Genomic DNA, 115343 nt, shown 5'->3' with positions numbered 1-115343 from the left:
TCGGCGTGGAGCGAGACGCGGATGCCGTGTTTCGCGACGATCTCGAAGCCTTCCAGCATTGCTCCGGTGGAGGGTGAGGGCAGGTTGCCGAAGGTGTTGCCCATGTAGCATTTGAACGCGGCGACGCCGCCGTCGATCAGCGCCTCGATCTGATCGAGGTTTTCGTCGCCGAGGAGACCGTAGAGGCCGAAATCCACCATCGCCTTTTCGGCGGCCTGCTGCTTGATGCGCAGGCCCTCGGGGGTCGAGGTCGGGGGAATGACGTTCGGCATCTCGAAGACGGTGGTGACGCCCCCCATCGCCGCGGCGGCGGTTCCCGTTCCGAAGTCTTCCTTGTGGGTGTAGCCGGGATCGCGGAAATGCACGTGCACGTCGATCGCGCCGGGCAGGATGTGCAGGCCTTCCGCCCGCAGCGTCTGGCGCGTCGGCGGCATGGCCGCCTCGTCGCCGACGGCCAGGATCTTGCCGTCGAGGATGGCGATCGATGCCGGGACGGTGGCATCCTCGCGCACCAGCGTTCCGCCGGCGATGACGAGGTCGGCGACGAGGGCGCCGCCTGCATGGATGTCTGTGGTTGTCATAGCTGGGCCCATCCTCCGTCGACCGGCAGATCGGTGCCGGTGATCTGGCGCGAGACGTCGCTGGCGAGGAAGAGACAGGCACACGCCACGTCTTCGCCGGTCGAAACCCGGCGCATGGCGTAGTCCTCGGCGTGGCGCTCGGCGGCCTCCGCCTCGGAGATGCCGAGGCGTCGGGCCATTTCCGGCACCACCTTGCCACGAAACCGCCCGCCGTCGACCATGCCGGGCGCGACGTAATTCACGTTGACGTTGTACGGCCCGGCCTCCAGCGCGAAGCTCTTGGTGATGCCGCGCAGGCCCCACTTCGAGGCCGAATAGGCCATTCGTCCCGCCCGGCCGCGCATGCCGAAGGTGCCGCCGACATTGACGATCTTGCCGTAGCGCTGTTCGATCATCACCGGCATCACCGCCCGCATGGTGTTGAAGCAGCCGGCCATGTTGACCTCGATGATGTCGTCGAACTCCTCGCGTGTCGTCTCCCAGCCGGTCTTGCCGATCGGCCCGGAGCCGCCGGCGACGTTGACGAGGATGTCGACGCGGCCGAAGCGGGCCTTCGCCTGTGCCACCAGATCGTCGCACCGGCCGTCGTCGGAAACGTCGCAAGCGACGACCTCGACCGCACGTCCGGCCTGCCGGACTTCTTCGGCGACCGCTTCGATTGCCGCGACGTCCCGCCCCGCGAGAACGAGGTTGCAACCCTCGGAGGCGAAGGCGCGGGTGACGGCCGCGCCCATTCCCTTGGCCGGACCGGTGATGATCGCCGTCCGGCCTTGCATGTTCAGTTCCATCGGTCGTGCTCTCAGTCGACGATCTTGGTCGGGCGCTCGCTGAGCGGCGGCAGGAAGCGATCGGTGAAGATCTCGGAGACCTCCGGCGCCCGCGGCAGGTCGCGCGCCTTGACCAGGATGTCGATCGCGCGCTTCAGCCGCGCCTCGTCGACGGCACCGAGGCCGATCGTCTCCGCTTCCGGGTTGCTCATCTCCATCTTCAGCGTCGCCACGGTCCGCTCGGCCTCGACATCGGCGTTGAGCAGCGGCTCGCGGTCCATGACGTACTTCACCGAGCCGTTCGGGTCGGCGATCATGTCCTTGACGCCGCGGTTGATGGCGCGCAGCAGTCCCTCGACGGCTTCCGGATGGTCCTTCGCCAAGGCCTTGGAGACGACGACGGCGTTGGAATAGAGGTCCATGCCGTAGTTGCCGTAATTGATGAAACGGAAGTCCTCGTCCGGATTCATCCCGGCGCTCTTGGCGCTGAAGGCGATGGTATTGACGTAGCCGAACACGCCGTCGACCTGGCCGCGCGCCAGCATCTGCTCGCGCAGGTTCGCCTGCATGTTAGTGATCTCGACCTTCGATGGGTCGATGCCGGTGATCTCGGCGAAGGCCGGGAAGAGCTGCAGCGCGCCGTCGCTGGCCGGCCCGCCGATGGTCTTGCCTTCGAGGTCCTTCGGCTCGCGGATGTCGCTGTCGGCCTTCACGGCGATGGTGAAGGGCGGATTGTTGAACATGACATAGACGGCGATCGGCGCTTCGTCGGGTTTGTCGGCGGCAAGCGCGATCAGCGCGTTGATGTCGCCGAAGCCGGCGTCGTAGGCCCCGCTCGCCACCTTGGTGATCGCCGCGGCCGAGCCTTCGCCCTGGTCGATGGTGACGTCGAGGCCTTCCTCGGCGAAGTAGCCCTTGTCCTTGGCCATGAAGAACGCCGACTGCGGTCCCTGGTATTTCCAGTTCAGGACGAAGTCGATGTGGGTTTCCTCGGCAAGGGCCGGCGTGGCCGACAGGCCGGCGGTCAGCATCGCGGCCGAGAGCCAGGAGAGCGTCGCGTGTCGCATGGAGCGTCCTTCTAAGTATGGAGGGATGGGAATGGCTGAGACTTCAGGGGAAGGGCGTCAGGGCTTCGACGATGTGATCCCGGCGGATCACGAACCCATGCAGTTCCTCGATGAGCCAGGTGATCGCCCGGCTGATCTCGGGCGGCGAGACGGTGGTGCAGGCATCCTCCACGAGCAGGCAGTCGTAGCCGCGCGCGCCGGCATCGGTGAGGGTCTCGAAGACGCAGCGATCGATGTTGATGCCGGCGAACAGCAGCGTCGTGACGCCGAGATTGCGCAGGACACTGTCGAGCCGGGTCTCGTGGAAGCCGGAAAAGCGCTGCTTCGGCACCACGAGGTCGGTTGCCTCCGGCGCCAGTTCATCGGCGACGGCGGCACCCCAGCTGCCTTCGCGCAGAGCTCCCGGCTCGCCGTAGCCGGTGGCATCGGCTTTTCGCTTGCCCCGGAAGAGCACGTTGGCCGGCAGCCCGTCGGCGCCATGGCCGACGCCCCAGTTCACCCAGACCACGGGAATGCTCGCGGCGCGGCAGCTGGCGGACAGATCGCGGATGGCCGGGACGACGGTCGAGAGTGGGGAGATGTCGACGCCCCGCCCGGCGAACCAGCCGTCCGGGTGCAGGAAGTCGTTCTGCATGTCGACGACGAGGAGCGCCGTCCGCGCCAAGTCGATCTCGACGTCCAGCGGGCGGGCCGGGATGCGGACGGGCCGGCTTGCGGGCTGCGGCCGAACGGTGCCTACCATGTCGGTGCCGATCGTCCAGCGCTGACCGGGCAGGTGCCCGAGCGTGTAGCCGCCGATGTCGTCCTTGCCGCTCATGAATTGCCTCCGACGCAATGATCGACCGGAGGCTAGCAGGGGGAGGTGATGCGCTGAAATGCCGTCTTGGAACTACGGCGTTGCCGAAAAGTATGTCACCCCAGAAGGCGCGTCAGCGAGGCCGATCCCATGGACGTGCCGATGCGCGGCGAGGAACCACCGGGGCCATCACCGAGAAAGACGACTTCATGGGGAAAGGGAGCAGGGGCCTGAGCTGACCCGGCCCGTCGCCGGGCTGCCCACGCAGGGCGGCGATCTCCGCGAATTCTTGCTCGCGGCTTTAATCTCGACCCGGCCGAGTACGGTCGGGCATCCGAGGCAGGGGACGAAGGCCCCAATTTTTCAAGCCATGGCGCCGGCATCTTGTGGATGCGGCCGGCCCCGTCGTCAGTACAGCGTCACCTTGTAGCGCTCCGCGAGATTGCGGTCGATGTCGGCGGCCGGCTCGTCCAGCGCGATCTGGTCCTTCAGCATCGCGCCAAAGGACGGGAAGCTGCTGCGGTCGATGAAGGTCGAGGGATCCCAAAGGCCGGACCGCATGAAGGCTTTGGCGCAGTGCAGATAGACCTCCTCGACATGAACGACGAGGACGCTGATCGGCAGCTTGCCCTGGTATTCGAACATCGCCAGCAGATCGGCATCGATGCGCAGCTCGGCCCGCCCGTTGATGCGCAGCGTCTCGTTCATGCCGGGAACGAGGAAGATGAGGCCGACCTGCGGGTTGCCGAGGATGTTCTCGAAGGTGTCGAGCCGGTTGTTACCCGGCCGATCGGGAATCGCGATCGTCTTGTCGTCGAGGGCATGGACGAAGCCGGGCTGGTCGCCCTTCGGGCTGACGTCGGCGCGCCCGCCGGGCGCGCTGGAGCCGATCAGCAGGAAGGGGCTGATCGCCAGGAATGCCTTGGCGTGCTTGTCGAGAGCCTTCATTTCCTTCTGGATGGAGCGCTCGAGCGCCGGCTTGTAGACCGAACGCAGTTCCTCGACGGTGCGGATGGTGCTCATGATCTCGATCCTTCAACATTGCCCCGAGTGGTGACCGTCCGAGGTTCGGCGGTGCCGTGCCGAAATCCCGTCGGCGCCGGTGTCACGACTTTTGTTCGGTGCCGCACCATTCGGCGATGAACAGCGCCATCGCGCCGCTGATCCGCTTCACCGAGGAAAGGCTGACGCATTCGTCGAAACCGTGGACGTTGCGCGAGACCGGGCCGTAGCAGAGCGCCGGGATCCGGTCGTAGAGCGCGTAGACGCGGGTATCGAGGTACCCCGGCGTGGTGAAGCTCTTCAGCGGTTCGCCGACGGCGGCGACGTGGGCGCGTTCGAGAACCGCCTCGGCGTCCGAGCCGGGCTCGAGCGCATAGCCTTCAGCATGGAACCCGTTGAAGGTCACCTGCGGCGGGTGGTTCGAGAGATACGGATCGCCGTGGGCGAAGGCCGCGATCCAGCCACGGATGTCCTCGGCCGCGGAAGCGGCGCTGGTCCCCGGATAGATCGCGATGCGGCAGTCGATACGGCACCAGCAGGGTACCGAGGAGGCCCAGTCGCCGCCTTCGATCTTGCCGATGTTCAGATTGATCGGGTGAGCCAGATCGTCGAAATAGGGATGCTCGTGCCGGCGCGCATTCCACGCCTCCTCGAGCTCCCGCAGCGCCGCGATCAGCCGGTAGGTCGCGTCGATCGCGTTCGTGCCGGTCTCCATCTCGCGGACATGGACCGGAAGGCCGCTGACCTCGACCTGGAACCACAGGACACCGGTGTTGGCGCGCACCAGCATCTCGTCTTCCGGCTCGGGAATGAGCACGGCGTCGGCCTGATAGCCGCGAAGATGGGCCATCAGTGCGCCATTGCCGGTGGACTCCTCCTCGACGACCGACTGGATGGTGACGGTGGCAGCTGGCTGCAGGCCGATCCGTGTGAGCGCGTCCATGGCGAAGACGTTGGCCGCCGCGCCCGCCTTCATGTCGGCGGCGCCGCGTCCGAACATCCAATCGCCCGCAATCCGCGGCTCGAAAGGCGGGCTTTCCCACATGCCGGCAGGCCCGGCCGGGACCACGTCGAGATGCGACTGCAGGATCAGCGAGCGGCCTTTCTCCTCGCGCGGACGATGGATCCCGACGACGATGGGCGCGTCGGAGTGCTCATCGGACCAGGGCGAGCCGCCCGGATGGCGAAGGATCGCGTCGCGGTCCATGGCGAACCGGTCGAGCGCATAGCCGCGCTTTTTGTATTCGCGGAAGACGAAATCCTGGATGGCGTGTTCGCCGCCGCGCGTCGATGGGAAGGACACGAGCTTCTGGGTGAAAGCAATCTGCTCTTCGAAGCCCGCTTCGACCGAATCGAGGATATCCTGGCGAAGTTTGGGATCGAGAGACATGGGCCTGGAACTCGCAACAAGAGGCAAGGGGAAAGCAAGGTCGAAACCCTCACCCCCTTGAATAGGCAGGCGATCCGCCACCCGTCAACGATCGGTCAGGCGATCGAGGGCAAAAAATCGCCAGCCAACTTTATTGATCAAGGACTGTGCGTTTTGTGGCTCGCCAGACTTGCTTACGATCCATCCGCCGACTAGCCTTTCCGTAATGTTGGGGGGCGGGGACGATGGATGGCGGCTGATTTTCTGCATGTCGAGCAACTGACTGTCGCCTTCGGCGGCATCTTCGCCCTGAAGGACGTTTCGCTGTCGATCGACGAAGGGCGGACGACCGCAATCCTCGGCCCGAACGGGGCCGGCAAGACGACGCTCTTCAACGCGATCTCGGGGGCCGTGCGGCCGACGGCCGGGAAGATCCGGTTCCTCGGCGACGATATCAGCACTCAGTCGCCGAGCAGCCGCTGCCATTCGGGCATCGCCCGCACCTTCCAGATCACTCAGCCCTTCGGCAGCCTGTCGGTCATCGAGAACGTCATGGTCGCCCTCGCCACCAAGGGCGCCTCGATGGCGGAGGCGCGCCGCGAGGCGGCGAGCTATGTCGACTTCGTCGGACTGACGGCCAAGGCGGAGGATCCCGCCAGGGTGCTCAGCACCGGCCAGCGCAAGCGCCTCGAACTCGCCCGCGCGCTGGCGACGCATCCGCGTCTCCTCCTCCTCGACGAGGTGACGGGCGGCGTCGATCGCCCGAGCATTCCCGAATTGCTGTCGCTGATCCGCCGGCTGCGGGAAGAACGGCGGATCACCATCGTCGTCGTCGAGCACAACATGGAAGTGCTGCTCGACCTTGCCGACGATGCGATCTTCCTCAATCGCGGCGAGGTGGTGGTCACCGGCGGCATGGAGGAGGTCGCCGGGCACGAGGCAGTCCGCAGCATCTATCTGGGCGATATCGATGCTGCAGCTTGAGCGGGTGAACGTTCATTATGGTGCGACCCGCGTGCTCTGGGACGTCTCGATGAGCGTCGGCGCCGGCGAGATGGTCGCCGTCATGGGGCCGAACGGCTCCGGCAAGAGCACCGTCCTGAAAGCCGCCATGGGGCTGAAGAAGCCCTCGTCGGGCGTCGTCTCCCTCAATGGCGAGGAATTGCAGGCCAAGCCCGCCACCGTGCGGCCGCAGCGCGGCATGAGCATCGTGCTGGAGCGCCGGCGGCTGTTTCCGCGCATGAGCGTCGAAGAGAACATCATGCTCGGCGCCTATGTGCGGAAAGCTGCCGAAGCGCGCGAGACCTACGACTGGGTGCTGGAGATCCTGCCGGAGATCAAGCCGCATCTGCAGGCGACGGCGGGCCGGCTCAGCGGCGGCCAGCAGCAGATGGTGGCGATCGCCCGGGGGCTGATGGCCGATCCGAAGATCCTGTTGATGGACGAGCCGTTTCTCGGCCTGTCTCCCGCCATGGTGAAGACCGTCCTTGCGATCATGAAGACCATCAACGAACGGGGCGTCGCGATCCTTTTCAACGAGCAGAACGCCAAGCTCTCCTTCGCCGTCAGCCATCGCGGCTATCTCCTGGAGAGCGGCCGGGTGGTGCTTAGCGGATCGGGCGAGGAGATGCTCGAACATCCCGAGGTCAAGCGCGTCTATCTCGGCGTTCGGGAGGCGGCGGCTTGAGCGGCACACACCTCATCGAAACGGTGATCAACGGACTGATCAGCGGGTCGATCTATGCGCTGATCGGCTCGGGACTGGCGCTCATCTACGGCACCACGCGCGTCCTGAACTTCGCCCATGGCGAGCTTCTGATGCTGGCGGGCTATTTCATCCTGCTGTTCGCCGTGACGCTCGGCTGGCCGCTGATCCTTGCCGCCGCCGCGACCATCGTCCTCATCATGGTGCTCGGCGCGTTGCTCCAGCGGGTGACGATCGCCCCGCTGATGAAGCGGGAGGACTGGGCCTTCAGCGTCATCGCCGCGACGATCGGCCTGTCGATCTTCCTGCAGAGCGGCGCCCAGCTCATCTGGGGCGAGCAGTATCAGGGCGTCCCGTATTTCTTCCACGGCGTCGCAGTGATCGGCGAGGTGCGCATGCCCTGGCAGCGCATCGCCATCCTCGTCGTCGCGCTGCTGGTCATGGGGATCTGCGGCCTGATCCTCTACCGCACGAAGCTCGGTCGCATCGTCCGAGCGACGGCGCAGGATGCGGAGGCGGCGCTCGCCGTGGGCATTCCGGCAGGGCGCGTCCATACCATCGTCTTCGCCATCTCCGCGGGCCTCGCCGGCACCGGCGCCATCCTCCTGTCGCCGCTGATCACCGTCAATCCATGGATGGGTGTGTCCTATCTCCTGAAGGGCTTTGCGGTTGTCATTCTTGGCGGCCTCGGCAGCTTCGGCGGTGCCGTCGCGGCGGGCTTCCTGCTCGGCCTGATCGAATCCGTCAGCGTCGCCTTCGTCCCGTCCGAATGGAGCAACGTCATCGCCTTCGCCTTTCTGATCGCCGTGATCACGGCACGGCCCGAGGGTCTTTTCGCCGGGCGCGGCGCGTGAGGGGGACGGGCGATGCTTGAAGTCTTCGGACGGCACCCATTTCGCGCCATCCTGATCTGGGCGCTGCTGCTCGTCGTTGTGCCGTTCCTGCCGCTCGACGACTACGTCCTCCACATCCTGACCCTGTTTTTGATCTTCGCGGTCTTCGCGACGGGCTGGAACCTCACCCTGGGCATATTGGGGCTGAAGACCCTCGGCCATCATGCCTTCTTCGCCATCGGCGCCTATGCCTCGGCGCTGGTGTCGCATTATTTCGGCGTCAGTCCCTGGCTCACCATCTGGCTGGGGGCGATCATCGCCGCGATCGCCGGCATCGTCATCGGCTTTCCGATCCTCCGGATACGCTCGATGCCGCATGTGGCGATCGTGACGCTCGCCTTCGCCGAGATCGTTCGCCTCGTCCTCAGCAATCTGAAGGAGATCACGAGGGGCGAACTCGGCTTCTGGGGCATTCCGCCCTTCGATCCCATCACGATCGGCGGGACGACGGTCCAGTTCGGGCTCGGCAACGCCTTCGGCTCCTTCGCCGTCGCGGCGGTCATGTTCGTCGGCGTCCATCTCCTGCTGCTGATGTTGTTGAAGAGCCGGTCCGGCCTGACCTTCCTCGCCATCCGCGACGGCGAGGCGGCGGCCGAGAGCCTCGGCGTCAAGCTCGCCGCCTGGAAGCTCTTCGCCTTCGGCGTAAGCGCCGCGATCGTCGGGCTCAGTGGCGCCGTCTACGCCCATTACGTCCTGATCCTGACGCCGACCTCCGTCGCGGGGCCGGACATGCTGATCAGCCTCTTGGCGATGATCATCGTCGGCGGCGTCGGCCGCTTCTTCGGCCCGATCTACGGCGCGCTGCTTCTGACCGTCAGCTCCGAGCTGCTACGCGACTTCGGCGACTATCGGATGCTGCTCTACGGCGCGCTGATCGTGGTTTTCGTCTTCATCGCGCCGACCGGCCTCGCCGGCCTGAAGCCGACCTCGTGGCGCAAGCGCCAGGAGGCCGCATCGAAGCCGGCGGAGGCGACCTGAGAATCCGACGGGACACGAAAGACGGCGCCGCCCGGCGTCCGACATCGCAACATGGAGACGGTACAGCATGTCCAATCTCACAGTCCGGAGCCTGCTCGCGGCAGGCATATTCGGGGCAGGCCTCCTCGCCGGTGCCGCCACGGCACAGGACTTCAATGTCACGATCGGCGCTGTCGGTCCCTTGACCGGTCCCGCCGCCAACACCGGCAAGGACCACCGCCAGGGCCTGGAACTGGCGGTCAAGGAGTGGAACGAGGGCAAGGGCGACTACGTCACCAAGAACCCGCCCAAGGTGACCTTCATGATGGAAGACACCTCGGGCAAGCCCGAGGTCGCCATCAGCGCCGCCCAGCGGCTGATCACCCGCGACAAGATCAACATGCTGATCGGCGACACGCTGCACAGCCACGTGACGCTGGCGCTGATGGAGCTGGCGCCGCAGTACAACCTGCCGATCCTCAGCGCCGAGCCGGTCAGCTCGGCGATCGCCGACAAGGTCAAGGCCGATCCGGACCGCTACCAGCTGTACTGGAAGGGCAACTGGAACAGCGATGGCTACGGCACCGCCGTCCACGACTTCTACACCTGGGCTTTCGCCAACGGCACCGTCGACCCTGGTGACAAGAAGATCGCCTTCGTCGTCGAGGACACCGACTACGGCATCGCCAACGCTGAGAAGATCGGCGACCTGTTCAAGGCGGACGGCTGGACCGTCGCTGCGACCGAGACCGTGCCACCGGCAACGACCGACTTCTACCCGCAGCTTTCCAAGCTTCGCGATGCGGGACCCGACGTGATCGTCTCGGTCTTCACCGTACCGAATTCCGGCGTCGCCTTCGTGCGGCAGATGAAGGAGCAGGCGCTGGAGGGCTCGCATCTGGCGATCTACTATCCGACCAAGCCTGAGTTCATGGATCAGGCTGCCGACATCGCCGAGGGCATGTACTGGGCGGCCCTGACCTTCAGCTCCGAGCTCAATCCCGAGCACAAGGCGTTCAGCGACAAGGTCGAAGCCGAATACGGCAATCCCGGCACCTACAGCACCGCCCACGCCTATTGCACCATGGAGATCGCGCTCCGAGCCATCGACGCGGCGGGCAGCACCGATCCGAAGGCGATCGCCGAGAAGCTGAGCGAGACCGACTACGACTGCGTCGTCGGCCGCGCCAAGTTCGGCGAGGACCATGCGGTGCAGTCGGGCCCGGATTTCATCCCCGTTCCGGTCGCGCAGATCCAGGACGGCAAGAACCAGATCATCTGGCCGGAAAACGTCGCGACCGCCAAGCCGCAATGACGTGACGATGCGGCCGCGGGTGTTTCCGCGGTCGCATCTTCGGAGTGCAACGTCAGTCCGGCCAGCGCAGCGCCTTTGCTGTCGTGTGGCGGGGCAGGGCCATGGCGTCGTCCGGTCGCGGGGCGTTCATCACGCGGGTCAGCGCGTCGGCGACCACCTCCGCCTCGCCGGGATGAAGATTGCACGGATCGAGGAAGAAGAAGCCGAGTTCGGCTTCGTGGTCCCGCACGACGATCGGCGGCTCGCCCGCCGCGAGGGCCTTCGCAAGTCCCGTCGCGGTGAAGCCGCTGTCCGGCGAGACGACGACTTCCAGCCGGTCGAGCGGGTTGTGCGTCGGGTCCGGCAGGATCGTGGCGTGAAGGCCCGGAAGGGCGTTCACGGTCTTCTGCCACAGGTCGAGCGCCGCCGTCTCACGGGCTCTGATGCCGTCGTGATCGCGCTTCTCCCAGGCTTCCAGCGCCGCCATCACGCCGGCGATCGATTCCTTGCCGACCTTCATGCCTCGGCCGATCCCCTTGTTCTGGAGATAGGCGGCGCGCACGAGATCCTTGCGGCCGGCGACGATGCCGCTGGTCGGGCCGGAGAGGAATTTGTGGCCGGAATAGATGACGATGTCGGCGCCGCGGTCGAGAAAGCCGCGGAGGTCGTATTCGGAGGCCGCATCGACGATCACCGGCACGCCGCGCGGCCGGCAAATCTCGGCCACTTGTTCGAGACTCACCTGGCCGAACTGCACGGTGTGATGGCTGACGACGAAGAGCAGGGCGGCGGTGTTTTCGTTGATCGCGCTCTCGATGTGGTAGGGCATGACCTGCGTCGCCGTGCCGGCGAGCACGACCTTGCCGCCGGCGAGGCGGATCGACTGGTCGACCGGCGCGCCGTAGTTCACCGCGTGGCCGAGCTGCAGGATCACCTCGTTCTTCAGGCTGCAGGTCCGGTCCGGCAGCTTCTCGATGGCGAGGAAATCGGTGCCGGTCATCGCCCCGGCGATGCTCATCGAGATGCCCGCGGCGCAGCAGGCGGTGACGAAGCCGGCTTCGCCGCCGGTGAGCCGCGAGATGACGGCGCTCGCGCGGCGCTGCAGGTCGTCCATCTCGACCCATTGCGGGGCGATTTCGGCCATCGCGGCGATCGCGTCCTCATGCATGATCGAGGCGCCGAGGGAGGTCATGGTCCCGGAGACGTTGATTACCGAACGCAGGCCGTGACGGGCCCGGTAGTCGCTGTTGTGGTGGAGTGAAGCGCTCATCGCGAAAAATCCCAACTGTCAGAAGTGTGAAGCCCTGAAGCGGGCGAGGAAGGAAAACAGGCGGGGATTGGCCTCGGCGGAGGCGATCAGCTCCACCGGCGGACCTTCGGCGGCGATCGTGCCGTCGGCCATGAAGACGATGCGGGAGGAGGCGTCGCGGGCAAAGGCGATCTCGTGCGTGACCATCAGCATGGTCATGCCCTCGGCGGCCAGCCCGCGGACCACCTCCAGCACCTCGCCCACGAGTTCGGGATCGAGGGCCGAGGTGATCTCGTCGAGAAGCAGGATCTTCGGCTCCATCGCGACGGCTCGGGCGATGCCGACGCGCTGCTGCTGGCCGCCGGACAGTTCGGACGGCAGTGCCTCGGCCTTGTGGCCGAGCCCGACGCGCCCCAGCCAGTGGCCGGCGATCTCGCGGGCTTCCGCCTTTGTCTTGCGCCGCACCTTGGTCAGCCCGAGCATGACGTTCTGGGCGGCGGTGAGATGGGGAAAGAGATTGAAGCTCTGGAACACCATGCCGGTCTCGGCCCGCATGCGCGCGAGTGCCCGCTCGCCCCGCCGCTTGCGGCCCTCGGTATAGCCGACCTCCGCGCCGTCGATGCGGACCGAGCCGCCGTCGTAGGTTTCCAAAAAGTTGATGCAGCGCAGAAGCGTGGTCTTGCCGCTTCCCGACGGGCCGATCACCGCCACCACCTCGCCGCGCCCGACATCGAGGTCGATCGACTTCAGCACCTCGGTCCGACCGAAGGATTTCTTCAGATCGCGGATCGTCAGAAGCGGTTCATGCATCGCTCAGGCCTGGACATGGGAAAGGCGGCGTTCCAGCCGGCGCGACAGCGTCGACAGCGAGAAATTGATGACGAAATAGATGAAGGCGCCGAGCACGTAGAGCGGCATCGCCTCGTAGGTGCGGCCGATGACCTGGTTGATCGCATGCATCAGGTCGGTGACGCCGAGCAGCGAGACCAGCGCCGAGCCCTTCACCGCATCGGTAACGCCGTTGATCCAAGGCGGCAGGAAGCGGCGCAGCGCCTGGGGAAAGATCACGCTGGTGAGCCGCTCGGAGAAGGTCAGGCCGATTGCCATTCCCGCTTCGCTCTGGCCGCGCGGGATCGATTCCACCGCCCCGCGGACATATTCGATGACCTGCGCGGTCTTGAACAGCGTCAGGGCCGTCACGGCGGCCCAGAAGGAATCGAAGTCGACGCCGATCGCCGGGAAGCCGTAATAGACGAAGAAGATCAGCACCAGGATCGGGATGCCGCGGATGGTGTCGGAGAACAAGCGGGTGAAGAGCCGCAAGGGCAGGGGCCCGTAGATCAGCGCGCATCCGAGGACGAGGCCGGCGACGAGCGAGATCGAAACCGTCAGGAGCGAGACCAGGACGGTGATCCAAAGCCCCTCCATCAGGAAGGGCAGCGCATAGATCATCGCGTCAAGCATTGCGCGCCACCTGGAAACGACGCTCCACGAGCCGCAGGCCGAAAAGCATGACGTAGCCTGTCACGAGATACATGGCCGTCGCGACGAGATAGGCCTCGACGATCCGGAAGGTGTTGAGGTTGATCCACTGGGCGCCCCAGGTCAGTTCCGGCACGGCGATGACGGAGGCGATGGAGGTGTCCTTGAATAGCGAGATGAAGGTGTTCGACAGCGCCGGCAGGGAAATCCGGACCATCGCCGGGAGACGCACATAAGCGAGCCTTTGCAGCGGCGTCAGGCCGATGGCGCGCCCGGCATCGATCTGGCCCTGCGGAATGGCTTCGAGACCCGAACGGAAGACCTCGACGAGATAGGCGCCCGCGTAGATCGACAGTGTCGCGACGAAGGAGGTGGTGGCGTCGTAGCGGATATCGACGATCTGCGGCAGGCCGTAGAAGACGAGATAGACGAGCAGGATCAGCGGCGTGTTGCGGAACGCCTCGACATAGACGGCGATCGCCATCCGCGTGAAGCGGCCGCCGGAGACGTAGATCACCGCCAGCACGAGACCGATCGCGATGCCGATGGCCAGCGAGATGACGGCGAGTTCGAGGCTCAGGGCGAGCCCGCCCCACAGCTTGTCGAAGTTTCGCCAGACGACCGAGAAATTGAGACTGTAGCCCATCCGCGCCTTCCACATGGCGTCGAGGCGGCCGCTGCCGCCCCGACGCCACTTGGCCTTAGATCTTCGGGAAGCCCGGCACGCGCTCGGGCGGCTTCTCGCCGAAATACTCCTCGAACGCAGCGTCGTAGAGCGCCGTCTCGTGACCGAACATGGCGATGGTGAAGGCCGTGTTGACGAAGTGCAGCCAGTCGAGATCGCCCTGCTTCATCGCCGCGCCGTAGAGCTGGCTGTGCCAGGACTTGCCGGAATCGAAATAGCGGTCGGGATTGCGCTTCACCAGCCAGCGAACCGTCGAAAGATCCACCACGGCGGCATCGGCCCGTTTGGCATCGACCGCCTGCAAGACGTTCGCCTGGGTGTCGAGCTGCATCACCGTGGCTTCCGGAAGCACCTCGTGCACCGTTCCCTCGGCGTCGACATTCTGCAGGATCGCGATCCGTGCACCGGAGCCGGCAGCCTTCAGCTTGTCGAAATCGTTGTTCTCGGTGCCTGGCGTCGAGATCAGCGCCACGCCCTCGACGTAATAGGGGCGGGAGAAGTTGACGAGTTGCGCCCGTTGGCCGCTCATCGTCATGAACTGGACGACGATGTCGACCTTGCCGGTGTTGACGTTGGGAATGCGCTGCGCCGGATCCTGGAGGACGAATTCGACGGCGTTCTCGTCGTCGAACAGGGCCTTGGCGAGAATGTGCCCCATCGTGACGTCCATGCCGACCAGCTTGCCGGCCTCGTCCTCGAAGTGCCAGGGCGCATTGGTGGAGCCAGTGCCGACCAGAACCTTGCCGCGATCGATCACCGTGCGAAGCAGGCTGTCCGGCGCCGACTGGGCGGCGGCCTGCTTTGCCGAGAGCACCTGCGCTCCCGCCACCAATCCGGCCGAGGCGGCGCCCAGCGCGCCCAATTTCAGAAAGTCCCTGCGCATCGTCGCCATCGTGGCGCTCTCCTGTCCGAGTTGATCGATCGACTGCCTGTTCACTTATCTCTTATAATGGAATATCTCCCTTTATAAGAGCATAGGCTATCCCAGAGGCGAACAAATGCAAGGCAAAAAATCTGCGTGACGCCGCGATGGGCAGTACGTCCGAACGATGGCCAGGAGCCGCTGAGTTCATCCGAGCTTGTGTCATGACGAGGCGTGCAACTTCAGCTTGACCCAGGTGCCACGTCCCTTATTCCGCAATGAAATTGAAACGAGGATGCGATGAACGAGATGCCCCGGAGCCGGACCAGCGGGATAGACCGGGCGCTGCAGGTCATGGACATGCTGGTCGAACGGCGCGCGCCGATGTCCGCCTACGACCTCGCCAAGAGCGTCGGCGCGCCGATCTCGACGATCTACCGGCTGGTCGACGAACTCGTCGAGCGGGAGATGCTGTCGCGCGGGCCGGACAACTCGGTCTGGCTCGGCGCCCGGCTGATGCGCTACGGGCTGGTCTATCGCCAGAAGATGGACGCCTTCGACCGGGCCGAGGAGGAGATGCAGCGGCTCGTCGCCGCGGCTGGCGAGACCGTGCAGATCTGCACCCGCGACGGCGGCATGATGCTGGTGGTGGCGATGGAGGAGGGGCCGGGACATTTTCAGGTCGCGTCCAAAGTCGGCACCCGGGTCCCGCTGAACTGGACGGCCTCCGGCCGGCTGCTGCTCGGCCATCTCGGCGACGAGGAGCGGTTCGCCGCCTTCGCCGCCTCGGCCCGCCCTTCGGCGACGGGGATCGCCGAAACCGATCCGGCCAGGCTCTCGGCTCAGGCGAGGCTCGACTTCGAAAGCCGGCTGGCGGTGCAGTTCAACGCCAGCGAATATTCCGTCGCCTGCATCGCCGCGCCGATCCGTGACGAGACCGGCGCCTGCGTCGCGACGATCTCGATCGTCCTGCCGGACCGCAAGGCCGAGGAGCGCCAGGCCGAGCTTGCGGATGCCGTGAGGGAGGCAGCCGCGGCGGTCGAGCGCTCGCTCGGCCGCTGAGCCGGCCCGGCCGCTTCCGCCGGGCCCCGTCAGGCCGGAGCGCGGCGACCTCGACGCCTCACGCACGTTCGAAGATTGCCTCGACCTCGACGGTGATGCCGTTCGGCAGCGACGAGACGCCGAAAGACGACCGGGCGTGGACGCCGCTTGCACCGAAGACGGCGGCAAGAAGGTCCGACGCTCCGTCAATGACGAAGGAATGGCGCTCGAAGTCCGGCGCCGCATTGACGAGGCCGAGCAGCTTGACGACGCCGCGGACGGCGTCGAGGCTGCCGCAATGGCCGCGCAGCGCCGAGAGGATGTTGATGGCGACGATCTCTGCATGGCCCCGGGCAGCCTCCGCATCGACGGTGTCGCCGACTTTGCCGCGCATCAGGCTGCCGTCCTGAAGAACCGGCCCCTGGCCGGAGACGTAAAGCAGCGAGCCGCACTCGCGGACGTTGGTGAAGGAGCCGATCGGGACCGGTGGGGCCGGCGGCAGCGCGATCCGCGCGGCCGTCAGCCTGGCTTCGGGTGTGTCTGCGCCATCGGGCGTGGGGGATGCCATCGTCGTCATGAAACCTCAAAGTTGGATGCAATGGGCGAAGCGCCCCTGGCCGACGGTCCCGGGAAAGCCTCCTGCAGATCGATCATCTCGCCGATCTGGTCACAGATGGAGGACGACGGACCGAGGGAGGATATCGGCCCCTGAGAGATCATCGCGATCTCGCGAACGCGCATCCGCCGGGGGAATCGATTCATCCTTCTATTACTCTATTAGGTAATATCATCCATAATAGAGGATGGTGATCGCGTCAGGCCGTGCTGTCAAGTCGCGTCGGGCTTTCGACCCTGTTCCCTTGCAGATCATCTCGGATAGAATCCGCCGCGGTCATCCTGCCGCGGCTCGGATAAGGAACTGGCCGAGCCCGTGGCGGACGACGCCATGCCATGCGGGATCTCCCGAAACCTCACGAGGATCGTCGAAAGCTATGTTCCTGAACTCTGCGCGCATATACGCCTTCGAAAGCGGCGGGATCCGCCCCGTCATCCTTCGCCTCGAAACGGACGAGGGCATCGTCGGCCTCGGCGAAGCCGCCGTCGCCTATGGGGTCGGCGCGAGCGCTGCGACCGCGATGCTGAAGGAACTCGCCGCACGCTTCCTGACCGGCCGGATCGATCCATTTCGCATCGAGGCGATCACCGCCTCGATCCGCGACTTCTCCTTCTGGGCCAAGGGCGGCGGGCCGATCCTCAACGCGGCTCTGAGCGCGATCGAGCAGGCGCTCGTCGACATCAAGGCCCGCAGCCTGAACGTCCCCGCCTACGACCTCCTCGGCGGCCGGCTGCGGGACGATCTGCGAGCCTATGCCAATGGCTGGTACTTCGGCTGCGCCTCCGATGCCGAGTTGCCGGCCGCTGCAGAAAAGGCCGTCGCGGACGGCTATGACGGTCTGAAATTCTACCCCTTCGCGACGATCCTGCCCGATGGCCGCCTGCGCCATCCGGCGCTGCGCGGCGCCGCCGACCGGGATCTCGTACGGCGCGGCATTGCCCGCGTCGCCGCCGTGCGTGATGCCGTGGGCCCGGATGTCGAACTGATGCTGGATCTGTCCGCCGGCCTCACCCCGTCGGACACGATCCGGTTCTGCCGTGCGATCGAGCCTTACGAGATCGCTTTCGTCGAGGAGCCGACCGAGCCGGACGATCTCGGCGCGCTGCAACTGATCTCCCGCTCCATCTCGCAGCCGATCGCCGTCGGCGAACGCCTCTATGGCCGGCAGGGCTTCCGCGATCTTCTGGAAAGCCGCAGCGTTGCGATCATCCAGCCCGATCTCGGCAATACCGGCGGTATCTGGGAAGGCCGCAAGATCGCCGCCATGGCCGAGGCCTACGGGCTGAAGGTGCAGCCGCATATCTGCGCGAGTTCGCTCTCGACCGCGATCGGAGCGCATTTCAGCGCCGCAATCCCGAACTTCTACGTCCAGGAGCATTTTCCCTATTGGGACCGCACGCTCGGCCATGTCGAAGTCCTGAAGAATCCGCTGGAGACGCGGGTCGCGAACGGGCGCATCCCCATCGACGATGCGCCGGGCTACGGCGTCTTGCTCGACGAGGAGCGGCTTTCGGACTTCGTCTTCGCCGAGATCGGTCTTCGCTGATGGGGCGCGGCCGGTGAACATCCAGCATTTCGCCGCCTTTCGCGCGGTCATGATGACGGGCACGGTCAGCGGGGCGGCCGAAATCCTGGGGCGAAGCCAGCCGGCCGTCAGCCGGCTGCTCGACCGGCTGGAGGCCGAGCTCGGACTGGCGCTGTTCGAGCGCAGAAAGGGCCTGATCCGGCCGACGGCCCAGGCGCACCGGCTGCTCGACGAGGTCGAGCGCGCCTATGTCTCGCTCGATTCCCTGCAAAATCTCGCCACGCGCCTTGCCAAGGGGCAGGGCAATCAGGTCAGCCTCGCCATCCTGCCGGCCCTCGGCATGGGCTTCATGCCGCGCGTCATTGCCAGGTTTCGGCAGGACTGGCCGGAGACCCGGGTCAGCCTCAACATCCGCATGTCGACCACCGTTGAGGAATGGGCCGCCGGCCAGCAGGTGGATTTCGGCTTTGCCGAGATGCCGGTGCGCCGCTCCGGTTTCGAGACGGATATCTTCTCGAACGCGCCCTATGTCGCGGCCGTTCCGAGCGGCCACGAACTCGCCGATCGCTCCTGCCTGACGCCCGAGGACCTCCGCAAGGGGCCGATGATCAACTGGACGCCCTTCGTCTCGGCCCGCCACCTCATCGATCAGGTGATGGTCACCGCCGGCGTGCGGATCGAGGCGCTTTGCGAGACGAGCCTCTCGGGCGCCGCCTACGAGATGGTCAAGCAGGGGCTCGGGATCGCCATCGTCGATCCCTATACGGCGGTCCTGCAGGCCGACGAGAGGATCCGACTGATCCCGTTCCGGCCGGCGATCCCCTTCAACCTCGCCTTGCTGCGCCCGGAATCGCGCGGCGCGACGCCGGCGGTCGAGCACATGCTCTTCCTGGCAAGAAACCTGCGGGACGAGATCCTCGCTCAGGTCCCGACCTGACCGGCAACGGCGCGGAGATATCCGCGGGCCACGATATAACATTTACGCATAACCATCGCCATATTTTCAATTTTGAACATTTCAAACCGTTCTGCATAGTCGGCTCCGGAACCGCTCGATCGGGGATGAAATGGGGCAGGCGCTGGCCGAAATCGCGGGATCGCAATGGGACGTCGCCGTCATCGGGGCGGGGATCAACGGCGCCGCCACCGCGCGCGAACTGACCCTGGCCGGATACACGGTGCTACTCTGCGAGAAGGGCGATTTCGCCGGAGGGGCCTCGGGCCGCTCGTCCCGCATGCTCCATTGTGGCCTGCGCTATTTCGAGGCGGAAGCACCCGTTCGGACCTTCGGCCTCCATCCGCGACGCCTTGTCGACGCCATGACGATGGCGCGGGCGGGCATGAAGGCCCGACACGAGATCGCGGCGACCGCGCCGGAGGCCGTGAAGCCTTTCACCATGTGCTTTCCTGTCTATCCTGAAAGCCCCGTCAGGCCGTGGCACCTCGATGTCGGTCTGAGGCTTTTGCAGCAGCTCGGCCCGAGTGAGCCGCCGCTCGACTACCAAAAGATCACCACCGATTTCGACGCACGGCTCCCATTCGCGAAGGACCTGCGGAACCGCGATCGCCTGGAATCGATCGCGACCTATCGCGAATACGTCTTCGACTGGCCGGAGCGGTTCTGCGTCGATGCCGCACTCGAGGCCGAGGCGCATGGTGCGACGGTGCTGAACTTCTGCAGGGCGCGGCTCGTCGAGCGCGACCCGGCTGGCCGCTGGGAGATTGCGCTGGAGGCGCAGGACGGATCGGCAGCCAGGGTCTCTGCGCGCCTTGTCCTCAACATGGCCGGCACCTGGATCGACGGTGTGAATGCGGGAGCGGGCGAAAAGCCCAGTCGCTCCCGTCGCCTCATCCGCGGCACCAAGGGAAGTCACGTCATGGTGCGGCTGCCCGAGGCCTATCGCGGCTACGGCATCGCCACCATGCACCGACAGGGCATGCCGTTCTATTGCCTGCCCTCCCATGACGACTTCTTCTATTTCGGGCCGACGGAAACGCCGTTCGAAGGGGATGCGGGAGACGTCGCCGCGACCGGGGCGGAAATCGACTTCCTTCTCGGCGAGGCGAATTTCCTCCTGCCGGGCCTCCGCCTGAGGCGCGAGGACGTCGTCTTCACCTGGGCCGGGGTGCGGCCGCTCACCTTCGACGCGGATCAGCCGATGGGGCGGCGGTCGCGTGAAATCCACGATCTCTCCGCCGACGGACTGCCGGGCGTCCTCGCCATGACGGCGGGACCGGTGATGTCGCATCGCGGCGCTGCGAGGACGATGCGCGAACGGGCGGAGGCCGTGCTCGGCAAGCCTGACAAGGCAATGGGCGGCGAACCGACACCGTGGCGGATCGCCAAGGACGCCCCGCGCCTCTCCGAACCCGAACCCGCCGGAAACCTTCGCCGGGCGGCGCTGCGCCGGGCCGTCAGCGAAGAACACGCCCGGGATTTGAAGGGCATTCTCTACACGCGTACGGCGCTGGCCTGGCGGCGGCATCTGGCGCGTCATGAGGTCGAGGAGGCAGCCGCCTCGGTCGCGGACCTCCTCGCCTGGACACCCGAGCGCGCGGCCGAAGAGGTCGACCACTTCCTCGCCTACCAACGAACCGTGTTTCGAGCCGGAATCCCCGATCGATCTTATGCAATGCCAACCTCAACAGGAGACATGCAGCCATGAATTCGATTGCCACAATCACGCGCCTTCCCGTCCTTGCCGCCGTCATGGGAGCGACGTTTCTCGCTGCGGCTGCTCCTGCAAAGGCGGATGGTGGGAAGCTGGAGGAGATCCTCGATCGCGGCACGCTGCGTGTCGGCGTGCTGGGAGCCTTCAAGCCCTGGTCGTTTCCCTCGCCCGACGGTTCCCAGCAGGGCATCGAGGTCGATCTCGCCCAGAGCGTCGCCGACACCCTCGGTGTGAAGCTCGAGCCGGTCGTCGTCACCTCGGCGAACCGCATGCAGTTCCTGCAGCAGGGCAAGATCGACGCGATCATCGGCGGCATGTACGACACTGCCGAGCGTCGCCAGGTCATCGGCATCATCGAACCGGCCTACTGGACTTCCGGCCCGACCCTGATGGCCAAGGAAGGCGCGGTGGCGAGCTGGGACGACATCAAGGGCAAGCCGGTCTGCGCCAAGCAGGGCGCCAACTACAACAAGCAGGTCCAGCAGGATTACGGGCCGCGCCTCGTCGCCTTCGCCGGCAACACCGAAGGCAAGGCCGCGCTTCGGGCCGGAAAGTGCGTCGCCTGGCTCTATGACGATGCGAGCATCATGGCCGATCTCGCCTCCGGCGAGTGGGACGGCTACACGATGCCGGTCTCCGTGCTTTACAACAATCCCTGGGCCTCGGCCGTTCCGATCGAGGAGCTCGACAAGCCCTGGGGCGTCTTCATGACCGGCATGGCCTACAAGTGGCAGGCCGACGGGAAGCTCGTCGAGCTCGAGAAGAAGTGGGAGGTCAAGCCCTCCGACTGGATCGCCGAGCAGCACAAGCGGCTCGAATGGGACGAGAGCTATCTCCAGGGCCAATGACATCGGCCGAAGGAAGATGCCCCTGAGACCATCGCGCACAGGACCGTAGCTTGTTCGAGCTGATTGCCCCGATCTTCCAGCGTCTCGCCGACGAGACGGGATGGAACTTCATCATATTCTACGACCGCTACGAATATGATCGGTTCGTGACGGGCATTTCGATCTCGCTGCAGCTCATCCTGTGGTCGATCCTTCTTTCTCTCGTCATCGGAGTGCTGGGCGCGTGGGTGCAGACCGCGCGCTCGGCGCTGCTGCGGGGGATCGTCGACGGCTACATCCAGCTGTTCCGCAACACGCCGCCGCTGATCCAGCTGTTGTTCTTCTATTTCGGCCTCGGTGCCTTCACGCCGCAGGTCGACATGGGCGGCTATTACGAGCCGATGATCTCGTCCTTCACCTGGGCGGTCCTCTCCCTTGGGATCTTCGGCGGCGCCTTCAACGTCGAGATCTTCCGCTCCGGTATCGAGGCCGTGCCCAAGGCCACCGCCGAGGCGGCCGAGAGCCTGTGCTTCTCGTCCTGGCAGACCTACGCCTACGTCACCCTGCCGCTGGCCTTCCGCATCAGCCTGCCGGCGCTGACCAACAACCTCGTCTCCTTGGCGAAGACCACCTCGCTCGCCTACGTCATCTCGGTCCCGGAAATGACCTACACGCTGAACCAGGTCTGGTCGGACAACATCAACGTGCCGGAGATGATGGTCGTCCTCTTCCTGTTCTACGTCGTCGTCGTCAGCCTGATCGCGGCGGGGCTGCACGTGCTCGAAAAGCGCCTCGCACTGCCGGGATACGGCCGATGAAGGCGCCGGTGAAAGCCTTTCGGATCGACGTCGAGGCGGTCTCGTCCTTCCTGCCGAGCCGAGCGCTGCGCGGCTGGCACGGAATCCTGCTTCTGGCGCTGCTCCTCACCAGTCTCGCCATCGCTACGGCCCATGCCCAGAGCGGTGGCGGAACCGGGCCGCAATCGCCGCTCGCTACGCTCATCGAGTGGATCCCGTTCATCCTCAGGGGCTTCCTCCTCAATCTCGGCATGAGCTTCCTCGCCATGGCGATCGCCACCGTGCTTGGCATCGGGCTCGGCCTCTTGCAGCTCAGCCGGACGCGCTTCCTCAGCGTCCCGGCCTGGCTGGTGACGCATCTCTTCCGCAATTCGCCCTGGCTGGTGATCCTCTTCGTCGTCATGCTCCTCGTGCCGTTCGAGCTTCAACTGCCCGGCGGCGGGACCTTCGTCATGTCGGACTGGCTGAAGGCCACCTTCGCCTTCTCGCTGCCGGTCATGGCGAATTTGAGCGAGATCGTCCGCGGTGCGATCGTCTCGATCCCGAAGGGCCAGTGGGAATCGGCCGAGAGCCTCGCCTTCACCCACGGCCAGACGCTGCGTTGGATCATCCTGCCGCAATGCGTCAAGCGGGCGATCCCGCCCTGGATGAACTGGTACGCGCTGCTCGCCATGGCGACGCCGATGGCCTCGATCCTCGGGGTGCGCGAGGCGGTCGGGAACGCTCAGGCCGCCATGGAGGCGGCGGGGGCGCGACCGGAACTCCTCGTCCCGTTCTACCTGTTCCTGCTGCTTCTGTTCTTCGCCTACATCTACCCGATTTCCATCTGGACCCGAATGATCGAGCGCAAATATGCCGTCGAATCCTGAGATTTCCCCGCATCGGGCGGCGCCGGCAAACTGGACCCCGGACATGCCGCTGGTGTCGATCAAGGACGTCCACAAGTCCTTCGGCAAGCTGGAGGTGCTGCGCGGGGTCAGCCTGGACGTCAAGAAGGGCGAGGTGGTGTGCATCATCGGCCCGTCCGGTTCCGGAAAGTCGACGCTGATCCGCTGCATCAACGGCCTCAACGACATCCAGAAGGGCTCGATCCTGGTCGAGGGCCAGGAGGTCAACGACCCCAAGCTCGACAAGTTGGCCCTGCGCAAGAAGGTCGGCATCGTCTTCCAGCAGTACAACCTCTTTCCCCACAAGACGGCGCTCGAAAACGTCATGATGGCACCGGTGAAGGTGCTGAAGGAGCCGAGGCGCGAAGTCGAGGAGCGGGCGCGGGCGCTGATCGCCAAGGTGCGGCTTTCCGGCAAGGAAGACGTCTATCCCGGCCATCTCTCCGGCGGTCAGCAGCAGCGCGTGGCGATCGCCCGCAGCCTCGCCATGCGGCCCGACGTGATGCTGTTCGACGAGGTCACCGCGGCCCTCGATCCCGAGACGGTCAAGGAGGTGCTCCTGACGATCAAGGAACTCGCCGCCGAGGGCATGACCTGCATTCTCGTGACGCACGAAATGGGCTTTGCCCGGGAGGTCGCCGACCACGTGTATTTCACCGACAGGGGCGTGATCGTCGAGCACGGGCCGCCCGAGGAGCTTTTCACCAAGGCGAAGGACGAGCGCACCCAGCGTTTTCTGAGCCAGATCTTCTAAGCGCTCGCCCGAAACGGGCAGCGGACGCCACGGTCGGACGGACAGCCGTTCAGCCGGCGCTACCACTTTGACGAAAGTTACGAGAACGCCATGCTGGATAATCCAGAGACTTCGAATTCCCCCCAAGGGGACCCGCCGGGAACGTCCTCGAAGGATCCCTTGCTGCAGCCTTTGACGATCAAGCATCTGACCCTGCGCAACCGCATCATGAGCACCAGCCACGCCTGCGGCCTGGAGGTCGGCGGCATGCCGCAGGAGGCCTATCAGCGCTACCATCTGGAAAAGGCCAAGGGCGGGCTCGCTTTGTCCATGTTCGGCGGTTCGTCCAACGTCGACAGGGATTCGCCGAACATCTTCCGCCAGCTCAACGTCGGCTCCGACGCGATCATCCCGCATCTCCAGCAGTTCTCGGAGCGGATGCATGAGGCGGGCGCTGCGCTGATGTGCCAGATCAGCCATCTTGGCCGGCGCGGCGATCCCTATGCCGGCGACTGGCTGACCACCATCGCGCCGTCCCCTTTGCGCGAGACGCTTCATCGCAGCATCCCGAAGGAGATGGACGAGCACGACATCGACCGGGTGGTGAAGGCCTATGGCGCGGCGGCGCGGCGCTGCAAGGAAGGCGGGCTCGACGGCATCGAGACGCTGTCTGCCGGCCATCTCATCGGCCAGTTCCTGTCGCCGGTGACGAACCGGCGCACCGACCGCTTCGGCGGCTCCCTGGAAAACCGCTGCCGCTTCGCGCTGATGGTCCACGAAGCGATCCGCGAGGCAACCGACGACGACTTCCTCGTCGGCATCCGCTTCGTCGTCGACGAGGCGACGCCGGGCGGCATGAATTTCGACGAATGCGTGAAGGCCGCGCAGATCCTGACGCGGGCAGGGGCGGTCGACTTCTTCAACGCCATCTACGGCACGATGGACACGACCCGGGCGCTCGCCGAGGAGAACATGCCGGGCATGGGCTCGCCGCTGGCTCCCTGGGTCGAGCCGGTCGGCGCCTTCCGCCGCGAGGTCGGGCTGCCGGTCTTCCATGCCGCGCGGATTTCCGATCTCGCTTCGGCGCGTTTTGCCGTCGCCGAAGGCAAGGTCGACATGGCGGGCATGACCAGGGCCCAGATCGCCGATCCCCACATGGTGGAAAAGCTCGCCGCCGGCCGCGAGGACCAGGTGCGCCCCTGCATCGGCGCGACCCATTGCCAGTCGCCCTACCGCCCCTCCTGCCTCCACAATCCGGTGACCGGTCGGGAGACTGTGCTCAGCCACGTCACCGCGCGGGCGACAGGGCCGAAGCGCAAGGTCGTCGTCGTCGGCGGCGGTCCGGCCGGGCTCGAGGCTGCCCGGATCAGTTCCGAACGCGGCCACGACGTCTCGCTCTACGAGGCGGCCGCCGACGTCGGCGGGCAGATCCTCCTCGGCGCGACCGGCTCCTGGCGCCGCGACCTCATCGGCATCGTCGAATGGCGCGTCGCCGAGCTGGAACGCCGCGGCGTTCCCATTCACACCAACAGCTACATGGAGGCGGGCGACATCACCGCGCTCGGCCCCGACGTGGTGATCCTCGCCACCGGTGGCCTGCCGCAGGTCGATCTGTCGGAAGGCAGCGAGCTTTGCGTCAGCACCTGGGACATCGTCTCCGGCCAGACACCGGTCGGTCGCGACGTCCTCGTCTATGACGGCACCGGGCGCCATCCGGCGCCGCTCGCGGCCGAGCGGGCGAAGGAAGCGGGCGCCAACGTCACCTACGCGACGATCGACGCCAATCTCGCCGAAGAGCTGACCTATGCCGAGCGGCTGCGCTGGAAGAAACGCTTCCTGTCGCTCGGGCTCCAGCCGATATCGGACACGCGGCTTCTCGCCGTCCGCCGCCGCGACAATCAGCTCGAGGCCGTGTTGCTGAACGAAGTCTCCCGCGAGGAGAAGGCCGTGCCGGTCGATCAGGTGATCGTCGAGCAGGGCAGCATCCCGATGAACGAGCTTTTCGAGGAGCTGCGGACGGCCTCGTCGAACGAGGGCGTCACCGCCATCGAGAGCTTCGTGCGGGCCGCACCCCAACCGAAAGCGGCACGGGACGGATTCGAACTCCACCGTATCGGCGACGCGGTGTCCAGCCGCAACATCCATGCCGCCATGCTGGACGCGGTCCGCATCTGCAGCCCGCTCTGACGATCGGCGCTCCGACGGGTCGGCCGATCGACTCGGACATCAACTCAAGACTTAGGAAAAAGGACACCTGCCTCATGCAATTCGATCGCTTCAAAGTGCTCACCTTCGACGTCGTGGGAACCCTCATCGATTTCGAGAAGGGCCTGCTCGACGGTTTTCGTGCCTTCGGCGGACCTGCAGCCCGCGACCTCAGCGACGACGACATCTTCGGTCCCTATGTCGAGGCCCGCGACATCCATCCCGGCCGTGCCAGCCAGGTCATGGGGGAGGTCTATCAGCATGTCGCCGGCAAGCTCGGGCTCGACTCCAGCGAGGCTGCGGCCGTCGCGTTCCAGGCACACGTGCTCAAATGGCCGGCCTTCCCGGACTCGGTCGCCGCGCTGAAGCGCCTGCGCAAGCGCTTCCGCCTCGTTGCGATGACGAATGCCGACCGGGTGATCTTTTCCAGCTACTCCCACACGCTCGACAACCCTTTCCATGAGGGTGTCACCCTGGACGACGTCGGGATCCCGAAGCCGAATCCCCGCTTCTTCGACTACAACCGGGGCCGCCAGTCGGCCTTCGGCTACAAGCAGGACGAGATCCTGCACGTCGCGCAGAGCCAGTATCACGACATCGGCGTGGCGCGGGAACTCGGCTATTCCGTGTGCTGGATCGAGCGGCGGCAGGGGCAGAAAGGCTTTGGCGGAACGCCGGTACCGAAGGAGGTGACGAAGCCGGACTTCCATTTCGCGACCCTCGCCCAGCTGGCCGACGCGATCGACGCCGACATGGCCGGCGAATGGTGACCACCGCGGCACCCGGCAGGGACGGGGCGAGGGGGGCCTCCGCGGCTGGATGGCCGGCCTCGCTCTGGATGGAAACGGCGCGTCCGCGCCCGGCCCTTGGCGGGACGGGCGGGCAGGACGGCGTCGACGTCGTGATCGTCGGCGGCGGTTATACCGGACTGTCTGCGGCCCAACGTTTCGTCGAGCGGGGCCTTCGGCCGCTGATCGTCGAGGCGAACGGCATCGGTTGGGGGGCGAGCGGGCGAAACGGCGGGGTGGTGTCGCCGAAGTTTCGGTTCGCAATTCCCGCCATCGCCCGCCGCCACGGTCTCGATGTGGCGCGGCGCATGGCCGAACTCGGCCACGAGGCGGTCGCTGCCGTCGAGGAGGCGGTGCGGCGCGACGGGATCGACGACGCCGACCTCACCATGACCGGCAATCTGCGCTGCGCCCACTCCCAGAGCGCCTTCGACGCCTTGAAGGCCGAGGCGCGGACCATGCGGGAGGATTTCGGCGACGAGACGAGCCGCATCCTCGACCGCGACGAAGTGGCCGAGGAGACCGGCTCGGCCGATTTCATCGGCGGCGTGCTGGTCTCCCACGCCGGTCTCATCCATCCCCTGAATTATGCCCTCGGTCTTGCCGAGGGTTTGCGGGGACGCGGCGTCGGCATTTGGGAGGGTGCTCCGGCGACGTCCGTCCGTCAGGATGGCTCCGGGGTGGTGGTCGAGACGCCTGTGGGGACGATCCGGGCGAATCGGGTGCTCCTGGCGACGAACGGCTATTCCGACATCGCGCCGGGAACGGCCGCGATTCGTCGTTCCGTCATACCCTTCCGCAGCGCCATGGTCGCCACCGGGCCGCTCTCCGAAGAGCTTCGCGCCCGGCTCCTACGCCACGGCCGCAGCTATTCGGAGACGCGTCGGATGATGCGCTGGTTCCGGCCTTATCGGGACCGGCTGATCTTCGGCGGCCGCGGCGCCTTCGGCAAAAACGACAGCCAGGCGGCGTTCGGCGCGCTGGAGCGGGCGATGCACCGCGTCTTTCCGGACCTGCGGGACGTTCCGGTCACCCATCGTTGGTCCGGCCTTGTCGCCATGACCCTCGACGCCGTGCCGCAGGTCGGCCGGCTGGACGACAGGATCTCGTTCGCGCTGGGTTATAATGGCGCAGGCATCGCCATGGCCTCGCTGATGGGCCGATACGCCGCCGACGTCACCCTCGGCGACCGGCCGGATCTTGCTCTTCTCGGCCCGCGAAAACTGAGCAACGTGCCGTTCTATCCGTTGCGGGAACCAGCCGTGCGGCTCACCGCCGGCTGGTACCAGTTCCTCGACACGATCGGTCGATAGAGATCTTCCGTCACCGCATCACGTCGTCGCCAAGAGCCTCTCGGATGGCAGATCCGAGAGGCTCTTGGCCGATGTCGCCGGGGCTCAGAGCCCGAGCTTGCCCTTCACCGCGGCAAGACCCGGCTCGCCCTCGAAGGTGGTCACGCCTGCCAGCCATTCGTCGAGCAGCTCGGGATGCTTGCCGATCGCCTCCTTGGCCGCCTCGTCCGCCGAGATGCCGTCCGTGAGGATCCGCGACATCATGGCGTTCTCCAGGTCGACGGAGAAGGTCATGTTCTCCAAAAGCTTGGTGAGGTTCGGACAGTCTTCCGCAAAACCCGGACGGGCAACGGTGCGCACCTCGGCCGATCCCATGTTGGGTCCGAAATACTCGTCGCCGCCCTTCAGATAGGTCAGCTTGTATTCGGTGTTCATAGGATGTGGCTCCCAGGCCGGGAAGACCACCCACTTGTCCGAGCGCTCGGCCCGCTGCACCTGCGAGAGCATGCCCTGCTCGGAGGATTCGACCAGCTTCCAGTCGCCGAGCCCAAAGGCGTCGTCGTCGATCATCCGCAGCATGTTCTGGTTGACCGAGGCACCGGCCTCGATGCCGTAGATCTTGTGATCGAACTTGTCGGCATTCTTCGCCAGATCGTCGAAGGAGGTGACGCCCGCCTCGGCGACGTAGTCCGGCACGGCGAGGGTGAAGCGGTTGCCCGAGAGGTTGACCTTCAAGACGTCCAGCTCGCCCTTCTCCACCATCGGATCGACGATCTTGGTCTGGGTCGGCATCCAGTTGCCGAGGAAGATGTCGAGCTCGTCGCCCGCGAGGCCGCGGAAGGTGATCGCAACCGACAGGGTCTTGATGTCGGCCTGATAGCCGAGCGGTCCGAGCACGCTTTTCAGGAGGGCGTTGGTGGAGGAGATGTCGGTCCAGCCCGGGTCCGAATAGCGCACGGTCTGGCAGGATGCCGGCTCCTTGGCCATGGCGGTGCCGGCGAGGACGAGCGAGAGGGCGGCGGTCGTCTGCAAGAGCTTGATCATTCCGTTTCCTTTCTTCCGGTTGCGTGGGGTGCGGCGTCTCAGCCGCGGTGGGATCGGGTCGCCGTCGGAGTGGCGGGTGTGGCGCATTCTGCGGGCGGCGTGGCGGGGCGGATGGCGCGGCCGGTGTCGCCTTTGCCGATCTCCGGCGCCTGCGCTGCCGCCAGGGCCGCGATGCGCCGCAGGATCGTGGCGGGGGCGGGCGCCGTCCTGCCGCTCGCCCGGTCGACATGCAGGAGCATGTGTTCGCCGGTCGCAATCGTCGCGCCGTCCGCCTCCCGGGTGAGGCGATGGAAGAGATGCAGGCGCTTGCCGTCGAAGGACAGGACGCGGCTTTCCGCGGTGATCGTGTCGCCGAGCCTCGCCTCGCCGAGATGGCGCAGGTGGCTCTCGACGGTGTAATAGCTCGCGCCCGCCTCGACATAGGCGAGGTCGACGCCGATCGACCGCAGCACATGGTCCGTCGCGTCGCCGAGAACCTGCAGATAGCGGTGCTCGGTCATGTGGCCGTTATAGTCGATCCAGCTCGGCGATACGCGCACGGACAACGGCTGCGGCGCGTTCGAATCATCGGTCCCGGCCGAGGCGGCCGCCTGCCGCCAGAGCCCTTGTTCGAAGTCGGCGAGCAGCTTGCCGGCGCCCCAGCCGCGGCCGTCGTCGCCGCCCTTCAGCGCCTGGAGGATACCGACGAGGTTCTGGTCACGGATCTGTTCCAGCCGGCGGATCGACAGGCCCACGTTCTGGGCGTCGGACTGGGCAGCGATCCGGTCGACCAGTGCTTCGTCGAGATCGACGACGTCGGTCAGCTTGGTCCATGGCCATTTGAGCGCCGGGCCGAACTGGCCGAGGAAATGCCGCATGCCGGCTTCGCCGCCGGCGATCCGATAGGTCTGGAACAGGCCCATCTGTGCCCAGCGCAGGCCGAAGGAATAGCGGATCACGTCGTCGAGGGTCTCGACGTCGCAGATTTCGTCCTTGATCAGCCAGAGCGCCTCGCGCCACAGCGCTTCGAGCAGCCGGTCGCCGACGAAGGCCTCGATCTCCTTGTCGATCGCAACGCCCTTCATGCCCGTCGGTTCGAGCAGCCGGATGGCGTCGCGGATCGTCTCCGGCGCCGTCGCCCTGCCGCCGACGATCTCGACCAGCGGCAGGAGATAGACGGGATTGTAAGGATGGGCGACGAAGAAACGCTCGGGGTGCTGCAACTCGGCCTGGAGCTCGCTCGGCAGCAGGCCGGAGGTGGAGGAGCCGATCAGCGCGCCGGGATGGGCGACGGCGTCGATCTCGGCAAGGACGCTGCGCTTGAGGTCGAGGCGCTCCGGCACGCTCTCCTGGATCCAGTCGGCGCCGGCGACCGTCTCGGCGATGCTACCGTGGAAGGTGAGGGCGCCGCGCTTCGGCAGCGGCGCCTGCGTCAGCGCCGCATAGGCGGCCTCGGCATTGGCGACCACCTCGCCGACGATGCGCTCCGCGTCCGGATGCGGATCGAAGACGGCGACGTCGATGCCGGCGAGGAGAAATCTAGCCACCCAGCCGCCGCCGATCACGCCGCCACCGACACAGGCGGCCTTGGTGATCCGGGCGCGGGCGGGCGCGGCGGTCGAAGCGGGCGTCTTGTTTTCCATCCCGCTCACCACCGACGCTCGAGCTTCAGTTTGGCGCGGACCTCGGCCGGCTTCATGATGCGGCTGCCCATGCCTTCGGCAATCTGCACCGCGCGCTCGACGAGGTCGCCGTTCGTCGCCAGAACGCCCTTCTTCAGCCAGATGTTGTCCTCCAGCCCGACGCGGATGTTGCCGCCGGCGGCCAGCGCCAGCGCCGCATAAGGCAGCTGGTTGCGGCCGATCGAGAAGGCCGAGAAGGTCCAATCGTTCGGCAGGTTCTGCATGATGGCCGAAAGCGTCGGGATGTCGTCGGGCGCCCCCCAGGGGATGCCCATGCACAGCTGCACCATCACCGGGTCCTCGATCAGGCCCTGGTCCTTCAGCCATTTGGCAAGGACGAGATGGCCGGTGTCGAAGATCTCGATCTCCGGCCGAACGCCGAGCGCCTTGATCCGCGCGGCCATCGCTTTCAGCATCGCCGGCGTGTTGGTCATGACGTAGTCGCCCTCGCCGAAATTCATCGTGCCGCAGTCGAGGGTGCAGATTTCGGGACGAAGCTCGGCGACATGGGCGAGGCGTTCCTCGGCGCCGGCCATGTCGGTGCCGGCCGGATCCGGCGGCAGCGGGGCTTCGGGCGAGCCGAGGACGAGGTCGCCGCCGGCGCCGGCGGTCAGGTTGAGGATCACGTCGACGCCCGAGCCGGCAATCAGCCTCACGACCTCGCGATAGAGCCCGAGATCGCGCGAGGGCTTGCCGGTCGCGGGATCGCGGACGTGGATGTGGGCGATCGCGGCGCCGGCCTTCGCCGCCTCGACGGCGGCCGCGGCGATCTCTTCCGGTGTCACCGGCACCTTGTCGGAACGGCCTGTCGTGTCGCCCGCGCCGGTCACGGCACAGGTGATGAAGACGTCACGGCTCGGATGAAGTGGCATCGTGGTCTGCCTCCTGGTTGGTAACGGGGCGCCGGGGTTTCGGCCGGTGCGGGGCGAACCGCTGCGGGCCGAAGGATGTCGATGCTCCCGCCGTCTCGCCGCCATTTCGGCGGGGCGGTGCATGGGGCGGCTGCCCGTTCATGTCCTTTGGCGAGAGAGATTGACGGAGCGGCAAGGACTGCGCTTAACCTGTTGCGTCATCCATTTGACGATTTGCGCAGAGCGATGTTCGGAAAATCGAACCAACCCCTCGACGTCACGCTGGTGGTCCTGCCGGAGACGTCGCTGATGTCGCTCGCAGCGACCCTCGATCCGATGCGCGGGGCGAACCGGATTTCCGGCCGCCAATGCTATCGCTGGCGCGTCGTTTCGCCCGACGGCCGCGATCCGCGCACCAGCTGCGGCCTCGTCGTCAAAGTGGACGGAGCGCTCGATCCGGCGGCGCGCTGCGACGTCCTGATTGTTCTTGCCGCCTTCAACGTGCATCGCCATGCCGACGCCGCCTTCCGGCATGCGCTCCTATCCGCCGCCCGCAATGCCGGCCATCTCGGCGGGATCGAGGCGGGGCCGTGGGTGCTGGCCCTGTGCGGGCTCCTCGACGGCCGCGCGGCGACGACCCATTGGGAGGATCTGGAGAATTTCGCCGCCGCCTTCCCGAATGTGCGCACCGTTTCCGACCGCTGGGTGATGGATGGGCGGGTCTTCACCACCGGTGCCGCCGCGCCGGCCCTCGATTTCCTCCTGAACCTCATCCGGCTGCGGCAGGGCCAGGTGCTGTCGCTGGAGGTGGCCGGCCTCTACGTCTATGACGGCCTCGAGGCCGGCAGCCGGAACCAGTCGCCCGTCGCTCTCGGCCGCATCGCCGCGCGCGATCCCCGGCTTGCCGCCGCGGTGCGGATCATGGAGGGGCATGTCGACGAGCCCCTGAGGGTGAGCGAGATCGCCCGGCGCGTCGGCGTCTCGCGGCGGAGCCTGGAAGTATCGTTCGAGCGGCTGACCGGCAGCGCGCCGGGCGCGTTCTACCTGTCGCTTCGCCTCGCCGCCGCCCGGCGGCTGATCGTCGATACCGACATTTCCATCGCCGAAATCGCCGTGAGAACCGGCTTTTCGTCGGTCTCCGCGCTGTCTCGCAGCTTCAGGCGACAATTCGGCCAGCCGCCGACGGCAACGCGCCGCGACAGCGTCGAGGCTTCCGCCCGGCCGACTTGAAGGGGTGGCCGGAGGCTCGGACGACGGTCCCGCGCCGGCTATTCGCCTCGCAGGAAGGTCGTGAACCGATTCCGGATGTCCGGATCGTCCCAGTCCACGGGCCCGGAAAGCCGCTCGGCCAGCGTGCCATCCGGCCTCATCAGCAGCGTCGCCGGGTAGCCGAACAGCCGAAAAGCCGAACCGGCGTTGCCCTCGGCGATCTGCCAGTCCGTCAGGTGCGTCGCGCCGACTTCGTCGAGAAACGCCGTGATCCGCTGATGCGGCTTGGTGTCCACCGAGATGACGACCAGCCGGCCCCCGAGGCCGCCGCTTTCGAGACCCGACGCGAAGGCATCCAGCCGCGGCAGTTCCTCGCGGCAGGGGGCACACCAGGTAGCCCAGAAATGCAGGATGGTCGGTTGGCCGGAAATGAGATCGGCGACGGTCTTCTGCTCTCCCCTGGCATCGGAGACCGTCACGCTCTCGGCGCTCACCGTCCCGGCCGGCTGCGTGGCGACTGCGGCCGTTGCCGGCAAGGCCGACAGTCCGGCGACGAGGCAGAGAAGGAGAACCCGATTCGCCATTCGCTTCTCCGCATGGTGACGCAGGTCAGTCCCGCATTTCGACCGTAGACTAATTCGACGCTCCACCGGCGTCCGCGGTCTCGCCGAGCGCCTTATCGATGACCGGCTTCATCCGTGCGACGATCGCCGCGACACCTTCGGCGTTCGGATGCATGCCGTCGGCCTGGTTGAGCCCCGGCTCGGCCGCGACGCCTTCGAGGAAGAACGGATAGAAGATCACCGGATACTGCTTCGCCAGAGCGGGATAGATGGCGTTGAAGGCCTTGGCGTAGTCCTCGCCCATGTTCGGAGGAGCGAGCATGCCGGCAAAGATCACCTTCTGGCCCCGCTCGGTCAGCCGCTTGAGGATCTCGTCGAGATTCTTGCGGGTGATGTCGGGGGACACGCCCCGCAGCGCGTCGTTGGCGCCGAGTTCGACGATGACGAGATCGGCCGACTGCGGCACCGACCAGTCGAGGCGCGACAGCCCGCCGGTCGTCGTGTCGCCCGATACGCCGGCATTGTCCACCGTCGCGTTCAGCCCATCCTTGCGCAGGGCGGCCTGCAACTGCTCGGGAAACGCCTTGCCGGGATCGACGCCATAGCCCTGGGTCAGGCTGTCGCCGAAAGCGACGATCTCGATCGACTTGCCACCGGCCTCAGGCGTGGAGGATTGCGCCGCCGTCGGCGACGCCGCGACGACGGCGAGCCATGACAAGGCCGTGAGGACGATGGCCAGACGGCCGGCGAGCGGTTGGAAGCATTGCATGAGGCACCCATATGGTCAGCCGAGCCGGCCGAACCGCCGTGCGGGCCGGACGAGAGGCCCGCAGAATTCAACGATCCTGACATAGGAAGTGACGACCTTGGCGGAAACGGCAATCCGATTACGAAACGTTCAACTGACCCTCGGCAGCGGCCGCTCGACGGTGCACGTGCTGAAGGGCGTGGACCTTTCGGTCCAGCGCGGCGAATCCGTCGGCATCGTCGGCCCGTCCGGCTCGGGCAAATCGACGCTGCTGATGGTTCTGGCGGGGCTGGAGCGCGCCGACGAAGGGCTCGTCGAGATCGCCAGCACGCCGCTCGTCGGCATGAGCGAGGATCAACTCGCGGCGTTCCGCGGCCGCAACGTCGGTATCGTGTTCCAGTCCTTCCACCTGATCCCGAACATGACGGCCCTTGAAAACGTCGCCGTGCCGCTCGAACTCGCCGGCGCATCCGACGCTTTCGCCCGGGCCGAGCGCGAACTCTCCAATGTCGGCCTGAAGGATCGTGCAACCCATTATCCGGGCGAACTCTCCGGCGGCGAGCAGCAGCGCGTCGCCATGGCGCGGGCGCTGGCGCCGGAGCCGGCCATCCTCATCGCCGACGAGCCGACCGGCAATCTCGACCAGGAGACCGGCCGGCAGGTCGCCGATCTCCTCTTTGCCGAGCAGGCGCGCCGGCAGATGACCCTCGTCCTCGTCACCCACGACCCGGCGCTCGCCGCGCGCTGCCAGCGGACGATCGCCGTGCGGTCCGGCATCATTCACGACGACGGCACCGGTGCGCTCGGGGCAGGACCTGGGGCGGCACCGAAACAGCCGCCGAAGACACTTGCGGCTGAAAGCCCGGCGCAGGCCGCGCGATGACGGCGACCACCGAGGAATTTTCGCGGGCGCGTCACGGCGACCTCGCGGACACACCGGGCTTCGGCGCCCGCTTCGCACTTGCGCTGCGGTTTGCCCTGCGCGAAATGCGCGGCGGCTTGTCCGGTTTTTACATCTTCCTTGCCTGCATCACCCTCGGCGTCGGCGCCATCGCGGCGGTCAATTCCGTCGCCGGGATGATGTCCGAGGGCATCGAGCGGGAAGGGCGGGCGATCCTCGGCGGCGACTTGCGCTTCGCGCTGATCCAGCGCGAAGCGACGCCGGACGAGATGAAATACATGAGCGACCTCGGCAAGGTGTCCCAGACCGCGACCCTGCGCTCCATGGTCAGGCGGCCCGACGGCAGCGACCAGTCGCTCGCCGAGGTCAAGGTCGTCGACGGCGCCTATCCGCTCTACGGGACGGTTGAGACGACACCGGAGCGTCCGCTCGCCGATCTCCTCGCCAAGACGGGCAGCGGCTACGGCGCCGTGGCGGAGGGGAGCCTCTTCGACCGCCTGGGCATCGAGCCCGGCGCCGAGGTGAAGCTCGGTAACCTCACCCTCACCCTCACGGGCGTCCTCGACCGCGAGCCCGATCTCCTGGCGGAAGGCATCAACTTCGCGCCGCGGCTGATGATCTCGAAGGCCGCGCTGGCGGCGACCGGCCTCGTCCAGCCGGGCAGCCTCATCGAATACGCCTACAAGATCGAGCTGCCGCCCGGCGTCGATCCCGAGGTGGCGGTCAAAACCGCGAACGACCATTTTCCTGAATCCGGATTTCGCGTCCGCACGGCGAAGAACGCCTCGCCCTCGCTGCAGCGGAACATCGAGCGGTTCTCGCAATTCCTGACGCTGGTGGGGCTCACCGCTCTCATCGTCGGCGGCGTCGGCGTCGCGAATGCGGTTCGCGCCTACATCGATTCCAAGCGCCAGGTCATCGCCACCTTCAAGAGCCTGGGAGCGAGCGGGCGCTTCGTCGTCGTCGTCTATCTCATGCAGATCATGGCGCTGGCGGGGGTCGGCATCCTTCTCGGCCTCGTCCTCGGCATCATCGCGCCGTTCGTGACTGCCCGCTTTCTCGAGAGCATCATCCCCGTCGCGGCCAATGCGACCGTCTATCCGGGGGCGCTTCTCATCGCCACGATCTTCGGGCTTCTGACGGCGCTGGCATTCGCGCTGATCCCGCTGGGGCGGACCCGCGACGTGCCGGCGACGGCACTCTTCCGCGATGCGGGGGGCGCCGGCACGGCGCCGATGCGCTGGAGCTATCTCGGCGCGGCGATCGCCCTCGCGATCATGATCGCCGGGCTCGCCGTGTTCATGGCGAGCGACAAGAAGGTGGCGCTGATCTTCCTCGGCGGCACGGCCGCGGCCTTCGTCATCCTGCGCGTCGTGGCGATGGGGATATCCTGGGCGGCCCGGCGGGCCCCGAGGGTCCAGTCGACGCCGCTCCGGCTGGCGATCGGCAACATCCATCGTCCCGGCGCGCTGACGTCCTCCGTCGTCCTGTCGCTCGGCCTCGGCCTGACGCTGCTCGTGACGCTGGCGATCATCGACTTCGACCTTCGCCGCGAGATCGGCACGGGGCTCGCCAGCCGGGCGCCGGACTTCTTCTTCATCGACATCCAGAGCGGCGAGATCGATCCGTTCCGCGCCAAGGTGGAGGAGCTTGCACCGGGCTCGACCCTCGACGCGGCGCCGATGCTGCGCGGGCGCATCACCCGCCTCAACGGCGAGGACGTCGCGACGATGAAGATTCCGGCCGAGGGCGGCTGGGTGCTGCGCGGCGATCGCGGCATCACCTATTCGCCGACCGTGCCGGAAAATTCGAGCCTTTCGGAAGGGGAATGGTGGCCAGAGGATTATTCCGGCGAGCCATTGGTATCCTTCGCCGCCGAAGAGGGGGGCGAACTCGGCCTGAAGGTCGGCGACACGTTGACCGTCAACGTGCTGGGTCGCAACATCACGGCGAAGATCGCCAACTTCCGGCAGATCGAATGGGAGAATCTCGGCATCAATTTCGTCATGGTGTTCTCGCCCAACGCTTTTGCCGGGGCGCCGCATGCCTGGCTCGCGACGCTGTCGATCCCCAATGACGGCGAGGCGGCCGAGAGGAGCGTCGTGAACGCGATCACCAACGCCTTCCCTGCGGTGACGACCGTGCGCGTCAAGGAGGCGCTCGACGCAGTCAATTCCCTGATCGCCCAGCTGGCACTGGCCATTCGCGTCGCGGCGGCCGTCGCCCTCGTCTCCTCGGTGCTGGTGCTCGCCGGAGCGCTCGCCGCCGGCAATCGCGGGCGCATGCACGATGCGGTGGTCCTGAAGACCCTCGGCGCGACGCGGGTGACGCTCGTGCAGGCATTTGCGACCGAATACATGCTGCTCGGCCTCGCCACCGGTGTGTTCGCCGTGGCGGCGGGTGCGGCGGCCTCCTGGTTCGTCGTTGACACCATTATGGCGCTGCCCTGGGTGTTCGACTGGACCGTGGCGCTGACGACGCTGATCGTCTCGCTCGTCCTGACCGTCGGTTTCGGTCTCGCCGGCACGTGGCGCATCCTCGGCCAGAAGGCGGCGCCGGTGTTGCGGAACCTGTAACGCCGTGAAGGCTCGGCCGCCGAGGCGATGGCTTCGGCGGGGGGCGGGACCGACGGGTGCCGGTAGGGGAGCCTTCGCCGGGACTGGGCGCCTGCCGACTTAACTGAAATTTCAGTCCGAACCGCCAGCGTGGCGGGCGGCGGTCTCCGCGTCGTCCAGTTTCCAGGTCGGTCATGTCTCCTCGTGCCCTCGTTCCGCCCGTCGTCTTCTCGGCGGTCGTTCTCGGCGTCTTGCTGCTGCTCGCGCTGCCGCTTTCCGCCCCGGTCGGTCCGTTCTACTGGGATACGCTGATCTACTACGACGGCGCGGCCCGCATCGCCGACGGCCAGATCCCCAGCGTCGACTTCATGACCCCGGGCGGACCGCTGGGCTATTGGCTGTTCTACGCGGTGCTTCAGGTCTTTCCGCACGCCCAGGCGCTCTATGCCGCGTCCTGGATGCTGCTGCTCGTGAGCGGACCGCTGATGGCGGTGGTCGTCTATGACGTATCGCGCCGCAGTCGGTGGCTCGCCGTCGCCCTGGCGGCGCCATTTCTGCTCTTCTCGGTCCTGCCCTTCAATGTTGAGCAGTACTATCCCTATCCCGGCGCGGACGGATACGGCATCTACAACCGGCAGCCGGCGCAACTCCTCTATCTCCTGCTGGCGGCGCTGCTCTTCGTCGAGGCGCGTTGGGCGCGCATTCTGTGCGTCGCGGGCTGCCTCCTCGCCCTGTTCCTGATCAAGATCACCGGCCTGCTCGCGGCTGTGCCGTTCGTCGGGCTGGCGTTTCTGTCGGGCAGGCTTGCAACCCGACAACTCCTTGTGGCTCTGACCATGTCCGTGCTCGCCATCGCCGGCCTCGAGGCGTGGAGCGGCGTCGTCGGGGCTTATCTTCGCGACATCGTCAAGCTGGTGGAGATCAATGACGGCTCGATGATCTTCGCGCTGATGCGAGGCATCTCCATCCATCTCTCCCAGATCGTTCTGGCGCTTCTTCTTGCGCTGGCGTTGTGGGTCCTGGAGCGGAAGGCGCTCCTCAGCGGGCTGCGGGCCCTCGTGGTCCGCAGGGCGGGGCGCAGTGCGGCCCTGGCCGTCTTCGACACCCATTCGGCATGGATCCTCATCGCCATCGTCGCCGGGATCGTCTTCGAGAGCGAGAACTGGGGCAGCCAGGCCTTCATCTTCCTGTGGCCACCGGTCATCCGCTGCCTGATCGACGGGGAGCTTGCCAGCGGACGGCGGCAACTCGTTCTCGGCGCCCTCGCGGTCGCGGCGCTGATGCCCGCCATCGAGAACGTCGCCGGCCGGGCGATGCGGACCTACGCGGCACAGCTTCGCTACGAGCGCCTCGACGCGCCGGAGCTGGGGCCGATCGCTGCGGTGAGCCAGCATCCGGAGAGCTTCGAGCGGGCGGGCCTGATGCGCGAACTCGCCGTGGCGTTCCCGGGCTACTATGCCCTGGCAGCCGACCGCGGCCGCCTGCCGAGTTACATCATCTACAACGAGCCGGACTTCCAGATCGCCTGGCTGCAGGCGGCAGGCGAGGCGGTGTCCGTTATCAGGGCGTATGAGAAGGAGGCCGGCATGAGATTCGACACGATCCTCAGCCTGAACTTCGTCAACCCGTTTCCCTATCTCCTGGAGCGAAGCGCCCCGAAATACGTCTCGATCGGCGCCGACCCGTTCAGGACCGTTCCGCCGGTGGACGCAAGGACGGCGAAAGCACTCGAGGAAACGGATCTGGTGCTTTGGCCCCGCTGCCTGGAGACGGTGGCGAACCGCAGGATCAGGGACATCTATGCCGCGGGTCTCGGCGGCCGCAGAACGATCGCCCTGTCGCCCTGCTGGGACGGATTCGTCCGAGCCGATCCGCCGAACGGGCGCTCCGCTCCCCAGGTGGAAGGGCAAGTTTCCTCGGCGCTTGCTGCTGACGAAAAGCGTTAACGAAGCTCACGCCGAATTCAGCGCCGAAAGCCTCGAAATCCTGCGGAACCGGCGCCTGTCCTCTTGTGCCGGAAAACCGCAATCCGCATATTAGCCGCAGGACTGCTGGGCGTCCCGCCAGCGGCGCCTCCCCGCCCGTTTGAAAGATAAGGGCGCGGACACCGGACGGGACACGCAGAAAGGAATTCATCCATGGCTGATTATCGGAATGCCAGTATGCGGTCCGTACCCGCTGCCGGTACCCGGACTGACATCGACCAGGGCCTTCGCACCTATATGCTGAAGGTTTACAACCTGATGGCGGGCGGCCTCGCGCTGACCGGCATCGCGGCTTATGCGCTTTACTCGTTCTCCGTCGTCACCAACGGCGCGGGCGATGTGGTCGGCCTCACCCAGTTGGGTAACGTGGTCTTCAACTCGCCGCTCCGCTGGGTGCTGATGCTGGCGCCGCTGGCGATGGTGTTCTTCCTGTCGTTTCGCGTGCACAAGATGAGCGTTCAGGCTGCGCAGGCGACCTTCTGGACCTATGCGGCCATGGTGGGCCTGTCGCTGTCGACGATCTTCCTCGTCTACACGCAGGAATCGATCACCCAGGTGTTCTTCATCACGGCGGCCTCCTTCGGCGCTCTGTCGCTCTGGGGCTACACGACGAAGCGTGACATCTCGGGCTGGGGCTCGTTCCTGTTCATGGGCGTGATCGGCATCGTCATCGCGATGATCGTGAACATCTTCCTCGCCTCGCCGGCGCTGACCTTCGCGATCTCGGTGATCGGTGTTCTGGTCTTCGCGGGCCTGACGGCCTACGACACGCAGCAGATCAAGGAAATGTACTACGAGGGTGACGGCTCCGCCGTCATGGGCCGCAAGGCCGTGATGGGGGCGCTCCGCCTCTACCTCGACTTCCTCAACATGTTCCTCTTCCTGCTGCAGCTCTTCGGCAATCGTAACTGATCTGCCAGGCACACGACGGAATGAGAAAAGGGCGGCTTTCGGGCCGCCCTTTTTCGTATCTGAAAGTCAGTCGCGATGTCTTTGACCGATTGCCGCGGCGGCGAAAGCGCTCAGCTCTCGGCGTCGTCCTCGCCCTCGACCATCGCCTTGCGTTGCTCCTGGGCTTTCAGCTCGTCCAGGGCTGGCATCGACATGACGTTGTAGCCGGAATCGACATAGTGGATCTCGCCGGTGACGCCGTTGGCGAGCTCCGACATCAGGTAGAGGACGGCGCCGCCCACCTCCTCGATCGTCGTGTTGCGGCGCATCGGCGCGTTTCGGCGCTGATAGTTGAACATCAGCCGGGCGTCGGAGACGCCCGCACCGGCGAGGGTGCGGACCGGCCCGGCCGAGACGGCGTTGACGCGGATGTTGCGCGGGCCGAAATCGGCGGCGAGATAGCGGACGGATGCTTCCAGCGCGGCCTTGGCGACACCCATGACGTTGTAGTTCGGCATGACCCGGACGGAGCCGCCATAGGTCATGGTCACCATGGATCCGCCATTCCCCATGATCTCGGCGGCGCGGCGCGCCACCTCGGTGAAGGAGAAGCAGGAGATCACCATCGTGCGGGTGAAGTTCTCGCGCGTCGTGTTGGCGTAGAGACCCTTCAGCTCGCTCTTGTCGGAAAAGGCGATGGCGTGCAGCACGAAGTCGATCGAGCCCCATTCGTCCTTCAGCGTCTTGAAGACGGCGTCGAGCGATGCCGTGTCCTCGACGTCGCAAGGAATCACCAACTTCGAACCGATCTCCTCGGCCAAAGGCTTCACCCGCCGTCCGAAGGCGTCGCCCTGATAGGTGAGGGCTACCTCCGCCCCCTGGTCGGACAAGGCCTTGGCTGCGCCCCAGGCGATCGAGTTGTGGTTGGCGACGCCCATGACGAGGCCGCGCTTGCCTTGCATCAGATCGCCCATGGCGGTCTCTCTTTTCATTATTCGCTGACCCGCTGGAAGACGAGGCAGGCATTGGTGCCGCCGAAGCCGAAGGAATTGGAGAGCACCCGGTCGAGACGCCTGTCGTCGAGGCGCTCGCGGACGATGGGTACGTCCGCAAATTCCGGGTCGATTTCGTCGATATGGGCGCTCTTGGCGATGAAGCCGTCGCGCATCATGATCAGCGAGTAGATCGCTTCATGGACGCCGGTCGCGCCCTGGCTGTGCCCGGTCAGCGACTTGGTGCCGGAGATCGGCGGAATGTCCTCGCCGAAGACCTCGCGGATCGCCTGGATCTCGATCCTGTCGCCGACCGGCGTCGAGGTGGCATGGGGATTGATGTAGTCGACGGAGGCGTTGCTCTTGCCGTCGAAGCCCTGCAGCGCCTGACGCATGCAGCGCACCGCGCCTTCGCCGGAGGGCGCGACCATGTCGGCGCCGTCGGAGGTGGCGCTATAGCCGACGAGCTCTGCGTAGATCTTCGCGCCGCGCGCCTTCGCCAGTTCAAATTCCTCAAGAACCAGCACGCCGGCGCCGCCGGCGATGACGAAGCCGTCGCGATTCTTGTCATAGGCGCGCGAGGCGATGCCGGGGGTCTCGTTGAAGTCGGAGGAGAGCGCGCCCATGGCGTCGAAGAGGTTGGAGAGCGACCAGTTGAGGTCCTCGCAGCCGCCGGCGAACATCATGTCCTGCTTGCCCATCAGGATCTGCTCGGCGGCGTTGCCGATGCAGTGGCTGGAGGTGGAGCAGGCAGACGAGATCGAATAGTTGATGCCTTTGATCTTGAACCAGGTGGCGAGCGTCGCCGACGCGGTCGAGGACATTGCCTTGGGCACGACCGTCGGGCCGATTCGCTTCGGGCCTTTGTCGCGGGTGATGTCGGCCGCCTGGACGATCGAGATGGTCGACGAGCCGCCCGAGCCCATGACGATGCCGGTGCGCTCGTTGGAGATCTCCGCCTGGCTGAGGCCCGCATCGACGATCGCCTGGTCCATGGCGACGTGGTTCCAGGCCGTGCCGCCGCCGTGGAAGCGCATCGCCCGCCGGTCGAGAACCGTCGACGGGTCGAGGGTCGGCTTGCCGTGGACGTGGCTGCGGAAGCCGAGCTCCTGGTATTCCGGCGCGAATGAAATGCCCGAGCGTGCTTCCCGAAGGGAGAGGGCGACCTCCTCGACATCGTTCCCGATCGGGGACACGATCCCCATACCCGTGACGACGACCCGTCTCATCCCGTGCGTCCTCTCCTGATCTCCCCGAGGATGATCGCGCAAGGCTCTATCATCGTCTCGAGGAAGCGGTCGCCGCTCGCCAATGGAGGGGCCCGCTTCGTTCTTCGTTCATTCAGTCCGTTCGTCGCCGCCGGACGCCTCAGGCGCCAGCGGTGGCGTCGGCATCGGTGAACAAGCCGACCCGAAGGTCGCTCGCCCGATAGATGATCTCGCCGTCCGCCTTCATCCAGCCATTGGCGATGCCGAGCTTGAGCTTGGAGCGCATGACGCGGCGAAACTCGACGCCATATTCGACCAGCTTGACTTTCGGCGTCACCTGACCGGAGAACTTCACCTCGCCGACGCCGAGCGCCCGGCCGCGGCCGGCTTCGCCGAGCCAGCCGAGGAAGAAGCCGGTCATCTGCCAGAGCGCGTCGAGGCCGAGACAGCCCGGCATGACCGGATCGCCCTGGAAGTGGCACTGGAAGAACCAAAGATCCGGATTCACGTCGAATTCGGCGGTGATCAGGCCCTTGCCGTTCTCGCCGCCGGCCTCCTCGACTCGGGTGATCCGATCGAACATCAGCATCGGCGGCAGCGGCAATTGCGCATTGCCAGCGCCGAACAACTCGCCGCGACCACAGGCGAGGAGATCGTCGTAGTCGAAGAAGGATTTGCGCGCTGTCATCGGTGTCGATTTTCCGCCCTGAAGTGATGGCCGGCTGAAGCTTGGCCGTTGTCGTTCGCGCCCTTAGCATGTCGGATGCGCGCGTGAAAACCGCGAGCGCGTCAGATCCTTGCCTACCCGGCCTCGTTCCGGCTCTGACGAGCGCGAGACGGGGCCGGAACGAGGGCCCAATAAATGTGTCGAGGGTCAGTGACATTTAAACCCCCACGCCTGGAATCCTTCGCCAAAGATTTTCCAGTAAGTCTAGATAACGATCGATCGCGGCAGAAAATCCGCCCGTCGTCCCGAAGCGCCAGAAGGCCCCGATGCAGCCGAAAATGATGACCTCCCGCGCGCTCCGATTCGGCCTTTCGCTGTTCCTTCTCCCCAGCCTTTGTGCGGCGCCCAGCCCGGCGTACGCTGCCGGCTGGCGCTTCGCTGGCGGTGAGGCCGGGTTGTGGGCCGACGGCGGCTTCAACGGCCTCGCCGTCGGTTGCCAAGGCCGAGCTCTGTCGCTCAGCTTCTTCGGCTTTGCGGCTCGCCTTCAGCCCGCCATGACCTATTCGGTCGTCTTGACCGTCGACGATACGGCGCGGCGTTTCCGGGCCAGACCAGAGCGGCGGGCAGGGGCGCCGCGACAGGCGCTCGTCGCCTCGGTGTCGGGCGAGACCGCGGTGGATCTAGTCGAGGCACTGCGCAAGGGCCGCAAAGCGGAAGTCGCCACGCCGGCGGGGCGCTACGATTTGCCGCTGTCGGGCTCGGCGAAGGCGCTCGACGCCCTCGTCGCGTCTTCCGGATGTCCATGAAGACGCGAGCAGCTGCGCCATCTGTGGAAACATGATCGATTTATCAACTTTATCCGTGATTTTTGATGCACCCAACGTGCCAGTGTGCTATGTGCGGCCATTGAACAGGTTCCCACCTCCTCGGGTGGCGGGCGAACGAAATTCGGACCATGGCATTTTCGGGAATGGAAAAGCAGACGCGGACGCAGGGTTTTTGCGTGTTCGAACGGCTCCGTTCGGTGGGCCTGCGGCCGACCCGGCAGCGGGTGGCCTTGTGCAACCTCATGTTCGGCGCCGGCGATCGGCATCTCTCCGCCGAGGAACTCTACGAAGAGGCGCACAAGGCGGGCGAGACGGTATCGCTCGCGACCGTCTACAACACGCTGCACCAATTCACCGACGCCGGCCTCGTGCGTCCGCTTTCGGCCGAGGGCCAGCGCACCTATTTCGATACCAACACCTCCGATCATCATCACTTCTTCATCGAGGAAGAGAACGAGATGATCGACATTCCGCTCGGAATGCTGAAGCTCGACGAACTGCCCGAGCCGCCGGAAGGGATGGAGATCGTCAACGTCGACGTCGTCGTCCGCGTTCGTCGCAAGAAGGATGCAGCCCGCCAGGCCGGCGGTCACTGAGGAGCGCACGGCGCCTTCCCGGGTGCCGACTGCCCGTCCGATCAGCTGAAATGCAGAGCCCCGGCGCCATGATGGTTCCGGGGTTTTTGTTTTCGGGACGCAGACGGCGGCACCTTGAGATAAATAAGGCCGTCTCAATTGGCGCCCTCGCCATCGGCCGGCGGATCGATGGCAAATCGCTCGCCGCGATAGGCGAAACTCTCCGCATGTCCTCCGACGAACCGGGCCGAGACCCAGCCCTCGGCGCCGGGCCGGCTGACGGCGTACCACACCCCCTGATCGTCGGCCGTCACGCGGCACCCCGTCACGGCGACCTCGCTGCCGGCGGAAAGCGTCGTCACGACCTGTCCACTCCTGCCCGGCGCATCGCGCAGATAGACGTCGCGCTTGATCTTCGGACTGCTCTCGTCGTTGAAGGTGCCTGGCAAGACCGCGTCGTTTCGGCAGGAATAGGCTTCGGCGAGGAAGAAGTTGCTGACGGTGTCGACGCCGGTGGCGGGTGCCGCGCAGAACTCGCCCGGCTCCCTGACCGCAGCGTCCTCGCAGCCGGCATTTCCGCGCCAGATGGCGATGCCGATTTTTGCGGTGTCGTCGACGCGGACCTGGCATGAGAACCATCCGCCCGTGATGTCGAAGGAGTTTTTGCCGGAGCTGAGAAGCTGGGTCAGAAGCGGCAGGTCGGCGCTGCTCGCGCCTTCGGAAAGAAACGGCTGGAAGTTGGTGAACTCGTCCTCCGCGCCACTCATGCGAAACGGGCCGGCCCGCAGATGGAGGTTGCACAACAGCCCGATCGCGGCCGTATCGAGGCCGGACGGGCCGATCGGAGCCACCGTCTCCGGCAGGGCAACCGGGGTGAATCCCATCCGCCACGTTTCGAGATCACCGTTCAAGACATAAAAGGACGAGGCGGTGCGATGGCGCAGCATGCGCAGGAGCAACTCGGGCGGATTGGCGCTGTCCTGAAGCAGCGCGACCATCTCGGCGGCGACGTCGTAGCCGAGGCCGAGCATCTCCTGCGCCCCCGTTCCGCTCGTATCGGTTCCTTCCGGGATATAGGGCATGTGAAAGCCGAGCTTGCCGCCCCTCTCGACGAAGCGGGTGTCGGTTTCGGGATGAACGCGGTCGACGGAGGCCGCAAAGGCGATGGCGCAGGCCGACAGGCATTCGTCGCCGGCAAAGACGATCAGGCCGGCGATTCGTGGGTCCTGGCCTTCGATGTCGTAACGCAACGCCTCGGCGATGCGAAAGGCTTCGGCGAAGACGCCGCCGGGGCTGTCGAAGGAGACGATCAGCGGGTAGTGGCTCCAGTCTTCCAGCGCCTTCCGGACCTTTTCCGCGTCGCCCTTGACGATCTCGCCCTCGATGCGCAGGACGGCGGGACTGGTTTCCCCGAAACGTTCCGCCGAAACGGCATCGAGTGCGGTGAAGGCATTGCTGTCCTCCGCCTTGGCGCCGTCCGTTCCGGCCAGCGAGCGGGGCGGAAACAGCCGCTTCAGCTTCGCCGCCCGGTCGTAGAGCTCGGTCCGGATGGTGATCTGGGCGGCTGAGGCGGGGAGCGAAAACGCTATGAGCGTCGCGGCCGTCAGACCGGCAGCAACGGCATGGAGGGCGCGAGCGGTTACGCGCCGCCGGAGCATCGTGAACGAAGTCGGCATGGAACAAAACCTGATGATCGATCGATCGCTTCGGGCATGGGCACCCTCAGTCGAACAACCATCGCCCCAACTCGCCTATGATCGGCAGGTTGACGCTAAGTCAATCGTTTTGTTTCGAGCCGTTCCAGGCGGCTGCGCTGACGAAGGGCTTTAGACGGCGCAGTCGATCCTGCCGATCTACCAAGGGCACCGCCGAGCAGGACTGATCCTGCCCGGCGGTGCCCCATTTCCACGATCGCCCGAAGTCAATCGCCGCTCTTCAACACCACCGGGATGAGCAGGTCGCCCCAGTTGCCGTTGCCGCCGTGATGGCGGGCGGAGCGGACGAGTTCGACCGAGACGCCGGCTTCGACGGCCTTCATGACCGACTGATTGAGACGATGCAGGTCGTTGGCGAGCATGCGGATGGCGCTCTGCTGGGCTTCGTCCATGGAGGACGACTGCTCCTCTGCCCGCTCCTTGACGCGGGTGCGCGGGCGGTCTTCGTTGGCGACTGCACTCATGATCTTTCTCCCTGATGACCGGCGGCGGGCCAGAGGCCGCGACGCGCCGGTGTCGTTTGCCGCACATGGCGGCGATGTCTGCGAGGCTCTGTGCCGGTGGGGGACCGGGCGGCATCTCCCAAGGCCGCCCAGTCCCCGGAGCGGGGAGCCGTGGCTGGTGCTTTCCCGCTGGTTCAATTATCGGCCGAAGCTGTCCGGCGATGCCGTCGGCTCCGCCCGGCCGGGGTCATTCGGCTGCGACGTGCAGCGGTGCTTCCTTGCGGAACTGGGCGCTTTCGGTGGATTCGCCCATGGCCGTCGTCGAGGATAGGCCGCCGGTGATCGCCATCGACACGGCGTCGAAATAGCCGGTGCCGACCTCGCGCTGGTGCTTGGTGGCGGTGTAGCCGACGCTCTCTGCGTCGAACTCGGCCTGCTGCAGCTCCGAATAGGCCGCCATCTGGCGGTCCTTGTAGCCGCGGGCGAGCTCGAACATGCCGAAGTTCAGCTGGTGGAAGCCGGCCAGGGTGATGAACTGGAACTTGTAGCCCATCGCGCCGAGCTCGCGCTGGAACCTGGCGATCGTCGCGTCGTCGAGGTTCTTCTTCCAGTTGAAGGAGGGCGAGCAGTTGTAGGCCAGAAGCTGGTTCGGATGCTCCTTCTTCACCGCCTCGGCGAAGCGCCGCGCCTGATCGAGATCGGGCTTGGAAGTCTCGCACCAGATGAGATCGGAATAGGGAGCATAGGCGATCGCCCGGGCGATGCAGGGCTCGAGACCGTTCTTGACGCGGTAGAAGCCTTCCGGCGTGCGGCCGGCATCGTAGTCGACGAAGGGCTGGTCGCGCTCGTCGATGTCCGAGGTGAGCAGCTTGGCCGCCTCGGCATCGGTGCGGGCGACGACGAGGGAGGGCACGCCCATCACGTCCGCGGCGAGCCGCGCGGCGGTCAGGTTGCGGATGTGGGCCTGGGTCGGGATCAGCACCTTGCCGCCGAGATGGCCGCACTTCTTTTCGGACGCCAGCTGGTCCTCGAAGTGAACGCCGGCGGCGCCCGCCTCGATATAGGCCTTCATCAGCTCGAAGGCATTGAGCGGCCCGCCGAAGCCGGCTTCGGCGTCGGCGACGATCGGTGCGAACCAGGTGTCGACGGAGAGGCCATTGCCTTCCGAGGTCTCGATCTGATCGGCGCGCTGGAGGGTCCGGTTGATGCGCCGGCAGAGCTCCGGCCCGGCATTGGCCGGATAGAGTGACTGGTCCGGATACATCGCCGATGCGGTGTTGGAATCGGCGGCGACCTGCCAGCCGGACAGATAGATCGCCTTCAGCCCGGCGCGGACCTGCTGCATCGCCTGATTGCCGGTCATGGCGCCGAGCGAATTGACGAAGTCTTCAGAATGAATCAGCTGCCACAGGCGGTTGGCGCCGTTCTCGGCGAGGGTGTAGCGGATCTGCACCGAGCCGCGCAGGCGCATCACGTCTTCGACACTGTAGGGACGCGCGACCTCGTCGAAACGCCCTTCCGAAGCCGATGGAACCAGATTGTAAAAGTCAGTCATTGCAAAACCTCCATGCTGCGGTGCCTGCGGCAGTCGCTGTCGTCGCTTGCCTCGCCGCCTCGAGTGATAACTGCCACCGTTCTGGCCTCGAACGAAGTCCGACTGGTCGGTTCGGGCAGGAAAATCGCGTCGCAATGTGTTGTCTTTGACGAGCGGGATTTGTAATCTTGTCAAAAATGTAAAAGATGGGAAGAAGGTCGATCGCCCGCCGCGCGAGTGTCACCCGAAAGCCGCATCGCCGGGCAATTCGCCCGCAATGGCGCGCCCTGCCCAAAAACAGCCTGACAGATGGTTCCGATATGCACCTAAGCAGCTCTTTTCATTCGCTTTTCGTCAAGCTTCGGGAAGTAGTCTCGCGCTTCCATTGGGAGGTGGAGGAACGAAACCGTCGAGGGTGTCATGTCAGGCCCGCATATCATCGTGTCCATGATCAGGACCGTCATCGAATTCTTCCGGCCGACCTACCGGCCCGAGCGCTACTACATGCGCGGCCCGGGGCCGGCCTGCGCCCGCAAGACCGACCGGACGCTGGCTGCCTGAGCCTGCCAGGCCGCACGGGCCGTTTCGGGCATCGGGCCCCGTCTGGGCGCGACCGGAGCCTTGAATGCATGGCGGCCGATTGCTGATGGCCGAGAACAAGATCTTCGCCGGGCCGCGCATCCGCCGCATCCGCAACGGGCTGAACCTCACCCAGACGGCGATGGCCGAGCAGCTCGGCATCTCGCCCTCCTATCTCAATCTCATCGAGCGCAACCAGCGCCCGCTGACGGTGCAGCTTCTTCTGAAGCTCTCCGAAACCTTCGAGGTCGATCTGGCCGACCTGCGGGCCGGCCGTCAGCAGGGGGTGTTCGCGGAGCTGAAGGCGATCTTCTCCGATCCGCTACTCGCCGGCGAACTGCCCGGCGACCAGGAACTCGTCGAGCTCTCGGACGCAGCGCCCAATGCCGCCGCGGGCGTTGCCAAGCTCTACCGCGCCTATCGCGAACAGCAGACCCGCCTCAGCGACCTCTCGCAGCTTCTCGCCCGGGAGGGGCGCATGCTCGGCTCGGCCGGCACGCGCCTGCCGATCGACGAGGTGCACGAGGTCTTCGAGACGCGGCCGAACTTCTTTTCCGCCATCGAAACCGCTGCGGAGGCGCTGCATGCCCGGCTGGCGCCCGGCGACGACCTGTTCGGGGCGATGCGCGCCTGGCTGCGCAAGGAGCACGAAGTCTCGGTGCGCGTCCTGCCGCTGGCGACGATGCCGCTGTGGCGACGGCGCTTCGATCGGCATTCGCGCCGGCTGTTTCTGTCCGAGCGCCTGTCGACGGCCGACCGGACGCGCGAGACCGCGATGGAGGTGTGCCAGCTCGCCATCGGCGAGGTGATCGAGGCGGAAGGCCGGACCTTCACCTTCGAGACCGACGAAGCCCGCCGGCTCGCCCGGTTCGAGCTGCTGCGCTACGCCGCTCACGCATTGATGATGCCCTATGGCGCGTTTCAGAGCGCGGCAGAGCGGGCAGCCTACGACATCGACGTCCTCAAGGGCCGCTTCCAGGTCTCCTTCGAGCAGGCGGCCAATCGTCTCACCATGCTGCAGCGCCAGGGCGCGCCGGGCGTACCGTTCTTCATGCTGGAGGTCGACAATGCCGGCAACCGGTTCCGCCGGGCTGGCGCGCGCGGCTTTCCGCTGCAGCGCTTCGGCGGCGGCTGTCCGAAACTGCCGATTCATGCTGCCTTCGCGCAGGCCGGGCAGATCCTCGTCGAACGGGCGGAAATGCCGGACGGGGCGGAATTCCTGGTGATCGCCCGGACCCTGGAAGGCCTGTCGGGCGGTTTCGAGGAGCGGCCGCGCCGCACCGCCATCCTGATCGGCTGCGACATCGGCTTCAAGGACGAGACCGTCTATGGGCGCCATCTCGGTGACAAGGCGGCGATCCTCAAGATCGGCCCCGCCTGCCGGCTGTGCGAGCGCCAGGCCTGCCTCGCCCGCGCCGAACCACCGCTCACCCGGCCGCTCGGCCTCGACGAGATGGTCACCGGCCTGTCGGCGTTTGACTTCCAGTGAAGCGCAGTCCAAATCGGCGGAAAATCCTTTCGATCGAGGCAACCCCACCCGTCACCGAACCGTCATAAATTCCCGTTCGGGTACCGGTGCCCGTAGGCGCCGGAGTGATTCGGTCCCGGCGATCGGGCTGTGCGGAGCAGAGCGTAGAAGCATGGACAAGCCAGTCAGCCAGCAGAATCTGAAGACAAAGGGCCTCGAGGACACGATGACGCGCGACGGCCTCGTCGCCCGCACGGTCCAGAAGCTCGTCGATGGTGCCGAGGCGCTCAATCTGAAGCACTCCGCGGTCGGCAATCCGCCGGTGTTCGAGACCGATGCCTTCCCCTGGGCGCGGGAGGTCGAGAAGGAGTGGCACCTGATCCGCGCCGAACTCGACAAGATCCTGGTGCGCAAGGGCGATCTGCCGGCGTTCCACGAGATTTCCTCCGAAGTTCGCTCGATCTCGTCGGACAGCAACTGGAAGACCTTCTTCCTCTGCGGCTACGGGATCACCTCGGAGAACGCCATCGCCCAGTGCCCGGAGACCTGGCGCATCCTGCAGAAGATCCCGGGGCTGAAGTCGGCGATGTTCTCGATCTTCGAGCCGGGCAAGCACCTGCCGCCCCATCGCGGGCCCTATAACGGGGTGCTGCGCTTCCATCTCGGCCTGATCGTGCCGGACGAGCCCGACAAGATCGGCATTCGCGTCGACGACCAGACCTGTCACTGGGAAGAGGGCAAGGCGCTGATCTTCGACGACGCCTACGAGCACGAGGCGTGGAACCACTCCGACAAGGTCCGCGTCGTCCTCTTCGTCGACTTCGAGAAGCCGCTGAACTTCCCCGCCAAGATGACCAACAAGGCCATTCTCAACATGGCGGTGTTCACGCCCTTCATCCGCGAAGGCTACAAGGCGCACAAGAAGTGGGAAAAGCTGTTCTACGGCGAGGGCACCAAGCACCGGTGATGGTGATCGCGGCGGCGGCTTTCGCCGCTTCGATGCGCCTTCCGCATCCGCCGGCATGACGTCGATGCGCCGCCTGTCGCCGGTTTGGCGTCTCATGCGGGCCTGTGATCTTCCGGCGGTGATGCGACTTGCCGGCCGCATCCATCCGGGCTTGCCCGAAGACGAGACCGTCTTCGCCGAACGCCTGGACCTCTTCCCGGAAGGCTGCCGCGTTCTCGATACTGGCGAGAGTGTCGCCGGCTATGCGCTCGCCCACCCGATCCGCTATCCCCATCCGCCCTCGCTCGATACGCTGATCGGGGCGATCCCGCCCGAGGCGGACGCCTTCTACATCCACGACGTCGCGATCGGGCCGGAGGCCCGGGGCGGGGGGCATGCCGGCGCCATCGTCGAGGCCTTTCTCGACATCGCCGACGGCTTTCCCCGCGCCTGCCTGATCTCGGTCTATGGGACCGCGCCGTTCTGGCGCCGCTTCGGCTTCGTCGAGGCGGCCGATCAAGTCTCCCCGAAAAAGCTTGCCGCCTATGGCGAAGATGCCCGTTTCATGGTCCGCGTGATGCAGGATTGAGCAGCCGGCGCATTTGTACCATTTCTCGACTCGGCCGGGCTAGGAATCCCGTCGTTTTTGCCGCTATGGTCGCCGCCATGGTTCGCAGGCGCGTGATGGCATCTGGAAATGGGGGGTGGTTCCAATGATCAGGCAACTTCTGGCGGGGCTCGGTCTTGCGACGGCCGTGATGGCGGGCGGAGCTCAGGCCGAGGACAAGGTCGTCAACGTCTACAACTGGTCGGACTATATCGACGAGCAGATCCTCACCGACTTCACCAAGGAAACCGGTATCAAGGTCGTCTACGACGTGTTCGATTCCAACGAACTCGTCGAGACCAAGCTTCTGACCGGCGGCACCGGCTATGACATCGTCGTTCCGACCGGCAGCTTCCTCGCCCGCCAGATCAATGCGGGTGTGTTCCAGAAGCTCGACAAGTCGAAGCTGCCCAATCTGGAGAACATGGACCCGGAGATCATGAATCGCCTGGCGACCTACGATCCGGGCAACGAATATGCGATCAACTACATGTGGGGCACGACGGGGCTCGGCCTCAACGCCAGGGAGGTGACGAAGAGGCTCGGCGAGGATCAGCCGCTCGACACCTGGTCGCTGCTGTTCGATCCGAAACTCGCTGAAAAGCTCTCCGACTGCGGCATCTACGTGCTCGACACGGCCGACGAGGTGGTGCCGGCGGCGCTGATCTATCTCGGTCTTGATCCCAATTCCGACGATCCGGACGATCTTGCCAAGGTCAAGGACCTCCTGATGGCGATCCGGCCCTATGTCCGCAAGTTCCACTCATCGGAGAACATCCAGGCGCTCGCCAATGGCGACATCTGCATGGCCCATGGCTGGTCGGGCGACATGCTGCAGGCGCGCGACCGCGCCAAGGAGGCCGAGCAGGGCGTCGAGGTCAAATACGTCATCCCGCGCGAAGGCGCGGTGATCTGGCTTGACAACATGGCGACCCCGGCCGATGCGCCGCATCCGGAGGCCGCGCACGAATTTATGAACTACCTGATGCGGCCGGAGGTCATCGCCAAAGCGACGAATGTGGTGAATTATGCCAGCGGCAATCTCGCGGCGAAGAAGTTCGTCGACGAGGGCATTCTGAACGATCCCGGCGTCTATCCCCCCGAGGCAACGCAGAAGCGGCTTACTGCGATACTGCCGAAGGATCCGAAGGCGCAGCGGATGCAGACGAGATTGTGGACCAGCATCGTGACGGGGCAGTAGGGAGGCACATGCAAGTCGAGACTTCGGCCGCAGCGTGGCGTTCGCGGCCAATGGTGCATAGCGCGCCATGAAATCGCTCGGCAGCATCCGCCGCAACTTCGCGCCCTGGATCGACCCGGCTGCATCCCCCTTCCTGCGGTTCGAGGGCGTCACCAAGCGGTTCGGCGACTTCGAGGCGGTGGACGATCTCAGCCTGTCGATCTTCGAGAGCGAGTTCTTCGCGCTGCTCGGAGCCTCCGGCTGCGGCAAGTCCACCCTGCTTCGCATGCTCGCCGGCTTCGACATGCCGACCTCGGGGCGGATCATCCTCGACGGCGAAGACATGTCCGGCATTCCGCCCTATCGGCGGCCGGTTAACATGATGTTCCAGTCCTATGCGCTCTTTCCGCATATGAGCGTCGCGAAGAACATCGCCTTCGGCCTCAAGCAGGAGAAAATGGGCAAGGGCGAGATCGCCGACCGCGTCGAGCAGGTGCTGAAGCTGGTCAAGCTGGAGGACTATGCCAAGCGCAAGCCCGACCAGCTTTCCGGCGGTCAGCGCCAGCGCGTCGCGCTCGCTCGCTCTCTCGCCAAGCGGCCGAAGGTTCTGCTTCTCGATGAGCCGCTCGGCGCCCTCGACAAGAAGCTGCGCGAGGAGACCCAGTTCGAACTCGCCGATCTGCAGTACGAACTGCACACGACCTTCATCATGGTCACCCACGACCAGGAGGAGGCGATGACGCTGGCCGATCGCATCGCCGTCATGGACAAAGGGCGGATCCTGCAGGTGGCCCCACCGGCGGAGATCTACGAGGCGCCGAATTCCCGCTTCGTCGCCGATTTCGTCGGCAATGTGAACGTCTTCGACGGGACGGTGCGCGCAGCGACGGGCGACCGCGTGACGATCGAGACGACGGGCGGCTTCGACATCGTCGCCGAGCGCGACGTTCCGGTCGAGGCCGGCCAGAATGTGTCCTACGTGCTGCGGCCGGAAAAGCTGAAGATCGCCGCCGAGCCGATCTCCGGGCCGAACGTCATGGAAGGGGAAGTCTGGGACATCGCCTATTTCGGGCCGGTCACCTCCTTCCACATCCGCCTCGATACCGGCGCCATCGTCAAGGTGGCGATGGTCAACGCCACCCGGCAGTCGCCCCTGCAACTGACCTGGCACGACCGAGCCTTCGTCACCTTCGACGAGGATGCCGGCCTGGTGTTGACGCAGTAGGGCGGTGATGGGCGAGGGCGCGCAAACACGAACGGTCGATCGAAGCCAGGGGGGCGACGCCGGGGGGCGACGAGCGTGGGGGCTCGGATCGCGAGGTCTCTTCCGCCGCGTCGTCATCGGCGTGCCGTTCCTCTGGCTCGCCGGCCTGTTCCTCGTGCCGTTCCTGATCGTCGTCAAGATCTCGCTGTCGCAGACCGCCGTCGCGATGCCGCCCTATCTGCCGACCTTCGGCGATCCCTCGACGTGGTGGAGCGCGCTGACGCAGTTCTCCCTCGACAACTACGTCTGGATTTCGAGCGACGATCTCTACTTCAACGCCTACACGCTCAGCCTCGCCATCGCCGCGGCGTCGACGGTCCTGACGCTCCTCATCGCCTATCCGCTCGCCTACGGCATGGCCAAGGCGCCGCCGGCCTGGCGAACGACGCTGGTGATGCTGGTCATCCTGCCGTTCTGGACGAGCTTCCTTATCCGCGTCTATGCGTGGATCGCCATCCTGAAGCCAGAGGGACTGCTTAACCAACTGCTCATATCGATCGGCCTGATCAGCGAACCGCTGGTGATCCTCAACACACCGACGGCGATCTTCATCGGCATCGTCTATTCGTACCTGCCATTCATGACACTGCCGATCTATGCCAGCCTCGAGCGCATGGATCACAGCCTGACCGAGGCGGCGGCCGATCTCGGCTCGCCGCCGCTGAAGTCGTTCTGGACGATCACCTTTCCGCTGTCCCTGCCGGGCGTGATCGCCGGCTGCTTCCTGGTGTTCATTCCGGCTGCCGGCGAATTCGTCATCCCCGACCTCCTCGGCGGCTCGCGCACCCTGATGATCGGCAAGACGGTCTGGCTGGAATTCTTCACCAACCGCGACTGGCCGGTCGCCTCGGCCGTTGCCGTGGTGCTGGTCGCCATCCTCGTCGTGCCGATCGTGATCTTTCAGCGCCAGCAGGCGAGGATCGGCTGATGGGCTGGCGGCTGTCGAAGTTCAACGTCGTCTCGATGGTATTCGGCTTCTCGTTTCTCTATCTGCCGATCGTCCTGCTCGTCGTCTATTCCTTCAACGCCTCCCGCCTCGTGACGGTCTGGTCCGGCTTTTCGACGGTCTGGTATCGGGAGCTGTGGAACAATCGCGGCCTTCTCGACGCCGCCTGGGTCACTCTCCGGGTGGGGGTGCTGTCGGCCAGCGTCGCCACCATTCTCGGCACCATGGCGGCGATCGCCTTGGCGCGTTACAAGCGCTTCACCGGCCGGACGCTGATGACCGGCATGGTCTATGCGCCGCTGGTCATGCCGGAGGTGATCACCGGCCTGTCGCTCTTGTTGTTCTTCGTCGCCATCGACTTCGACCGCGGCTTCTGGACGGTGACGCTCGCCCATATCAGCTTCACCATGTGCTTCGTCACGGTGGTCGTGCAGTCGCGGCTCGTCAGCTTCGACCGCTCCCTGGAAGATGCCGCGATGGATCTCGGGGCGACGCCGACGGTGACCTTCTTCCAGATCACCCTGCCGTTGATCTGGCCGGCGGTCGCTGCCGGTTGGATGCTCGCCTTCACTCTGTCGCTCGACGATCTCGTCATCGCCTCTTTCACCACCGGGCCGGGGGCGACGACCCTGCCGATGAAGATCTATAGCCAGGTGCGGCTTGGCGTGACGCCGGAGATCAACGCCGTCTGCACGATTCTCATCGCCATCGTCTCCGTCGGCGTCATCATCACCACGCTGATCAACAAGCGCCGCCTGGTGCGCCAGGCGCGGAACGAGCGGCTGGCGGCCGACGGCTGAGTTTCCGCGCGTGGACCGACGTTTCAGTTTCCTGCGCAGTTGCAGCTTTGCGCATGGGCCTCGCTGATCGCATCGAGCGTTCGACCGATCGCGGCGGTGACGGAATCGTCGCTCTCCGCGGGCCGGTGGTGGAGATAGTCGAGGATCTCGATGGCCGAAAAGCTGTCGATCAGTCGCCGCCGGACGGCAACGTCTGCGATCGGCGAGTTCGAACCGTAGACGAGGGGCCTGAGCGCAGCGAGCCGGGCGAGCACGGGGCGCTTGGTTGCCTCACCCGAAGTTCCGGCATCAGCCGTCCTCGCGCCTGCATCGGATCCAACGGCCGCCGGCGCCGGCACTTGAACGGTTTCATCAAGGGCGCCGCTGTGCCTTGCAGCCTCTATCAAGCCATCGAGAGCAGCGAGACGAGCGGCGTCGGTCGACAGATCGACCGGCTGCGGCGCTTTCAGCGGCGGGAGGTCAGGATCGCCCTCGACTTCGGCAGTGGCCGTTGCAGTGCGCACGGTTCCTCCCGTCGAGGCCGGAAAGGTCTCGGTGCTACGGGCCGGCGTCTCGCCGGCCGGCGCGGCATTCGCCGGCGGAGCGCCATGCGGGGCGTCGCGCATCCCGACGGCCGGTCTGAGGTCGCTCCCGGCGAGCGGAGCTTCCGCATCGGTGGATGCCGCCTTGCCATTTGCGGGTGAGGGATCGGCGGGGGCTACGCCCGTGGCGGGAGCCGGCGTCGGCAGGGGCACCGGGCGTAGCGCGGCGCGCGTTGCGAGGATGCTGTCGGAGGCAATCTGCGCCTGCCCGGCTTCAAGGCTCTCCAGCGTCTTCTGGTCGCCGCCGAACCTCGCGAGATAGCCGCGAAGGGTCTTCAGATAGTCCGGAACGCCGCCGCACAGATATTCCGTCTCATCCTGGCCGAGATAGCGGCCGAGCTCGTTGGAAACCTCCTTCATCACCCAGCGGGAATCGGGGCTGGCCATCCATGCCGGCCGGTTGCCGGAGCGGGCGAGCTGATTGGCCGACATCAGCGCTTGGCGGCCAGCGGTGCTCTTCGGCGGAACGATGGGCGTGAAGATGAGACGTCCCGGCAGGTCCGGATCGGGCTCTGCGGCGGTCTCGCGGGCCGTCTTGACGGCCTGATACTGACCGTCCCTGATCGCCGCCAATGCCGCGTGGTATCTGCCGGCGCCGCAACTGACCGTGCCGGTCGTTCGATCCGACTTCGGGGCGGTCGTTTGGCCCAGCTTGATCACCGACTGCGCGGCGAGTGGTCCGGTCGCGGCGATCAGCACGAGGACCGCGAGCGACGCCGATGCTGCAGCGCGAATCGCGGCAAGGCGCCCGCCGATATTGCGGCAGGGGAGGGTGGCGGCAGGGGGCATGGGGCTTTCGGCGCGGCGCGGCATGGGCCAATTTCGCTTCGTGGTCATGATGATTGGAGAGGATTTCTCGGCGATCGGAAGGATTGTGCGCTCAGGAGCTTGAGCGAGCCAAGCCGGAGACGGCGGTCATGGCCGAAGCGCCCATGTCGCCGCGACGCGTGAGGGCGCCGATCATCGCGTCGGCGCGGGTTCGGTCGTCACGGAGGGGGTCGGCCATTTGCCCGTCATCATGAAGCTGACCGCTTTCGCCTCAGCCGATGGCGCGCCGGCCCGCGCACGCGCGGAGGCCGGGTCGGGGGCGAATTCACCGGCAACCTCGATCTCGTTCGACTTAGCGAAATATCGCCCTGCCGCCGTCAACGTCCCCGAACGGTTGTGGAGCTCGATCCGTTCGAGGTCGATCGTCATGCCATTGAGCCTCAGCGCCGCATCGAGTGCGATGAAGGGGATCGAGCCGTCCCGCGCTCCGGCTGTTAGCGGCCGCGCCCCGGGCTCGGCAAAAACGCCGGGATCGAAGCCGGAGATCGTGCCGTCGCGCGCATCGAGTTGCGCCGTCGCGGCGAGGCCTGACAGGACAGCGCGCCAATTGTCGGCGGGCGCCTCGAGCTTGGCACGTATCGCCGATCTGCCGCTGAGACCGATCGAATCGACGGAAAGTCTCGACATCAGGCTGGCCGTGTCGATGCCGCTGGCGCTGATCCAGCCATGGACCCGTTGAGGTCGGCCGGCGAGCCCGTCGATGGCGATCGCTGCCTGGCCCCGGCCGCCGAACAGTGTCGCGTCGCCGACGTCGAGCTTGGCCGTGCCGTCGCCGACGCTGACCACTGCTGCGACGTCCTCGAAGGGGATCGTTCCGAGCGCCAGTTCCGTCGCCGACAAGCGGATCTCCATTTGCAGCGCGTCGGCGAAGTCGACCTCCAGCGGCCGCTCGAAATCCAACGGGCTGCGCGGATAGGGGGCGATCGAGCGAACGATCGGCGTGAGGTTCAGCTCCTGAAAGGCGAGAGTGCCGCCGATCACCGGCATGTCGCCCTCCAGCCGGGCCTCCATGGCGCCGCGGCCTTGGGATCCGGCTATGCTCAGAGCGGCCTCCCGCAGTTCGGCGCTTTGGCCCTGGAAAACCAGGTCGCCTGCCAGATTGATCGCCCCGAGCTCGGGAATCCGCGTCGAGGGGGCGAACAGCCATTCGATGCCGCGGGTGAATGACGGTGTCGAGAGCGACAGACGACCCTCCGCGCGGCGAAAATCGGCGATCGCGGCCGTGCCGGAATAGGATGCGGTGAGAGCGGGCGAATCAAGGCTGAAATCGACGTTGCCCTGGCCGCCTTCGATCAGCGGTCGGTCGCTCGAAACTTCGAGATCGACCGTCGTCGGTTGGCCGTTCCAGACGAAGCTGCCGGCAACGCGCAGCGTGTCCCCGGAGCCCGACTGATCGATCCGGACATTGGCGTTGCTGACCCCCCGCGAGCCGGCAAAGCCGAGCCCGGCGGGGCGAAACAGACCTTCGCGGATCTCGACCTCGCCGATGCCGCCGAGGCGGCCGAGCAGCGAGTGGAGCCCGGCCAGAAGCCCGCTGCCGGTTCCCGCCGCGATGCCTTTGACGGCCGGCGGGGCGGAGTGCGTGTGCCATTCCGGCCGGACCAGCACGAGGCCCGAGATCTTGCCCTTGCCGGCGATGACGTCGAACAGGCTGAAATCGGCCACGAGCGTGTCGATGGTGAAGTCGTCGTCGCCGAGCCGCACGTGGTCGAGGCTGAGGCGGGCGCGCGGCAGGATCGAAAAATCGATGCGCCCGTCGATCGAGACGTTGCGGCCCGTCAAGGTTTCCAGTCGCTCGACGACCAGCGCCCGGGCGGCCTCCGATCCCAGCGCGAGGCCCGGCAGCACGGCGGCGAAGACGAGGACGAGCGTCATCGCCGCGGCAATCGCGGCCGTCTGCCAGCGCCAACGCCGCAGGGAGGGCCCTGAGCCCTCCGTCGCCCGTCGTCTCGATGCTGGCCATTTGGGTCGCACGCCGTCCGTTCTCCCTTCGAACTCTTGGTCCGCACCTGTAGCTGCGCGCCGGCATCAACGAAAGCTGGCCGCAGCGTCTTCGATGCGGATTTCCCCCTATGGACGGCTGGGGATCGACGGCTCGTTGCCTTTGTTACATGGGTATGGCACCAGCAAGGCGGTTGGAGGCAGGTTCAAAGATGAACGAGAAACCCTTGTGGATTCCCTCTGCGGCGCGGGTCGCGGGGCACCCGATGACGCACTTCATACAGGCGGCCCACGAGGCGACGGGCCGAACTTTCGACGATTACGAGGGGCTGCATGCCTGGTCGATCGAGGATCGCGGGGCCTTTTGGTCGCTTCTCTGGGACTTCAGCGGGATCGTCGGCGACAAAGGCGAGCGCACTCTCATCGAGGGAACCTCGATGCGCAAGGATCGATTCTTTCCCGACGCGCGTCTGAACTTTGCCGAAAATCTCCTCGCCGGAAACGGTACGGACGATGCCCTCGTGTTCCGTGGAGAGGACAGGGTTTCCTACCGATGGAATTGGGACGAGCTTCGCACCATCGTCTCACGGCTGCAGCAGGCGTTTCGCGCCGAGGGGATCGGTCGCGGCGACCGAATCGCGGCGATGATGCCGAACCTGCCCGAAACCGTCGCCGTCATGCTGGCCGCGTCGTCGCTGGGGGCGGTCTTCTCGTCCTGTTCGCCGGATTTCGGCGAGCGCGGGGTTCTCGACCGCTTCGGCCAGATCGAGCCGAAGCTGCTGGTTGCCTGCGACGGCTATTTCTACGCATCCAAAGAGATCGACATCGCTGACAAGCTCGGCGCCATCAGCGAAAAGCTGGCGCCGAGGAAGACGATCGTCGTGCCCTATGTCGGCGACGGTGCGAAGGCTGCCGCCGCCAGCCACAATGGCGTGTCGCTGGCCGAGTTTATGGCGCCCTATGAGCCGGCGCCGCTCACCTTCGAGCGGCTGCCCTTCGATCACCCGCTCTACATCATGTTTTCCTCCGGCACGACCGGCGTTCCCAAATGCATCGTGCACGGAGCCGGCGGTACGCTGATCCAGCACCGCAAGGAGCATCTCCTCCACAGCGGCAACCGCGAGGGCTCACGGGTGTTCTATTTCACCACCTGCGGCTGGATGATGTGGAACTGGCTGGTCTCGGCGCTCGCCGGTGGAAGCACGCTCCTGCTCTACGACGGCTCGCCCTTCCACCCGCACAAGTCGATCGTCTTCGACTACGTCGCCGAAGAGCGGGCGACCTTCTTCGGCACCAGCGCCAAATACATCGACTCGGCCCGCAAGTTCGGGCTGAAGCCCCTGGAGAGCCATGATCTTGCGAGCGTCGAGGTCATTGCCTCGACCGGCTCGCCGCTGTCGCCGGAAAGCTTCGACTACGTCTATGAGGCGGTGAAGACGGACGTCCATCTTGCCTCGATTTCCGGCGGTACCGACATCGTTTCGTGCTTCGTCCTTGGTGTCCCGACGCGACCCGTCTATGAGGGCGAGATCCAGGGGCCGGGCCTCGGCATGGCGGTGGACGTGTTCGATCCTGAGGGCAAACCGCTGCGGAGCGGCAAGGGCGACCTCGTCTGCGTGAAGGCGTTCCCTTGCATGCCGATCGAATTCTGGAACGATCCGGGTGGCGAGCGCTACACGGCCGCCTATTTCGAGAGCTTCCCCGGCGTCTGGGCCCATGGCGACTTCGCAGAATGGACGGGTCATGGCGGCATCGTCATCCACGGCCGCTCCGACGCGACGCTGAACCCGCAGGGCGTACGGATCGGAACCGCGGAGATCTACAACATCGTCGAGCAGTTCGCGGAAGTCGCCGAAGCCATCTGCATCGGCCAGAGCTGGGAGGGGGACGTGCGCGTCGTCCTTTTCGTCAAGCTCGCCGCCGGAGCCGACCTCACCGACGAACTCGTCAAGCGCCTCAAGGAGGCCATCCGCACCGGCGCCTCGCCCCGCCACGTTCCGGCGAAAGTGCTGGCCGTGAAGGACATCCCACGCACCAAGTCCGGCAAGATCACCGAACTCGCCGTGCGCGAGGTGGTGGAGGGACGGCCGGTGAAGAATAAAGAAGCGCTGGCCAATCCAGAAGCGCTGGGGGAATTCGAGGGGCGGGCGGAGCTGTCCGTCTGAAGACGTGCCGACCCAAAAAAATGCCCGTGCGGATCGTGCGCACGGGCAATGAATAGTCCTTCGGGGAGGCGGGTTCACTGGGCCGAATTTTGCCCGCCCTGCATTCCGCGGGCTTCCTCGACTGCCGCGAGGCAAGCTGCCTCGTCACCCGAGTCGAGAGCGCTCTGGGCGCGCTGGATCGCCTGGTCGTAGCCGCCGCCCGAGGCCGAAGCCATCTGCTGCGAGCCGCCCGCGTCGTTGCCGGTGCCCTGACCACTGCTGGCAGCAGCCGTCTGCTGGCCGGACTGCTGGGCGTCGGCGTCCTGGCCTGACATGGCGACGTTCGGCTCGCCGCCACCCTGGCCGCTCGCCATCGGCATCGTCTGGCCATCCTTGGAAACGCTGCCTGCACTCTCGGTGCCGGAGGTGCCCGCAGTCATACCCTGCGCAGACGCCGAGGACTGATCGTTCGACATGGTGCCGGTCTGCTGGCCTGTGCCGCTTGCCGAGGCGCTCTTTTCGGCGTCCCCAGCGTTTTCGAGGGGAGCGAGGCTGCCGTCCTTGGAAATCTGTCCGGCCTGCTCGCCGCCACTCGCGGCCGCGGCGCCGGTGGTCTGGCCGGTTTCGAAATTCGTCGTCGTGCCTGGCGTGGTCGCGGAGGCGTCCGCAGAGCCGGACATGCCGCTCTGTCCGGACGAAGCGACCGAGGCGGTGGTCGTGCCGTCCGCCTTCAGGCTCGCGAGTTCTTCACGACAATCCGCAAAGGCTGCCGTGGCCGGAAGGCTGCAGAGAGCCGCCCCGGCAAGAAGAATGGAAAGACGTTTCATATCCCTGATCTCTCTTGTTGCCGGTGCCCGAGAACAAACGCCGCAAGGCGTCGCCGGTTCCCCGGCAACGCCTTGACAACAAGAGCAAACTTTTTATCCGGCTACTCTGGGAGAGCGAAGGTGACCACCTGGTCGGACACCTTCGGCAGCAGGATCGTGTTGCCGCCGACGACGAAGGTGACGTATTGCCGGCCCTTGTAGGTGTAGACTGCCGGTAGCGACACCGCCGGCGCGTCGACCAGCCCCTTCCACAGCACCTCGCCGGTCTTCAGATCGAGCGCCCTGACGCGGGAGTCCATCGAAGCACCGATGAAGATCAGCCCCGACTTGGTGATCACCGGCCCGCCGATCGTCACCGAGCCCCAGGATTCGGGCATGTAGAAGCCGTATTTCTGCACCTGACCGAAGGGCTCGTTCCACAGCCGCTCGCCGGTCTTCAGGTCATAGGCCGCGATCGTGCCATAGGGCCCGTTCCAGCACGGCATGCCCGCCCAGTTGAGGAAGGTCTCGAGCTTGAAGCCATAGGCGACGTCGCCCTGCGCATAATAGCCCGAGGTCTCGCCGTCCTGGCTCTTCTGCTCGAACTCGTCGCGCGGGATCAGCGTGTAGATCTGCACCACGGAGTTCGAGTTGACGACGTAGATGCCGGTCGTCGGATCGACCGCTCCGCCACCCCATTGCGAACCGCCGGTCGTCGGCGGATAGGCGATGGTGCCTTCGAGGCTGGGCGGGGTGAACCGGCCCTCCCAGCGATAGCCTTCCGCCCGGCGCGAGCATTCGCCGAAGCTGACGGCATCCGCCAGCGGCGAAACCCCCGGCCAGTCGTCGCCGATCACCGGCGCCGGCTTGTCGACGAAGGGCTGCGTCGGCGACGCCTCCTCGCCCGGAACGTCCGAGGCCGGGACCGGCCGCTCCTCGATCGGGTAAATCGGTTCGCCGGTCTCGCGATTGAGGACGTAGATGAAGCCCTGTTTCGACGTCTGGACGAGGGCCGGGACCGTCTGTCCGTCCTTCTGGATGTCGACGAGCGTCGGCGGGGCGACGGTGTCGTAGTCCCAGATGTCGTGGTGGATCAGCTGGCGGCTCCACACCACCTCGCCCGTATCGGTGTCGAGAGCGGTGACCGACGTTGCCAGCGGCAGTTCCTCCTTGCGGTCGCCGCCGTAATAGTTCGGGCTCGGCGAGGAGATCGGAATGTAGAGAAGGCCGCGCTCGGGATCGAGGGACATCGACGCCCAGACATTGGCCGTGCCCGTGCGCGAGATCACCTCGTTCGGCAAGGCGTGGAACATCCACTTCAACTCGCCGCTCTTGGCGTCGAGGGCAAAGACGGTGCCGGGAGGGGCAGCGCTATCCGTCCAATCCTTGCCGGCCCAGCCGAGGAAGATCGTGTCGTGATAGATGGTGGGCGCCTGCAGGAGCGACAGCGGCCACTTGTCGTTGACCGTATTCCACTGGTTGACGTCGACCATGCCGTTCTGGCCGAAGGTCTCGCAAGGCTTGCCGGTGTCCGCGTCGACGCCGTAGAGCTTGGCGTCCATCGTTCCGATATAGACGATCTTCTGGCAGGCCTCGCCTTCCTGCGGGTTCTCCGCCTGCCAATAGGCGACGCCGCGGTTCTTCATCGCCGGCTGGGTGAGGGCCTCAAGCCGGGCATCCGGGTTGAAACTCCACTTCTCCTTACCGGTATCCGGTTCGAGCGCGATGATCCGGTAGAACGGCGTGCCGATGTAAAGCGTGTCGTTGACGAAGAGAGGCGTTGCCGACCAGACGGTTGTGGGAATGTCGCCGGAGCCGTCCGAGACGTCTCCGGTGTGATACTCCCAGACCTTTTCGAGATTTTCGACGTTGTCGGGCGTGATCTGGTCGACCGGCGAATATTTCTGCGCCATCAGATCGCCGTTGAACGTCGCCCAGCTATTGGGATCCTGCATCCATGCGTCGGGCTTCTGGGGTTGTCTCGCCTCGGCGGTGTTGGCCTCGTCGCCCTGGGTGGCAGCCGCGTCGGAGCCCACAGGCCGTTCGACGCTGCCGCCGCCCTGGGTCGGCTGGCTCGTGAGGCCCGGCGACTGCTGGTCCGATCCCGCTTCTTGGGAGGCCTCATCGTCCTGCCCGGCCTCGCTTCCCTGGCCGGCGGCATCCTGTTCTTCCCCTGTCTGAGAAGCTCCGGATTGGCTGCCAGAATCCTGGCTGCCAGGGGCCGCTTCGCTTCCCGTCGTGGAGGCGCCCTCCTCGGATACGTCGCCGGGCTCGTCGGTTACGCCATATTGTGGTGCCTGAGGGCTCTGCCCGCCGTTGCTGTCCTGTTGTGCCAGGGCCGGTGTGGCGAGGGTGAAGATCAGGGTAAGAGCCGCGGAAGTTGCGGCCGTTCTAGCGATTTTCATGGGTGTCGTGTCCCGTCAGCGAGAAATGCGTCGTCAATCGAGGGGCGATGGGTCGGCGGCGACATGGATCAGCCAGCCCACCAGCGCCACGCCCATGGCGACGAGAAGAATCCAGGCGGTGAGGAAATAGGCGGCGACCCCTGTGCCGACGATCCCGAGCAGCACCAGCACCGCCATCAGCCCGCGCAGCCCCTTCGACAGAACCAGATGGAGCGCGAGGAGGGCGCCTCCCAAGGCGACGAGCAGGCTGGAGCCGAGAACCAGCCAGGCGCCGAAGCTCCAGGCGATGCCGTTGCCGCTATTGACCAGATTGACGAAGGCGACGACTGCCGCGACGCCGGCCGCGGCGACCACCAGCCATGCGCCTCCCGCCGTGCGTGGTTCTGAGATTTCCGACATCGAATCCTATCCCCTTGAACGAATGCGGCCCTGCCGGTCGCTCACAGGACAGCGGGCGTCACACCTGCCCGACCTAGGGTGGCGGGACGTCTTTGGGAGGGGAGGGATGCGCGGCCAATCAACGAATAGCGCGACCGGCTCGCCGGGGACGCAAACCCGGCTCGCTTTTTTCACTCAGCCGCGGGCCGTCTCTGCGAGGATCGACCGATTGAGGATCGCCACCGGCAGGATCCCGACGAGGACGATCAGCAGCGCCGCCACGGCGCCGTCCTCGAAGGCAGACCGCGACGTCTGGGCATAGACGAAGGTCGCCAGCGTCTCGAAATCGAAGGGGCGCAGGAGGATCGTCGCGGAAAGCTCCTTGGAGGCCTCGACGAAGACGAGGAGGAATGCGGTCAACAGCGCCGGACGCATGAGGGGCAGGATCACCTCGAAGAGCGTCGCACCCGGTGACCGGCCGAGGGTGCGGGCGGCCATGTCGAGATGCGGCGAGAGCTTGGTGAAGCCGCTCTCCAGCGAGCCGTGGCCCATCGCCATGAAGCGCACGAAGCCGGCATAGACGATGGCAATGCCCGAGCCGGTCAGCAGCAGCCCGGTCGATACGTCGAAGCCCGCCCGCATCCGCGCGTCCACCCAATTGTCGAGACCGGCGAGCGGGATGAGGATGCCGATGGCGAGCACGGTGCCGGGAACCGCGTAGCCGAGGACGGCGAGACGGGTCATGAGAAGCAAGCGCTTCGACCCGGTCAGCCGCACGCCATAGGCCAGCATGAAGCCGACGAGGACGGTGACGAGGCCGGTCGTGCCGGCCAGCGTGACGGTGTGGAAGAGCGCCCGCCAGAGTTGCGGGTCGCCCAGTTGATCGAGCCGCCTGAGCGCAAAGTCGCCGAGAACCAGCAAGGGAATGGCGAAGCCGAGGAGAATCGGCAAGGCGCAGGCGGCCGAGGCGAGGAAGGCCCTGCCGCCCGAGAGCTTTTCCGAGCCGGGCTGCGGCCGGTCGGCCCGGCCGAGGGTGAAGCGCTGCTTGCGGCGAGCGAACCGCTCGACCATCACCAGAAGCACGATCACCGCCAGCATCAGAAGCGCGATTTGGGTCGCGCCGTAGAGGTCGCCGCGGTTGAGCCAGGTCGAATAGACGGCGAAGGTCAGCGTCCTCACCCCGAGAAATTCGACCGCGCCGATGTCGTTGACCGATTCCATCAAGGCCAGCGACACGCCGATGGCGATGGCGGGCCGGGCGAGGGGAAAGAGCACCTTCAGGAAGACCGTGGCCTGCGAGGCGCCGAGGGTGCGCGCCACGTCGGCCGCCTTGCGGCCCTGCATCAGGAACACCATCCTCACCGTCAGATAGACGTAGGGATAAAGCACCGAGGAGAGGATGAGGATCGCGCCCCAGAGCGAGCGCACGTCCGGAAACCAGTAGTCACGACTGGACTGAAAGCCGAAAACGGCGCGGATCGCCGATTGCACCGGCCCGGCGAAATGCAGGAATTCGACGAAGCAATAGGCGGCGATGTAGGTCGGAACCGCCAGAGGCAGGACCAGCGCCCAGGAAAACAGGCGCCGGCCGGGAAAGTCGAAACTCGCCACGAGCCAGGCGGTGACGACGCCGAAGGTGCCGGTGAGAACCGCGACGCCGAGCATGAGTTGGAGCGTGACCCGGCTCGCCTCCGGCAGGATCGTCGTTGCCAGATGCGACCAGTTCGACGAGGAGCCCGACGCGGCGAGCCAGACGAGCGCCGCGAAAGGCATGGCGACGAGAGCAGCCAGGACGAAGGCGACGGCGAGATAGCCGTCGTCGCCCCTGCCGCGGCGCTCGATGCGCCACGGCAGGAAGCGCCGGATATTGTCGGAGGGGATGACGGACATCGGCGAGCCGCAGGGTTTCTCAGCTCTGCGGGCCGCCGTCGTAGTTCACCTCGTCGACGATCTCGGAAGCCTTGGTCCGGTGTTCGGCGATCTCGTCGAGCGGCAGCGAATCGGGCTTGAGTTCGCCGAAGGACTTCACAAGATCGGAGGTCTCGATGCCGGGCTCGACCGGATACTCGTAGTTCAGCTCGGCGTAGATCTTCTGGGCTTCATCGCTCGACAGGAATTCCATCAGTTTGACCGCATTGTCCGCGTTCGGCGCGTTCTTGGCCAGAGATACGCCCGAGATGTTCACGTGGGTGAGGCCGTTGTCGAAGGTCGGCATGATCACCTTGATGGCGTTCGCCCACTCCTTCTGCTCCGGCTCCTTATCGTTCGTGGCCATCTTGCCGACATAGTAGGTGTTGCCGATCGCGATGTCGCATTCGCCGGCGAAAATCGCCTTGGCCTGGTCGCGGTCGCCGCCCTCGGGCCGCCGGGCGAGATTGTCGCGCAGGCCGGTCACCCATTGGCGCGCGGCGTCCTCGCCGTGGTGGGCGATGTAGGCGGCGATCAGTGCGATGTTGTACTGGTGCTGGCCGGAACGCGTGCACAGCCGGCCCTTCCACTTCGGATCGGCCAGTTCCTCATAGGTGATGGAGTCGGCATCGAAGCGGTCCTTCGAGGCGTAGACGACCCGGCCGCGGGCCGTCAGCGCGAACCATTCCTTTTCGCCGTCGCGGAATTGCTCTGGAATGTTCTCGGCAAGCACGGCGCTTTCGACCGGCTGGACGACGCCGGCCTGCTTGGCTGCGTCGAGACGGCCGATGTCGACGGTCATGATGAGATCGGCCGGCGAATTGGCGCCCTCGGCCTTGACCCGCTCCTCCAGCCCCTTGTCGATGAAGATCGTTGCGGTGGAAAGACCGGTTTCCTCGGTGAAGGCATCGAGGACCGGCTGGATCAACTCCGGCTGACGCGAGGTGTAGATGTTGACGTCCGCAGCCTGTGCGACCGGCGCCGCAAGGGTTGCCGAGACGAGGAGTGAGAGGCCAATGGGCAGGGCGGTGCGGGCGGAACGGGAACGTTTCATCTGACTCTGTCCTGTCGGGTCCGAACTGGAGGTGGGGCGGCTGTGCAACCCATTCGCCGGTGCGCTCCCTTTGCCTCGGCACCCAGCGGGTCGGCTCAGAACCGCACCGACTCTGCGATGCCGGGAGGGCATAACAGCAACGCTTTCGGCAGTAAAATCAAAGCCTTGGAAGAGTTCTAAAGTAAAAGCTTGCAGTACGGTCAGGCGCCACGGCCGCCTCAACCGTTTCAAGCCGTTACGGCGACTTTTGTCGCTATTCTAAATTGGATGATCTTGATCACGTTTTCGTTCCGCATTGGAAGCGGGTGTTCAGGCAGGGAGGCGCTCCAGGCCGGGAAAAAATCCATTGATGCCGCATGTCCTGCGCCTTCTGAGCGAAAGCGCCCATAAAGCGTTTCACGGGTAATCGTGAAATCTTCATAATATCAAAGGCAAACGAGAAAGTTCGCAAAAACATCGATGTCAAGACTCGATTTGTACGCTGCATTGCGTCATCTTATAAGCGTGGAAACTATCGCAATCAGACGAGAGGTCGAACTTTGTCGAATTCGGAAAACACCATCCATGCATCGCACGTGCTTGCGGGTGACACTGAAAAGCTCGAAAAATACTATGCGGACTGGGCCGAACGCTACGACAATGACGTCAAGAACGAAGAATACGGTGGGCCGAAGGCAATCGCCAGCATCGCGCTGATGGTGGCCGACACTTATCTTTGCCGCGAGTCGAAGACGGTTCGCGTGTTGGATGCCGGCTGCGGAACCGGGCTTGGCGGGATCGAGCTGAAGGCGAAGGGCTTCGAGGCCATCGACGGCTTCGATCTTTCCCAGGAGATGTGCGACATCGCGCGAGAGACCGGCGTCTACGACAAGCTGGCCGCCAATGTCGATCTCAATGTCGACAAGGCTCCGGTCTTCGACGAGAAATACGATCTGATCGTCTGTTGCGGCGTGTTCACGCTCGGTCATGTCGAGCCGGACGGTCTGAGACGACTGGCGTCCTATCTGTCGGATGACGGCTATCTCGTCACCTCGACCCGAAACAGCTATCTCGAAGGCACGGACTTCGCGGCCGCCAGCCAGAAAGTCGAGGCGGACGGCGACCTCCACCTCGTCACGTCGATGCCGGACGCCCGCTACATTGCCGAAGAGGGCGCCCACTACTGGGTTTACGGCAAAGGCCGCAGGCAGAACTGAATTTGGAAGACCGAGCCCGGACCGATCCGGGCTTGGTCCTTGCACCAACCCGACGGGCCGCCTCGCGCGGCCCGTCTTGCGTTTGTGGGTCCGGTTCTCGACCGGCCGCTTGGCACGGCGCGAAGCCAGACCGTGCTGCATCCCTGGTGCTCGCGGCGGTCCCGCGTCAGTCGAGCAGGACGCGCGACGGCGGAAAGCGCACTTCGACGAGAGTGCCTTCGCCGGGTGCCGATACGATGGAAAGCTCGGCCCGGTTGGCTTCGGCGAGCGCCTTGGTGAGCGGCAGGCCTAGGCGGCCGGTCTCGGCGCCGGCGGAGGCATAGCCGGTGCCAGGGCCGTGCAACGCACTGTCGATCTCGTCCTGCCGCATCCCGACGCCGCTGTCGCGAAATCGCAGCGAGACGCCCGTCTCGTCTTCGTATCGCAGCGAGACGATCAGTTGTCCGCCTGTCGGCGTCGAGCGGATCGAATTGGCCACGAGATTGGTTGCGATCTGGCGGATGGTGTCGCGATCGCCGACGACGGGCGGCACGGAAGATGGCAGGTGCGTGCGCATGATGACGCGCTGGCGGTTGGCCTGCGGCGCCATGACGGAGGTCACCTCGGTGACGATTTCTGCCAGCGACACCGCCTCGAAGGTCAGCTCCTGCCTGCCGCTTTCGACCTTGGCGAGATCGTGCAGGATGGTGACGAGATCGATCACCTGGTGGCCCGAGCGTTTGATGTCGTCGAGATATTCGAGATAGCGCTCATTGCCGACCGGCCCGAGGGTTTCAGTCCCGATCAGGTCGGCAAAGCCGATCATCGCGTCGATGGGGTCTTTGATCTCCTGTGCGACTTCCCCCAGGAAGGTGCTTTTTTGTAGATTCGAAGCCTCGGCATTGGCGCGCTCGCGGAGCGCCGTCTCCTCGGCCCGCTTCCACGGCGTGATGTCGTTGATGACCGCGCAAAACCCGCTCGTCCCGGGCACTTGCCCGAGCGAGACCGAAAGCGGCAGGAACTCGCCGCCGGCGACCCGGCCGATCACGTCGCGGCGCGCGATCCACTTGGCCCCACGCTCCGCCTGTCTTTCCGCTCCAGCGGGCTCGCCGTCCTGCTGCCCGCCGATCAGGCCCTTGATCGCCTTCTGGCTCTCATGGGCAAAGAGCGTGACGAAGGGCCGGCCGGAAACGTCGGCGGGCGGAATGTCGAACAATCGCTGTGCCGGCTCGCTCATCGCGGTGACGAGGCCGTCCTCGTCGACGAGGACGATGCCGTCGGCGGCAAGGCCGAGGAGGGGATCCTCGAGAACTCCGCGGGCGACGCCCGGCGCCGGCATGTCGGCCGCCTCGATCGTCTCGCGCGAGAGGAGCGACAGGCGCGGCGTCGCGAAGAAGGCGAAAAGCAGGCAGGACGTCCCGTCGACGCTGGTGCGCTGCATGCGCGCGCGAATGGCCATCGTCTGGCCGTTGCTGCGTCGCAGCCGAAGAAAATCGGCATCGCCCTCCTGCCGGTCGACGATCAGGCTGTCGAAGCCACCGGCGGACTTCAGCGCCAAGAGATCGGCGTAGCCGGCCAGATCGAGGAACTCGCGATTGGCATAGACGAGCTCCTGTGCGGCCTGCACCAGGATCGGCATGGGAATTGTGCCGTAGGCCCGCTCGAGGGCAGCAGTGAAATCAGGATCGCTCGATCCGGCCGCCGGCGCACCGTTCGGCTCGCCGCCCGAACCGGCCGTGTCGATGTCCGCTTGGCGGGCCTCCTCGATCGCGCCGATTCGCTTCGAGGCGGCAGTCACCGCCTCGGCGAGATCGCGCGGCTGCGAGCCTTCCTGCGTCAAGGTCTCGCCGATCGCCCGGAAGGCGGCCTCCTCCGACTGGCTGAGACTGGCGTTCGGCGCGCGGCGGCGTTCCTCCAGCCGGATGATCTTGTCGGCGGGGCGCTTCTGGGCTTCGTCCGGCGCGGCCGGCGGGTCGGCGGCCGGGGCGGGTGCCGACGGGCGGCTTTCCGGATCGCGGCGACCGAAGTTGATCGGGGGCGTCGACGCGCCGACGCTGCGCATGAAGAGCGGGAGAGAATCCTCCAGCGCCTTGTCGGCCGGCTCTCCCGCGGAAGGATCGGCGGGCGGAACGTCGCGCAGTGCCGCGGCCGGCGAAAGACCGATCGCGTCCGCGTCTTCCACGGCATCGGCGAGACGCACGACGCCGAAGCCACGAAACCCGTCGAAGCTGCGATCGCGCGCATAGATCGGCAGCGCGGCGAGATCGACAGGCACCTTCTTGGCCGTGCCTTCGAGTGGCCACATCACCGTCCGTCCGGACCATGTGTCGCGACGCGACAGGAGCCGCCGCAAGGCGCCGTCCTCGTCGAGCCGATAGGCCCGCGCCACTTCATCGACGCTGCGATCGAGAACGGCCGCCGAGGCCGGGCCGACGGCATCGGCGAATTCGGGCGACAGCGACCGGAACCGGCCTTCGCTGTCGACGCGCCAGACGAAGCGCACCGGATCGCCGCCGGTGCGGGCGTGAAACGCGTCGGCAGCTGCCGGCTCCGCACCGTCGCCAGGTGCCGCGAAGTCCGAGGCTCTCGCCGGGCGAACGTTTGCGGAATCGGCGGACGGCGCCGCGGCTTCGTCGTCGGCGACGCCGTGCTCGACCGAAGGCTGCGGCGGAAGTTCGGAAGGCCGTGTCGCGGCTTCGTCCTCCAAGGTGGGTTCCGTTTCGGCCGGTGCGGCGACGCCGGGATCGAGCACGTCGGATGCCGGCTTGGGGCAGTCGGCAGCGTCTTCGGTGCCGGAGAGTGTGTTCCCGGCCGGTGCAGGTTCGTCCTCGTCCTTGCGGATGTCGAGCCGAGGTTCGCTCGCCGACACAAGCTGCGACGAAGCGCCCGAATTCGGCTCTGTCGGCGCCGGTCGATCCGTCTGGCTGGCGTCCGGCGCGCCCTGCTGCGGCGCTTCGGCCGGGCTGGCGTCCGGAGCGGTTTCGCCGCTTGCCGGTGCGGCGACGGTCCAGACCGAGTGCCGGCGCAGCGGCCGCGGGTCGGCCGCCCGCTCCAAGGGCGATCCTGCCGCCGTTTCTGCCTCGCCAGACGCCACGCCTGCCAAGCGATCCTCGCCGGCCGCGGTCGTAACGTTCCGCGTCTCAGCGCTTTCGGCAATTGGCTCCCTCGGGGCCTCTCCGGACAAGACCTCGTCGAAGGCGGCTTCCGCCGATCCGTCGCTTTCCGAGCGATCGCCGTCGTCCGGCGATTGCGCGTCGACCCTCGGCGGCGGGACTGCAGTCGAAGCATTGCTTGCCCAGTTCGAGCGGAAATGCACCGATGTTCGCTGCGCCGGGGCGGCGGATTGCGACAGGGCCTGGGCAGTCGAGGGCGGCGCCGACTCGGCTTCGGAGAGGATCGGTGCGCCATTCTTGCCTGGCGCGACGAACAATCTGTCGTCGGCGACGCGCGCCAGCAGAAGAGACTCGCCCGACTTCGAGACGACGTCCGCAACGCCTTCGCCGCCTGCGAGGAAGGCGGCGATCGCCTGGACGGCGGGCAGATCGTCCGGCGGTGCGACGGTCGCCACGGCGTCAACCGGTACGAGGCGAGCCGCCCGATCCTCCGCAAGGCCGGCTTCGCGGATGAGCGCGCCGTCCCGATCCTGCGGACGATAGGCCGAACGAACGGTTCGCATCGTCAACAGCGCATGATCCTTACGTCCGTCGAAGCTGCCATCCTCGATGGTCAGAAGGCGCAGTTCGGCCGTAAGGCTGGTGGCGCGGACGCCCTGATGGGCACGCAGAAGGAGCGACGTTTGCCCTTTGCGAGCCAGAACCCCGGCCGATCCCGACAGCTGGGCGAGGATCCCTGGATGCCCGTCCGCGCCCTGTTGCGGGCCGGGAGAGGAAAGGCCGAAAGTCTGCGCGGCGGCCGCATTCGCCCAGACGAGGCGGGAAAGATCCGGGGAAAGAACCAGAACTGCGGTGTCTGCGGCGTTGGCCCCGCGTACGGCAGGGTTCGCCATGATGGCCAGCGTCTGTCGCATGAAGGTGGTCGCCATGGGTTCGTTGGTTGCTTCCGCCACACGCGCCGCCGGTGAGGCCCGTCAATTCGCTTTTCGTCTTAAGCTTTCATTCATAGTGACCTGGGCGGAGCGAATAAAGAACCTCGTGCCATCCCACACAGCGGACTTTCGAAAGGGTTAATGAGTGAGCAATTGCGGAAAATTTGATCGGCCTCATGTTGCAGTGCAATATAATCGATGTTATGTAAGGGCTCGAAAGGAAGGAATGGGCCTTCCAGACGACAAGAACACGATGTGAGGAGATAGCCATATGTCCGAGACCCGCGGAGACCCTTTCGCCATGCCGAACGCCCAGTCGATGCTCGGGATGGATCCGAGCCAGATGAACGAGACCTTCCGTTCGATGACCCAGAAGTCCATGGAGCAGTCCAAGGAGGCCTATGGTCGCATGAAGGCTGCCGCCGACGAGGCCACGAAGGCGCTCGAATCGACAATGGAGAATGCTCACCAGGGTTCGCTGCAGCTTTCCAAGCGCGCCATCGACGCGATGCGCACGAACGCCGAACTCGGCTTCCAGCATCTCGACTCGATGATGACCGCCAAGACCTTCGCCGAGATGATCGAAATGCAGACCGCCTATGTGCGCAAGCAGGTCGAGATGGCGACGGATCAGGTGAAGGAAATGCAGACGCTGACCCAGGCCGTCGCGCAGGACATGATGAAGCCGGGCCGCGATGCCTTCCAGAAGGCGTCCAAGGGCAACTGAGCCCATGATACGAGTTTCGGGCCGCCGCTCGTGTGCGGCCTGAGGAGATTTGAGGGGGTCGCGCCACACGCGGCCCTTATTTTTTAGCCCGGATCAGGCTGTTCTCGTCCGTCTGCGGGCTTGCATCGGCTGGCGAAAATCACTATCCGGTCTGTCAGGACGAAGGGGCGAGACAAGAGCTCGCGACGCTTCGTTCTCTCGTGCGGTTGTAGCTCAGTTGGTTAGAGCGTCGGATTGTGGCTCCGGAGGTCGGTGGTTCGAGACCACCCAACCGTACCATTTCTCATTCCAGTCATTTCCCGCTGTCGATGCGGAGATCATCGGTTCCTTCACTTGCTCCTCTGGTCGGAAGGCCGGGTGGTGGCGGGCCGTTGGTCGCCCAGGATCTCGTTCGGCCGATCGGTTTTTCGGCAAAAGAGAGGTGCTGCCCTCTCGATTCCTCCCGCATGTCGGCTAGATCTTGGCTGGTGGATGGGATTCGACGTTCCGGTGCCGGGTTTCGACTAGCGTCGTGTCCGATGTCCGATTCGGAAATTCCGCTTGAACGAGATCCACTCGGTCGTCAGACCACGAGCGGGAAGCAGCGCCGCCTCTCCGCAAGAATGGGCCGGGCGTCACGACTGACGCCTGTATATGCATTTGGGCCGGGCCGGTCTTCCGAGGCAAAATGGGGACGGCTTGCACCCATGATGGATCGCGGGCAATGCGGCCGGCGTCACCGCGGCCGATGGTCCCGTTGGCGAGAGGGCGCAGCAAGGCGCGGCCTTGACCCGGCGCCCCACTCTTCGACCGATCACCGCGACCGACGAGGGGCGCGGCTCGAAGCGACGAAACACTGATGAATAGCGAAAAAGGTTCGAACATGTCACTGGAAATTACCGGCAAGCATCTGATCGCGGGCGAATGGAAAGGCTCCGGCGCGAGCTTCAAATCCGAGCCGATGACCGGCGAGCCGCGGGAATTTTCCATCGGCACGCCGGAACTCGTCGATGCGGCGGCCAAGGCTGCCGAAGACGCCTTCTGGTCCTACGGCTATTCTAGCCGCGAGGACCGCGCCGCCTTCCTCGAGACGATCGCCGAGGAGATCGACAAGCGCGGCGACGAGATCACCGAGATCGGTACGCAGGAGAGCGGGCTTCCCGCCGGCCGCCTGCAGGGCGAGCGCGGTCGCACCACCGGCCAGCTGAAGCTCTTCGCCAGCCACATCCGCGACGGCGCCTATCTCGACCGGCGTCATGACGCCGCCATGCCCGACCGCCAGCCGGCGCCGCGGCCAGACCTTCGGATGATCCAGCGGCCGATCGGCCCGGTCGCGGTCTTCGGCGCCTCCAACTTCCCGCTCGCCTTTTCGACCGCCGGCGGCGATACCGCCGCGGCGCTTGCGGCCGGCTGCCCGGTGGTGGTCAAGGGCCATGGCGCACATCCCGGCACCGGCGAAGTCGTCGCCCAGGCGATCGACGCGGCCATCAAGAAGCACGGTCTCCATCCCGGCGTGTTTTCGCTCGTCCAAGGCGGCAAGCGTGACGTCGGCGAGGCGCTCGTCACCCATCCGCTGATCAAGGCGGTGGGCTTCACCGGCTCGCTCGGCGGTGGCCGGGCGCTGTTCAACCTGTGCGCCGCCCGGCCCGAGCCGATCCCGTTCTTCGGCGAATTGGGCTCGGTCAATCCGATGTTCCTGATGCCGGAGGCCGTGAAGGCGCGGGGCGAGGCGATCGGCAAGGGCTGGGCCGGCTCGCTCACCATGGGCGCGGGCCAGTTCTGCACCAATCCCGGCATCGCCATCGTCGTCGATGGCGAGGGCGCCGATGCCTTCGTCAAAGCGGCCGTCGCGGCGGCGAAGGAAGTCACCAAGCAGGCCATGCTGACCGAGGGCATCGCCGAAGCCTATCGCAAGGGCGCCGCCCGGATCGAAGCGACGCCCGGTGTCACCGCTTTGACAGGCGAGGCGAACGCCTCTCGCCATGCGTCGCCCTACATCTTCGAGACCACCGGCGAGGTCTTCGCCAAGGACGAGACCTTGACCGAGGAGGTGTTCGGGCCGCTCGGCATCGTCGTGCGTGTCAAGGACGTCGCCGAGATGGAGCGGCTCGCCAGGGGCGTCCATGGCCAGCTGACGATTACGCTGCACATGGATGCGGGCGACGCCGAGGCGGCCGCGAAGCTTCTGCCGATCCTCGAGCGCAAGGCCGGGCGCATCCTCGCCAACGGCTTTCCGACCGGTGTCGAGGTCGCCGATGCCATGGTCCATGGCGGCCCCTATCCGGCGTCGACCAATTTCGGCGCGACCTCGGTCGGCACGCTCTCCATCCGCCGCTTCCTGCGGCCCGTCTGCTACCAGGGCATCCCGGAAGCGATCCTTCCCGCCGACCTGAAGTGAGGCGCGTGGGCAGGGCGCTCCGACAAGTCGATGGCCGGGCGGTGAATCGCCGCCCGGGCCCATTGCCCTTTGCCCCTTCACCGGCTATCGGTGACCCATGGAAACAATGGTCGTCACGGCGATGAACTGGTGGTGGACGCTCTGAAAGAGCGGCCGCTCAGACACGTCCCGTGATCTCGAACGAAAAGGCCGCCTCGTGAACCGGGCGGCCTTTTTGCTTTCGTCGTCCGGGCCAGCGGGGCCGACACGGAGGATTAGGACATGGCGAGCCAAGAGCTTCGGGACGGCGCCGAGCGCTACGTGACGGCCGGCGGTGTGACAATCACCCGGCGCCGCGAGGCGATCGAATATACCGGCGCGATCGAGCCTTTCTTCGACCGGCTGGACACCCGGCGGGGGGCGATCCTCTTTTCCAACTACGAATATCCCGGCCGCTACACCCGCCAGGACGTCGCCTTCGTCGATCCGCCGCTGGCAATCGCCTCGCGGGGGCGTTCGCTGTGGATCGAGGCGCTGAACGCGCGCGGGCGGGTGCTCGCCGGTTTCATCGCCCGGGCGCTCGAAGGCTGCGAGGAGGTCGCCTCGATCTCGGTGGGCGAGACCCGCATCGACGTTGCCGTCGCCGAGCCGACCGTCGCGGTCACCGAGGAGGAGCGCTCGCGGATCCCGACGGTGTTTTCGATCCTGCGCCGGATCGTCTCCCTGTTCCGCTCGCCGGAGGACGACGCCGTCGGCCTCTACGGCGCCTTCGGCTACGATCTCGCCTTCCAGTTCGACCCGGTCGCCGAGGTCCAGGGCCGCGACCCGGACCGCCGCGACCTCGTCCTTTACCTGCCGGACGAACTCGTCGAGGTCGATCATTACTCCGCCTCGGCCTTCGTCACTCGCTACGATTTCGCCATGGACGGCGCTTCGACCGAAACGCTGGAGCGCGGTGGGGCGACCGCGCCCTTCGCGCCGGCCGACCGAATTCCGCCCCGCGGCGACCATGAACCCGGCGAATATTCCGAGCTGGTGCGCAAGGCCAAGGAAGAATTTCGCCGCGGGAATCTGTTCGAGGTCGTCCCCGGCCAGGTCTTCTACGAACGCGTCGAGCACCTGCCCTCCGAGATCTCCCGGCGGCTGAAGGCGGTCAACCCGTCGCCCTATTCCTTCTTCATCAATCTCGGCGACAACGAGTTCCTGATCGGCGCGAGCCCCGAGATGTTCGTCCGGGTCAACGGCCGGCGGGTCGAAACCTGCCCGATTTCCGGCACGATCAAGCGCGGCGAGGACGCGATTTCCGATTCCGAGCAGATCCTGAAGCTGCTCAACTCGAAGAAGGACGAGTCGGAGCTGACCATGTGTTCCGACGTCGACCGCAACGACAAGAGCCGGGTGTGCGAGCCGGGCTCTGTCAAGGTCATCGGCCGACGGCAGATCGAGATGTACTCCCGCCTGATCCACACGGTCGACCACATCGAAGGCCGGCTGCGCGACGGCATGGACGCCTTCGACGCGTTTCTGTCCCACGCCTGGGCGGTGACGGTGACGGGCGCGCCGAAGCTCTGGGCGATGCGCTTCATCGAGAAGAACGAGAAGAGCCCGCGCGCCTGGTATGGCGGCGCGGTCGGCATGGTGCATTTCAACGGCGACATGAACACCGGCCTGACGCTCCGCACGATTCGTCTCAAGGATGGGATCGCGGAAGTGCGCGCCGGAGCGACGCTGCTCTACGATTCGAACCCGGAGGAAGAGGAGGCCGAGACCGAGCTGAAGGCCTCTGCTCTCCTCGGCGCGATCCGCGAGGCCGGAGCCTCGAACGCTGCGGCCGGCGCCCGTGAGACCGCGAAGGTGGGCGAGGGGCTCAGGATCCTGCTCGTCGACCACGAGGACTCCTTCGTCCACACGCTGGCCAACTATTTCCGCCAGACCGGAGCGACGGTAGCGACCGTCCGCACCCCGGTGCCTGCCGAGATCTTCGAGCGCATCGACCCCGATCTCGTCGTCCTCTCGCCCGGCCCGGGCATGCCGTCCGACTTCGACTGCAAGGGCACCATCGCTGCGGCGCGGGCGCGGGGCGCGGCGATCTTCGGCGTCTGCCTTGGCCTGCAGGCCCTGGCCGAAGCCTATGGCGGTGCGCTGCGGACCCTGCACGTGCCGATGCACGGCAAGCCCTCGCGCATCCGCATCGACAAGCCGGGCATCATCTTCTCCGGCCTGCCGGCCGAGATCACCGTCGGGCGCTACCACTCGATCTTCGCCGATCCGGTGCGCCTGCCGCGCGACTTCGAGGTGACCGCGGAGACCGACGACGGCATCGTCATGGCTTTCGAGCACCGGACGGAACCGGTCGCCGCCGTGCAGTTCCACCCCGAAAGCATCATGACGCTCGGCGGCGACGCCGGCATGCGGATGATCGAGAACGTCGTCGCCCATCTGCCCCGACGTGCCAGGGAGAAAGCCGCCTGACGACGGCGGCGAGTTCGACGATGCCGGATACCAAAGCCCCGATCGCCAAGCGAATGGCGGCGGCGACCGTCGCCGTCGCGCTCGTCGTCCTCGCGATCAAATACTACGCCTATGTGCTGACCGGTTCGGTGGCGCTGTTTTCGGACGCGCTGGAATCGATCGTCAACGTCGTTGCCGGCCTCGTCGCGCTGTGGGCGGTCACGGTCAGCTACAAGCCGGCCGACAGCGACCACCACTTCGGCCACACCAAGGCCGAGTACTTTTCCGCGGTGGTCGAGGGCGTCCTCATCGTCGTCGCAGCCTTGCTCATCCTGAACGAGGCCTGGGGCGCCTATTGGAACCCGCGAGGGTTCGAGGCGCCGCTCGAAGGCCTCCTCCTCAATGGCGCCGCAACGGTGATCAACGCCGTCTGGGCGACCCTCCTCATCCGGCTCGGCCGGACCCACCGGTCGCCGGCGCTCTCCGCCGACGGGCGTCACATCCGCGCAGACGTCGTCACGTCGGTCGGTGTCATCGCCGGTCTCGCCGTTGCGACGGCGACCGGCTGGACCGTTCTCGATCCGATCCTCGCCGCCCTCGTCGCGCTCAACATCCTCTACGAAGGCACGCGGGTGGTCACCTCGTCGCTCTCAGGACTGATGGACCAGGCGATCGACGCCGAATCCGACGCCAAGGTGCGCGAGGCGATTTCCCTGAATGCCGACGGCGCCATCGAGGTGCACGACCTCAAGACCCGGCTGGCGGGCCGGGCGATGTTCATCGAGTTCCACCTGGTCGTGCCCGGCGAGATGACGGTGGCGAAATCCCACCTGATCTGCGACCGCATCGAGGACGCGTTGCAGGAGCTTTTCGCCGGCGCGACGGTGCTCATTCATGTCGAGCCGGAGGACGAGGCCAAGCAGACCGGCGTGCCGGTGCTGTGATTCAAAATATTGCAAAATCTACGGACTACTATGTTGTAAGAAGTTTCATAATTCCGCCTGTAATCCCTACTATTTGCGCGACGATGGGGAGCGCAGCGACCATCCGTGTCCATAGTGTTAAAAGGACATTCTGGCTTGGAGAATCTTTGCTCGCCTCCTCCCGAAATTCAATTGCTGCTTGAGAGGCAGTCGGATTATTCGATTGTTCACAATAAGCGATTAGGAGTGCTAAAGAATTTCGTATATCATTTTCATCTGATTGCGTTCTGACCTGATTTGCTGAATGACCTGATCCAATTTGTACAATTCCGGATACAGATCCGCCAATGGTCAACGTATTTACAATACTATCCGCGCGAGATTGTGCCTTAAACAATATTTCATTAGACTTTTCCATTGTGGACTCCCGGAATGAAACCATCGTCTTGTTCTCGTGAACCGTTTTTTCGTATTGTATTTTGAAGAAATCTCGAAGTAAATTGGAGATCCAAACTATAATGAAGAAATTTATAGCAACAAAAGTTATGTTAAGAAAGCCAAATATACCGCTCTGTGCCATCGCGATGAGTGATATAATTATTGATAATACAGAAAAAACCATAAAAATACTATATATAGTATAGAAAAAAGTGCTGAAAGATTCATAGTTTTTTGCGAGGCGTGGAAGATATGAATCATAGAAATATTTGTCGTGAGATGGATTGTACGCTTGTATATAGCTATCGGGCATCTTAATTCTCCGAAGTTATATTCATTTCCGCATATTTGATCGGAGCATCTGAGTCGTGCTCATATTCTATGTTATGCAAAGCTACCATTTCAATCAATCGTTGAAAAGCTCGATGGTGCCGACCACCGGCTGGGCGCCCGCCTCCGGATTGTCGGCCGGAACGACGTAGTAGCTGAGCGGGTCGGTGATGACGCCGGACTGGATCTTGTCGGTGATGTCGAAGACGAAACGCACCGGCTTTGCGGCGGTGTCGGCGCCGAAGGGCTGGGCATCGAAGAACTGCAGCGAGCCGACATAGTTCCGGCTGCCGCCCGTCGCCGGCTGGCTGCCGGGCTGGCCGGCGAAGACGTTGTAGATCGTGCCGGGCTGGATGTCGGTCTTGATGCCGCTGAGGACGAGATATTGCCGCTTCGGCGAGTTCTTCAGCTCGAGCGCGAAGCTCTGAACCGATGCGCCGGTTCGCGACGGCGTCAGCGTGATCGCCGTCGGCGCCGCGCCGAGCACCAGCGGCTGGTTGGTCGTTGCCATCATCTCGCTCTGCGCCGCCCGCGCCTGGTCGGGATCCTGCCCCGGATCGGCGGCCTGCAGATCCGGGGTCTGGCCGGCCTGGGCGGCCTGGGCGATCTGCGTGCCGCCGCCGAGGATGTCGTTCACCGCGGCCGCTCCGCTGAGGCCGATCGCCGGCCCGCTCTCGCGCGACGCGACGACCGCCTGCCGGCGCGGCAGGACGTCGTAGCTGTAGCCGAGCGGCTCGATCGCCGTGACCTGGCCGTTCGACACCTCGATCCGCCTGCCGCTCGCATCGGCGAAGACGTGAACCTGCTGGGTCGCCCAGTTCCGGCCGGTCGGGTTGCGGCCGCCATCAGCGTTCCAGCCTGCCCAGATTCGGTCGACGTTGCAATGGTGGATCCAGAAGATTGGATCTTGCGCGGCGAAGGGCACCGATCCCATGTTTTCGGTGCCGCCGGTATTGACGTGGATGAAGCCGTGCAGCTCGTTGTCGATGCGCTCGTTGAAGCCCTGCGGCACCCCCTGGGGCCCGGCGTAATATTGCCGCTCGCCCATGACGTCGAGGGACAGGAGCTGGCCCGGGAGGCCGCCCCGCACCTGGGTCAAGGGCGTGCCGGTGTTGATGCCGGGGTTGCGGTTCCCCTGGTAGAGAGAGGCGAAGAGCGGGTCGTTCGGCTGGCGGAATTCCACCGGAATCGAGGCATCCTCGGTGTAGTTCCAATAGGGCAGGGTGAAGCCGTCATCCTGTGCCACCCGGCGGATCGTATCCTCGAAGAACAGGATCAGCGCCCGGTGCCAGGGCAAAAAATTCGGCTGCCACGTGCCGCTGCCATGGGCCTGGCAGGTGCTCCAGACGAGATTGGCGAGATCGCGATCGGGGTTCGGCTGGCTGCCATAGATCCGGTTCAGTTCGGCGAGCTTCGAGGTCGAGCCGCTGACGGCGTGGGTGTACCACTGAAACGTCCAGGATGCGGGCGTGCCGGCGCCGGTCCGCTTCATGATGCCGACGGCGCGGGCGTAGGTCTTCAGCATCTCCTTGCCTTCGGCCGTGCGGGCATCGTAGCGGACCCGAACCGGCTGGGCGTTGGCCATCTGCTCGAAACTCAACGGCAGGACGCCCAGCATCGTCAGCGATGCGACGGCTTTGAGAACACCACGTCTGGACAACTGCATGGGAGCGGCCTTGACCTGAGGAAGTGACGAGCCCCGGACATCTTCATAAGACGAATGCAAGATCGATGCATCATGTCTTACCTAGCGTCACGAAAAGTTTTTACGCTCTCCCCCACCAGGACGCGGCTGGTCACCGTTCTTTGCCAGGCGCGCGCGACCGGTCTTGCAATTCGAACGCAATCGGCTACCTTCTCGTCATGATCTCGACGCCCGCCACCTCTTCGGCCATCGGTATGCGCGCATTCAGCGCCACGGCGTCGCTTGTCCTTCTTCCGCTTCTTCTCCTCCTTAGCGGCGGCCGTCGGACCCATTGATCGAAGGGGCGTCCGGCGGTCGAGCCGGCGCGGTCTGACCCACCTTCGCCTTGCCCCTTGCATCCCACAAATTCCGTGCAATCTCGGACGCGTTCCCGCATGAAGGCGGCGTAAGGGCCCCCGCGAGGGCGTACCGAGCGATCAAGGTCAAACCCGATGTCAGTCAGTCCCATCACACCTTTCGGCGCCGAGACGGCAAGCCCGGCGGAACGAGCCCACGAGCCGCCGCGCACCATGGCCGGCGCGCCGAAGAAATACCGGCCCTACGGCACCATCGATCTGCCCGATCGCACCTGGCCGGGAAAGACCATCACTGAGGCGCCGATCTGGTGCTCGGTCGATCTCCGGGACGGTAACCAGGCGCTGGTCGACCCGATGGGTCACGACCGCAAGGCCCGCTTCTTCGCGCTGCTCTTGGCGATGAACTTCAAGGAAATCGAAATCGGCTTTCCGTCGGCCTCGCAGACCGACTTCGATTTCGCCCGCTGGTGCATCGAACAGGGCGGCGCGCCTGAGGACGTTTCGCTGCAGGTGCTCGTCCAGTGCCGGCCGGAGCTGATCCAGAAGACCTTCGACTCGTTGGAAGGCTCGGTCCGGCCGATCGTCCATTTCTACAATTCCACCAGCGAGTTGCAGCGCCGGGTGGTGTTCGACAAGGATCGGGCGGGGATCAAGGGGATCGCCGTCGATGCGGCCAAGATGATCACCGACATGGCGGCAAAGGCCGGCGGCGGCTACCGCTTTCAGTATTCCCCCGAGAGCTTCACCGGCACCGAACTCGAATTTGCCGCCGAGATCTGCAACGCCGTTGCCGAGATCATTCGCCCGACGCCGGAGAACAAGCTGATCGTCAACCTCCCGGCCACCGTCGAGATGTCGACGCCGAACGTCCATGCCGACCAGATCGAATGGATGTGCCGTAACCTCGACAACCGCGACAAGCTGATCGTCTCGCTGCACCCCCACAACGACCGCGGCACGGCGATCGCCGCCACCGAGCTCGGCCTGATGGCCGGCGCCGACCGCGTCGAGGGCACCTTGTTCGGCAATGGCGAGCGCACCGGCAATGTCGATCTCGTGACTCTGGCACTGAACATGTACACCCAGGGGATCGATCCCGGCATCGACGTCTCGGACATCAACCAGATCAAGGACGTCTACGAATACTGCAACAAGCTGGCGATCCCTGAGCGGCATCCTTACGTCGGCGAACTCGTCTACACCGCCTTTTCCGGCTCGCATCAGGACGCGATCAACAAGGGCATGAAGGCCCGGCGCGCCGCCAACAGCGAGATCTGGGAGGTGCCGTACCTGCCGATCGACCCGAAGGACGTCGGCCGCAGCTACGAGGCGATCATCCGCATCAACTCGCAGTCGGGCAAGGGCGGCATCGCCTATGTCCTGCAGGCGGATTACGGGCTCAACCTGCCGCGCAACCTGCAGATCGAGTTCCGCGAGGACATCCAGCGGATCACCGACGAGACCGGTGTCGAGCTGCCGGTCAAGGCAATCTACAACCGTTTCATCGAGCGCTATGTCGAGCAGCCGGCAGGGCGGCTGAAATTCGTCGACCATTTCACCCGGCCGAACCAGAACGTGAAGGGCGAGCGGATCGTCGAGGCGACCATCGTCGATGGAGGCAAGGAAATTACCATCGAGGGCCACGGCACCGGGCCGATCGACGGCTTCGTCGACGCGCTCAAGCGCCATCTCGACATTGAGGTCTCGGTCTTCGACTATTCCGAGCACTCGCTCGGGGCGGGCTCCGATGCCCGGGCCATCTGCTACATGGAGATGGCCCATCCCGGCGGCCGGCTGTTCGGCGCGGCAATCAACAAGAACATCGTGACGGCCTCGCTGGAAGCCATCGTCTCGGCGGTCAATCGCATCCTCGCCGAGCGGGCCAGCACTGAGTGAGCCGGCATTGAACGGGGCGACATCGAACGATCCGACGCGTCTTCACGCGACCGAAGCGGGCGGCGGCGATCAGCCGCCGCTCGTGTTCCTGCATGGGTTCGACGGGCAGGCCGAGGTCTTTGGTCCGCTCGCCGCGGCCTTCGCCGCCGAGGGCCGTCACTGCCTGGCCTTCGATCTGCCGGGCCACGGCCGGTCGCGCGACTATCCCGGCTTCGGTCCGCCGAAGGTCGCGGCCCGGGCGGTCATCGCCGAGCTGCAGCGCCGCGGCATCGATGCGGTTCATGTCGTCGGCCATTCCATGGGCGGCGCGGTGGCCTGCCTGATGGCCCTGTTCGAACCGGCGCGGGTCCTTTCTTTGACGCTGCTGGCGCCGGGCGGCTTCGGTCCGGAGATTGGCGTCGCGCCGATCCGCAAGATGATGGATGCACGGACGGACGAGGACCAGATCGCCGCGCTGCAGGGTATGGTGGCGCAAGCATTTGCCGTTCATGCGCAGGCCCTGGAAGGCTTGAGCGACCGAGAGGGGCGTGAGGAGATCCGGCAGGTCTTCGATTTGCTGTTTTCGTCGGGCCGGCAGGGCGTGCTGCCGCTCGGTGCCATCGCCGATGCAGGCATCCCCATCGAGCTTCTCTGGGGCGAGGCGGATCCGGTCACGCCGGTCGCGCAGAGCGAAAACCTTCCCGCCGCCTTCACTGTCACCCGGCTTGCAGGTGTCGGGCACATGCTGACGCTGGAGGTGCCGGACGAGACGCTTGCCGCCATTCGCAGGGCGATGGCGAGGGCGGCCTCGACGGGAACCGAAGCTGCGTCGGCGCGGTGATGGTTTCCTTCGCTCGCAAAGCCCGTTACGGTTAATTTTGGGTTACTGGGTCGATTCGAGGCGGGAATGAGCGAGTCGAGAGACAACATCGCGCAGCTGATGGGAACGAAGCGTCTGGCAGACGCCGTTCGTCAGGCGAAGATTGCGGCGGCGCATCGCTCCGACGTCGTCGTCGACATTCGCGAGGCCGATCGGGCGCGTCTGGAGATCCTTGCCGAGGAGCTTCACCCGATCGTCCGCGAGCTCGATCCCGCCGACGACTTCTTCGACTTCACCATCTCCGGCGGCAGCCACCCCCGGCTGTGGATCGACGGCACCGCCAACGTCATGATGGCCCGCGACAGGCGCACCTACCGCTTCGTCCGCGAGACCCGCATCGGCCGGCTGACCATGGCCGAATCCACCGAGCCCCGGGCGATCGCCGACCGCGTGACCGATTATGTCGCCGCCCGCATGGTCGAGCGCGAAAAGGCCTATGCCGCCGACGACGCCATGGGCGCCGAAGAGGGCTATGCGAACGGCCGCAGCCTGCGCCAGGTGGAGGATCAGGACGAGCCGCTGCGTATCCCCGAGACGAAGAAAAAGTCGGAGGCAAAGCCGCAGCGCTCGAAGACCAGCGACTTCGCCATCGCGCTGGTCTGGCTGATGATCGGCGCGGTTCTCGGCGCCGCCATCCTGCTCGCCATCGCCTCCTATCGCGGCGTGACCATTCCAGGCTGACCGGCCGGCATTCTCTCTCGCCAGCCGGCCTGGCCCTGCCGGCAAACCCCGACGGCATTCCGGGCCCGGCGGTCAATGCCGCAGGTTCAGGGCGAGACCAGCCGGAAGAGATGGGCGAGATCCTTGAAGAAGATGCGTAAGTGCGCCGCCGGATCGCGGCGCGTCAGCTTCTTGTTCATGTAGGATTCCCAGGTCAGGCGCTGCACGTCCTTGTCGCGGCAGATCGAGACGAAGCGCTCGCGCTGCTTGTCGGACCGGTACCAGAAGGTCTGCATGATGCCGAGAATCCAGAACACCCGGCCATGTTCGCGCATGAAGGCTTTTCGCGCCGAGGCGAGGGCCTTGACGTTGCCCGTGGCCAGGAAGGCCTTAGCGGCGTCGGCGACCATTTCGGCGCTGACCATGGCGTAATAGATGCCTTCGCCCGAGGCCGGGGCGACGACGCCTGCCGCATCGCCGGCGAGGATCACGTCGCGGCCGTTGTCCCAGCGCTTCAGCGGTTTCAGGGGGATCGGCGCGCCTTCCCGGCGAAGGGTCTCGGCGTCGGCGAGGCCCGCCGTCTCCCGCAGCCGCTCCACTGCCGGCCTGAGGCCGTAGCCCTTGATGGCGCTGCCGGTTCCGATCGAGGCGGTCTCGCCATGGGGAAACACCCAGCCGTAGAAGTCCGGCGAGATGCGGCCCTGATAATAGACGTCGCAGCGCACCGGGTCGTAGTCGGCTTCGGGACTGGCCGGCTTGGCACGGACGATCTCGTGATAGGCGAAGACGCAGGGCACCTTGTCGGCGCCGGGGATCGCCTGCCGGCCGACGGCCGAGCGCGCGCCGTCGGCACCAACGACGAGGCGGGTGGAAATCAGCCGTTCGGGCGCCGCGGCGCCGTCTTCGCCCGTGCCGGACGGCTGGAAGCGGACCAAGGTGCGCTCGCCCTCCCGTTCGATCGCCTGGAAGCGGCCGGTGAAGCGCGTCGCCCCCGCCGCCGCCGCGCGCTCGCGCAGCCACTCGTCGAAATGTTCGCGATCCACCATGCCGACATAGCCGTTGTCGATCGGCATCGGCACGCGCTTGTCCGACGGCGAGACCATCTGGGCGCTGGCGATGCGGGCGACGAGCAGATCCGGCGCGATGTCGAAGTCGCGGACGAGGCGGGGCGGAATGGCGCCGCCACAGGGCTTGATGCGGCCCGCCCGATCGATGAGCGCGACGGAGTGGCCGGCCTCGGCGAGGGTCCGTGCCGCGGTGGCGCCGGCCGGGCCGCCGCCGACGACGACGACGTCGTAGAACGCGATGTCGCTTGTCTCGTCTTTCATGCCGGCACCACCTCGTTGGATGAAAGGGACTCTTCTTTCTCGGCCTGAACTAGTGGACGCGGCCGGACGATGCCGATCACCAGCTTCGCCGAGACGAGGAAGAGCAGCGCCTCGACGGCGAAGACCACGGCATAGGCCGCGCCACCGGCCCCGAGGACATGGCCGGCGAGATCGACGGCGAGGGTGCCGAGGAAGCCGCCGGCACCGAAGGCGATCGCCTGCGCCGCGCCCCAGACGCCCATGCGCACGCCCTCCCGCCCGCGTGCGCCCTCGCGGGCGAGCGCCATCATCTTGGCGATGGCGGCGACGGCGAAGACGCCGTTGCCGAGGCCGAGCGCGAAGACCAGGGCGCCGATCGGGAGATAGCCGGGAAAGAGGCCCGAACCGGCCAGCATGGCCAGCGCCAGGGCCGAGGCGAGGCAGCCGGCGACGGAGAGGCCCGTCAGGACTCCGGCCACGCGGCGGGCGAGCATCGGCGCGATCACCGCGACCAGCAGCATGCCGAGAAACGTCCCGCCATGCTGGGCGCTGGAAAGCGCGGTCGTCTCGCCGGGCGTCATCGAAAAGACGATGCCGGCGAAGGGCTCGAGGATGAGGTCCTGGCCGGCATAAGCGAGCATCGAGACGACGACGAAGATGGTGAAGCGGCGGGTTTCTGTTTCGCGCCAGACCTCCTTCAGGGCCTGACGGAAGGCCGGCTTGGGAGCCGACGGTGCGCGGCTTTCCGCCGGGCTCGGCGGCCTCTCGATGCCGGCAAGCCCGGCGAGGCTGACCAGGAAGGCGATGGCGCAGACGGCCGCCGTCACGGCGATCAGCCGCTCAGGCGAATAGGGGTCGAGGACCTGGCCGGCGACGCCGGTGGTGACGACGAAGCCGAAGATCATCATCATCCAGATCAAGGTGGCGGCGGGCCCGCGCCTCTCCGCGGCGACATGGGTCGCGACGAGGGTGAGGAGATTGGTTCCCGCCGCGCCGACGCCGACGCCGATCGCCGCGAAGGCGAGGATGGCCGCGACGATGCCGGCCGTCGGGTGGTGCTGCATCAAGGCCGTCGCGCCGGAGGCGGCGATGGCGCCGAGGCCGAGGACTGCAAGGCCCGCGACGATGAAGGGCGTGCGTCGTCGGCCGCCATCAGAGCCGTGGCCGAAGAGCGGGCGCATCAATTGCAGGGCATAGTGAATGCCGACGAGGGCTCCGGGGACGATGGCCGGGAAGGCGAGTTCGACGACCATCACCCGGTTCATCGTCGAGGTGGTCAGCACCACCATTGCGCCGAGCCCGGTCTGAACCAGCGCCAGCCGAAGAATCTGCAGCCAGGAGAGACCGCCCTGTGCCATCGTCTAGCTCCCGATGATGCCGCCGAGGGCGAAGGCGGCGACCATCATGCCGAGGACGTAGAGGCTGGTGCCCGTTGCGTTGTACCAGGGGGCTCGGCCGCGCGGGTCCTCGACGAACCGGCGCATCAGCATCGCCTGGCCGGCGACTAGCACGAGAATGGCGAGGCCGTAGAGCGGCGCACTCCAGGCAAAGAGGAGGGCGGCGACGAGGAGTTGCGGCAGCGCCATGACGAAGCAGGCGATCAGCGCCGCTGCCTTGGCGCCGTACTGGACCGGCAGGGAGCGGACGCCGAGCGCGACGTCGCCCTCGATGGCCTTGAAATCGTTGAGTGTCATGATGCCGTGGGCGCCGATGCTGTAGAGATAGGCGACGAAGATGATCTTGCCGTCGGGAAGGCCGCCGGCGACGACGGCGGCGCCTGTGAACCAGGCGAGGCCTTCATAGGCGAAGGCGACGGCGGCGTTCCCCCACCAGCCATTGCGTTTCAGCCGCAGCGGCGGAGCGCTGTAAGCGAAGGAGAGCAGGCAGCCGAGGGCGGAAGCAAGGCCGACCCAGGGGCCCAGAGCGAAGGCGACGGCCAGCGAAAGGGCGGTCCAGACGATCGCCAGATAGAACGCCGAGCGGCCCTGCATCCGCCCGGACGGGATCGGCCGGTTCGGCTCGTTGATCGCGTCGACATGGCGATCGAACCAGTCGTTCACCACCTGGCTCGCACCGCAAAGCAGCGGTCCCGCGAGAACGATTCCGGCCAGGACAATCCAGACGGTCTGGCGATCCGGCTCGGCCATGGACCGGGCGGAGATCGCTCCGCAGCCGAACGCCCACATGGGCGCGAACCAGGTGATCGGCTTCAACAATTCGATCCCGGCCGAAACCATCGGTCGCATGCGGGTCGGCGTGTCTGCGATCAATCGGCTCATGGAGGAAGGCTAGGCGGGGCGCGCAAGAGTGTCAACAAAATTTGACACTTCGCCGTCATGTCGACCGTGAATTGTCGACCGCCGGTGGCCCGATGCATTCCCTTCAGTGGGTTTCGTCGCTTTCGGAGAAATTGCCGGAGATGTTGTGACGCCGCAGCTTCGAGTAGAGGCTCTGACGGCTGAGGCCTAGCATCTCGGCCGCCGAAGCCCGGTTGTTGCGGGTCAGTTCGAGCGCAGCTTCGATGCAGAGCTGCTCGATGATGTCGGCGGTCTCGCGGATGATCTCCCGCAGCGGTACGCGGCCGACCAGCCCGGTCATGTCGTTGGCCGAGCGGAAGGGTTCGGAGTTTGCGGGCCTGACAGACGTGCGCGACGTCTCGCGGATTGAGAAGCCATAGAAACGTCGATCGCCCTTGGTAATTGCCGATCCACTCACCTCGACGTCGACCACTCCGCCATAGCGGGTGTTGAGGTGGGTGGCGAAATTGCGGACGAAACCTTCGCCGTCGATCGCCTTCATCAGGATTCCGAGCTCGACGCCCCGGCGGCCGAGGATCTCGTCAAGCGGCCGGCCGACGACCTGGCTGCGGCTGGCGATTTCGGTGAGATCGAGAAAGCTCTCGTTGACTTCCAGTACCGACCTGTCGGGCCCGACGACGGCGATGGCGTCCGGGGAGGCCTGACCGAGCCGGGCGACGAGATCGTCGTCGATCGCCCGCTTGCCGGCACCTTCGTCGCCCGCGAGGCGCAGGATGATGCGGCTGCTGCCGTGCTGGCGATAGAACCGCACGACGACGGCGACCGTTTCCTCGCCGGCCGACAGAACGAGCTCGTCGCTCTCCGATTCGCCCGATCGGCGAGCCGCCGCGATCAGCGCCTCGACGTCACCCTGGTTGGCTTGCCCGAAGATGCTCGAGAGCGGCGCCCCGACCAGGCGTTTGCCGTCTTTCTCGAGGCGTTGGCGGGCCGCGAGATTGGCATCGATGATCTGCCGCGCCGCAGCGTCGACGAGAAGGATGGGCTCGGCCGCCGTGTCGAAAAGGACGCGATATTGCGTCTCGGTGCTGCGCAGACGCGCATAGTCGGTTTCGAGTGCGAGCTGCGTCTCGACGAGATTTTGCTGCAGCGCCGCCATCGTTCGCAGATCGCGGCCGAGGGCGAGGCGCATGCCGCTCTTGGTCAAAGGCAGCAGGGAATAGCTGATCGGCAGGTCGGGCCCGTTCGGCATCGGGTGGTTGATTTCGCGCCGGGCCGGCGATTCCCGGTCGGGCTGCTCGGTGAGCATGCGCTCGACCTTCTGCCGGCTCTCGACCGTGACGACATCGCCGAAGCTCTTGCCGATCCATGTCTTTTCGACCGCGCCGAAGAGATCCGGTTCGCGCATGGCAACGTCGAGAATCGTTCCGGATCGATCGAGAAGCAATGCGACATCGGTCGCTGCCGTCACCATCGTCGCAACGAGGGCGGCTTCGAGATTCGCAAAGGAACGGCTCGGGTCGGAAAACTGCCGGCCAGTGCTCGGATGTTCCATCCTCAAGGCACCTATCTCTCGTCCGTCCCCCCGGTTCGATGCCGAAATCGTCTCCGCAGGTCTCAGCGATCGATCAGCAGCGTTTCCGCCCGTTCGACAGCGCTGCGCCCGTCTAGTGCGACGAGATCGGCTCCGTAGTCATCTAGCGACTGTGCGGCTGCGGTGAAAGCCCATCCCCCGAGAAAGATGCGACTCGTGTTCGATTGAGTGGCTTGCCGGAGCGTCGCCACCTGCTCGCGCACCGGCGGCAAGAACCGCTCGCTGCCGACGCTCATGCCGATCGCGTCGTAGCGGCGGGTCTCGGCGAGTTCGCACAACATGTCGAGGCGCGTATTCGCTTCGAGCGAAACGCTCCAGCCGGCGGCGAGAAAGAGTTCGGCCAGGACGAACAGGCCGAAGGTGTGCTGTTCCCCGGGCGCCGTTGCCAGCAACACGCTGGCGCGCCCGTCGGTCATCCGGAACGAATCGGGCCGGCCGAGCGAACGGATCATATGCTGCAGTCGCGCCGATTTCGTCGTCACCTCGACGAAGCTCATCCGGTCGTTCAGCCACATCTCGCCGAGCTCGCGAACGGCGGGCGCCATGATCTCCATCAACAGCGTTTCGAGGTCCATCCCGGCGGCCTGGAGATCGAGGAGATGGCGCCACTGCGCTTCCGGGCTATCAGATAGGACGAGTCCCAGGAAGCGATCGGCCTCCATTCGGCGATGAATTTCGACCGTGGCTTTCGCTTGCCGGTTGAGTGGGTCGACCCCGCCATGGGAGGCGTAGAGCGACGGAATCACCCTTGCCACGATCGCCTCGGAAAGGCGGTGCTTCCAGTCCCGCTCAGCGGGATTGTAAATGTCAATGGACACTTCCGTGCACTTGGAAGGTGCGCGTAAGTCGGGGTAGAGCCGTTCTGCCAACTGGGGGATGCCTGCCATTGATCTCCCCTCCCAGAGCGTCGCCTGCCTCCTAGGCATCCGCAAAGCGCTGAAAACGCGGCGTCTGCATGTGTCGGGCGATCATTATCCACGAAGCTTCTCCCAAAGTTGGAAATATTGCAATCCAGTCCCGTCGGATAAAAATGTAAAAAATAGCGAACGTCAATTTAACTTGACACATTGGGTGGTCAGCCGCAGACTTCGGACATGGCACCGTTTCACTCATCTCTCCCGGACCATCCCGCTGCCGCCGGTCAGTGGCGGTCGCTTTACACGCCCGCCGAGCGGGCGCGGCGAGATGCGACGGTGTGGACTCTCGTCCAGGGCATTCTCGCCCCGCTGCAGTTCCTGATCTGCCTAGTTTCCGTTGCCCTGGTGCTTCGCTATCTTCTGACGGGCGAGGGCTATCAGACCGCAGTCCTTTCGGTCGTCGCCAAGACGCTGGCACTGTACGCGATCATGATCACCGGCTCGATTTGGGAGAAGGTGGTCTTCGGCCGCTGGCTCTTCGCGCCCGCTTTCTTCTGGGAGGACGCCGTGTCGATGGGCGTCATCGCCCTCCACACCGCCTATCTCGTCATGCTGGTCGCCGGTATCGGCACGCCCGGCGAGCAGTTCGCCGTCGCGCTGGCCGGCTACGGCGCCTATGTCGTCAACGCTGCCCAGTTCGTCCTGAAGCTGCGGGCCGCACGGCTCCAGGGGCGTCTGCAGCCCGTGGCGCCGGCGGGGCAGGTGCCGGCATGAACGGAGCGGTCATTCCTCGGGGCACGCCGATCGGCAAAGGCGCGGCTGTCGCCGCAACCGCGATTTCCCCGTCGCGCGGCTGCTCGGACCTGCCGGTGCTGCGCGAGCGCGGCCAGCGCGAGGTGTTCTGCGGGCTCACCGGCATCGTCTGGCTGCATCGCAAGATCCAGGACGCCTTCTTCCTCGTCGTCGGCTCCAGGACCTGCGCCCATCTCATCCAGTCGGCCGCGGGCGTGATGATCTTCGCCGAGCCGCGCTTTGCGACGGCCGTCATGGAGGAACGCGATCTCGCGGGGCTCGCCGACGCCAACGAGGAGCTGGACAAGGCCGTGTCTCGGCTGATCGAGCGGCGGCCGGACATCAAGATGCTGTTTCTCGTCGGCTCCTGTCCGTCGGAAGTGATCAAGCTCGACCTGTCGCGCGCCGCGGCGAGGCTGTCGGAGCGCTATTCTCCGGACGTGCGGATCCTCAACTATTCCGGCTCGGGCATCGAGACGACCTTCACCCAAGGCGAGGACAACTGCCTCGCCGCCCTGGTGCCGCAGCTTCCCGTCAGCAAGGCCGAGACGCCGCAGCTGCTCGTCGTCGGGGCGCTCGCCGATGTCGTCGAGGACCAGTTCGCCCGGCTGTTCGCTGCGATGGGGATCGACGACGTCCGCTTCCTGCCGCCGCGCCGGGCCCGCGACCTGCCGCCGGTCGGCCCGTCGACGCGCTATCTCCTCGCCCAGCCCTTCCTCGGCGAGACCGCGAGGGTCCTCGACGAACGGGGCGCCCGCCGCATCGCCGCGCCGTTCCCGCTCGGCGCCGAGGGCACGACGCTGTGGCTGAAAGCGGCGGCAGAAGCCTTCGCCATCGACCCGATGCGGTTTCGGGCCGCGACGGCAGCGGCCGAGGCGCGGGCGAAGCGGGCGCTGGAACCGTTTCTCGCCGAACTCTCCGGCCGCTCGATCTTCTTCTTCCCGGATTCGCAGCTGGAAATCCCGCTCGCCCGCATGCTCTCGCGCGAGCTCGGCATGCAGCCGACCGAAGTCGGTACCCCTTATCTCCACCGCCAGCATCTCGCCGAGGAGCTGGCGCTGCTGCCCGAGGGCGCGCAGCTCTCCGAAGGCCAGGACGTCGACCGCCAGCTGGACCGGGCCCGCGCCGCACGGCCGGACATCTCGGTCTGCGGCCTCGGCCTCGCCAATCCGCTGGAGGCCGAGGGGCTGACGACCAAATGGTCGATCGAGCTGCTCTTCACTCCGATCCAGGGCTACGAACAGGCCGGCGACCTCGCCGCCCTCTTCGCCCGCCCGCTCGACCGCAAGACGCGGCTGAGAGTTTAGGGGAGGCGGCCATGCAGCTCACCGTCTGGACCTATGAGGGCCCCCCGCACATCGGCGCGATGCGCGTCGCCACCGCCATGGAGGGGGTCCACTACGTCCTCCACGCCCCCCAGGGCGACACCTATGCCGACCTCCTCTTCACCATGATCGAGCGCCGCGACAGGCGCCCGCCGGTCACCTACACCACCTTCGAGGCGAGAGACCTCGGCACCGACACGGCGGCGTTGTTCCAGAAGACTCTGAAGGACGCCTATGAGCGCTTCCGGCCCGAGGCGATGCTGGTCGGAGCCTCCTGCACCGCCGAGCTGATCCAGGACGATCCGGCCGGCCTTGCCAAGGCCTCGAACCTGCCGGTGCCGGTGATCCCGCTGGAGCTTCCCTCCTATCAGCGCAAGGAAAACTGGGGCGCGGCGGAGACGTTTTATCAGGTTGTCCGGACACTGGCCGCGCCGCAGGTCTCTGGGTCGGAAAAGCAGGGTAACGGCCGAGCCGCCGCAGGCCGCCCCACCTGCAACATCCTCGGCCCCACGGCCCTCGGCTTCCGCCATCGCGACGACGTCGCCGAAATCCGCAAGCTGCTCGGCGAGATCGGCATCGACGTCGCCGTCGTCGCCCCGCTCGGTGCGTCTCTCGCCGATATCGCCCGGCTCGGCGAAGCCGATTTCAACGTCGTCCTCTATCCCGAGATCGCCGGCGTCGCGGCAAAATGGCTGAAGCGGACCTTCGGCCAGAAATTCACCACCACCGTGCCGATAGGCCATGGCGCGACGCGGGACTTCGTCGCGGAGGTCCTCCAGCTCGCCGGGCTGCCGGAAGGAGAGGCGGCAGGTTCCACGCCCGCCTCGAACCTTCCCTGGTTCTCCCGCTCGGTCGATTCCAACTATCTGACCGGCAAGCGCGTCTTCGTCTTCGGCGATGCCCCCCACGCGCTCGCCGCTGCCCGCGTCGCCACAGAGGAATTCGGCTTCACCCTCTGCGGCCTCGGCACCTATTCCCGCGAGTTCGCCCGCGACATCCGCGCCGCCGCGGAGAGATACGGCGTCGAGCCGCTGATCTCGGACGACTATCTCGACGTCGAGCAGGCGATCGCGGCGGCCCAGCCGGAGCTCGTCCTCGGCACCCAGATGGAGCGGCACATCGCCAAGCGGCTCGGCGTCGCCTGCGCCGTCATCTCCGCCCCCGTGCACGTCCAGGACTACCCGGCGCGCTACTCGCCGCAGATGGGCTTCGAGGGCGCCAACGTGCTCTGGGATTCATGGGTCCATCCGCTGGTGATGGGGCTGGAAGAGCATCTCCTCGGCATGTTCCGCGACGACTTCGAGTTCCACGACGGGGCGAAACCCTCCCATCTCGGCGCCGGCGCGCGGGTCGCGGCCGAGCCATTAAGTGCCGCGACCACCTCCGCCATCCTGGCCCCCGGCGCCTCGCAGGGGCGCGAGCCGACCGCTCCGGACGGCGATCTGATCAGCCTCGACTGGCTCACCGAAGCCGAGGCGGAGCTGAAGAAGATCCCCTTCTTCGTGCGGGGGAAAGCCCGCCGGAACACAGAAAAATTCGCCCTCGAACGGGGTCTGTCTGAGATCACCGTGGAGACGCTCTATGATGCAAAGGCCCATTACAGCCGCTAGCGGCCCTGCCGGCGCCAGCGCATCGGCGCAGGTCAAGGTGGTGCTGATCAGCCTCGACGGCCACATGGCCGGTTCGGTCGCCGCCGCGAGGCGCCGGCTGGCGAGCGAGATCCCCGGCCTCCAGGTCGTGCTTCACGCCGCGACCGACTGGGACCGCGAGCCGTCGAGCCTTGCCGGCTGCATCCGCGACGTCGGGCAGGCGGACATCGTCTTTGCCAACATGCTGTTCATGGAGAACCACATCGAGGCGGTGATGCCCGCCCTGAAGGCGCGGCGTGATACTTGCGACGCCATGGTCGGCGCGATGTCGGCGGGCGAGGTCATCAAGCTGACCCGGCTCGGCAGCTTCGAGATGGCGACCGAGGCGAAGGGCGTCATGGCACTCCTGAAGCGCCTGCGCGGCGGCCCCAAGACCGGCGGCAAGCCTTCTTCATCGGGCTCCGGCGCCAAGCAGATGGCGATGCTCCGCCGGCTGCCGAAGATCCTGCGCTTCATCCCCGGCACGGCCCAGGATGTCCGCGCCTATTTCCTCACCCTGCAATACTGGCTGGCGGGCTCCGACGAGAACGTCACCAACATGATCCGCTTCCTCATCGAGCGATATGCCAAGGGCCCACGCGCCGAAGTGGCCGCGAGGCTGCGCCAGACCCGGGCGCCGGTCGTCTATCCCGATGTCGGGCTCTACCATCCCCGCCTGCCGGACCGGATCGCCACCCGCATCGACTCGTTGCCGAACCGCAAGGGCGGGGAGGCCGGCACTGTCGGCCTGCTCGTCATGCGCTCCTACGTCCTGTCCGGCGACACCGGCCACTATGACGGCGTGATTTCGGCGATGGAGGCGCGCGGGCTGAAGGTCGTGCCGGCCTTCGCCTCGGGCCTCGACTCGCGCCCCGCCATCGAAGCCTTCTTCAAGAAGGACGGAAGGCCGGCGATCGATGCGCTCGTCTCGCTCACCGGCTTCTCCCTGGTCGGCGGCCCCGCCTACAACGATTCCAACGCCGCCGAGGAGGTGCTTGCCTCCCTCGACGTGCCGTTCCTCTCGGCCCATTCGGTGGAGTTCCAGTCGCTGGAGGAATGGCGGCTGTCCTCGGCCGGGCTGACGCCGGTGGAAGCCACCATGATGGTGGCGATCCCGGAGATCGACGGCGCCACCGGGCCGATGCTGTTCGGCGGCCGCTCCACCCTTTCGCGGGCCGACGGCCATCGTGAGATGACTGCCGATCTCGGCCGCGCCGATCTCTTGGCCCGCCGGGTCGCCAAGCTGATCGCGCTCCGCCGCCGGCCGGTCGCCGAGCGCCGCATCGCCCTGACCATCTTCAACTTCCCGCCCAATGCCGGCAGCGTCGGCACGGCCGCGCATCTGTCCGTCTTCGCCTCGCTCCACAACACGCTGAAGGCCCTGAAAGCCGAAGGCTATGCCGTCGACCTGCCGAAGAACGTCGATGCGCTGCGTGATGCGATCCTCGTCGGCAATGCCGCCCGCTTCGGGGCGCAGGTCAACGTCTTCGCCCGGATCCCGGCCGCCGACCACGTCCGCCGCGAGCCGCATCTCGCCGAAATCGAGGCGCAATGGGGCGCGGCGCCGGGCCGCCAGCAATCGGACGGCTCGTCGATCTTCGTCCTCGGCCAGAGCTTCGGCAACGTCTTCGTCGGCATCCAGCCCGCCTTCGGCTACGAGGGCGATCCGATGCGGCTCCTGTTCGAGAAGGGCTTCGCCCCGACCCACGCCTTTTCGGCCTATTATCGCTGGCTGCGCGAGGACTTTCGCGCCGATGCCGTCCTCCACTTCGGCACCCACGGGGCGCTGGAGTTCATGCCCGGCAAGCAGGTGGGCCTCTCCGCCGAATGCTGGCCGGACCGGCTGATCGGCGACCTGCCCAACGTCTATCTCTACGCCGCCAACAACCCCTCCGAGGGCACCATCGCCAAGCGCCGGGCGGCCGCGACGCTGGTCTCCTATCTGACGCCGCCGGTCGCTCACGCCGGTCTTTATCGCGGCCTTGCGGACCTCAAGGCGACCATCGAGCGCTGGCGCATCACCGCCCCCGAGGCCGCGCACGAACGGCGGGATCTCGAAATGACCATCGTCGCCCAGGCGAGCGCCCTCGATCTCTGCGCCGAGCCGGGCGAGGGGCAGGCGGTCGCCATCGACGTCCCGGCGCTGCACCGGGCGGTGCTCGAAGTCGAGGAGACGCTGATCCCCCACGGGCTGCATGTCGTCGGCCAGGCGGTGAGCGACGCCGAGCGGGCGGATCTTCTCGCCGCCACCGCCGAGGTGACCCTCGGTGCCGCGCCCGCCCGCGCCGCTATCGACGCGCTGGCCGGCGGCGACCGGGGCGCCGCCCTGAAGGGCTGCCTCGGCGCGGATGACGAGAAGGATCCGGCCATCGAAGCCCTGGTGAAACTCGACGCCGACCTTCGCAGCGACACCGAACTCCCGGCGCTGATGCGCGCCCTCGACGGCCGGTTCATCCGGCCGGTGCCGGGCGGCGATCTCCTGCGCACGCCGCAGATCGTGCCCACGGGCCGCAACGTCCACGGCTTCGATCCCTTCCGCATCCCCAGCGCCTACGCCGTTTCCGACGGCAGCCGCCAGGCCGGGCGGATGCTCGCCCGCCATGCCGCCAGCGGTCACACGCTGCCGGAGACCGTCGCGATCGTCCTGTGGGGCACCGACAATCTCAAGAGCGAGGGCGGCCCGCTCGCCCAGGTCCTGGCGCTGATCGGCGCGTCGCCGCGCTTCGACAGCTTCGGAAGGCTCTGCGGCGCCGATCTCCTGCCGCTGGAAAGCCTCGGCCGGCCACGCATCGACGTCCTCGTCACGCTCTCCGGCATTTTTCGCGATCTTCTGCCGCTGCAGTCGAAACTTCTGGCGGAAGCCGCCTTCCTCGCCGCAACGGCCGACGAGCCGGAAGAGAGGAACTTCGTCCGCAAGCACGCGCTCGCCTATGCCGAGGAGAGCGGCTGCGACATGGAGACGGCATCGCTCCGGGTCTTCTCCAATGCCGATGGCGCCTATGGTTCCAACGTCAACATGCTGATCGACTCGGGCGCCTGGGAGGCCGAGGGCGAACTCGCGGAGGCCTATACGCGGCGAAAATGCTTCGCCGTCGACCGCAAGGGCCGCACCGCCGAGCAGGCGAAACTGCTCAAGGCGAGCTTTGCCAAGGTCGAGATGACCTACCAGAATCTCGAATCCGTCGAGCTCGGCGTCACCACCATCGACCACTACTTCGACACCCTCGGCGGCATCAGCCGGGCAGCGTCCGAGGCGAGGGGCGAAAAGGTGCTGGTCTATATCGGCGACCAGACGCGAGGCGAAGGCAAAGTCCGAACCCTGGAAGAGCAGGTGGCGCTGGAGACCCGCACCCGCATGCTCAATCCCAAATGGATCGAGGCGATGCTCGCCCATGGCTACGAGGGCGTCCGGCAGATCGAGAGCCACGTCACCAACACGCTCGGCTGGTCGGCGACGACCGGCCAGGTCAGCCCTTGGGTCTACAAACGCCTCGCCGAGACCTTCGTGCTCGACCCCGAAATGCGCGAGCGGCTCGCGAGCCTCAATCCCACCGCCTCCGCCCGCATGGCAGACCGGCTGATCGAGGCCGAGGAGCGGCAATACTGGAAACCGAACGCGGCCGACAGGGAGGCGCTGCGCGAAGCCGGCGCCGACCTCGAGGATCGGCTCGAAGGCATCACACACAAGGAGGTCGTCGCCGCATGACCGCGCTCAAGACCACTCTCCCGCTGCCGCGCACCGTCTACCGCAAGGAGGACGGCGAGGGCTCCGTCCAGGTGAAGATGAACACCGGGCCGAAGATCGACGGCGCCCTGGTCTTCGCCGTCTACGGCAAGGGCGGCATCGGCAAGTCGACGACCTCGTCTAACCTCTCCGTCGCCTTTTCCAAGCTCGGCAAGCGCGTCCTGCAGATCGGCTGCGATCCCAAGCACGACTCGACCTTCACGCTCACCAAGCGCCTGCAGCCCACCGTGATCGACATTCTCGAAACCGTCGACTTCCACGCCGAGGAACTGCAGCCTGAGGACTTCGTCTTCGAGGGCTACAACGGCGTCATGTGCGTCGAGGCGGGCGGGCCTCCTGCAGGAACCGGCTGCGGCGGCTATGTCGTCGGCCAGACGGTGAAGCTCCTCAAGGAGCATCATCTCCTCGAAGACACCGACGTCGTCATCTTCGACGTTCTCGGCGATGTCGTCTGCGGCGGCTTCGCAGCGCCGCTCCAGCATGCGGACCGGGCGCTGGTCGTCACCGCCAACGACTTCGATTCGATCTTCGCGATGAACCGCATCGTCGCGGCGATCCAGGCCAAGGCGAAGAACTACGACGTGCGCCTGGGAGGCGTCATCGCCAACCGCTCCGCCGGCACCGACGAGATCGACCGGTTCAATGCCGCCACCGGGCTCGAGCGGATTGCGCATTTCCCCGATCTCGACGCCATCCGCAAGAGCCGGCTGAAGAAGGCGACCCTCTTCGAGATGGGCGATTCCCCGGAGGTGAAGTCTGTTCAGGACGAGTATCTGCGGCTGGCGGCCAAGCTCTACGCCGGCGTCGCGCCGATGGACGGCAAGTCCATGAAGGACCGCGACATCTTCGACTTCCTCGGCTTCGAGTGAGGCGGTAGATGAGCGACGTCGCAACCTACGAGACCCGGCGCGGCGAGATCGAGTCCTATTTCGATCGCACCGCCGCCGACGCCTGGAAGAAGCTCACCTCCGACGCCCCGCTCGGCCGCATCAGGTCGAGCGTCAGGGCCGGGCGCGAGGAGATGCGGGCGTTTCTCCTGTCGCTCATGCCGGCCGATCTCACCGGCGCAAGGGTCCTCGACGCTGGTTGCGGCACCGGGGCGCTGTCGATCGCGCTCGCGGCGCGCGGGGCGACCGTCGTCGGGATCGATCTCTCGCCGACATTGATTGCCCATGCAGCCGATCTCGCCGGGGCAGCCGGCTTTGGCCATGCCACTCGGTTCGAGGCCGGCGACATGCTGGCGTCCTCCCACGGCCGCTTCGACCATGTCGTCCTGATGGACTCGCTCATTCATTACGAGCCTGCCGATGCCGCTGCCGCTCTTGCGACGCTTGCCGCCCGGACCGACCGCTCGATCGCCTTCACCGTCGCGCCGAAGACCCCGATGCTCACCGTGATGCACCGGGCGGGCCGGCTGTTTCCGCGCGCCGACCGAGCGCCGGCGATCGTTCCGGTCGCGACCGACCGCTTCGGCGATCGCCTGGAGAGCCACCCGGGCCTGGCCGGCTGGCGCACTGAGCGCGAGTGCCGGGTGACGAGCGGCTTCTACAAGAGCCATGGCATGGAGCTGGTCAGGTCATGAGGCTCCTGCGGCGAAATCGGTCGGACATGGCTGTCGCGGGCAGGGCCCCGATGTCGGCACGCGAGGCGGCGGCACGGGCGCAGATGAGCCGCTTCATCATGTCGATCATGCCGTTCGCCGATGCCGCGTCGACCGACCTCCCGCTCGCCCGGCTGTTCCGGCTGTCGCTGTTCCAGGTCTCGGTCGGCATCACCATGGTGCTGCTCGGCGGCACGCTCAACCGGGTGATGGCGATCGAGCTCGGCATTCCCGTGTCGATCATCGCCGTCGCCATGGCGCTGCCACTGGTCGCGGCGCCCGCCCGCGCCCTGATCGGCCACAAGTCGGATACGCATCGCTCCTATCTCGGCTGGCGGCGGGTTCCCTACATCTGGTTCGGCGCGCTGATCCAGTTCGGCGGGCTGGCCGTGATGCCGTTCTCGCTGCTGCTGATCTCGGAAGGGCAGGCGGGAAAAGCCGTCTACGGGGAGGCAGGGATGACGCTGGCCTTCCTGATGGTCGGCTTCGGGCTCCACACGGTGCAGACGGCCGGTCTCGCGCTTGCTACCGACCTCGCGCCGCCGGAGAAGCGCCCGCGGGTCGTCGCCATGCTCTACACCATGCTGATCGTCGGCATGTTCGTCGGCGCGATCGTGATCGGGCGGCTTCTGGCGGACTTCTCGACCCTGCGTCTCATCCAGGTTCTGCAGGGCTCGGCGCTCGTCACCATCACGCTGACCTGCATCGCCATCTGGAAGCAGGAGCCGCGGCGCCGGGACATCCAGCCGGGAGGCCAGCCGAAGGAGCCGTTCCGCGCGGCGCTGAAGGCGCTCCGCCAGCAGAAGGGTCTCGACCGGCTGCTTGTGGCGCTTGCGGTCGGCACCGCCGCCTTCGGCATGCAGGACGTTCTGCTCGAACCCTATGGCGGCTCGGTGCTGCACATGGGGGTCGGTTCGACCACGCTCCTGACGGCGCTGTTCGCCACCGGAAGCCTCGTCGGCTACTTCATTTCGGCCCGGCTCATGAGCCGCGGCGGCAATCCCTACGTCGTCGCCGGGATCGGGCTGATGCTCGGCCTGCCGGGTTTTGCCGCGGTGATCATGGCCGCTCCCTTCGGCTCGGTCGGCGTCTTTTCGGCCGGCACCGTGATGATCGGGCTCGGCAGCGGCCTCTTTGCCGTCTCCATGCTGATCGCCGCCATGGCGATGGTCAGCGACGGCCGCGGGGGCCTGGCGCTCGGCGCCTGGAGCGCGGTCCAGGCGATGGCGCTCGGTGTCGCCGTCGCCGTCGGCGGCCTGGTGCGGGATGCCGTCACCGGTCTTGCCGATGCCGGCTGGCTCGGCTCGGCCTTTCAGAGCCCGGCCAGCGGCTACAGCATCGTCTATCTCGTCGAGATCCTTCTCGTTTTCGGGGCGCTCGCCTGCCTCGGGCCGCTCGTCAAACCGCGTCGTATCGAGCCGAGGGCTGCGCCGCCGGCGCGCTTCGGCCTTGCAGATCTGCCGAACTAGAAAATCCCAAGCGAAGGGAGTGCGTGTCTTGCCAGCCTATGCCCTCACGGAGCAGCTCGATATCCCCCTGCTGCTCGTCATTCTGTTCTTCCTCTTCTTTCTCGGCCTCGTCTACTATCTGCGCGGCGAGGACAAGCGGGAAGGTTATCCGCTGGAGAGCGACCGGACTGCCGGGACCGGCGGCCGGGTCCAGGTGGTCGGCTTTCCGCCCATGCCCTCGCCGAAGGTCTTCCGGCTGATGCATGGCGGCGAGACCCGTGTCCCGCGCGGCGAGGTCCCCCGCGAACTCAACGCCTTCCCTGCCTATGAATTCCCCGGCTCGCCGATCATGCCGGCCGGGGACCCGCTGGTCGACGGGATCGGCCCGGCATCCTACGCGTTGAAGGCCGACACGCCGGATCTGACCGTCGACGGCTCCTTGAAGCTGACGCCGATGCGCAACCATCCGCAATACCGGCTGGAGTCGACCGACGTCGATCCGGTCGGCATGACGGTGGTCAGTCGCGAGGGTCTGGAGGTCGGCAAGATCGTCGACGTCTGGATTAACGCCCACGAATATTTCCCGCGCTATCTGGAGATCGAGGCGAATGTCGAGAGCGGTGGACGGCGCCTGCTTGCCCCCTTCGCCTTCGCCGACATCAAGGCCGGCCGCGGCATCATCCGCTTCTCGTCGCTGACCCGGCCGCAATTCTCCCGCGTTCCGGCCCTCGCCAATCCCGACCAGATCACCATGCGCGAGGAGGATCGCCTGAACGGCTATTTCGCCGGCGGCGCCTTCTATGACGGCTCACCCCTGGAGGATGCCCTGTCATGAGCACCCACATGGAAGAGTTCGACGACATCAAGCCTGTCGTCACCGAGGAGGAACTTCCCAAGGGCGAGACGATCCTCTGGCAGGCGCGGCCCGACTGGTGGCGCCTCGCGCTCGGCGCCTACCGGCTGAAGCTGGTGGGCGCGTGGTTCCTCGCCTTCGCCGTCTGGAAGATCGGCGTGACCCATCACGACACCGGCTCCTGGGCGGCGGGCTTCGCGGATGCCGCGACGCTCCTGCCGGCGCTCGGAGTCGGCGTCGGACTGATCATGCTGCTGGCCTTTCTGACGGCCCGGGCAACACGCTTTACCCTGACCAGCCGGCGGCTGGTGATGCGTTTCGGCGTCGCCCTGCCGGCGCAGCTGAACATTCCGCTGGTTCACGTCGACCATGCGGCGGTCAAGCTCAATGCCGACGGGACGGGCGACATTCCGCTGACGATCCCGAAGAAGGGTCGGCCGTCCTACTTCCAGCTCTGGCCCTATGCCCGGCCGTGGAAGTTCGGCTCGGCCGAGCCGATGCTGCGGGCCGTGCCGAATGCGGCCGAAGCCGCGCGGCTCGTCGCCGACGCGCTCGCCGCTTCGCAAGGCGGCAAGCGCGGCGCCGTGCCGGCGGCGCGTCCGGCGAACGCGGAACCCGGTAGGCCAGGATTTGCTGGCGCCCAGCCGGCCGCGATGTAAGGGAGTTCGGAGGACATGCGCGCTCTTGCCGCCGCCATCCGCAACGGTTCGATCAAGATCAGCCCGGATCCGGAAAAGCCGATCCCCCGGCCGATTTTGATGTCGGCCGGGGCTCTCGCCCTCGTCGCTCTCGTCTCGATCGCGACCGGCCGGACCACCGGCGTTGGTCTCGCCGACACGCCGGAGATGCGGACGATAGCCCACCGCGCCCTGCAGCTCGCCGAGCACGAGGACGGCTCGGCCGCCGTTATCGACGCCGGAACCCGCGCGCCGCTGATCTCCGTCGGAGTGGGCGAGGGCGCCTTCGCGGTCGAGGCTCTGCGCAACCTGGCGCGGGATCGGGTCCGCAAGGGCGTTCCGGCCGGCGGGGCCTACGTCCTGGCCCTGAAGTCGGACGGGCGTCTGGTTCTCGAGGACCCCGAGACCAGCCAGCAGGTGGAACTGAGGGCCTTCGGCGAGAAGCAGGCGAGGGCTTTCGTCGGTCTGCTGCCGGCCGCAGGCGCCGAAATCACGGGAGGTGAGAAATGATCGACCGATTTTTGAAGAAGAAGGCCGAGGAGGTCTGCTGCACCGTCGAGGTCTCCAACACCTTCGAGAGCCTGCACGCCCATGTGCGCTTCGACGGCGGCGTGACCGTCGAGCCGGGCGACGAGGTGCTGGTGCACGGGGAGCCCGTCGAGGTGCCCTATGGCGAAACCGCCTATCTCAGGCGCCGCGCGACGATCCGCCGGGCCGGCTGGCTGGAGCGCCAGTGGACGCGGGCGACCGGCGACTTCGAATTCATGGAACTTTGCGAATTCTCCTTCTCGGAAAGGGCGACGCTATGAACGCGCACGCGAAAATCTCGGGCGCTGCGCCCGTCCGCGCCGAGGCGCCGAACGAGACCACCAAGATCGCGCAAGCTGACACGCTGCTGACGCCGCGCTTCTACACCACCGATTTCGACAAGCTCGACAAGGTCGACGTCTCGGGTGTCCGGCGCGAATGGGACGCGCTGATCGCCGAGATGAAGGCGGATCCCAATCGGGGTCATTTCAAGCGCGACGAGAACTGGGACAAGATCGAGCTGGAGGATCTGCCGGAGGGGCTGCGCAAGGAGTTCGTCGACTTCCTCGTCTCCTCGCTGACGGCGGAATTCTCCGGCTGCGTCCTCTACAAGGAGATGAAGCGGCGCGGGACGAACCCCGACATCTGCGAGCTCTTCTCCTATATGAGCCGCGACGAGGCCCGCCATGCCGGCTTCATCAACGACGCGCTGAAGGAATTCGGCATTGGCGTCAATCTCGGCTTCCTGACCAAGGAGAAGAAATACACCTTCTTCCAGCCGAAGTTCATCTACTACGCCACCTATCTCTCCGAGAAGATCGGCTACGCCCGCTACATCACCATCTTCCGGCATCTCGAGCATCACCCCGAGCGTCGCATCCATCCGATCTTCAAGTGGTTCGAGAAGTGGTGCAACGACGAGTTCCGCCATGGCGAGGCGTTTTCCTTGCTGATGCGGGCCGAGCGGCACACGCTGGAAGGCCGCAACAAGCTGTGGATCCGCTTCTTCCTGCTGGCGGTCTACGCGACGATGTATGTCCGCGACCACGCCCGTCCGGAGTTCCACAAGGCGCTGGGGCTCGACCCGTCGGAATACGGCTTCAAGGTCTTCCGGATCACCAACGAGATTTCCAAGCAGGTCTTCCCGCTGATGCTCGACATCGACAACCCGCGCTTCAAGGCGGGGCTCGAACGGCTCCTGAAGATCAGCCGCGACATCGACGCCGCGGCGCGTCAGGGCGGCGTTTCCGGCAAGCTCAAGGTCTGGCGCGGCAAGGCGGCGGCGACGCTCGCCTTCGCCCGGCTCTACACCCTGCCGGTGATCAAGAACGAGATCCCGAAGGAGAGCAAGCTCGTTCCTGCCTGGTGATGACGAACCGTCAAAGCCTCGTTGGCCACAGCCCCAGGCCAACGATCGCGTCAAAGAACAGGCGAAAGCATCGAACGTCGTCATCCCGGGCTTGACCCGGTACCCATTCCAAATCGGCAAAACTGCCGAGACGGGTCAGTGGGTCGATGGAGCTTCGACGTCGAGCGAGCCTTGGCGAGGCAGAGGAATGGATCCCGGGTCAAGCCCGGGATGACGACCGTTGCAACGCTGTGACCAGGCGTGAAGGTCAGCACCTGACATCAATCGCGTGCCCATAAGGACCCCGGCCATGACCGAATATCTGTACCCGGCACTGTTCGCCCTCGTGGTCTGGTGGGCCTCGACGGTGGCGATCATCTATCTCGACGGGCTGCCGCGCTGGACGTTCAAGTATTCGATGGTCGGGGCGACGGCGATCTTCGCCGTCTCGCTGATCGGCCTGCAGACCTCGGCGCAGGACGCCAGCATCACCGGCGCCTATCTGGCCTTCACCTTCGGCCTGCTCGCCTGGGGCTGGCAGGAGATGAGCTTCTACATGGGCTACGTCACCGGCCCACGGAAGCAGCCCTGTCCGGAGAACTGCAAGGGCTTTGCCCACTTCGTCCATGCCGTGCAGACCAGTCTCTATCACGAGCTGGCGATCATTGCGGCGGCCGGCCTCGTCGTCTGGCTCACCTGGGGCGCGCCGAACCAGATCGGCATGTGGACCTTCATGGTGCTGTGGTGGATGCATCAGAGCGCCAAGCTCAACGTCTTCTTCGGCGTCCGAAACCTCAACGAGGAGTTTTTGCCCGAGCATCTGGAGTTCCTGAAAGGCTTCCTCAACAAGCGCTCGATGAACCTCCTGTTCCCGTTCTCCGTCACCATCTCGACGGTGATCACTGCGCTTCTCGTCGTCGCCGCGATGGCGGAAGGGGCGTCCGCCTTCGAGAAGGCCGGCTACACCTTCCTCGCCGTCCTGATGGCCCTGGCGATCCTCGAACACTGGATGCTCGTCCTGCCGATGCCGACGGCGACGCTGTGGTCGCCCGGTCTGAAGTCGCGCGGCACCAGCCAGCCCTTCGAGGCCGAGATCGTCGTGGGCTTCCTCGGCGCCGGCAAGACGACGACCCTGCGCCACATGCTGTCTGAGGCCGATCCGAACGTGAAGACCGTGGTCCTCGTCAACGATTTCGGCGAGCTCGGCATCGACGGGTCGCTGCTCGAGGGGCAGGGCGCCGACGTCGTCGAACTTTCCAACGGCTGCATCTGCTGCTCGCTGCGCAAGGATCTGTCGGCGCAGTTGCGCGAGGTCGTCGCCAAGATCAAGCCGCAGCGGGTGATGATCGAGCCGTCGGGCGTTGCCGACGTCGCTTCGCTGCTGCGCGTCCTGCACGAGCCGGAAATCGCGAGCCTCACCAAGGCGCTCCGGCTCTACACTGTGATCGATGCCGGCGCGTTCCTGAGGGATTTCGCCCGCATGCCGGAATATTTCCGCATCCAGGCGAAGCTGGCCCCGGTCTTCATCCTCAACAAGACCGACCTGGTCTCGGCGGGCGAGATCGAGACCGTCCGCGAAACGCTGGTTGCGCTAAACCCTGCCGCGACGATCCTGACGGCCCGCTACGGCATCGTCGAAGGCGGTGTCGATCCGGCCATGGCTCTGTCGCACTGGCAGAGCGAGACCCGCGACCTTCTCGACGACGAGCTGGCGCAGGAACGCGCCCACCAGGCGCAGGCGGCAAAGGCGCGTGAGCCCCATGGAAAGGCGGACCACACGGCCGTGGCGCAGCCCGCCCACAGTCATCGGGCCGAGGTGCACCCCGCTGCAGCGGAGCGTCCTCACGATCACGAGCCACACACCCACGACCATGCCGGCCATCGCGGCGGCGACCGGCACGATCATGGGCTTGGTGCTCCGCGTGAGAGCGGCCAACACGCCCATGGCGCTGATGCCAGCCATGATCACGACCATCACACTCATATCAGCCACGCCAGCCACGACCATGCCAGCCATGGGCACCACGACCACCATGAGCACGCCCGTCATGACGGGCACGACCACCACGACCACGACCATCACCACCACGACGAGCCGGGCCTCGGCCTCTCGTCCTGGAGCCGGCGGCTCTCCGGCCGCGTCGATGCGGACGCGCTTCGCGCCGTCCTCGCCGAGGTCGTCGCCGGTGAGGCCGGCGGAGTGGACCGGATGAAGGGCATCGTCGAGACCGGGACCGGATGGCTGCGCTTCGACGTCGCCGGCGGCAGGGCTTCGATGGCCGCGCATGTGCCGAAGCCCGGCGAGACGGCGCGGGCGCTGGCAATCGGTTCCGCTCCGGATGCGGTCTGGCTCGACCGGGGCTTTGCCGGGCTGACGGGCGAAACGGCTTCGCCGGGCGGGGCGGCGGCGGCCACCGCCGAGACGCCGCTCTCCCTCCTGGCGCCGGCGGCGAACATATTGCCGGCGGAATAGGACCCGATCGCAAAGGGCGACGGCGGGAGAGGCGGGACGCTTCAGGCCCCCTTGCTACGACCGAATCCGGCGATCAGCTCGACATGGCCGTCCGTGCTTCGAGCCATGCGGTGCGAGACAGTCGATAGAAGCGATGACGCACGAGTTCGGGATGCGTCGCGGCCGGCACTTTCGGATGGTCGAAATCCGGCCCGCGGACGAAGCCGAGACGCAGCATCACCGCTTCCGACGCGTGGTTGCCGTCGACGCAGAAGCTGACGATCTCGTCGAGCGCATCCGGGTCGGCAAAGGCCCGATCGAGGCAAGCTGCCGATGCTTCGGTGACGTAGCCCTTGCCCCAATGTTCAGGCAGGAGGCGCCAGCCGATTTCGATGCCGGGCGCAGAGGGCATTTTCGGATCGAGCCTCACCATGCCGAGCATGCCGACTGCCTGTCGGGAGCCTTCCACGTCGAGGGCGAGAAAGGAGTAGCCGTCGTCCTTGAGCCGCCGGCTCAGCTCGTCGAGCAACGCGTCGGATTCCTCCCGGCTTCGGCGGAACGGGAAGAAGCGCATCACCGTCTCGTCGCTGTTGAGGCGGTGGATTGCCGGCCGATCGCGTTCCGCCCAAGGGCGGATGCGCGTCCGGGTTGTGACGATGGGCTCGCGCATGTCCATGATGGTCGCTCCGGCGTGAGGGTTGGAACGAGGCCCTTGCTATCATGGCCGGCCGGCAGCGAGGATACCCTGCGCCTTTGCGGATTTCAAAGCGGCCTCGTCGGGCTACACTTGGGGCCGCGGCCCCAATCGTGAGCCGATTGCGGAGGAACGGGATGTCGATCCGAACTCTTCTTCTTCGCCGCTGTGGCGTCGTCGTCTCGTGCCTGGCGGCCGGTCTCCTCCTCGTGTCTGCCCGAGGGGCTTTCGCCGCGCCCCCAAACGTCGACCCCGTCTGGTGGAACGGCGAGATCGCCAAGGCGCAGGCGGAGGCCGAGCGGCTGTGGGAGGTCATGCGCGCGAAGGGAACCTTCGCGCTCGGCACCGCGGTGAACGAGGTCGACGTCGACATCCATACCTGCCACATCCTGTCGATCATGCTCGGCAAGGACCATCTGACGCCGCTTCTCGTCGCGCCGAAGGACCCTGCGCAGCCGGAGGACGAGCCGGGTTTCGCCGAGGGCGTGGAAGGCAATTCCCGATCCAATTGGGCGGGCCTCGCCGAGGGCTTTCTGGCGGAATCACCGGTCGAGCGGGTTCGCGCCTGGAATCTCGATTGCGTCGGAAAGTTCGGCATTGCCGGGCGGGACTTCGTTCGCGAGGACGACGGGCGCGCGCTGGTGGAGGTGAACGGCGACGCGATCCGCATCCTCGGCAATGTCGAGGTGGGGTTCTTCGAAGAGCTGAAGGCCGCGGTCGAGGCGAATCCGAACGTGACGCGGATCGTCCTCGGCTCGGCCGGCGGCGGTGTCGGCGACGCCGTCGAGGCCGGCCGGTACATCCGCGCGCGCGGGCTCGACACGGAGCTCTACAACGATTGCCGTTCGGCCTGTTCGCTGGTGTTTCTCGGCGGCGTCGAGCGGCGGATCTGGTCGCCTTATCCGCAACTCGGTTTCCACCGGATCTCCAGCAACGGCTTGGGGATCCCCGACGACAGCGAGGTCTACGACCTCGTCCGCGACTATGCCGACGGCCTCGGCGCCGACGGAGCGGCGATCCTCGCCTTCATGAAGAAGGCCGGCGTCCGGCAGATGCATCATCCCGAGATGGACGAGCTCTGCGCCGCCAACGTCGCGACGGCGGTGCAGCGGGTGTGTTTCGGAACACCGCCACGGCCGGCTGCGCGCCAGGCGCCGCACGGATCAGGCGACGTCGGAGCGGCCGCCGCAACGGAGCATCCGCCGTCCGCCGGCGCGGCGAATGCGGCGGATCAAGCCGGCGGCGACCCGATCACCGATCGCCGGTCGGGAGTCGAGCCGGCTCGAGGCATTTGCGCCGACATCGCGGCCCAGCGCCGACGCATCATCGAGCGCGACGCGAGGATCGCCGGCGCGTTGCCGACGGCTGGCGACGGCAGCGGCGGCCTCGTAGAGATCTACGATCAGATGCTCGCCGACTACGACTGCTGACCCCGACCGGAAAAAATCTGCCGCAACGAAGGTCTCTCCGCCTGGCAGGCGCGGCGTCGCTCGGGCGAGGGGTTCAGCCGTTGACGAACTCGCCTTGCCGATAGCCCTGGATGTAGAGGAGCGCCGTCAGGTCGCCGTGGTCGACCCGGTGCGGCGCGCTGGCGGCGACCTTCGGCTTGGCATGCAGCGCGACGCCAGTGCCGGCGAGCTGCAGCATCGGCAGGTCGTTGGCGCCGTCGCCGACGGCAATGGTGTCGGCGGGGGCGAGGCCCCGTTCGGCGGCGATCTCTCGCAGCGCCGCGACCTTCGCCTCGGCACCGAGGATCGGCTCGCCGACCTCGCCCGTCAGCTTGCCGTTCTCGGCGATCAGACGGTTCGCCCGCGTCTCGTGAAAGCCGAGGGCCGCGCCGATCGGTCCGGTGAAGACGGTGAAGCCGCCGGAAACGAGGGCGGTGTGGGCGCCATGGGCGCGCATGGTGGCGATGAGGCGCCTGCCGCCCGCGGCATGGGTGATCCGCTCGGCAATGACTTTTTCGACGACGGCCTCGGCAAGCCCAGCGAGAAGGCTCACCCGCTCGCGCAGGGCCGGTTCGAAGGCGATTTCGCCATTCATCGCCCGCGCGGTGATGGCGGCGATGCGCTCTTTGATGCCGACCTCCGCGGCGAGTTCGTCGATGCACTCCTGCTCGATCATGGTGGAGTCCATGTCGGCGATGAGAAAGCGCTTGCGGCGGTTCGCCGCCTCCTGCACGACGAGATCGAGACCGAACTCGGCCGCCGCGTCCGCCGCAGCTTTGCGCGCCTCGGCCGCAGGCGGCGCGGCGAGCACCAGGTCGGCCGCAAAGCCCTCGGCCAGCCAGTCGGCGGCACCCGGCGAGGCGCCGAGACGGGCGCCGATCGCCGCGATCGCTTGCGCGGTGAAGGGCCGGCCGGCCGGATTGGCGATCAGGGTGGCGACATGCATGGGAAAACTGCCGATGAAGAAGAGGCGATGACAGGGAAAATCGAGGCCATCCTGATAGCCGGGCCGACCGCCAGCGGCAAGTCGCGCCTTGCCGTCGAACTCGCCGAAAGGCACGGGGGCGTCGTGGTCAACGCCGATTCCCTGCAGGTTTACGACGGCCTCGAGATCTTGACGGCGCGCCCGTCCGAGGCGGATCTGGGCCGCGTGCCGCATCGTCTCTACGGGCATGTCGACCCGCGGACCGACTATTCCGCCGGCGCCTTCCTTCGCGACGCCGAGAAGGTTCTGGAGGATCTGCGCCGGCAAGGACGACTGCCGATCTTCTGCGGCGGCACGGGGCTTTACTTCAAGGCGCTTCTCGGCCTTCTCGACCGGATGCCCGAGGTTCCGTCGGAGATCCGTGAAAAATGGCGGGCGCGGCTCGCCGAAGAGGGGCCCGAGCCCCTGCATGGCGAACTCGCCGCCATCGATCCCGAGACTGCGGCCAGGCTCTCGCCGCGCGACGGGCAGCGGATCGTCCGGGCGCTGGAGGTGAGTGAGGCGGGGGGCGCCTCCTTGTCGCGGCTCCAAGGCGGCGGGGGAGAAGCGCTGATCGATCCGGAGCAAGCGCGGATGATCGTTCTGACGCCGGACCGGGCCGAGTTGCGCCAGCGCATCGCCGAGCGTTTCGACGTCATGTTGGAGGCAGGCGCGCTCGACGAGGTCCGCGCCTTCGAGACGGCCTATCGGGGCGCCGTCGCCACCGCCGGCAAGGCGATCGGCCTCGCCGAGCTGTCGTCGTACCTCAAGGGAAACATGGGCTATGAGGAAGCCTGCGAACGCGCGGTCACCCGAACCCGGCAATATGCCAAGCGCCAGGAAACCTGGTTCCGCCATCAATTCGACCGACGATGGCTGCGCCTCTCGCCGGAGGCGGCGATTTCCAAGGTTGCGGAGCTTTAAATTAACACGTCGCTAGATGCTTGGCGCTATGAACTAGGACAGGGAGTTTACGGACGTCGGAGCATATGAAAGTCGCCAGGGCAGAGCTGTCGGTCGCATTCGTCATTTGCTCCCTCCTCGCGGCGGCGGCACTGATCTATGCGAGCTATCAGCTGACGGATTCACTTCAGGGCGGAATGGCCGACGAGGCGCTTCGCCAGCAATACGCTCGGATGACCTTCCTGGCCCTCGGCTTCGTCGGAGCGGCCGGCTTCGGCTCGCTCTTCGTCGTCCTGCCGCTCCTGCGCCACCACAACCGCGAGCAGGGCAAGCTCCGGTCGCTGACGGTCCTCCTGAAGGAGCGTTCCAAGAAACTCGAAGCGGCGGCGCTGACCGATCCATTGACCGGAACGCACAATCGCCGCTTCTTCGACGAGGCGCTGCTGCAGTACGTGCAGGAGTTCCAGCGGATCAAGCGGCCGCTCGGACTCATTTTAATCGACCTCGATCATTTCAAGGCGATCAACGATTCCCACGGCCACGACACCGGCGACGAGGTTTTGCGCGCCGTTGCCTTCTGCCTGTTCGAGGTGACGCGGTTCCACGACGTGGTGGCGCGGATCGGCGGCGAGGAATTCGCCATCATCGCGCCCAACCTCGGCTTCGACGAACTGCGCCGCTTTGCCGAAAAGCTCCGGCACGAGATCTCGCGTGTAACGCTCACGGTCGGCGAGGTTCGGCTCGGCGTGACCGCTTCGATCGGCATTGCCCTCGCCGGACCCGAAGACGGGCCGGGCAGCCTCACCAAGCGGGCCGACGTCAATCTCTATCAGGCCAAGCAGGGCGGACGGAACCGGGTTATCATCTGACGGTCGTGGGGGCAGTTTGTGCGCCCTTCAAGGAACCAGCGCCGCCGCCTGTGCGTCTTCCCGCAAAGGAAAGGCATCCGATGACGAGCACGATCGACAGGATTACCCCCCAGGACGGCAAGGGATGGCTCAAATCCGCGGCCCGTGCCGGCTATGCCGCCAGAGGATTCGTCTTCCTGATCGTCGGCTACTTTTCGTTCCGCGCGGCGTTTGCAAGCGGCGAGGCGATGGACTCCAAGGACGCCCTCGAGGTCATCGCCGGCTCGGGCTTCGGGGTCGCCTTGCTCGCGGTCATGGTGTTGGCTTTGGCAGCCTTCGCGATCTGGCGGCTCATCCAGGTGTTCATGGATGTCGATCACCATGGCAAGGATGCCAAGGGATTGTTCGTGCGAGCCGGATTGCTGATCAGCGCGTTTTCCTACGGCGGTCTTGCCTTCTATGCGACGACCCTGCTGCTCGGCAGCGCGTCCGAAGGCGGCGGCGGCGGCGGCGGCGGCGGCGGCAAGACCGGTGCGATCGCTTATGCCTACGAGCAGGGCTACGGCGTCTGGCTGACCTATCTGATCGCGGCAGGAATGGCAGCCGCGGCGATCGCCCACATCGTCAAGGCAGCCAAGGCGGGCTTCGAGAAATACATGGCGATCCCCGGGGATCGACGCTGGCTGTTGAAGCCGGTCTGCCAGTTCGGCCTCACCGCCCGGGCGCTGACCTTCGTCGTTATCGCCGGACTTCTGGCGACAGGCGCTGCGGGCTACAGTTCCGGAGACACACCGGGTCTGGATGCAGCGCTTCAGGAAATTTCCGGCTGGAGCTTCGGATGGTTGTTCCTGTCGTTGACGGGTCTCGGCCTGATCGCCTTCGGCATCTATTCCGTTATGGAGGCGGTCTATCGTCGGATCAACATGCCGGACGTTCCCGACGTCGGCTGAGCCGGCGCCGGCTGCCGTCGGAACAGGGGTGCGAAAAACCCGTTGACGGCGTCCCGGGGGGCGCCTAGCTTATGGCCCATGATCACGAAGCTGATTCTCGTAGGAAGGCGCACACGCGTGGCGGTCTGAGGACCGCCCGGCGATAGCCACGTGTGCGCGAAACGAAGGGCCCCTGGAGGCCCTTTTTTATTGCCCGAAATTCTGTGAATGGTCCGCCGGGACGAGACTGGGCGGAAACGAGAAAGACCGAAGCGATGGATATCAAGGCCGAGAGTGAAGCACGGGAGATGACGGGCGCCGAGATGGTGGTCCGCGCACTCATCGACAACGGGATCACGGACATCTTCGGCTATCCGGGCGGGGCCGTGCTGCCGATCTATGACGAGCTCTTCCAGCAGGACGAAGTCCGCCACGTCCTGGTGCGGCACGAGCAGGGCGCCGGCCATGCGGCGGAGGGCTATGCCCGCTCGACCGGCAAGACCGGCGTGATGCTCGTCACCTCGGGTCCCGGCGCGACGAATGCCGTCACGGCGCTGCAGGACGCGCTGATGGACTCGATCCCGCTCGTCTGCATCTCAGGCCAGGTTCCGACGACGCTGATCGGCTCCGACGCCTTTCAGGAATGCGACACCGTCGGCATCACCCGGCCCTGCACCAAGCACAACTGGCTGGTCAAGGACGTGAACGACCTGTCGCGGATTCTCCACGAGGCCTTTCACGTTGCGCGGACGGGGCGGCCGGGGCCGGTCGTCGTCGACGTGCCGAAGGACGTCCAGTTCGCGGTCGGCATGTACACGCCGCCGCCGCCCTCCCGCACCCACGAAAGCTACCGTCCGCGGCTCTCTCCCGAGCACGAGCGCATCGCTGCGGCCGTCCAGATGCTGGCCGGCGCCAAGCGCCCAATGATCTATTCGGGTGGCGGCGTCGTCAATTCGGGCCCGGAAGCCTCGCGCCTCCTGCGCGAATTCGT

98 protein-coding genes and 1 tRNA gene (2 of these 99 cut by a window edge) are annotated in these 115343 nt (G+C 66.1%); 59 read left to right on the top strand and 40 right to left on the bottom strand.

The features are described 5' to 3' along the window. The 6 genes from allB to GTK09_RS04350 form a co-directional block, all read right to left on the bottom strand. Positions 1-581, bottom strand: partial view of an allantoinase AllB gene (allB, locus tag GTK09_RS04375; RefSeq protein ID WP_163461263.1) — the start only. 895 nt of this gene lie to the left of the window's left edge; only the first 581 of its 1476 coding nucleotides appear in the window; the start codon lies at positions 579-581; the stop codon falls past the left edge of the window. Continuing rightward, positions 578-1369, bottom strand: coding sequence for an SDR family NAD(P)-dependent oxidoreductase (locus GTK09_RS04370; protein WP_163461262.1), 792 nt, complete (start codon positions 1367-1369; stop codon positions 578-580). The genes allB and GTK09_RS04370 overlap by 4 nt, the downstream gene beginning before the upstream one ends. An 11-nt stretch (positions 1370-1380) precedes the next feature. Continuing rightward, positions 1381-2415 carry an ABC transporter substrate-binding protein gene (locus GTK09_RS04365; RefSeq protein ID WP_163461261.1) on the bottom strand — a complete coding sequence of 345 codons (1035 nt, stop codon included), beginning with the start codon at positions 2413-2415 and terminating at the stop codon, positions 1381-1383. 43 nt (positions 2416-2458) lie between these two features. After that, positions 2459-3232, bottom strand: a complete 774-nt coding sequence (locus tag GTK09_RS04360) for a cysteine hydrolase family protein (protein WP_163461260.1) — start codon at positions 3230-3232, stop codon at positions 2459-2461. Between the two features lie 387 nt (positions 3233-3619). Continuing rightward, positions 3620-4234 carry a pyridoxamine 5'-phosphate oxidase family protein gene (locus GTK09_RS04355; protein ID WP_163461259.1) on the bottom strand — a complete coding sequence of 205 codons (615 nt, stop codon included), beginning with the start codon at positions 4232-4234 and terminating at the stop codon, positions 3620-3622. An 82-nt stretch (positions 4235-4316) separates the two neighbouring features. Beyond that, positions 4317-5603 carry an ArgE/DapE family deacylase gene (locus tag GTK09_RS04350; protein ID WP_163461258.1) on the bottom strand — a complete coding sequence of 429 codons (1287 nt, stop codon included), beginning with the start codon at positions 5601-5603 and terminating at the stop codon, positions 4317-4319. 228 nt (positions 5604-5831) lie between these two features. Here GTK09_RS04350 and GTK09_RS04345 point away from each other — a divergent pair, with 228 nt between their 5' ends. From GTK09_RS04345 to GTK09_RS04325, 5 genes are all read left to right on the top strand, one after another. Then, complete coding sequence (locus GTK09_RS04345; protein ID WP_163461257.1) at positions 5832-6566, top strand: ABC transporter ATP-binding protein; 735 nt, start codon at positions 5832-5834, stop codon at positions 6564-6566. After that, a complete protein-coding gene (locus tag GTK09_RS04340; protein WP_163461256.1) occupies positions 6553-7269 on the top strand; it encodes an ABC transporter ATP-binding protein in 717 nt (238 codons plus the stop codon). Before GTK09_RS04345 ends, GTK09_RS04340 begins: the two co-directional genes overlap by 14 nt. Next, entirely contained in the window at positions 7266-8141 is an 876-nt protein-coding gene (locus GTK09_RS04335; RefSeq protein ID WP_163461255.1) for a branched-chain amino acid ABC transporter permease, read from the top strand. The genes GTK09_RS04340 and GTK09_RS04335 overlap by 4 nt, the downstream gene beginning before the upstream one ends. 12 nt (positions 8142-8153) lie before the next feature. Further along, positions 8154-9158, top strand: coding sequence for a branched-chain amino acid ABC transporter permease (locus GTK09_RS04330; protein ID WP_163461254.1), 1005 nt, complete (start codon positions 8154-8156; stop codon positions 9156-9158). Between the two features lie 67 nt (positions 9159-9225). After that, positions 9226-10452, top strand: a complete 1227-nt coding sequence (locus tag GTK09_RS04325) for an ABC transporter substrate-binding protein (protein WP_163461253.1) — start codon at positions 9226-9228, stop codon at positions 10450-10452. 52 nt (positions 10453-10504) lie between these two features. Here GTK09_RS04325 and GTK09_RS04320 read toward each other — a convergent pair whose 3' ends face one another. From GTK09_RS04320 to GTK09_RS04300, 5 genes are read right to left on the bottom strand one after another with little or no spacing between them, the layout of a single operon-like run. Continuing rightward, positions 10505-11701, bottom strand: coding sequence for an aminotransferase class V-fold PLP-dependent enzyme (locus GTK09_RS04320; protein ID WP_163461252.1), 1197 nt, complete (start codon positions 11699-11701; stop codon positions 10505-10507). 18 nt (positions 11702-11719) lie between these two features. Continuing rightward, complete coding sequence (locus GTK09_RS04315) at positions 11720-12490, bottom strand: amino acid ABC transporter ATP-binding protein (protein WP_163461251.1); 771 nt, start codon at positions 12488-12490, stop codon at positions 11720-11722. 3 nt (positions 12491-12493) lie between these two features. Then, positions 12494-13144 (bottom strand): amino acid ABC transporter permease, encoded by a 651-nt coding sequence (locus tag GTK09_RS04310; protein WP_163461250.1) that lies wholly within the window; start codon positions 13142-13144, stop codon positions 12494-12496. Continuing rightward, positions 13137-13808: an amino acid ABC transporter permease gene (locus GTK09_RS04305; protein WP_163461249.1), complete on the bottom strand. Its 672-nt coding sequence runs from the start codon at positions 13806-13808 to the stop codon at positions 13137-13139. The genes GTK09_RS04310 and GTK09_RS04305 overlap by 8 nt, the downstream gene beginning before the upstream one ends. Positions 13809-13863: 55 nt before the next feature. Then, entirely contained in the window at positions 13864-14739 is an 876-nt protein-coding gene (locus GTK09_RS04300; protein WP_163461248.1) for a transporter substrate-binding domain-containing protein, read from the bottom strand. Positions 14740-15009: 270 nt separating this feature from the next. Here GTK09_RS04300 and GTK09_RS04295 point away from each other — a divergent pair, with 270 nt between their 5' ends. After that, entirely contained in the window at positions 15010-15771 is a 762-nt protein-coding gene (locus tag GTK09_RS04295; protein ID WP_163461247.1) for an IclR family transcriptional regulator, read from the top strand. 58 nt (positions 15772-15829) lie between these two features. On the opposite strand, the gene GTK09_RS04290 is transcribed toward GTK09_RS04295, so the two are convergent. Beyond that, the gene (locus tag GTK09_RS04290; protein WP_246217690.1) at positions 15830-16327 is read right to left on the bottom strand and encodes a RidA family protein; all 498 of its coding nucleotides are present in this window, start codon (positions 16325-16327) and stop codon (positions 15830-15832) included. 415 nt (positions 16328-16742) lie between these two features. On the opposite strand from GTK09_RS04290, the gene GTK09_RS04285 reads away from it, so the two are divergent. The 10 genes from GTK09_RS04285 (at position 16743) to GTK09_RS04240 (ending at position 28113) form a co-directional block, all read left to right on the top strand. Further along, positions 16743-17912 carry a mandelate racemase/muconate lactonizing enzyme family protein gene (locus GTK09_RS04285; protein ID WP_163461246.1) on the top strand — a complete coding sequence of 390 codons (1170 nt, stop codon included), beginning with the start codon at positions 16743-16745 and terminating at the stop codon, positions 17910-17912. Positions 17913-17925: 13 nt separating this feature from the next. After that, positions 17926-18828, top strand: coding sequence for a LysR substrate-binding domain-containing protein (locus GTK09_RS04280; RefSeq protein ID WP_163461245.1), 903 nt, complete (start codon positions 17926-17928; stop codon positions 18826-18828). A 130-nt stretch (positions 18829-18958) separates the two neighbouring features. After that, positions 18959-20557, top strand: a complete 1599-nt coding sequence (locus GTK09_RS04275; RefSeq protein ID WP_163461244.1) for an FAD-dependent oxidoreductase — start codon at positions 18959-18961, stop codon at positions 20555-20557. Next, complete coding sequence (locus GTK09_RS04270) at positions 20554-21411, top strand: transporter substrate-binding domain-containing protein (RefSeq protein ID WP_163461243.1); 858 nt, start codon at positions 20554-20556, stop codon at positions 21409-21411. Before GTK09_RS04275 ends, GTK09_RS04270 begins: the two co-directional genes overlap by 4 nt. A gap of 50 nt (positions 21412-21461) precedes the next feature. Beyond that, complete coding sequence (locus tag GTK09_RS04265; protein ID WP_163461242.1) at positions 21462-22208, top strand: amino acid ABC transporter permease; 747 nt, start codon at positions 21462-21464, stop codon at positions 22206-22208. Next, positions 22205-23056 (top strand): ABC transporter permease subunit, encoded by an 852-nt coding sequence (locus GTK09_RS04260; protein WP_163461241.1) that lies wholly within the window; start codon positions 22205-22207, stop codon positions 23054-23056. Before GTK09_RS04265 ends, GTK09_RS04260 begins: the two co-directional genes overlap by 4 nt. A gap of 43 nt (positions 23057-23099) precedes the next feature. Further along, on the top strand, positions 23100-23828 hold the full coding sequence (locus GTK09_RS04255; RefSeq protein WP_163461454.1) for an amino acid ABC transporter ATP-binding protein: 729 nt from the start codon (positions 23100-23102) through the stop codon (positions 23826-23828). 90 nt (positions 23829-23918) lie between these two features. Beyond that, positions 23919-25994: an NADH:flavin oxidoreductase gene (locus GTK09_RS04250; protein ID WP_163461240.1), complete on the top strand. Its 2076-nt coding sequence runs from the start codon at positions 23919-23921 to the stop codon at positions 25992-25994. Positions 25995-26068: 74 nt separating this feature from the next. Beyond that, complete coding sequence (locus tag GTK09_RS04245) at positions 26069-26782, top strand: HAD-IA family hydrolase (RefSeq protein ID WP_163461239.1); 714 nt, start codon at positions 26069-26071, stop codon at positions 26780-26782. 68 nt (positions 26783-26850) lie between these two features. After that, positions 26851-28113 (top strand): NAD(P)/FAD-dependent oxidoreductase, encoded by a 1263-nt coding sequence (locus tag GTK09_RS04240; protein ID WP_246217689.1) that lies wholly within the window; start codon positions 26851-26853, stop codon positions 28111-28113. An 84-nt stretch (positions 28114-28197) separates the two neighbouring features. Here the strand turns inward: GTK09_RS04240 and choX are convergent, their stop codons facing one another. From choX to GTK09_RS04225, 3 genes are read right to left on the bottom strand one after another with little or no spacing between them, the layout of a single operon-like run. Continuing rightward, entirely contained in the window at positions 28198-29136 is a 939-nt protein-coding gene (gene choX / locus GTK09_RS04235; RefSeq protein WP_163461237.1) for a choline ABC transporter substrate-binding protein, read from the bottom strand. Between the two features lie 38 nt (positions 29137-29174). Further along, positions 29175-30758, bottom strand: a complete 1584-nt coding sequence (locus GTK09_RS04230) for a carnitine 3-dehydrogenase (RefSeq protein ID WP_163461236.1) — start codon at positions 30756-30758, stop codon at positions 29175-29177. 5 nt (positions 30759-30763) lie between these two features. After that, a complete protein-coding gene (locus GTK09_RS04225) occupies positions 30764-31669 on the bottom strand; it encodes a beta-keto acid cleavage family enzyme (protein WP_163461235.1) in 906 nt (301 codons plus the stop codon). Between the two features lie 225 nt (positions 31670-31894). On the opposite strand from GTK09_RS04225, the gene GTK09_RS04220 reads away from it, so the two are divergent. Further along, positions 31895-32878: a GlxA family transcriptional regulator gene (locus tag GTK09_RS04220; RefSeq protein WP_163461234.1), complete on the top strand. Its 984-nt coding sequence runs from the start codon at positions 31895-31897 to the stop codon at positions 32876-32878. A gap of 38 nt (positions 32879-32916) precedes the next feature. Here the strand turns inward: GTK09_RS04220 and GTK09_RS04215 are convergent, their stop codons facing one another. Continuing rightward, a complete protein-coding gene (locus tag GTK09_RS04215) occupies positions 32917-33441 on the bottom strand; it encodes a TlpA family protein disulfide reductase (protein ID WP_163461233.1) in 525 nt (174 codons plus the stop codon). Positions 33442-33490: 49 nt separating this feature from the next. After that, positions 33491-34189: an arylesterase gene (locus GTK09_RS04210; RefSeq protein ID WP_163461232.1), complete on the bottom strand. Its 699-nt coding sequence runs from the start codon at positions 34187-34189 to the stop codon at positions 33491-33493. 97 nt (positions 34190-34286) lie between these two features. Between GTK09_RS04210 and GTK09_RS04205 the strand changes: the two genes are divergently transcribed. The 4 genes from GTK09_RS04205 to GTK09_RS04190 all read left to right on the top strand — a co-directional run bounded on the left by GTK09_RS04205 (position 34287) and on the right by GTK09_RS04190 (position 40521). Then, positions 34287-35051, top strand: coding sequence for an ABC transporter ATP-binding protein (locus GTK09_RS04205; RefSeq protein ID WP_163461231.1), 765 nt, complete (start codon positions 34287-34289; stop codon positions 35049-35051). Next, positions 35048-37645, top strand: coding sequence for an ABC transporter permease (locus tag GTK09_RS04200; RefSeq protein WP_163461230.1), 2598 nt, complete (start codon positions 35048-35050; stop codon positions 37643-37645). Before GTK09_RS04205 ends, GTK09_RS04200 begins: the two co-directional genes overlap by 4 nt. Before the next feature lie 173 nt (positions 37646-37818). Beyond that, positions 37819-39570, top strand: a complete 1752-nt coding sequence (locus GTK09_RS04195) for a hypothetical protein (RefSeq protein WP_163461229.1) — start codon at positions 37819-37821, stop codon at positions 39568-39570. A gap of 192 nt (positions 39571-39762) precedes the next feature. Then, positions 39763-40521, top strand: coding sequence for a Bax inhibitor-1/YccA family protein (locus GTK09_RS04190; RefSeq protein WP_163461228.1), 759 nt, complete (start codon positions 39763-39765; stop codon positions 40519-40521). A 110-nt stretch (positions 40522-40631) separates the two neighbouring features. Here the strand turns inward: GTK09_RS04190 and fabI are convergent, their stop codons facing one another. The 3 genes from fabI to fabA all read right to left on the bottom strand — a co-directional run bounded on the left by fabI (position 40632) and on the right by fabA (position 43388). After that, on the bottom strand, positions 40632-41474 hold the full coding sequence (fabI, locus tag GTK09_RS04185) for an enoyl-ACP reductase FabI (RefSeq protein ID WP_163461227.1): 843 nt from the start codon (positions 41472-41474) through the stop codon (positions 40632-40634). Between the two features lie 17 nt (positions 41475-41491). Then, a complete protein-coding gene (gene fabB / locus GTK09_RS04180) occupies positions 41492-42721 on the bottom strand; it encodes a beta-ketoacyl-ACP synthase I (RefSeq protein WP_163461226.1) in 1230 nt (409 codons plus the stop codon). Positions 42722-42860: 139 nt separating this feature from the next. Continuing rightward, entirely contained in the window at positions 42861-43388 is a 528-nt protein-coding gene (gene fabA / locus GTK09_RS04175; protein ID WP_163461225.1) for a 3-hydroxyacyl-[acyl-carrier-protein] dehydratase FabA, read from the bottom strand. 317 nt (positions 43389-43705) lie between these two features. On the opposite strand from fabA, the gene GTK09_RS04170 reads away from it, so the two are divergent. After that, positions 43706-44173, top strand: a complete 468-nt coding sequence (locus GTK09_RS04170) for a hypothetical protein (protein ID WP_163461224.1) — start codon at positions 43706-43708, stop codon at positions 44171-44173. Between the two features lie 164 nt (positions 44174-44337). Continuing rightward, the gene (gene irrA, locus GTK09_RS04165; RefSeq protein WP_163461452.1) at positions 44338-44790 is read left to right on the top strand and encodes an iron response transcriptional regulator IrrA; all 453 of its coding nucleotides are present in this window, start codon (positions 44338-44340) and stop codon (positions 44788-44790) included. Between the two features lie 134 nt (positions 44791-44924). Here the strand turns inward: irrA and GTK09_RS04160 are convergent, their stop codons facing one another. The 3 genes from GTK09_RS04160 to aceA all read right to left on the bottom strand — a co-directional run bounded on the left by GTK09_RS04160 (position 44925) and on the right by aceA (position 48482). Beyond that, positions 44925-46445, bottom strand: a complete 1521-nt coding sequence (locus GTK09_RS04160) for an SH3 domain-containing protein (protein WP_163461223.1) — start codon at positions 46443-46445, stop codon at positions 44925-44927. A 245-nt stretch (positions 46446-46690) separates the two neighbouring features. Next, complete coding sequence (locus GTK09_RS04155) at positions 46691-46948, bottom strand: SMc00767 family acetate metabolism repressor (protein WP_083593112.1); 258 nt, start codon at positions 46946-46948, stop codon at positions 46691-46693. 226 nt (positions 46949-47174) lie between these two features. Continuing rightward, positions 47175-48482: an isocitrate lyase gene (gene aceA, locus GTK09_RS04150; protein ID WP_163461222.1), complete on the bottom strand. Its 1308-nt coding sequence runs from the start codon at positions 48480-48482 to the stop codon at positions 47175-47177. Positions 48483-48881: 399 nt separating this feature from the next. Here aceA and GTK09_RS27140 point away from each other — a divergent pair, with 399 nt between their 5' ends. The 8 genes from GTK09_RS27140 (at position 48882) to GTK09_RS04115 (ending at position 56251) form a co-directional block, all read left to right on the top strand. Then, positions 48882-49022, top strand: a complete 141-nt coding sequence (locus GTK09_RS27140; protein WP_203560881.1) for a hypothetical protein — start codon at positions 48882-48884, stop codon at positions 49020-49022. A gap of 85 nt (positions 49023-49107) precedes the next feature. Beyond that, entirely contained in the window at positions 49108-50529 is a 1422-nt protein-coding gene (locus tag GTK09_RS04145) for a helix-turn-helix domain-containing protein (protein ID WP_163461221.1), read from the top strand. 151 nt (positions 50530-50680) lie between these two features. Beyond that, positions 50681-51475, top strand: a complete 795-nt coding sequence (locus GTK09_RS04140; protein ID WP_163461220.1) for an aspartyl/asparaginyl beta-hydroxylase domain-containing protein — start codon at positions 50681-50683, stop codon at positions 51473-51475. Between the two features lie 55 nt (positions 51476-51530). Beyond that, on the top strand, positions 51531-52043 hold the full coding sequence (locus GTK09_RS04135) for a GNAT family N-acetyltransferase (protein ID WP_203560880.1): 513 nt from the start codon (positions 51531-51533) through the stop codon (positions 52041-52043). A gap of 124 nt (positions 52044-52167) precedes the next feature. Further along, positions 52168-53262 (top strand): polyamine ABC transporter substrate-binding protein, encoded by a 1095-nt coding sequence (locus GTK09_RS04130; protein ID WP_163461219.1) that lies wholly within the window; start codon positions 52168-52170, stop codon positions 53260-53262. 67 nt (positions 53263-53329) lie between these two features. Further along, the gene (locus GTK09_RS04125; protein ID WP_163461218.1) at positions 53330-54466 is read left to right on the top strand and encodes an ABC transporter ATP-binding protein; all 1137 of its coding nucleotides are present in this window, start codon (positions 53330-53332) and stop codon (positions 54464-54466) included. Between the two features lie 7 nt (positions 54467-54473). Beyond that, on the top strand, positions 54474-55433 hold the full coding sequence (locus tag GTK09_RS04120) for an ABC transporter permease (protein ID WP_163461448.1): 960 nt from the start codon (positions 54474-54476) through the stop codon (positions 55431-55433). Then, positions 55433-56251, top strand: coding sequence for an ABC transporter permease (locus GTK09_RS04115; protein WP_163461217.1), 819 nt, complete (start codon positions 55433-55435; stop codon positions 56249-56251). The genes GTK09_RS04120 and GTK09_RS04115 overlap by 1 nt, the downstream gene beginning before the upstream one ends. Before the next feature lie 23 nt (positions 56252-56274). Here GTK09_RS04115 and GTK09_RS04110 read toward each other — a convergent pair whose 3' ends face one another. Together GTK09_RS04110 and GTK09_RS04105 are read right to left on the bottom strand one after the other, a co-directional pair. Beyond that, positions 56275-57645, bottom strand: coding sequence for a hypothetical protein (locus GTK09_RS04110; protein WP_163461216.1), 1371 nt, complete (start codon positions 57643-57645; stop codon positions 56275-56277). A 147-nt stretch (positions 57646-57792) separates the two neighbouring features. Continuing rightward, positions 57793-59535, bottom strand: a complete 1743-nt coding sequence (locus GTK09_RS04105) for an AsmA family protein (RefSeq protein WP_163461215.1) — start codon at positions 59533-59535, stop codon at positions 57793-57795. A 278-nt stretch (positions 59536-59813) separates the two neighbouring features. Here GTK09_RS04105 and GTK09_RS04100 point away from each other — a divergent pair, with 278 nt between their 5' ends. Continuing rightward, entirely contained in the window at positions 59814-61766 is a 1953-nt protein-coding gene (locus GTK09_RS04100) for an acetoacetate--CoA ligase (protein WP_281353334.1), read from the top strand. Between the two features lie 74 nt (positions 61767-61840). Here GTK09_RS04100 and GTK09_RS27335 read toward each other — a convergent pair whose 3' ends face one another. The 5 genes from GTK09_RS27335 to GTK09_RS04075 form a co-directional block, all read right to left on the bottom strand. Continuing rightward, complete coding sequence (locus tag GTK09_RS27335) at positions 61841-62572, bottom strand: hypothetical protein (RefSeq protein ID WP_163461214.1); 732 nt, start codon at positions 62570-62572, stop codon at positions 61841-61843. A 101-nt stretch (positions 62573-62673) separates the two neighbouring features. Then, positions 62674-64956, bottom strand: a complete 2283-nt coding sequence (locus tag GTK09_RS04090; protein ID WP_246217687.1) for a pyrroloquinoline quinone-dependent dehydrogenase — start codon at positions 64954-64956, stop codon at positions 62674-62676. Between the two features lie 33 nt (positions 64957-64989). Further along, positions 64990-65355: a hypothetical protein gene (locus GTK09_RS04085; RefSeq protein ID WP_163461213.1), complete on the bottom strand. Its 366-nt coding sequence runs from the start codon at positions 65353-65355 to the stop codon at positions 64990-64992. A gap of 174 nt (positions 65356-65529) precedes the next feature. After that, a complete protein-coding gene (locus GTK09_RS04080; RefSeq protein ID WP_163461212.1) occupies positions 65530-67224 on the bottom strand; it encodes an ABC transporter permease in 1695 nt (564 codons plus the stop codon). A gap of 19 nt (positions 67225-67243) precedes the next feature. Then, positions 67244-68296 carry a Fe(3+) ABC transporter substrate-binding protein gene (locus tag GTK09_RS04075; protein WP_163461211.1) on the bottom strand — a complete coding sequence of 351 codons (1053 nt, stop codon included), beginning with the start codon at positions 68294-68296 and terminating at the stop codon, positions 67244-67246. A gap of 695 nt (positions 68297-68991) precedes the next feature. Between GTK09_RS04075 and GTK09_RS04070 the strand changes: the two genes are divergently transcribed. Then, positions 68992-69492 (top strand): class I SAM-dependent DNA methyltransferase, encoded by a 501-nt coding sequence (locus GTK09_RS04070; RefSeq protein WP_376767943.1) that lies wholly within the window; start codon positions 68992-68994, stop codon positions 69490-69492. A 166-nt stretch (positions 69493-69658) separates the two neighbouring features. Here the strand turns inward: GTK09_RS04070 and GTK09_RS04065 are convergent, their stop codons facing one another. Then, entirely contained in the window at positions 69659-73513 is a 3855-nt protein-coding gene (locus GTK09_RS04065; protein WP_163461210.1) for an ATP-binding protein, read from the bottom strand. 274 nt (positions 73514-73787) lie between these two features. Here GTK09_RS04065 and GTK09_RS04060 point away from each other — a divergent pair, with 274 nt between their 5' ends. The 5 genes from GTK09_RS04060 (at position 73788) to GTK09_RS04040 (ending at position 79994) form a co-directional block, all read left to right on the top strand. Beyond that, positions 73788-74243: a phasin family protein gene (locus GTK09_RS04060; protein WP_163461209.1), complete on the top strand. Its 456-nt coding sequence runs from the start codon at positions 73788-73790 to the stop codon at positions 74241-74243. 202 nt (positions 74244-74445) lie between these two features. After that, a tRNA-His gene (locus GTK09_RS04055) sits at positions 74446-74522 on the top strand. Positions 74523-75105: 583 nt separating this feature from the next. Beyond that, entirely contained in the window at positions 75106-76620 is a 1515-nt protein-coding gene (locus GTK09_RS04050; protein WP_163461441.1) for an aldehyde dehydrogenase (NADP(+)), read from the top strand. 261 nt (positions 76621-76881) lie between these two features. Continuing rightward, positions 76882-79071 carry an anthranilate synthase gene (locus GTK09_RS04045; RefSeq protein ID WP_163461208.1) on the top strand — a complete coding sequence of 730 codons (2190 nt, stop codon included), beginning with the start codon at positions 76882-76884 and terminating at the stop codon, positions 79069-79071. Positions 79072-79091: 20 nt separating this feature from the next. Next, positions 79092-79994 (top strand): cation diffusion facilitator family transporter, encoded by a 903-nt coding sequence (locus GTK09_RS04040; RefSeq protein WP_163461207.1) that lies wholly within the window; start codon positions 79092-79094, stop codon positions 79992-79994. 28 nt (positions 79995-80022) lie between these two features. Here the strand turns inward: GTK09_RS04040 and GTK09_RS04035 are convergent, their stop codons facing one another. Continuing rightward, the gene (locus GTK09_RS04035) at positions 80023-80724 is read right to left on the bottom strand and encodes a hypothetical protein (protein WP_163461206.1); all 702 of its coding nucleotides are present in this window, start codon (positions 80722-80724) and stop codon (positions 80023-80025) included. A gap of 93 nt (positions 80725-80817) precedes the next feature. Continuing rightward, entirely contained in the window at positions 80818-82407 is a 1590-nt protein-coding gene (locus tag GTK09_RS04030) for a tyrosinase family protein (protein ID WP_163461205.1), read from the bottom strand. 548 nt (positions 82408-82955) lie between these two features. Here GTK09_RS04030 and leuA point away from each other — a divergent pair. From leuA to GTK09_RS04015, 3 genes are all read left to right on the top strand, one after another. Beyond that, the gene (gene leuA / locus GTK09_RS04025; RefSeq protein WP_163461439.1) at positions 82956-84638 is read left to right on the top strand and encodes a 2-isopropylmalate synthase; all 1683 of its coding nucleotides are present in this window, start codon (positions 82956-82958) and stop codon (positions 84636-84638) included. Positions 84639-84645: 7 nt separating this feature from the next. Further along, complete coding sequence (locus GTK09_RS04020) at positions 84646-85458, top strand: alpha/beta fold hydrolase (protein WP_163461204.1); 813 nt, start codon at positions 84646-84648, stop codon at positions 85456-85458. A 66-nt stretch (positions 85459-85524) separates the two neighbouring features. After that, positions 85525-86178: a hypothetical protein gene (locus GTK09_RS04015; protein ID WP_163461203.1), complete on the top strand. Its 654-nt coding sequence runs from the start codon at positions 85525-85527 to the stop codon at positions 86176-86178. Positions 86179-86264: 86 nt separating this feature from the next. On the opposite strand, the gene GTK09_RS04010 is transcribed toward GTK09_RS04015, so the two are convergent. From GTK09_RS04010 to GTK09_RS03990, 5 genes are all read right to left on the bottom strand, one after another. Beyond that, on the bottom strand, positions 86265-87485 hold the full coding sequence (locus GTK09_RS04010; RefSeq protein WP_163461202.1) for a geranylgeranyl diphosphate reductase: 1221 nt from the start codon (positions 87483-87485) through the stop codon (positions 86265-86267). After that, on the bottom strand, positions 87482-88822 hold the full coding sequence (locus tag GTK09_RS04005; protein ID WP_163461201.1) for a BCD family MFS transporter: 1341 nt from the start codon (positions 88820-88822) through the stop codon (positions 87482-87484). The genes GTK09_RS04010 and GTK09_RS04005 overlap by 4 nt, the downstream gene beginning before the upstream one ends. Before the next feature lie 3 nt (positions 88823-88825). Continuing rightward, the gene (chlG, locus tag GTK09_RS04000; protein WP_163461200.1) at positions 88826-89743 is read right to left on the bottom strand and encodes a chlorophyll synthase ChlG; all 918 of its coding nucleotides are present in this window, start codon (positions 89741-89743) and stop codon (positions 88826-88828) included. Positions 89744-89846: 103 nt separating this feature from the next. Further along, a complete protein-coding gene (ppsR, locus tag GTK09_RS03995; RefSeq protein WP_163461199.1) occupies positions 89847-91274 on the bottom strand; it encodes a transcriptional regulator PpsR in 1428 nt (475 codons plus the stop codon). Positions 91275-91336: 62 nt separating this feature from the next. Next, positions 91337-92200 (bottom strand): cobalamin B12-binding domain-containing protein, encoded by an 864-nt coding sequence (locus GTK09_RS03990; protein WP_163461198.1) that lies wholly within the window; start codon positions 92198-92200, stop codon positions 91337-91339. Between the two features lie 207 nt (positions 92201-92407). Between GTK09_RS03990 and bchF the strand changes: the two genes are divergently transcribed. From bchF to puhE, 13 genes are all read left to right on the top strand, one after another. Beyond that, positions 92408-92944: a 2-vinyl bacteriochlorophyllide hydratase gene (gene bchF / locus GTK09_RS03985; protein WP_163461197.1), complete on the top strand. Its 537-nt coding sequence runs from the start codon at positions 92408-92410 to the stop codon at positions 92942-92944. Further along, on the top strand, positions 92941-94269 hold the full coding sequence (locus GTK09_RS03980) for a ferredoxin:protochlorophyllide reductase (ATP-dependent) subunit N (RefSeq protein ID WP_163461196.1): 1329 nt from the start codon (positions 92941-92943) through the stop codon (positions 94267-94269). Before bchF ends, GTK09_RS03980 begins: the two co-directional genes overlap by 4 nt. A gap of 11 nt (positions 94270-94280) precedes the next feature. Next, entirely contained in the window at positions 94281-95897 is a 1617-nt protein-coding gene (gene bchB / locus GTK09_RS03975) for a ferredoxin:protochlorophyllide reductase (ATP-dependent) subunit B (RefSeq protein WP_163461195.1), read from the top strand. After that, the gene (locus GTK09_RS03970; RefSeq protein ID WP_376767942.1) at positions 95869-99621 is read left to right on the top strand and encodes a magnesium chelatase subunit H; all 3753 of its coding nucleotides are present in this window, start codon (positions 95869-95871) and stop codon (positions 99619-99621) included. Before bchB ends, GTK09_RS03970 begins: the two co-directional genes overlap by 29 nt. Then, positions 99618-100529 (top strand): ferredoxin:protochlorophyllide reductase (ATP-dependent) iron-sulfur ATP-binding protein, encoded by a 912-nt coding sequence (bchL, locus tag GTK09_RS03965; RefSeq protein ID WP_163461194.1) that lies wholly within the window; start codon positions 99618-99620, stop codon positions 100527-100529. The genes GTK09_RS03970 and bchL overlap by 4 nt, the downstream gene beginning before the upstream one ends. 8 nt (positions 100530-100537) lie before the next feature. After that, positions 100538-101242 carry a magnesium protoporphyrin IX methyltransferase gene (gene bchM / locus GTK09_RS03960; RefSeq protein ID WP_163461193.1) on the top strand — a complete coding sequence of 235 codons (705 nt, stop codon included), beginning with the start codon at positions 100538-100540 and terminating at the stop codon, positions 101240-101242. A 50-nt stretch (positions 101243-101292) separates the two neighbouring features. Beyond that, positions 101293-102729 carry a BCD family MFS transporter gene (locus tag GTK09_RS03955; RefSeq protein WP_163461192.1) on the top strand — a complete coding sequence of 479 codons (1437 nt, stop codon included), beginning with the start codon at positions 101293-101295 and terminating at the stop codon, positions 102727-102729. Between the two features lie 28 nt (positions 102730-102757). After that, positions 102758-103543 carry a photosynthetic reaction center subunit H gene (gene puhA / locus GTK09_RS03950; RefSeq protein ID WP_163461191.1) on the top strand — a complete coding sequence of 262 codons (786 nt, stop codon included), beginning with the start codon at positions 102758-102760 and terminating at the stop codon, positions 103541-103543. Then, entirely contained in the window at positions 103540-104220 is a 681-nt protein-coding gene (puhB, locus tag GTK09_RS03945) for a photosynthetic complex putative assembly protein PuhB (protein WP_163461190.1), read from the top strand. The genes puhA and puhB overlap by 4 nt, the downstream gene beginning before the upstream one ends. A 15-nt stretch (positions 104221-104235) precedes the next feature. Beyond that, complete coding sequence (gene puhC, locus GTK09_RS03940) at positions 104236-104748, top strand: photosynthetic complex assembly protein PuhC (RefSeq protein WP_163461189.1); 513 nt, start codon at positions 104236-104238, stop codon at positions 104746-104748. Beyond that, the gene (locus GTK09_RS03935; protein ID WP_163461188.1) at positions 104745-105047 is read left to right on the top strand and encodes an O2-dependent cyclase accessory protein; all 303 of its coding nucleotides are present in this window, start codon (positions 104745-104747) and stop codon (positions 105045-105047) included. The genes puhC and GTK09_RS03935 overlap by 4 nt, the downstream gene beginning before the upstream one ends. Beyond that, positions 105044-106135 carry a magnesium-protoporphyrin IX monomethyl ester (oxidative) cyclase gene (acsF, locus tag GTK09_RS03930; protein ID WP_163461187.1) on the top strand — a complete coding sequence of 364 codons (1092 nt, stop codon included), beginning with the start codon at positions 105044-105046 and terminating at the stop codon, positions 106133-106135. The genes GTK09_RS03935 and acsF overlap by 4 nt, the downstream gene beginning before the upstream one ends. A 289-nt stretch (positions 106136-106424) precedes the next feature. Further along, positions 106425-108587, top strand: coding sequence for a putative photosynthetic complex assembly protein PuhE (gene puhE / locus GTK09_RS03925; RefSeq protein WP_163461186.1), 2163 nt, complete (start codon positions 106425-106427; stop codon positions 108585-108587). Between the two features lie 73 nt (positions 108588-108660). Here puhE and GTK09_RS03920 read toward each other — a convergent pair whose 3' ends face one another. Next, positions 108661-109242 carry a GNAT family N-acetyltransferase gene (locus tag GTK09_RS03920; RefSeq protein ID WP_246217686.1) on the bottom strand — a complete coding sequence of 194 codons (582 nt, stop codon included), beginning with the start codon at positions 109240-109242 and terminating at the stop codon, positions 108661-108663. Positions 109243-109397: 155 nt separating this feature from the next. On the opposite strand from GTK09_RS03920, the gene GTK09_RS03915 reads away from it, so the two are divergent. After that, positions 109398-110690, top strand: a complete 1293-nt coding sequence (locus tag GTK09_RS03915) for a hypothetical protein (RefSeq protein ID WP_163461185.1) — start codon at positions 109398-109400, stop codon at positions 110688-110690. Between the two features lie 73 nt (positions 110691-110763). Here the strand turns inward: GTK09_RS03915 and serB are convergent, their stop codons facing one another. Then, positions 110764-111654 (bottom strand): phosphoserine phosphatase SerB, encoded by an 891-nt coding sequence (gene serB / locus GTK09_RS03910; protein ID WP_163461184.1) that lies wholly within the window; start codon positions 111652-111654, stop codon positions 110764-110766. A gap of 27 nt (positions 111655-111681) precedes the next feature. Here serB and miaA point away from each other — a divergent pair, with 27 nt between their 5' ends. The 4 genes from miaA to GTK09_RS03890 form a co-directional block, all read left to right on the top strand. Further along, positions 111682-112596: a tRNA (adenosine(37)-N6)-dimethylallyltransferase MiaA gene (miaA, locus tag GTK09_RS03905; protein WP_163461183.1), complete on the top strand. Its 915-nt coding sequence runs from the start codon at positions 111682-111684 to the stop codon at positions 112594-112596. 65 nt (positions 112597-112661) lie between these two features. After that, a complete protein-coding gene (locus GTK09_RS03900; RefSeq protein ID WP_163461182.1) occupies positions 112662-113444 on the top strand; it encodes a GGDEF domain-containing protein in 783 nt (260 codons plus the stop codon). Between the two features lie 80 nt (positions 113445-113524). Continuing rightward, positions 113525-114373 (top strand): DUF1206 domain-containing protein, encoded by an 849-nt coding sequence (locus tag GTK09_RS03895; RefSeq protein ID WP_163461181.1) that lies wholly within the window; start codon positions 113525-113527, stop codon positions 114371-114373. Positions 114374-114627: 254 nt separating this feature from the next. Further along, positions 114628-115343: the start of an acetolactate synthase 3 large subunit gene (locus GTK09_RS03890; RefSeq protein WP_163461180.1), read on the top strand. Its footprint extends 1075 nt past the window's final position; only the first 716 of its 1791 coding nucleotides appear in the window; its start codon is at positions 114628-114630; its stop codon lies beyond the right edge, outside the window.

Origin of the sequence: Jiella pacifica, from assembly GCF_010500815.1 — a bacterium.
Classification (GTDB): domain Bacteria; phylum Pseudomonadota; class Alphaproteobacteria; order Rhizobiales; family Rhizobiaceae; genus Jiella; species Jiella pacifica.
Note: the sequence above shows the minus strand (reverse complement) of the source record. Positions and strands in the feature narration are given on the sequence as shown.

Coding starts and splice junctions, on each gene's coding strand:
- GTK09_RS04010 (WP_163461202.1), bottom strand. CDS start 87,485: ATGAAAGACGAGACAAGCGACATCGCGTTCTACGACGTCGTCGTCGTC.
- GTK09_RS04210 (WP_163461232.1), bottom strand. CDS start 34,189: ATGCAATGCTTCCAACCGCTCGCCGGCCGTCTGGCCATCGTCCTCACG.
- GTK09_RS04120 (WP_163461448.1), top strand. CDS start 54,474: ATGGGCGAGGGCGCGCAAACACGAACGGTCGATCGAAGCCAGGGGGGC.
- GTK09_RS03915 (WP_163461185.1), top strand. CDS start 109,398: ATGTCGATCCGAACTCTTCTTCTTCGCCGCTGTGGCGTCGTCGTCTCG.
- GTK09_RS04135 (WP_203560880.1), top strand. CDS start 51,531: ATGACGTCGATGCGCCGCCTGTCGCCGGTTTGGCGTCTCATGCGGGCC.
- ppsR (WP_163461199.1), bottom strand. CDS start 91,274: ATGGAACATCCGAGCACTGGCCGGCAGTTTTCCGACCCGAGCCGTTCC.
- GTK09_RS03970 (WP_376767942.1), top strand. CDS start 95,869: ATGATGCAAAGGCCCATTACAGCCGCTAGCGGCCCTGCCGGCGCCAGC.
- GTK09_RS04360 (WP_163461260.1), bottom strand. CDS start 3,232: ATGAGCGGCAAGGACGACATCGGCGGCTACACGCTCGGGCACCTGCCC.
- GTK09_RS04075 (WP_163461211.1), bottom strand. CDS start 68,296: ATGAAACGTTCCCGTTCCGCCCGCACCGCCCTGCCCATTGGCCTCTCA.
- puhE (WP_163461186.1), top strand. CDS start 106,425: ATGACCGAATATCTGTACCCGGCACTGTTCGCCCTCGTGGTCTGGTGG.
- leuA (WP_163461439.1), top strand. CDS start 82,956: ATGGCCGGCGCGCCGAAGAAATACCGGCCCTACGGCACCATCGATCTG.
- GTK09_RS04330 (WP_163461254.1), top strand. CDS start 8,154: ATGCTTGAAGTCTTCGGACGGCACCCATTTCGCGCCATCCTGATCTGG.
- GTK09_RS04100 (WP_281353334.1), top strand. CDS start 59,814: ATGAACGAGAAACCCTTGTGGATTCCCTCTGCGGCGCGGGTCGCGGGG.
- GTK09_RS04160 (WP_163461223.1), bottom strand. CDS start 46,445: ATGCCGACTTCGTTCACGATGCTCCGGCGGCGCGTAACCGCTCGCGCC.
- GTK09_RS04315 (WP_163461251.1), bottom strand. CDS start 12,490: ATGCATGAACCGCTTCTGACGATCCGCGATCTGAAGAAATCCTTCGGT.
- GTK09_RS04105 (WP_163461215.1), bottom strand. CDS start 59,535: ATGACGCTCGTCCTCGTCTTCGCCGCCGTGCTGCCGGGCCTCGCGCTG.
- GTK09_RS04270 (WP_163461243.1), top strand. CDS start 20,554: ATGAATTCGATTGCCACAATCACGCGCCTTCCCGTCCTTGCCGCCGTC.
- GTK09_RS04155 (WP_083593112.1), bottom strand. CDS start 46,948: ATGAGTGCAGTCGCCAACGAAGACCGCCCGCGCACCCGCGTCAAGGAG.
- GTK09_RS04195 (WP_163461229.1), top strand. CDS start 37,819: ATGTCTCCTCGTGCCCTCGTTCCGCCCGTCGTCTTCTCGGCGGTCGTT.
- puhB (WP_163461190.1), top strand. CDS start 103,540: ATGAGCACCCACATGGAAGAGTTCGACGACATCAAGCCTGTCGTCACC.
- bchM (WP_163461193.1), top strand. CDS start 100,538: ATGAGCGACGTCGCAACCTACGAGACCCGGCGCGGCGAGATCGAGTCC.
- GTK09_RS04325 (WP_163461253.1), top strand. CDS start 9,226: ATGTCCAATCTCACAGTCCGGAGCCTGCTCGCGGCAGGCATATTCGGG.
- chlG (WP_163461200.1), bottom strand. CDS start 89,743: ATGAGCCGATTGATCGCAGACACGCCGACCCGCATGCGACCGATGGTT.
- GTK09_RS04260 (WP_163461241.1), top strand. CDS start 22,205: ATGAAGGCGCCGGTGAAAGCCTTTCGGATCGACGTCGAGGCGGTCTCG.
- GTK09_RS04245 (WP_163461239.1), top strand. CDS start 26,069: ATGCAATTCGATCGCTTCAAAGTGCTCACCTTCGACGTCGTGGGAACC.
- GTK09_RS04200 (WP_163461230.1), top strand. CDS start 35,048: ATGACGGCGACCACCGAGGAATTTTCGCGGGCGCGTCACGGCGACCTC.
- GTK09_RS04255 (WP_163461454.1), top strand. CDS start 23,100: ATGCCGCTGGTGTCGATCAAGGACGTCCACAAGTCCTTCGGCAAGCTG.
- GTK09_RS03895 (WP_163461181.1), top strand. CDS start 113,525: ATGACGAGCACGATCGACAGGATTACCCCCCAGGACGGCAAGGGATGG.
- GTK09_RS04240 (WP_246217689.1), top strand. CDS start 26,851: ATGGAAACGGCGCGTCCGCGCCCGGCCCTTGGCGGGACGGGCGGGCAG.
- GTK09_RS04215 (WP_163461233.1), bottom strand. CDS start 33,441: ATGGCGAATCGGGTTCTCCTTCTCTGCCTCGTCGCCGGACTGTCGGCC.
- GTK09_RS04275 (WP_163461244.1), top strand. CDS start 18,959: ATGGGGCAGGCGCTGGCCGAAATCGCGGGATCGCAATGGGACGTCGCC.
- GTK09_RS03955 (WP_163461192.1), top strand. CDS start 101,293: ATGTCGGCACGCGAGGCGGCGGCACGGGCGCAGATGAGCCGCTTCATC.
- serB (WP_163461184.1), bottom strand. CDS start 111,654: ATGCATGTCGCCACCCTGATCGCCAATCCGGCCGGCCGGCCCTTCACC.
- GTK09_RS04295 (WP_163461247.1), top strand. CDS start 15,010: ATGAACGAGATGCCCCGGAGCCGGACCAGCGGGATAGACCGGGCGCTG.
- GTK09_RS04065 (WP_163461210.1), bottom strand. CDS start 73,513: ATGGCGACCACCTTCATGCGACAGACGCTGGCCATCATGGCGAACCCT.
- GTK09_RS04035 (WP_163461206.1), bottom strand. CDS start 80,724: ATGCCCGATAGCTATATACAAGCGTACAATCCATCTCACGACAAATAT.
- GTK09_RS04070 (WP_376767943.1), top strand. CDS start 68,992: ATGGTGGCCGACACTTATCTTTGCCGCGAGTCGAAGACGGTTCGCGTG.
- GTK09_RS04225 (WP_163461235.1), bottom strand. CDS start 31,669: ATGCCACTTCATCCGAGCCGTGACGTCTTCATCACCTGTGCCGTGACC.
- bchF (WP_163461197.1), top strand. CDS start 92,408: ATGGCACCGTTTCACTCATCTCTCCCGGACCATCCCGCTGCCGCCGGT.
- fabB (WP_163461226.1), bottom strand. CDS start 42,721: ATGAGACGGGTCGTCGTCACGGGTATGGGGATCGTGTCCCCGATCGGG.
- GTK09_RS03990 (WP_163461198.1), bottom strand. CDS start 92,200: ATGGCAGGCATCCCCCAGTTGGCAGAACGGCTCTACCCCGACTTACGC.
- GTK09_RS04310 (WP_163461250.1), bottom strand. CDS start 13,144: ATGCTTGACGCGATGATCTATGCGCTGCCCTTCCTGATGGAGGGGCTT.
- GTK09_RS04170 (WP_163461224.1), top strand. CDS start 43,706: ATGATGACCTCCCGCGCGCTCCGATTCGGCCTTTCGCTGTTCCTTCTC.
- GTK09_RS03900 (WP_163461182.1), top strand. CDS start 112,662: ATGAAAGTCGCCAGGGCAGAGCTGTCGGTCGCATTCGTCATTTGCTCC.
- puhC (WP_163461189.1), top strand. CDS start 104,236: ATGCGCGCTCTTGCCGCCGCCATCCGCAACGGTTCGATCAAGATCAGC.
- GTK09_RS04005 (WP_163461201.1), bottom strand. CDS start 88,822: ATGGCACAGGGCGGTCTCTCCTGGCTGCAGATTCTTCGGCTGGCGCTG.
- GTK09_RS04370 (WP_163461262.1), bottom strand. CDS start 1,369: ATGGAACTGAACATGCAAGGCCGGACGGCGATCATCACCGGTCCGGCC.
- GTK09_RS04050 (WP_163461441.1), top strand. CDS start 75,106: ATGTCACTGGAAATTACCGGCAAGCATCTGATCGCGGGCGAATGGAAA.
- GTK09_RS03935 (WP_163461188.1), top strand. CDS start 104,745: ATGATCGACCGATTTTTGAAGAAGAAGGCCGAGGAGGTCTGCTGCACC.
- GTK09_RS04145 (WP_163461221.1), top strand. CDS start 49,108: ATGGCCGAGAACAAGATCTTCGCCGGGCCGCGCATCCGCCGCATCCGC.
- GTK09_RS04090 (WP_246217687.1), bottom strand. CDS start 64,956: ATGAAAATCGCTAGAACGGCCGCAACTTCCGCGGCTCTTACCCTGATC.
- GTK09_RS04365 (WP_163461261.1), bottom strand. CDS start 2,415: ATGCGACACGCGACGCTCTCCTGGCTCTCGGCCGCGATGCTGACCGCC.
- GTK09_RS04290 (WP_246217690.1), bottom strand. CDS start 16,327: ATGACGACGATGGCATCCCCCACGCCCGATGGCGCAGACACACCCGAA.
- choX (WP_163461237.1), bottom strand. CDS start 29,136: ATGATCAAGCTCTTGCAGACGACCGCCGCCCTCTCGCTCGTCCTCGCC.
- GTK09_RS04040 (WP_163461207.1), top strand. CDS start 79,092: ATGCCGGATACCAAAGCCCCGATCGCCAAGCGAATGGCGGCGGCGACC.
- GTK09_RS04080 (WP_163461212.1), bottom strand. CDS start 67,224: ATGTCCGTCATCCCCTCCGACAATATCCGGCGCTTCCTGCCGTGGCGC.
- GTK09_RS27140 (WP_203560881.1), top strand. CDS start 48,882: ATGTCAGGCCCGCATATCATCGTGTCCATGATCAGGACCGTCATCGAA.
- GTK09_RS04250 (WP_163461240.1), top strand. CDS start 23,919: ATGCTGGATAATCCAGAGACTTCGAATTCCCCCCAAGGGGACCCGCCG.
- acsF (WP_163461187.1), top strand. CDS start 105,044: ATGAACGCGCACGCGAAAATCTCGGGCGCTGCGCCCGTCCGCGCCGAG.
- GTK09_RS03920 (WP_246217686.1), bottom strand. CDS start 109,242: ATGGACATGCGCGAGCCCATCGTCACAACCCGGACGCGCATCCGCCCT.
- GTK09_RS04015 (WP_163461203.1), top strand. CDS start 85,525: ATGAGCGAGTCGAGAGACAACATCGCGCAGCTGATGGGAACGAAGCGT.
- GTK09_RS04230 (WP_163461236.1), bottom strand. CDS start 30,758: ATGGAAAACAAGACGCCCGCTTCGACCGCCGCGCCCGCCCGCGCCCGG.
- GTK09_RS04340 (WP_163461256.1), top strand. CDS start 6,553: ATGCTGCAGCTTGAGCGGGTGAACGTTCATTATGGTGCGACCCGCGTG.
- GTK09_RS04305 (WP_163461249.1), bottom strand. CDS start 13,808: ATGGGCTACAGTCTCAATTTCTCGGTCGTCTGGCGAAACTTCGACAAG.
- fabI (WP_163461227.1), bottom strand. CDS start 41,474: ATGGGCGATCTGATGCAAGGCAAGCGCGGCCTCGTCATGGGCGTCGCC.
- GTK09_RS04350 (WP_163461258.1), bottom strand. CDS start 5,603: ATGTCTCTCGATCCCAAACTTCGCCAGGATATCCTCGATTCGGTCGAA.
- GTK09_RS04045 (WP_163461208.1), top strand. CDS start 76,882: ATGGCGAGCCAAGAGCTTCGGGACGGCGCCGAGCGCTACGTGACGGCC.
- GTK09_RS04285 (WP_163461246.1), top strand. CDS start 16,743: ATGTTCCTGAACTCTGCGCGCATATACGCCTTCGAAAGCGGCGGGATC.
- bchL (WP_163461194.1), top strand. CDS start 99,618: ATGACCGCGCTCAAGACCACTCTCCCGCTGCCGCGCACCGTCTACCGC.
- GTK09_RS27335 (WP_163461214.1), bottom strand. CDS start 62,572: ATGAAACGTCTTTCCATTCTTCTTGCCGGGGCGGCTCTCTGCAGCCTT.
- bchB (WP_163461195.1), top strand. CDS start 94,281: ATGCAGCTCACCGTCTGGACCTATGAGGGCCCCCCGCACATCGGCGCG.
- GTK09_RS04220 (WP_163461234.1), top strand. CDS start 31,895: ATGTTCGGAAAATCGAACCAACCCCTCGACGTCACGCTGGTGGTCCTG.
- GTK09_RS04030 (WP_163461205.1), bottom strand. CDS start 82,407: ATGCAGTTGTCCAGACGTGGTGTTCTCAAAGCCGTCGCATCGCTGACG.
- GTK09_RS04110 (WP_163461216.1), bottom strand. CDS start 57,645: ATGCCGCGCCGCGCCGAAAGCCCCATGCCCCCTGCCGCCACCCTCCCC.
- GTK09_RS04345 (WP_163461257.1), top strand. CDS start 5,832: ATGGCGGCTGATTTTCTGCATGTCGAGCAACTGACTGTCGCCTTCGGC.
- GTK09_RS04060 (WP_163461209.1), top strand. CDS start 73,788: ATGTCCGAGACCCGCGGAGACCCTTTCGCCATGCCGAACGCCCAGTCG.
- GTK09_RS04085 (WP_163461213.1), bottom strand. CDS start 65,355: ATGTCGGAAATCTCAGAACCACGCACGGCGGGAGGCGCATGGCTGGTG.
- GTK09_RS04125 (WP_163461218.1), top strand. CDS start 53,330: ATGAAATCGCTCGGCAGCATCCGCCGCAACTTCGCGCCCTGGATCGAC.
- GTK09_RS04140 (WP_163461220.1), top strand. CDS start 50,681: ATGGACAAGCCAGTCAGCCAGCAGAATCTGAAGACAAAGGGCCTCGAG.
- miaA (WP_163461183.1), top strand. CDS start 111,682: ATGACAGGGAAAATCGAGGCCATCCTGATAGCCGGGCCGACCGCCAGC.
- fabA (WP_163461225.1), bottom strand. CDS start 43,388: ATGACAGCGCGCAAATCCTTCTTCGACTACGACGATCTCCTCGCCTGT.
- GTK09_RS04320 (WP_163461252.1), bottom strand. CDS start 11,701: ATGAGCGCTTCACTCCACCACAACAGCGACTACCGGGCCCGTCACGGC.
- irrA (WP_163461452.1), top strand. CDS start 44,338: ATGGAAAAGCAGACGCGGACGCAGGGTTTTTGCGTGTTCGAACGGCTC.
- GTK09_RS04130 (WP_163461219.1), top strand. CDS start 52,168: ATGATCAGGCAACTTCTGGCGGGGCTCGGTCTTGCGACGGCCGTGATG.
- GTK09_RS03980 (WP_163461196.1), top strand. CDS start 92,941: ATGAACGGAGCGGTCATTCCTCGGGGCACGCCGATCGGCAAAGGCGCG.
- aceA (WP_163461222.1), bottom strand. CDS start 48,482: ATGACTGACTTTTACAATCTGGTTCCATCGGCTTCGGAAGGGCGTTTC.
- GTK09_RS04355 (WP_163461259.1), bottom strand. CDS start 4,234: ATGAGCACCATCCGCACCGTCGAGGAACTGCGTTCGGTCTACAAGCCG.
- GTK09_RS04300 (WP_163461248.1), bottom strand. CDS start 14,739: ATGGCGACGATGCGCAGGGACTTTCTGAAATTGGGCGCGCTGGGCGCC.
- GTK09_RS04190 (WP_163461228.1), top strand. CDS start 39,763: ATGGCTGATTATCGGAATGCCAGTATGCGGTCCGTACCCGCTGCCGGT.
- GTK09_RS04115 (WP_163461217.1), top strand. CDS start 55,433: ATGGGCTGGCGGCTGTCGAAGTTCAACGTCGTCTCGATGGTATTCGGC.